This window comes from Capnocytophaga sp. ARDL2 (genome assembly GCF_041530365.1).
Taxonomy (GTDB): Bacteria; Bacteroidota; Bacteroidia; order Flavobacteriales; family Flavobacteriaceae; genus Flavobacterium.
Genome location: NZ_CP168034.1, coordinates 980,414 through 1,095,756 on the forward strand (window position 1 = coordinate 980,414; position 115,343 = coordinate 1,095,756).

Consider the following 115,343-nt stretch of genomic DNA (forward strand, 5'->3'; position numbering starts at 1 on the left):
CAAAATACCGAAATTCTCAATGTAGAAATTACAGGTTCGGGAAAATTAATTTCAAAATAAAATGAATGTACTCTATCAAATAAGTATTAGATTGTTTGCATTTTTAGTGCCAGTGACACAGTTTTTTAGCAAAAAAATGAAATTGTTTGTCAAAGGTCGTGAGCAAACATTTGAGTTATTGCAGCAAAAAATCCAAAAAGGACAGTCGTATATATGGATACACACGGCGTCTTTGGGCGAATTTGAACAAGGAGTACCACTGATAGAAGCATGGAAAAAGAAAAATCCAAATCATCAAGTGGTTTGGACTTTTTTTTCGCCTTCGGGTTATGAAATACGAAAAAATCATCACTTGGCAGATATTGCTGTCTATTTACCTTTGGATATACCAGGAAATGTACGACGATATTTAGATTGTGTGCAACCTGAAAAAGTTTTTTTTGTAAAATATGAGTTTTGGCGCAACTATTTGAAAGAATTGCAAAAGAGAAAAATTCCTACCTATTTGATTTCGGGTATTTTTCGTGAAGATCAATTGTTTTTTAAATGGTATGGTGGTTTTTATCGAAAAATTTTATCAGCATTTACACATTTTTTTGTGCAAAATAGTCAATCTAAAGAATTGTTGAATAGTATTGGTAAACAGAATGTTACTATTCATGGGGACACAAGATTTGACCGAGTATTGTCATTTGCGAAACAAGTAGAATCCAAAGCTGAAATTGAGCAATTTATTGATGGTAAAAAAGTTATTGTTGTAGGGAGTTCGTGGATTGATGATGAAGAACAGTATTTACCATACCTCAATGCATCGAAAAATGTTAAGTGGATTATTGCTCCGCACGACATCAAGGAAGATAAGATAGCCAAACTACAACAAGCAATACAATTGAAATCAATCCGATACACTGAGCGAGTAGGGGTGGACTTGAAAGATTTTCAGGTGTTGATTATAGACACCATTGGGCAGTTGTTTTCGATTTATCCCTACGCAACTGTTTCGTATGTCGGCGGAGGTTTCAAAACAGGTTTGCACAATATATTAGAAACCGCAGTATTTGGAACTCCAATAGTTATTGGATCGAACTATAGTAAATTTCAAGAAGCCAAAGATTTGGTGGCATTGGGTGGTTGTATTTCAGTGGAAAATGCCGAACAAATGCACAAAGTTTTTGATGAATTGCTAAACGACGAGAATAAAAGACACGCAATTGAGAAAATCAACTTAGAATATGTAGCCAAAAACAGACATGCTACTCAAAAGGTAATGGAATATTTTACGGTTTGATAGCAATAGTCATTTCACGTTTGCCAGGGGGACCTGGCATTTTTTTTACAGTAAAACCAATAGATTTCAAAGTGCGATTAACTACACCTTTACTTGCGTACGTAACTAAAATACCGTCAGATTTTAAACAATGAAACATATTTTGAAGGATGGTTTCGCTCCACAATTCCGGTTGATAATTATAACCAAATACATCAAAGTAAATCAAATCATAGTGATCGTGAGGTAAAGATAAATTTTCAAACAATGAATAATTTTTATGCAAAGAAATATTTTTTGTCAATTGATGAGTTTCATCCCAAGTCAAGCGATGGATTTCTTCAAAAGAAAAATCAGGGAAATAAGAAAAGTAGTTGAGCGATAGAAATTCATTTTCAGTCAAAGGAAACCCCTCAACAGCGGTGTATTGAATCTCAAGATTCCGGAGTAAAGCTTCTTTATAGGTCAAACAAAAATTGAGACCAGTTCCAAATCCCATTTCTAAAATGTTGAGGGAAGGTTTATTTATTAAAAGCAAACCATTTTTGATATACACGTGAACAGCTTCTTGAACTGCACCAAAAATAGAGTGGTAGGTTTCACCCCAATTTTCAATAGAGATAGAAGAAGAGCCATCTTGAGTGGTTATGATACTGCGCTTCATCAAGTGTTTAGATTTGTACAAAGGTAGTGAAAATTGAATATTTTGAAAGAAAATAGTGCAGACTAATTTTAATAATTATGCTATTCCATACTTGCTACCAGTTTCGCTTAATAGGAGGTGATGTCATTTAGGTTTGATATAGTATCAAAAAAAATTTATCTGAAGGAAATTAAAGTTGCGTCTATTCATTTGTATACAGTTATTTTTATGTTTCTATTGTGTCCCATGTGGTTTAAAGAAATCTCTGTTTCTCCGTTGTAAAAAACGATACGCCCCGTATCAACTTCTGAGAAATTTTTAATGAGCGAAAGTTTTTTTAATCCGATAGATACATAGACTACATAGGTTATTTTATACGCAAAGGTCTCTGTTTCCTCCAAAAGCATAGCATCTCTGTTTTTTTGTTGTAAAAAGAAAAGAAACAGCGACAATCCGTGTAATTTACGAGAGAATTCACAAAGCGTATCGAAAGTATCCGTTGAAAACCAATTGTTTAAAAAATATTTCAAAATTTTTCTTCAAAACATTTGGAAGATAACAAAAACTTGTTCTATCTTTGCAATCCGTTCAAAGAGATAGGGGGCGATTAGCTCAGCTGGTTCAGAGCACCTCGTTTACACCGAGGGGGTCGGGGGTTCGAATCCCTCATCGCCCACGAAAGAAAAAAAAACTAAAAAAGTTTTGTGTTTTAGAAAAAACTTTCTACTTTTGCATCCGCTTTAGAAACGAAGCGTTTTATAGGTAGAGGGAGAAAAACTTTAACAAATTTTTTAACAAAATAAATTTTGGTAGTTTTAAAAATTCTTTCTACTTTTGCACTCGCTTTCTGAGAGGGGAGTGAAAGTAAAACAAGAGACGATCATAGAAAATATTTTATTGAATTAACAGCATACCTGAGAGAACAAGTAAAGTTGGGATAAAACATCATTAATATAAAAAATATACGATGAAGAGTTTGATCCTGGCTCAGGATGAACGCTAGCGGCAGGCCTAACACATGCAAGTCGAGGGGTAGAGCTACTTTAGTAGTTTGAGACCGGCGCACGGGTGCGTAACGCGTATGCAATCTACCTTATACAGAGGGATAGCCCAGAGAAATTTGGATTAATACCTCATAGTATATTTGAGTGGCATCATTTAGATATTAAAGATTTATCGGTATAAGATGAGCATGCGTCCCATTAGTTAGTTGGTGTGGTAACGGCATACCAAGACGATGATGGGTAGGGGTCCTGAGAGGGAGATCCCCCACACTGGTACTGAGACACGGACCAGACTCCTACGGGAGGCAGCAGTGAGGAATATTGGTCAATGGAGGCAACTCTGAACCAGCCATGCCGCGTGCAGGAAGAATGTCCTATGGATTGTAAACTGCTTTTGTACGGGAAGAAAACGTGCTATGTATAGCAAACTGACGGTACCGTAAGAATAAGGATCGGCTAACTCCGTGCCAGCAGCCGCGGTAATACGGAGGATCCGAGCGTTATCCGGAATCATTGGGTTTAAAGGGTCCGTAGGCGGGATTATAAGTCAGTGGTGAAAGTTTGCAGCTTAACTGTAAAATTGCCATTGATACTGTAGTTCTTGAATTTTTGTGAAGTAACTAGAATATGTAGTGTAGCGGTGAAATGCATAGATATTACATGGAATACCAATTGCGAAGGCAGGTTACTAACAAAGGATTGACGCTGATGGACGAAAGCGTGGGTAGCGAACAGGATTAGATACCCTGGTAGTCCACGCTGTAAACGATGGATACTAGCTGTTTGGTTTTCGGACTGAGTGGCTAAGCGAAAGTGATAAGTATCCCACCTGGGGAGTACGCACGCAAGTGTGAAACTCAAAGGAATTGACGGGGCCCGCACAAGCGGTGGAGCATGTGGTTTAATTCGATGATACGCGAGGAACCTTACCAGGGCTTAAATGTAGATTGACTTATTTGGAAACAGATATTTCTTCGGACAATTTACAAGGTGCTGCATGGTTGTCGTCAGCTCGTGCCGTGAGGTGTCAGGTTAAGTCCTATAACGAGCGCAACCCCTGTTGTTAGTTGCCAACGAGTGATGTCGGGAACTCTAGCAAGACTGCCGGTGTAAACCGTGAGGAAGGTGGGGATGACGTCAAATCATCACGGCCCTTACGTCCTGGGCCACACACGTGCTACAATGGCCGGTACAGAGAGCAGCCACTTGGTGACAAGGAGCGAATCTATAAAGCCGGTCACAGTTCGGATTGGAGTCTGCAACTCGACTCTATGAAGCTGGAATCGCTAGTAATCGGATATCAGCCATGATCCGGTGAATACGTTCCCGGGCCTTGTACACACCGCCCGTCAAGCCATGGAAGCTGGGGGTACCTGAAGTCGGTGACCGCAAGGAGCTGCCTAGGGTAAAACTGGTAACTGGGGCTAAGTCGTAACAAGGTAGCCGTACCGGAAGGTGCGGCTGGAACACCTCCTTTCTAGAGATGTCCGACTTTACCTCTCGCTGTTGGTTCAAATAAATGGATAAAATAGAAGGATATACAGAGTCTCGTAGCTCAGCTGGTTAGAGTACTACACTGATAATGTAGGGGTCGGCAGTTCGAGTCTGCCCGGGACTACTAGTATTAAATAGGAAATTCTAGAAGTTGAGCAGTTATGCGGTAGATAAGGCAAAACAAATAACTCGTAGAATGTATGGGGAATTAGCTCAGCTGGCTAGAGCGCCTGCCTTGCACGCAGGAGGTCAAGGGTTCGACTCCCTTATTCTCCACAAATCCGAGAGGAAGACAAGTTCATAGACATATTGGGAAAACACAAATAGATAGAAAAATAAAAAGCACGATTTTTTGTGATAGAGATATTACAAGAGATAAAAAGAGCACAATAAGCAAAATAAGGGCGTATGGGGGATGCCTAGGCTCTCAGAGGCGAAGAAGGACGTGATAAGCTGCGAAAAGCTACGGGTATTGGCACATACGATTAGATCCGTAGATATCCGAATGGGGCAACCCACTAGTTTGAAGAACTAGTATCCGATAGGAGGCGAACCCGCTGAACTGAAACATCTAAGTAGGCGGAGGAAAAGAAAACAAAAGTGATTCCGAGAGTAGTGGCGAGCGAAATCGGAAAAGCCCAAACCAAAGTTGTTTTGGCAATTTTGGGGTTGTAGGACCACGATATTTTAATCAAAGGGAACTAGAAGTATCTGGAAAGATACACCGTAGAGAGTGATAGTCTCGTATAGGTAAACGATGTATTAAATAGTGGTATCCTGAGTAGGGCGGGGCACGTGGAACCCTGTCTGAATCCACCGGGACCATCCGGTAAGGCTAAATACTCCTGAGAGACCGATAGTGAACCAGTACCGTGAGGGAAAGGTGAAAAAAACCGTGAATAACGGAGTGAAAAAGAACCTGAAACCATACGCTTACAAGCGGTCGGAGCCCATTAGTTGGGTGACGGCGTGCCTTTTGCATAATGAGCCTACGAGTTACCGTTGCTGGCGAGGTTAAGTGATTAAGTCACGCAGCCGAAGCGAAAGCGAGTCTGAATAGGGCGTTATAGTCAGTAATGGTAGACGCGAAACCGTGTGATCTACCCATGGGCAGGTTGAAGTTTGGGTAACACCAAATGAAGGGCCGAACCGTTTGACGTTGAAAAGTCTTCGGATGACCTGTGGGTAGGGGTGAAAGGCCAATCAAACTCGGAAATAGCTCGTACTCCCCGAAATGCATTTAGGTGCAGCGTTTATTATAGTTTATTAGAGGTAGAGCTACTGATTGGATGCGGGGGCTTCACCGCCTACCAATTCCTGACAAACTCCGAATGCTAATAAATGATTATAAACAGTGAGGGCATGGGTGCTAAGGTCCATGTCCGAGAGGGAAAGAACCCAGACCATCAGCTAAGGTCCCGAAATGTATGCTAAGTTGAACAAACGCGGTTTGACTGCCTAGACAGCTAGGATGTTGGCTTGGAAGCAGCCATTCATTTAAAGAGTGCGTAACAGCTCACTAGTCGAGCGGTCGAGCATGGATAATAAACGGGCATAAGTATACTACCGAAGCTATGGACAGATATACTGTGGTAGGGGAGCATTCTAAACTGGGTAGAAGAAGTACTGCGAGGTATTTTGGACTGTTTAGAAAAGAAAATGTAGGCATAAGTAACGATAATGCGGGCGAGAAACCCGCACACCGTAAGACCAAGGTTTCCTCAGCTATGCTAATCAGCTGAGGGTTAGTCGGGACCTAAGGCACACCCGAAGGGGGACGTCGATGGCCAACGGATTAATATTTCCGTACTTCTTATAGTTGTGATGGAGTGACGCAGTGGTGAAAGTACCGCGAACTGACGGAATAGTTCGTTAAAGGTCGTAGCTATAGACTTTATAGTAAAATGCGTAGAGTTTGGCGAAAACTGATAGTACTCGGAATCTACGGATGATGAGATAGTGTACCTAAAGGCTGCCAAGAAAAGCTTCTAAACATAGATTATAAGAACCCGTACCACAAACCGACACAGGTGGTCGAGGAGAGTATCCTCAGGTGCTCGAGAGATTCATGGCTAAGGAATTAGGCAAAATAGACCTGTAACTTCGGGAGAAAGGTCGCCAGCGCAAGCTGGCCGCAGTGAAAAGGTCCAGGCGACTGTTTATCAAAAACACAGGGCTCTGCAAAATCGAGAGATGAAGTATAGGGCCTGACACCTGCCCGGTGCTGGAAGGTTAAGAGGAGATGTTAGATTAATCGAAGCATTGAATTGAAGCCCCAGTAAACGGCGGCCGTAACTATAACGGTCCTAAGGTAGCGAAATTCCTTGTCGGGTAAGTTCCGACCTGCACGAATGGTGTAACGATCTGGACACTGTCTCAGCCATGAGCTCGGTGAAATTGTAGTATCGGTGAAGATGCCGATTACCCGCAGTGGGACGAAAAGACCCTGTGCACCTTTACTATAGCTTAGTATTGTTCTTGGATAAGTGATGTGTAGGATAGGTGGGAGACTATGAACTGGGTTCGCCAGGATTCAGGGAGTCATTGTTGAAATACCACCCTTTGCTTATCTGAGGACTAACTCTTTTTTTAGAGAGGACATTGCTTGGTGGGTAGTTTGACTGGGGTGGTCGCCTCCAAAAGAGTAACGGAGGCTTCTAAAGGTTCCCTCAGCACGCTTGGTAACCGTGCGTAGAGTGCAATGGCAAAAGGGAGCTTGACTGCGAGACTTACAAGTCGAACAGGTACGAAAGTAGAGCATAGTGATCCGGTGGTTCCGTATGGAAGGGCCATCGCTCAAAGGATAAAAGGTACGCCGGGGATAACAGGCTGATCTCCCCCAAGAGCTCACATCGACGGGGGGGTTTGGCACCTCGATGTCGGCTCGTCACATCCTGGGGCTGGAGAAGGTCCCAAGGGTTGGGCTGTTCGCCCATTAAAGTGGCACGCGAGCTGGGTTCAGAACGTCGTGAGACAGTTCGGTCTCTATCTACTGCGGGCGTTAGAAATTTGCGTGGATCTGATTCTAGTACGAGAGGACCGAATTGGACTAACCTCTGGTGTATCAGTTGTGCCGCCAGGTGCATTGCTGAGTAGCTACGTTGGGAAGGGATAAGTGCTGAAAGCATATAAGTACGAAACCCACCACAAGATGAGATTTCTTTAGAAGGGTCGTTGGAGATGACAACGTTGATAGGCTATAGATGTAAAGGCAGTAATGTCAAAGTCGAGTAGTACTAATCACCCGTAAGCTTATGTGCTCTAAGAGTTGCTTTTATAAAGTATCAATAGAAGTGTTTTACAATATGTACGATATTCCTGCTAAATTAGATAATATAAATTAGCAGAACCGATTTAAGGTGGTTATAGCGTTGGGGCTCACCTCTTCCCATTCCGAACAGAGAAGTTAAGTCCAATAGCGCAGATGGTACTGCGTCATAGCGTGGGAGAGTATGTCGCCGCCTTTTTTTATAAAAATCCGTTTCTTATGAAACGGATTTTTTTTACGCTAAGATGCGGAGCAGTTCGCGAGCTCGGGTCGCCGCCTTTTTTATAAAAAAAAATTTGATTCAGACGAATCAGGATTTTTTGTTTAAAGTCTATGGCGTTTATGCACTTCGTGCGATTTGAGTTGTTTAAGTTTTCGGATGTTTATAGTCATACATCTGTTTTTAGTACTTCTTTCGTTCTTTAATAGTCTATAAAGTGCATTATTCAATAAATACATATTGAAATAATGTTTCTTTATACAAATGTTCTACATCTTCTATCGTAGTACAAACTATATATAGTAATCAATTTAAACTATTATTTTTAGCTCAAATTTGTTAAAAAAATATAATTATTCATTTATTATACATAATATATAAAATATTTTTACTATATTTAGTAAGTTTAATTTATAAATCATAATATTATGACAAAAAAGGTATTAAAACAATTAGCAGAAGAGAAGTCAAACATTTGTGTAACTATTTCTTTCAACACGCATAGAACGCATCCTGACAATTTACAAGATGAAATCGTTTTGAAAAATTTAATTTCTGAAGCAAAGCAAAGAGTTTCTGATGAATTTGCAGGTTCTAAAGATTCTAAAGTAGTTTTAGAAAAATTGGACGCTGTTTCTGAAAAAATTGACATCAATTATTTATTGGACAGTTTGCATATTTTTATTTCTGAAAATACAGAAGAAATTTTAAAATCGATTTGGTCAGTAACTGAAAACAATGTCTATGTTGACGATTCATTTGCTATCAAGCCATTGGTAAAAATTTTTAACAGAAGTCAAGAGTATCTATTGCTACAATTGTCTATGAATGAAACAAGACTTTTTAGCATTGTAGATGAAAATGTTCAAGAAGAAATTCACAATGAAAATTTCCCATTTGGAGAAACTCCGTACGTTGCTGAAATCAATGTAAGAAAAAGTGATTCTGCCCATGTAGATAATCTACAAAAAGAACATTTCAGAATCATTGATAAAGCTGTTGTAGATTATGTGTTAAACACAGATAAAACGCTAAAAGTAGTTGTAGCTACTACAGATGAAAATTATCATATTTTCTTAGAGGCAAGTACTCGTCCTGAAACGTATATTGGTAGTTTTAAAGTAAATCACAATAATCAAGAAAATACTCCGTGGTTTATGGCTAAACAAGCTTGGGAAGTAGCGAAACAAAACAATATTAAATTAGTTGCTGAAGATGTAGAAGATGCAAGAGCTTCTGTATCTCAAGGAAAACTTTCAACTGATTTAGTAGAGATTTATCAAGCTGCTTTGGATGGAAATGCAGAATTGCTTATCGTAGAAAGAGAATATTCTCAACCGGTACGATTGGTAGATGATAATAATTTGGAATTGATAGACGATGCAAATGAACATGGAGCTGTAGATGATATAGTAAGTCTCATTGCATGGGAAGTAATTTCTAAAGGTGGTAGAGTAGTTTTTGTTGCCAATGAATTAATCGAAGATTTAGGTTCGATTGTTTTGAAAAAAAGATACTAATATATTTTTTTGAATTTAAAAAGCCGAGATGGAATATTCTATCTCGGCTTTTAATTTTATTTACAAATTGCTCTAAATTTTCAACAGTAGAAAATTATTTCTATTTTTTTTAAATAGCATCATTTAACTTTTAAAAAAATTATTCTTTTAATTTTACATAATGATCAAATTCTTTGAACAATTCTAATAAATGTATTGTATCGTGTACCAAATCATTTGTTTCTAATAATAAGGCAAAGTACAATTTACTGTTTTTTGGACTGGTTTCCGTGGTACGAATGCGTTCGATTTGTCTTTCAATAGATTTTTCGATTTTTACTACCAATTCATGATTTTCTTCAATAATCGAATCTAATTTTGAAAATTGTTTAGTTTCAAAGATTTGATGTATTTCATTGAATATTCTAGTCAATTCTATTTCAATCGCTTTTATATCTTTAATTTGATTGAATTTTAGTTTTTTGTGATTGTTATCTACATGGGCTGTAGAATTTTGTGCTATAAAACTCAATGACTGACTGATGTCTTGCAAATATCCTAAAGAGTGAACATAGAACTTACTTGCTTCAACTGAGGTGTCGTCTAAATGTTTAATGAAATAATGAACATTTGCTTTGAGTCCATCGATTTCTTTTTCAACTTTTTTTACTCGTTTTTTACTTGCTTGTAGTGATATGAGTTCTTGCTTGCTCAACCCGTCAATGATTTGTTTGTACAATTCAAAAGTTTGTTTTATAACTTGTGAAATTTGCTCTGAACTTTCATTCATTACTTCTTGAATAGTTACAATATCATTTTTGCTCAATTTACGAGTTTCTTCTTGTTTTTCTTGTTGTTTTATACGGTGAGCTTTGTTGCTTCTGTAAAGACTGATTCCCAATACCACCAACACTCCTACAAAGGCATAGATTTCTCCATGATACATCAAGAAAGCTATTGTTGCGGCTGTGAAAAAGGCTACAATTGCTGTGGCAAACCATCCACCAATCACATGAAACACTCCAGAAACTCTATATACCGCACTGTCTCTGTCCCAAGCTCTATCGGCAAATGATGTACCCATTGCTACCATAAAGGTTACATAGGTCGTTGACAATGGAAGTTTTAATGATGTTCCTAAAGCAATCAAAATACTAGCGACCATCAAGTTTACTGAAGCACGAATCATGTCAAACGCAGGTTCTTCCATTCGTTCTTTTTTAGATTTTTTTACTTCTTGTTTTACAAATCGCTGGTCGAGTTTCAATTGCAACGATTGCGGAAGTAAATAGTTGATACCTGTTCCAACGATTACTGTGACACGAACAATGATTTTTGCCAATGCGTTAGGTGAAAATTTTTCTTCTCCTTCGCTTTGTCTTGCCAAACTCATTTCGGTTTCGATTACATTTCTCGCTTTACTCGATGTCCAAAGAGTAGTAACCATAATTACTCCTGCAATGGCTAAGTAATAAAATGGTGCTTTTAAGTCGCTATCAGCTAGTGCCTCCATCGTAGTCAGAGTTCCATCACTTGCTTGAAACAATTCGAATGACTGAATTGCTGCTATAGGCACTCCGATAAAGTTTACCAAATCGTTTCCTGCAAACGCCAATGCCAAAGCAAATGTTCCGATGATGATGATGACTTTTAAAATATTTGCCCTGAAAACAGACATTAATAATTGAGAAACAATTGTCCAAAAGACAAAACATCCCAATAAAATGTACCATTGATTTTCTTTGATTAATTTATTAGTATCACCATCGATAAATGATACACCTTTTAATCCTTTGATAAGAATGAAAAAAGTAATAAAAGAGATGGCAAAACCACCAAAGAGAGCACCGAATTTTTTAATTCTATTTTCTGATTGAAAGGTAAACAGCAAACGAGAAATATACTGAACGGCACTACCTACAATAAAAGACAATAATACAGATAGTAAGATACTGGTAACAATTTCGCTAGCTTTTTTAGTGTTGATGTATTCGCCTAAATTGGCAATCGTATCGTCTCCTAAAAATATTTTAATTAAAGCTAAACAAACTGCGGCTCCCAATAATTCGAATACAATAGAAACCGTAGTCGAAGTAGGCAATCCTAATGAATTGAAGACATCTAAAAGCAAAATGTCGGCAATCATTACGGAGAGAAAGATAATCATTACATCGTTGAAGGTAAACATGGAGGGGGTAAAGATTCCACTTCGGGCAATTTCCATCATTCCACCTGAAAACAATGCACCGCAAAGAATACCAACCGAGGCAACCAACATGGCTGTTTTAAACGAAATAGCCTTTGAACCTAATGCCGAATTGAGAAAGTTTACTGCGTCGTTGCTCACTCCAACAACAATGTCGATGATTGCCAAAATGGCTAAGGTAATCAACATAATAACATAAATCTGTTCCATAGTGTTTTAATTTATTCTTTAATGCAAAATTCGGTAGATTTTTTTTATTGAATGTTAAGCCAATGTTATTAATTTTTCTCATTGTTTTATTTTAGTTTTTTATTTAGGTTGCTATACCCTATCTTTGTAAGAAATTTTTTAATTACAATAATAATGAAAGGAGTATTAATCGTAAATTTAGGTTCGCCCGATGCACCTACACCAGAAAGTGTAAAACCTTATTTGGAAGAGTTTCTCATGGATAAATATGTGATAGATATGCCGTATTGGTTGAGAAGCCTAATCGTAAAAGGAATTATTTTGCGTACGCGTCCAAAAAAATCTGCCAAGGCATATAAAAAAATATGGTGGGAGGAAGGTTCTCCTTTGATTGTTATTTCCAAAAACAAGCACAAGTTGGTACAAGAAAAAGTTTCGATACCTGTGGCATTGGCTATGCGATATGGCAAACCATCGATTGCTAACGGTTTAGAAGAATTACATAAAAAAGGGGTTACTGAGGTGTTGCTAATGCCTATGTATCCGCAATATGCGATGGCAACGACTTTGACTATTGAAGAATTGGCTGAAAAGATTGTTGCTGAAAAATATCCAAACATGAAATTGACAAAATTTCCTGCATTTTACAACAAAAAGGAATACATCGATAGTTTGGTAACAGTAATTTCTGAATCTGCTAAAGACAAAGCCTTTGACCATTTGTTGTTTTCTTACCACGGAGTACCAGAAAGACATATCAAAAAAACGGATAAAACCAAAAAACACAACGGTATAAAAATCGTTGAAGACACCTATTGTTGTCAGCCAAATAGCCCAGAAGCAGAAACTTGCTATCGTACCCATTGTTTTGAAACCACTCGATTGGTTACAGAACAAATGAATTTGCCTAAAGAAAAATTTTCTCAAAGTTTCCAATCTCGTTTGGGGATAGACAAATGGTTGGAACCTTTTACGGTAGATGCGGTAGAGCGATTGGCAAAAGAAGGTGTGAAAAAATTGGCGGTGGTAACTCCTGCATTTGTGGCAGATTGTATCGAAACTTTGGAAGAAATCGAAATGGAAGCCGGAAAATTGTTTAAAGAACATGGGGGAGAATCTTTCCACTTGATACCTTGTCTCAACACACATCCACAATGGATTGACGCTTTGGTACAATGGATTACTGAATGGGAAAATAAATAATCTCATATTATGGAAAATCTGTATGCTTATGTAAAAGCCTTGCATATCATATTTGTAGTATGTTGGTTTGCAGGTCTTTTTTATATCGTGAGGTTGTTTGTGTATTATACAGAAGCTCAGTTGAAATCCGAAGTAGAAAAAAATATTCTGAGTGAGCAATTTCGATTGATGATTTATCGTTTGTGGTACATTATCAGTTATCCAGCAGCAATTTTGGCAACCATTTTCGGTTTGATTATGTTGTATCTCAATCCATTTTTATTGAAAATGCCATGGATGCATGCCAAATTGGGATTTATTGTTTTGCTTTGGGCATATCACTTTCAATGTGGCGTGTATGTAAAACAAAGTTTAGAAAATCGCTTACAAAAGACCAGTAAATATTTCAGATTGTGGAACGAAGGAGCTACCTTGATTTTGTTTTCCGTAGTGTTTTTAGTAGTTTTGAAACACGCAGTCAATTGGATTTATGGAGTTGTAGGGTTGTTTACCTTGGCAATTTTACTGATGATAGGAATCAAAGTGTACAATAAACTTAGGAAGCAGTAGGGTATTATTGTATATTGAATATTGTAGTAATGTATAATACTCGTTATTAAATAGTTTCGTGTTTATCAATTTATAGAATATTGTTCAATTGTGATAAAATAAGCTAAATACAATTTTACAATTTACATTATACAATCTTATTAATGCAAAGCTAAAGTGGAAAAAGACGAAATAGGAAATTTATCGTTACGGAATCGCATTTTTATTGCGATGCTATCTATTACCATTACATCGATGATTGTAGTGATAGCAGTTATGTTTTATCAGTATCGAAAAGAAGTAAGAACCTATCATCAGGAGTTGTTGCATAATAAAGAAGCAGCTGTGATAGAACATTTGTCTTTTATTTTAGGCAATTCGCCTGAACCACTTACAAACGATAATCTTTCAGAAATATTAAAAGAAAAAATCTTTGAACTCTCAGCAATACATGATATTCAAATAGATATTTATGATTTGAATGGTCGTATGTTGCTTTCATCAAAGGGACGATTTATTATTGATGAAATTGATAACGTACAGATTTCTCCTATTATTTTAAATATCATTGAACTTTCACCAGATAAACGTTTTATTCACTTACAGCAGAGTTCGAAAGAGTCGTATAGAATATCTTACAATTATATAACAGATAAGAATTTTAAAAATTTAGGAATATTAAGTTTGCCTTATAAACAAGATATTACCTTGTATCAAAATCAGATAGATACATTTTTGATTCGCTTTGGGCAAATTACCTTTTTCTTGTTGATTTTGTCTATTTTGATGTCGTATTTTTTGTCAAATACAATTACGAAATCAATTCAAGCAGTTGCACGTAAAATTACGGGAACACGTATCAATAAAAATGAAAAGTTGCGTTCGAATAATATTCCGAGAGAGATAAAACCCTTGATAAAGTCTTACAATCGTATGATTGACGAATTGGAGGAAAGTGCCAATTTGTTGGCAAAAAGCGAACGCGAACATGCGTGGAGAGAGATGGCAAAACAGGTGGCTCATGAAATAAAAAATCCATTGACACCTATGCGATTGACCGTACAAATGTTTGAACGAAAATTTGATTCCAATCACCCCGATGTTGATAAAAAGATGAAGGATTTTTGCGATACGCTTATTCAACAAATCGATACGATGTCGTCGGTTGCTTCGGCTTTTTCCAATTTTGCATCGATGCCTGCTCAAGAAAAGGAAACCATTGATTTGGTAAAAGTAATCGGATTGTCATTGGAAATCTTTAAAGAAGAATTTATAGAATTTACTCACGAAGTAGATGAATTATTCATTCATTTTGATAAAACACAATTAATACGTATTGTTACCAACTTGATAAAAAATGCTTTACAAGCAATGCCAGAAGAAAAAGTTGACCCAAAAATTGAGGTATCTTTGTCAAAAATAATGGGTTTTGCAATTTTGAAAGTTAAAGACAACGGTTTGGGAATAGCTAACGAACATTTAGAACGAATTTTTGAACCGAAATTTACTACCAAAACCAGTGGAATGGGATTGGGATTAGCTATGATAAAAAATATTGTTGAATCAAGCAATGGAACAATAACAGTTTCTTCAGTTCCAAATAAAGAAACGGTTTTTGAAATACGATTGCCGGTGTAGGGTTTTAAATTACAATTTTTTGATAATGATATTTTTCAAATAGTTATTTTAAGACAATAAAAATTTACCTACCTTTTCCTACTAAAAAATATTTTCATCAATTCTGAACATTCTTTTTCGAGTATTCCGTAGGTAACTTGAGTTTTTGGGTGTAGTTGACCACCCATATTTTGAAAACCTCTTTTGTTGTCAGTTGCTCCGATAACGATGCGGTCTATTTGTGACCAGTAGAGGGCACCTGCACACATTTGACAGGGTTCTACAGTGATGTACATTGTACAGGTTTTTAAGTATTTTCCCCCAAGTGAGTTGGCTGCAGCGGTAATAGCCTGCATTTCTGCATGTGCGGTAACATCGGTTAGAGTTTCGGTGAGGTTGTGAGATTTTGCGATGATTCGATCATTTGCAACCACTATAGCACCGATGGGAATTTCTCCTATTTTGAACGCTTCTTTGGCTTCATTCAAAGCTAGTTGCATATAATATTCGTCGTTTAGCATAATGTAGTTTGTTGGAAAAGTAAAAGTAATTAAAAAACCGACTCAATTGAGTCGGTTTTTTGTTGTGGTACCTCCAGGAATCGAACCAGGGACACACGGATTTTCAGTCCGTTGCTCTACCAACTGAGCTAAGGTACCTTTTTAAATTTTAATTTAAATATTTCAAAAATGAAAAACTTCGTGGTACCTCCAGGAATCGAACCAGGGACACACGGATTTTCAGTCCGTTGCTCTACCAACTGAGCTAAGGTACCTTTTTAAATTTTAATTTAAATATTTCAAAAATGAAAAACTTTGTGGTACCTCCAGGAATCGAACCAGGGACACACGGATTTTCAGTCCGTTGCTCTACCAACTGAGCTAAGGTACCAGTTTTTGAAAAGCACTATTGCTTTCCAAAAGCGAGTGCAAATATAAAACACTTTTTCTAATTTCAAAAACTTTTTTTGAAAAAATGTTTTAGTTAAACAATATTGGTTTAGAAGTTTGATTGATTTTTACAATATGATAAGGTTTAGACATAACGGTAGCATCATTGTAAGTTTCTGTTAAATTTATCATTATATGTTCTGATGTTTCAGTGATATTTGAAATTTCGTAGTTAGAACCTGTTTGGCTAAGTTTACCAAGCAATACGATTACTTTAGAAGAATAGTAGTTTACCGTTGGAAAATTTGATGTGTTGAAAGATGTTGTTGTTACGAAATTTTCAAACTCATTATCGTTTGATATTATAAGATTGAGGTTTTGATTTAAATTATCGTATAAATCTAAATCATTTCCCTTTGCCAATGTTTCAAATGCAACGGTTTGTTCTTCCATTGTTGTGGAGTCATCGTTACCACACGCTATCATTCCGATAGTTGCGATTGAAAGTGCTAAGATTTTTTTCATTTTATACATAAATTTTAAATGATACAATTTAGTAAATTCAAGTAGTTTAAATGTCGTGTTTTTATTTTATACCTTTCTCTTAGAGAGATAGTTTTAAAGTTGTTTTGGTAAATTTAAAAAAATAAATAGTTTTATAAGAAAATAACCCGTTGTGCATTTTAAATTATACTTGCTTTAATTTTATTTATTTCCTTTTTTAATACAAATTTGTTAATGTATTGAATTAAGGTTAAAGCAGTTATTTTACTGATAATTCGTGTTTTAAAACCGTTGAATGATTTAGCATAATTCCTTTTAATCATAAATTGATCACAAAGTTGAGAAAATAGAGTTTCGATTCTTTTTCTCTTCTTTTTGAATAAATAAAATTGAGGTTTGTAATCTTTTTGATTTATTCTTTTAGGTGTATCTAACTGAATAGTAGCAGTGTTAAACAAATCTAATTGATATTGTGACGATATATAACCTCTATCACCAATCAAAACGCAATTTTGAATTTGAGAACTAACATCTTTTAAATAATGAACATCGTGAACAGATGCTGGAGTCATATCTAAACTTTGTACAATACCTTCTATTGAACAGATTATGTGTAATTTATATCCAAAATAATGTAACTTCTGACTAGCACAAAAACCATAATCAGGATATGAAAAACTTTCGTCTCTACAAATTTTACTTCTCATTGCTCTAGCATTTTCACATATTTTCAAAGGCATACTATCAATTACAAAATAACTCTCCTCTCTATTAAAACACATTGCAAGTTTTTCCCTAATCTGATTTATATAATAAAAAAGATTTCGTTTTCTTTTGTTATAAACACTTCTTTCTATTTTGTTTTTCAAAGAATTAGGTATTTTTCTAAAGAGTTGTAATTCACTATCAATACTTAAATATTCTGCTGTTAAATTTAAACTCACCAATTCTAAATCACTCATTTTTGGCTTTCTCCTTTGATAAGGTAAAAGTTGATGAGGAAAAAAATCTTCTAAAACTTCTAAAATTCTTTCGTATATTTGCTCTAAGTTGTTCATTTTTTATTTGTTTTAGCGAACTAAATATACTGAATTTCAGTTAAATGAACAACTTTTTTTATTTTATTTCATAATGCACAACAGGTGAAAATAGCATAGAAGTTATCTCGACTTTTAAATTTTAGTTTTATTTCACGCCGATGAAGATTGATTTTTATATTTTTTCTGTTAATTTGATTTTCACTGATGTTTTTTGGATTTATAAAAAAACAAAATCTGCGGTAATCTGCTTTAAACCGTAGGTTTAATAGTTTTTAAGTGCTTTTTTCTTAAATCATTTAAAAAAAATCTGTTGTTATCTGTGAAATCTGCGTAAGAAAAAAAGTTAAGATGACTTCATAATCAATAAAAAAACGAACTACTTATAAATACTTTGGGGTTACGCATAGTTCGACACTTCGTGTCGGTTTCCGTAAAGCAACTTGAAGAGTTTAATAATGTGTAACCCAATGTGCTAGCTTTGGGAGAGAAACACAAACGCCTATACTCCGTACAGAGTACAGTACAGAGATTAATTTTATTTCCGAAAATTTACTATCAAAATAAGTTGTGTTTGAGATTGATAAAATTAATGTATTTTTGTAGACAATTCATTCAAAAAACAATGATTCTAATCATCGATATCGGAAATACTCAAACAAAAATAGCGGTTTTCAAGGAAGAGAACATTCAACAAGTGCATTTTTGTCCTACCCATATTTTTCACGAACGATTGATTGAACTGAAAAATGAAAATCCAAATGTTCAAACGGTGGTTTTGGCTTCGGTGGGATTTCTTCAGGAAAATCAATTGGAAATGTTGAAACAACATTTTTCTGTAGTTCAAATTACCTCATATTCTCCTATGCCTTTTCACAATGCATATTCTACGCCGCAGACTTTGGGTATCGATCGTCGGGTGTTGGCTGTGGGTGCGAGTTTGCAATTTCCCAATCAAAATGTGTTGGTCATCGATGCGGGAACTTGCATTACTTATGATTTTGTAGATGAAAATAATAATTATCAAGGAGGTGGAATTTCACCTGGAATAGGTATGCGTTTCAAAAGTTTGAAACATTTTACCGCCAAATTGCCCGAAATCAACTGGGAGCAACAAACGGCAAATCTCATCGGAACTTCCACTCAAGAAAGCATCGAAAGTGGTGTTTTGAATGGAGTAATTGCAGAAATTGACGGAATTATAGAAAAATATCAACAAAAAAATCCAAATTTAAAGGTAATTTTAACGGGGGGAGATGCAGAATATTTGTCAAAACAAATAAAAAATGTCATCTTTGCACATTCATTCTTTCTATTAGAAAGTCTTTATTCATTATATAAATACATTCAATCGTATGATTAAAAAGATACTTCCGGTTGTTTTCGGATTGTTTTGTGGGGTAACTTCGGCTCAAGAAGGGACAATTTCTCCGTATTCGCACTATGGATTGGGAGAACAAAAGTTTAGAGGAATCAACGAAATAAAAGATATGGGTGGTCTGGCTGTGTACAGCGATAGTTTGCGTATCAATACCCTCAATCCGGCTTCCTATGGTCAGTTGCAACGCGTGACGATTGCTATGGGAGCAAGTATGCGCGAAACCAAAGTTCAAAACAACACCTCTTCTTACAAAACCAATACGGGAAGCATAAATTATATTGCTTTGGCAGTGCCTGTTGGAAAAGTGGGTATTGCTGCTGGAGTGAGTCCTTATACTTTTACTGGATATAAAATCACGGATACTTTTACCGAAAACAATATTGAGTACAACAATCGCTTTAATGGCAAAGGTGGAATCAATCGTGCCTTTGTGGGAGCTGGTTACAATGTGATGGAAAATTTTTCTGTTGGAGCAGAGGTAGGTATTTTCTTTGGAACGAATGAAAAATCGCAAGTAAAGTTTATCCAAGACGATGGGAATGAATTTCCAGTACAATACGGAACAGTTCGTAGAGAAGATAGTAGATATACTGGCTTTTCGTACAATTTTTCAGCTCAGTACAAACACCCATTGAGCAAACGAAAATTTTTGTATGCTAATGCTACTTTTAGTCCAGAATCTCAATTGGATAGAGTGCAAAATCGCTCAATAAATTTATTGGATGCCAATTATGCCATTGTACAATCTTCTGATTTGGGTGAAGTACAATCAAAAGTGACTCATCCACAAAATTACAGTATAGGATTGGGGATTGGGGACCCTTTCAAATGGTTTGTTGGTGCCGAATACGCACAGCGTAAAACCAGCGTTTGGAATCAAATTTTTACCTATTCCAATGCCACCTATCAAGATGCTTATCGTGTTTCGGTAGGAGGATTTTATACGCCAAAATTCAATTCGTTTACCAGTTTGTTGAGTCGTATGACGTATAGAGCTGGATTTAGATACGAATCTACAGGATTGATGATAAATAATGTAGGTGTAGAAGAAAAAGCAGTTACGGCAGGAGTAGGAATTCCAGTGGGTAGATTTGCGTCAAATTTGAATATAGGGTTTGAATACGGAACTCGAGGAGCATTGAAAAATGATATGGTAAAAGAAAATTATATCGCTGTATCTGTAGGAATTTCATTAAACGATAGATGGTTTGAAAAGAGAAAATTTGAATAGTAAATTGTTAGATCTTTCTGAATCAAATGAAGAATCTCTAAAAACTCAAATAAAAAAGATTCCTCCTATGGTCGGAAGCATAAAATACGAAATTTCTAAAGTAGCAATTAAACTATTTGCTTTATTATCAATTTTGGCTTGCGATTCTGATACAAAAGAAATTCAGAATATACATGTAAAACGCTTGCATCCCGACGGTGAAGCAGAAAAATTTGTCGTAAAATACACCGAGGAAGGAAAGATAAAAGCCCAGCTCAACACCGAAAAAATGTTGGATTACAGTTCGGCAAAATCGCCTTTCAATTTGTTTCCCAAAAAAGTGTTTGTAACTATTTTTGACGAAAACAAAAACAAAACAGAAATTCAGGCCGATCGTGGGTTTTCGTACAACAAAACGCAAATCATCGAATTGACGCATAATGTAAAAATCAAAACTCACGATGGAAAGTTGCTCGAAACTCAACAATTGTTTTACGATCAAAAAAATCAGTGGTTTTTTACCGACCATTATTTCAAATTGACTACCAAAGACAAGAGTTATTTCGAGGGAATTGGAGTGGATTTTGACAGTGATTTCAAGGTGTTTAACGCACAACAAAATAGAGGAGAATTAAACAATATTAGCAATGAAAATTTATAAAATTACCGCATATATATACTTGTTGTTTGCAGGGGTATTTGTGTATGATATTTACGATAGAATTCAACATGGTGAAAATTACACCGTAAGTGTTTTATTTTTAGCAATAGCGATTTTTATGTTTTTCTTTCGTATGCGTACGGCTAAAAAAGCAGAACAAAATCGAAATAATTAAAATAATAAGGTTTCACGTAGATTTTTTATATTATACTCGTTATGCTAATTTTATTTTAGCGATTCCGATAGCTATCGAAAATCAAATCAACAAAGAGAAAATAACAAAATCTGTTCTATCAGCGTGAAAGAAAAAAAGCAAAGTTTTTGGTATAATAAAATTAAAGTATAATTGAAATAAACAAAAAAAACGAAAAAACATTTTATTTTATTAACAATAAATTGTATTTTCGCCCTTCGAAAAGAAAAATAGATTTAAAAAAATGGCTGTTTTACAAAAAATTAGAGAAAGATCAGGTTTGCTGATTGGAGCAACAGGGGTTGCGTTATTTGCATTTATCATCGGAGATTTATTTACAGGAGGAATGTCTTTTTCTTCAAGAAATGTAGGTGAAGTAGATGGAGTGTCAATCCGTACAAACGACTATATAAATAAGGTGCACAATGCACAGCAAAATGGACAAAACACTACGGAAGTTCATAATCAAATTTGGGGTAATGAGGTGCGTTCTATTTTGTTGAACAATCAATTTGAGAAATTGGGATTGCGTTTAGGTAAAGATCAAATCATTTATTTGATTCAAAGATTGCCTGATTTCCAAAATCCACAATTTTACAATGAAGCAGGTCAGTTTGACAAAGGAAAATTCAATGCGTTTTTGGCTGATATTCAAAAACAAGGTCAAAATGCATGGAATGGATGGCTTGCTTATGAAAAACAATTGGAAAACTTTGCTAAAGAAGAGGCGTATTTCAATATGATTCGCGGTGCAGTAAATACAACTGCATTGGAAGCAAAAAGAGTATATCACAACGAAAACGACGGAGTTTCTTTCGAATTTGTAAAATTGGGATATGAAACTGTAAAAGATGAGGAAGTGAAAGTAAAAGATGAAGAAATTTTAAACTACATCAAAAAATACGCATCTCAATTTAAAGCAGATAACTCTCGTTCGTTGGAATATGTGTTGATAGACAACAGTCCATCGGAAGCTGATTTGAAAGCAGCAAACAATCAAATTAATGATTTGTTGCAATCGTCTGTGTCTTATAACAATTTGAGAAAAAAGAACGATACGGTTGCTGGATTTAACAGAACAGCAAATCCTGTTGATTTTGTAAACCAACATTCAGATGTGCCGTTTGATTCTACATATTTGACCAAAGAACAATTGCCAGCAGAGTTTGCAGATGCAATTTATGGATTGGCGGTTGGTCAATCTTACGGACCGTACACCGAAGGAAATGCGATTAAAGTTACTCGTATGTTGAAAAAAGAAGCGGTAGCAGACAAAGTAACAGCATCTCATATTTTGATTGCTTACAAAGATGCTCAGTCTAGTACATCTACTTTGACTAAAGAAGAAGCAAAAGCAAAAGCAGACGAGTTGTTGAAACAAGTACAGGCAAATTCTGCTGATTTTGCAAGAATTGCAACAGAAAATACAGACGATCCAGGTTCGAAAGCAACAGGAGGTCAATATAAAGATATCACAAAGGGTTATATGGTGCCACAATTTGATGAGTTTATCTTTACAAAACCAACAGGAAGCATCGGATTGGTAGAAACAGTATTTGGATATCATATCATCAAAGTAGATGGAAAACAAAATGCAGAAAAAGTACAATTGGCTACTTTAGTAAAAAATGCAGAAGCATCTGCTGAAACAGAAGACAAAGTACACGCAATGGCTACAAAATTGGAAGAAGCTATTGCATCAAAAGAATTTTCAAAAGCAGCCGCAGAATTGGGATTGATTGCACATCCAGCGGCGTCTATCGGTGCCTTTACAGAACAATTGCCAGCAGTAGGAGCTCAAAGAGAAGCGATTCAGTGGGCGTTTGGAAAAGATGTAAAAGCAGGAGATTACAAGCGTTTTTCTACAGCTCAAGGAGAGTTGATTGTAAAAGTAAAAAGCATTAACGAATCGGGATTGGTAAGTGTAGATGATGCAAGAGCGTTGGTAGAACCTATTTTGATCCGTCAGAAAAAAGCTGAGATTTTGCGTAAGAAAATGACAGGAGATACAGTAGAAGCTGTGGCAAAAGCTACTAAGACCAATGTAGAGAAAGTAGAAAATGCAACAGGAGTAAATTCTTCAGTAGGAGGATTTCAAGAGCCAAAAGTATTTGGAACAGCCTTGGCATTGGATGTAAACAAAATATCAAAATTGATCGAAGGGAAAAACGGAGTATATATGGTAAAAACAACTGCTAAAAACAAAGCGACAGAATTGCCAAATTACGAAGGATTCAAATCGAGAGTACTTACAAACAATGCAAATTCTGTAAGCAGTAGTGTAATGAATTCATTGTATCAACAAGCTGAAATCAAAGACAACCGCGTAAAGGTGTTGAATCAATAATAAGTAAAAACCGTCTGAAAATGCGTTTTTTTATTTTAGAAAAATGTATATTAGTGGATGTAATTGTTAAACAAAAAGAGATATGAAAAAACTTTTAGCATTTTGTATCATGGCAATTTTCTTTGTTGCCTGTGGTTCGTCTAATTCGCCAAAAGCAGTTGCAGAAAAATTTTTAACAGCTACTCAAAAAGGAGATTTTGAAGAAGCAAAAAAATACGGCGACTCTCAAACAGCTGATTTGTTGAATTTGGTTACAACTTTCGGTGGTGAATCTTTGAAAGAAGAAATCAAAAAAGAAGGAGTAAAAGAGTTTACCATTGAAAAAGTTGAAGAAAAAGACGACTTGGCAACTGTAACTTACAAAGTAGAGGGAAAAGAAAATTTCCTGCGATTAAAAAAAATAGATGGCGAGTGGAAAGTTTCTATGAACAAAGAAAACATGAATAAAGAAAATGCTTTGCCAGAAGGAAAGCTAAATGAATCAACTATTCAACACGAAGGAACCAACGGAGTAGAGGAACAAGAACAAATGGTAGAAGAGATGCCTGTTGCTGAGTAAAATCATGAAAAACAAAACACTTTTTATAGCTAAGAACATTTCTATAGTTGTAGGAAGTGTTTTTTTATGCTTTTTTTTGACCTATAAAATCCTGCGTTTTTGGGACGAAAAATCCGAACAAAAACAAATCAATCAACGAATAGAATCTGCATCGTTATCAGAAATACAAATGTCAAAAATCCAAGATGGAGATATCATTTTACGGAGAGGTTATGGACTATTGAGCGATTGGGTGGCTGATTATTTCAATCAATCGGCGTATGATGTTTCTCACGCTGGAATTTTGTACAAAAAAGGGGAGGAGTGGTATGTGATTCATTCGCTTTCGGCAGATAATCGCAACATCAGCGGAGTAATAGAAGAGTCGCTGAATAGTTTTTTACATTATTCTCAAGCAAATAAATTGGTTGTCGTTCGTGTAAAAAATATTTCATCTATGCAACAAAATCAATTGGTATCCTATGCGAAAGAATATGTGAAAATGCAAACTCCCTTTGACAAAAAAGGAAACATACACGATGATTCCGAATTGTTTTGTACAGAATTGATTTGGTACATATTGTTTTATAAAATGAATTATTTTCCCTTGCCAAAAGAAGAATCATCACAAAAGAAATTGTGGTATTCGATGGATGGATTAACAGATGAAAGTTTTTTTGAGATATTACTTTCCACTTTTGAAAATGTAAATAAATTCTAAAATCTATCGATAAAATTTTTAGTCTGTAAGAAAAGTTGTAACTTCGTGCAGTTGTTACATTATTAATCACAAACAATGAAAAACATCACTATTGTAGGGGCGGGGCGTTCGGCTTCCAGTTTGATAAAATACTTATTGAACCACTCTACAGAAAGAAATTACAAAGTTACTGTAGCTGATATGTATTTAGAATCAGCTCAAAAGAAAATAGATAACCATCCAAATGGAGTAGCAATTCAGTTTACATTAGATCAAGAGGAATTGCGAAAAGAGTTGGTGCAATCTTCAGATTTGGTTATCTCTATGTTACCAGCCTTTTTGCATATTGAGTTAGCCAAAGATTGTGTTACTTATGGCAAGCATATGGTTACTGCTTCGTATATTTCTAAAGAAATGATAGGATTAGACGCAGAGGTAAAGGCAAAAAAGTTAGTGTTTATGAATGAGTGTGGTTTAGATCCAGGGATTGACCACATGAGTGCCATGAAAGTATTGGACGAAATACGCGAAAAAGGAGGGAAGATAGTACGTTTTGAATCATTTTGTGGAGGATTGGTAGCACCAGAATCTGACAATAACGCTTGGAATTACAAATTTTCTTGGAATCCACGAAATGTTGTATTAGCAGGGCAGGGCGGTGCCGCTATGTTTTTGCAACAAGGCAATTATAAATACATTCCCTACCACCGATTGTTTCGTAGAACAGAGTTTTTGACTATCGAAGGATATGGAAAATTTGAAGCCTACGCTAATCGTGATTCACTGAGCTATCGCGAAGTCTATGGATTGGAAGAGCTCACACGATTTATAGAGGTACTATACGTAGAGTTGGGTATTCACGTGCATGGAATATGTTGATTCAATTGGGAGTTACGGACGATAGTTACACCATTGAAAACTCAGAAAACATGACGTATCGTGAATTTATTAATTCATTCTTGTATTACCATCCAACAGATTCTGTTGAAGTAAAGTTCCGATTGACACTAAATATTGATCCAGATGATACGGCTTGGGAAAAATTTGTGGAATTGGATTTGTTTAGCGACAAGAAAATAATCGGATTGAAAAATGCTACACCGGCTCAAGTGATGGAGAAAATATTGTCTGAGTCTTGGCAATTGCAACCAGAAGATAAAGATATGATTGTAATGTATCATAAATTTAGTTATGAATACGAGGGCGAACTCAAACAAATCGATGCAACGATGGTATGTATAGGAGATGACAATATTCATACAGCCATGGCAAAAACGGTAGGGCTTCCAGTGGGAATCATTGCCTTACAAATTCTCGATGGAAAAATATCTACTCCAGGTGTGCAAATGCCTATTACAAAAGAAGTTTATAAACCTGTTTTGGAAGAATTGGAAAAATCTTTTCAAATTTCATTTACAGAATTAGAAGTTCCTTATGATGGGGAATTGTAATACAAAAAAGCTGTCCAATTAGGATAGCTTTTTTTATTTTATACTTTTTTAAATAAATTGAGAAAATCGTTCTTTTTTTGCTCGACTTAAAAGGATGACATTGTCGTCTTCCATTACGATTTCGGCACCACTTTCCCTAATGTATTTTAGGTTGATAATATGAGATTTATGTGTTCTAAAAAAGAACGGAAATTCGGTTAGTAATTTTTCAAAATGCGTTATTGATTTACTGACAAAATGTTTTTCTCCATTGGTCAGTTGAATGGTTGTATAAGATCTATCGGCAGAAAGGTTCATGATGTCTTCCATTTTTGTAAAAACCAGCCCTTTTTGAGTAGAAATTGCTAATGTATTTGAAATTTCTCCTATGCGAAATGTACTCACTGATGCCACCTGCTCATTGGTGATGAGGAGTTCTTTTTTCAAAAATTTATCGATGGCAAGACGCAATTCTTCCATATCAATGGGCTTTAATAGGTAGTCAATGCATTGAGGCGTAATGTTTATACGGTATACTGATCGTAAGCAGTTGTATAAACCACTTCAAAAGGCAGATTGTCAAATTGTTGTAAGACTTCAAATTCATTGAAGTACGGCCTTTCAATATCTAAAAATACCAAATCAGGTTCAAAACTTTCAATGGTCTCTTTTGATAAACTACTATCTTGTATCGTAGTGATTTTTACATCATCGACTATAGTTTTTAGATAATGTTTAGTGTAATTAATGCGTGTTTTTCATCGTCTATTATGAGTATTTTCATCATTTTATAAGTATTATGTCTATTGCTTCGCTAATATAAAAAAAGGAATTTATTTATAGCAAAAAAGAAGAAAAAAATACTTTTGTTTCAAAAGAAAAAAAAGTATAAAAAAATGATTTTTGTTAAATATTTTAACGTTTATCGAATTGAATCAATATTTTTTTATAATTTTGGTTATTTATCATAGTTTATGACATTTTGAACATGAATTTTATCCAAAAAATACTCAATATATTCAGTAAAAATAAAGCAGAACAACCAAAGGAAAGTAAATATTTTCCAGATAAACAAATTCCAGTAGATGAGTTGTTTATGGAAAATTTTAAAGCCAATGGGGGTAAGTTTCTTTATTGTGAAACTATAGATGAATTGAAAGACACTTTTGAGAGTATCTTACAAGAAAATGACTGGTTTGAACGCGAGGCACTCACTTTTGAAAAATTGTTGTGTCCGATGTTACGCGAAAACAATTTGGAATATTTAGAACCTAAAAATCCCGTTTTCATCCTCAGTACTTGTGAGGGCTTAGTTGCAGAAGATGGATCTGTGCTATTTTCTTCGAAACAATTGTTGCAATTCAAATCCAATCAATTGCCTAAAAACATGATTGTTATTGGGCGTACAAGTCAGATTTTACGCACAAAAAGCGAAGGGTTGAGCAATATTAAATACAAATACGAAGGTGAAATTCCAACGAATATTACCACATTGAAAAATTTCAATGAGAGTGTTCAACAAACGGATGATTTCCTTCAATACGGTTTGTGTGCAAAAAATCTATATTTACTATTGTTAGAAGATTTATAAAATGTCTGAAAGTCTTACACGAGCCTTGAGTGGCTCAGTATATATTCTCCTTTTGGTTGGGGCAATGTTTATCAGTGAAATTGTTTTCAAGGCTGTGTTTTTGGCTTTGATGACGATTGCTACTTATGAATTTGCCAATATCGTAAAACTCAATCCAAATTACATTTTATTGGCAGTGTTTTTTGCTGTGATTCCTACTTTTTTGTTGGAAGATGATATAATACAATTCATTCCTTTACTTTGCATTCCCTTTTTGTTATTGCTTACCTATTTTTTATTTGCAAGAAAATCGTTTAACTATCAATCGTTTTATCAAAAGAAATTTCATTTGTTTGGTTATGTGATTTTTCCTTTTTTAGCCATTATACAATTGAGTTATTTCAACGGTGAATTTCAACCCAAATTACTTTTAGCATATTTTATTTTGATATGGACAAATGATACTTTTGCGTATATTTGCGGTCGAAAATTTGGAAAGAGAAAACTATTTGAAACAATTTCTCCTAAAAAAACCATCGAAGGTTTTGTAGGTGGGGTGCTTGTGGCTATTTTGGTAAGTAGTATCTTACGAAGTACTATGGTTTCTGAGTTTTTTACTTATTTCATTTGGGTAATTATCGCCTTGAGTATTGGTGTTTTCGGTACAATTGGCGATTTGATAGAATCGAAATACAAACGACAAGAAGGTATCAAAGACAGTGGAAAAATTTTACCCGGACACGGTGGAATTTTAGATAGAATGGACAGTATTCTTTTCATTGCTCCATTTATTTTGTTAATTTATTATTTTTTATAAAAAATGTTTCACAAAGAAGGATTTAAAATCATCGTTGGAGCTTTGATTGCGACAGCAGCTATTATTTTAGCAGCAGATATGATTACTATCGAATGGTTGAGATTGTGTGTGCAATTGATTACACTTTTCTTTTTAATCATGATTTTGCAGTTTTTTAGAAATCCTAAAAGATATATTGCAAATGCTTCTGAACATACAATTTTAGCCCCAGTTGATGGTAAGGTTGTGGTGATTGAAGAGGTTTACGAACCAGAATATTTCAAAGACAAACGATTGATGGTGTCTATTTTTATGTCGCCTATCAATGTGCATGTAACGAGATACGCCCTGAGCGGTCTTGTAAAATACAGCAAATACCACCCTGGTAAATATTTGGTAGCTTGGCATCCAAAAGCCAGTGAAGAAAACGAACGTACTACTGTGGTGATAGACAATCCCGTTTTTGGTGAGGTGATGTATCGACAAATTGCAGGAGCTTTGGCAAAACGCATTGTGAATTATGCCAAAGTAGGGCAACAAGTGGTACAAGGTACAGATGCTGGATTTATCAAATTTGGTTCGCGTGTAGATATTTACTTGCCTATTGGTACCAAAGTAGATGTACAGCTCAACCAAAAAGCCAAAGGTAATGTTACTGTGATTTCCAAAAAATAAAACCATGGAGGAACAATTGGATGTAGAATTTCAACAATGCTATCAACATATATCGACATCTGACAAAAAAGTTGCCGCAGATGATATGCTGAGGTTGTACGCATACTACAAACAAGCCATCGGTTATGAAGAGCAATCAAATATAGATCACAATCTAACGATAGTGAGTTCTTTCAAAATCAATGCTTGGCAGCAAGTAAAGCATCTAACAAAACAAGAAGCAAAAGAAGAATATATAAAACTAGTAAAAAAACTATTATCATGAAAAAAACAATCGTATTAATGGCATCAGTAGCCATGATTGCTACAGCATGCAAAAACAAAGAGGAAGTATACGAAGTAGATGTGCCAAGTAGAGAGCAAGCAGATGCTCCTTTTGAATTGGGGTCGCCAAGCGATGTAAAAGCAGAAAAAGGCTCTTTTCAGATGTTGGGACTAAACTACGAATACAACGGTTTAGAACCTCACATGGATGCATTGACAGTGGCTACGCACTACGGAAAACATCATTTGGGTTATTGTAACAAATTGAACGAAACCGTTGCTGGTACCGATTTAGAAAATCTTTCGATTGAAGAGGTGTTGGCAAAATTGGATGTAAACAATGCAACCTTGAGAAACAACGCAGGCGGATATTACAACCACAATTTGTTTTGGGAAATTTTAGGAGCAAAAAAAGGAGGAAATCCTACGGGGAAAATTGCAGAAAAAATCAATGCACAATTTGGTTCGTTTGACAATTTTAAAGCCGAATTCAAAAAAGCAGGAACAGGCGTGTTTGGTTCAGGTTGGGTATGGTTGGTAGTAAAAGATGACCAATCTTTGGCAATCACAACCACTGCAAACCAAGACAATCCTTTGATGAGTAATGCCACAATAAAAGGTACGCCAATCATTGGTTTGGATGTATGGGAACACGCATACTACCTAAAACACAAAAATAAAAGAGCAGATTATATCGACGCCTTTTTTGATTTGTTGGATTGGGGAAAAATTAATGAGAAATTACAATAAAAACAAGGTCGCTATTGAGCGACCTGTTTTGTATGAACTATAAACAAAAAACTATGACAAATAATATATTGTTGACTTCGTTTGATGAAGTTCCATTTTTAAAAATAAAAAACGAAGATTACTTACCCGCTTTTGAAAAAGCAATACAAGAAAATACTGAAGAAATTGATGCTATTTGCAATCAAACGGCTCAGCCTACTTTTGAAAATACGATAGAAGCAATGGAATATTCTGGAAAACAACTCAATAGAATTTCATCTGTGTTTTTCAATTTGCTCAGTGCTGAGACCAATGACGAAATGCAACAAATTGCTCAAGAAGTAGCACCAAAATTGTCAAAACTACGCAATGATATCGCATTGAATCAAGAGTTGTTTTTACGAGTAAAAGAGGTATATGAAACCACTGATTTTTCAAAATTGACGATAGAGCAACAAACATTACTAACACAAACGTATAAATCTTTTGTGCGAAACGGAGCTTTGTTGGACGAGGAAAAAAAGCAACAATTAAGAGAAATCGATGCACGATTGGCTGTGTTGACGTTGCAATTTGGTGAAAATGTTTTAGCAGAAACACAAAAATATCGCTTGCATATTACAGATAAAATTCGATTGGAAGGATTGCCAAAAGACGCATTGGAGACGGCACAAAAATTGGCTGAAAAAGAAGGGAAAAAAGGTTTTATTTTTACCTTAGATTTTCCAAGTTATTTACCGTTTGTAACCTATGTAAAGGATAGAGAATTGCGTAAAGAATTGGTGATTGCAGCCGGAAAAAAAGCCTTTCAGGAAAATGAACACAACAATGAGGCAATTGTCAAAGAAATTGTCAATCTCAGACAAAAAAGAGCTGAGCTTTTAGGGTATAAAAATCATGCACATTTTGTGTTGGAAGAACGCATGGCTCAATCACCTGAAAAGGTATTGTCTTTTTTAAACGAATTGTTGGAAAAAGCCAAACCAGCTGCATTAGCAGAGTTTGATCAATTGACACAATTTGCAAAGAAAACAGATGGAATTTCAGCTTTAGAAAAATGGGATGCCAATTATTTTTCTGAAAAAATGAAACAAGAGTTGTATGATTTAGATGATGAAATACTTCGTCCGTATTTTTCATTACAAAATGTTTTGAACGGAGCATTTGCTGTAGCTGGAAAGTTGTTTCAATTACAATTTAGAGAAACCAACCAAGTTGATGTCTATCACAAAGATGTACGAGTTTTTGAAGTTTATGATACGAACAACAATGAGAAAATTGCGTTGCTTTACACCGATTTTCATCCAAGAAAAGGTAAGCGAAATGGTGCGTGGATGACATCTTATAAATTACAATGGAAAGAAAAAGGAGAGCATCATATTCCACATGTGTCTATTGTATGCAATTTTACGTCTCCAACAGAAACCAAACCTTCATTATTGACGTTTAATGAAGTTACAACACTGTTTCACGAGTTTGGTCATGCCCTGCATGGAATGTTGGCAAATACCGTATATCCGTCATTGTCAGGAACTTCGGTTTTTTGGGATTTTGTAGAATTGCCAAGTCAGATTTTCGAAAATTGGGTGTATGAACCAGAAGTGTTGCAATTGTTTGCCAAACATTATGAAACAGGAGAGGTAATTCCACAAAAATATATTGATAAAATCAAGGAGAGTTCCAACTTTTTAGAAGGATTGGCTACAGTACGTCAATTGAGTTTTGGATTGCTCGACATGGGGTGGCATACATCGTCGATTGAAGAAACTGAAAAACTAAAAACATTTGAAAACAAACAATTTGAATCGACAAAAATATATCCAGATGTTTTAGAAAATGCTATGAGTACCTCATTTTCTCATATATTTTCGGGAGGATATTCCGCAGGATACTATTCGTATAAATGGGCAGAAGTTTTGGATGCAGATGCTTTTGCCTATTTCAAAGATAAAGGAATTTTTGACTCTGAAATTGCTGCAAAATTTAAAACTTTATTGTCAAAAGGAGGTAGCGAACATCCGATGGATTTGTACAAGGCGTTTAGAGGACAAGAGCCAAATGTGTCGGCTTTAATGAAACGAGCAGGTTTGATAAATAAATAATTTTGTATATTTGCAGTCGCAAAGTCATCAAATAGACTTTACAAGAGAATATGAAAGAAAAAATAGAAGCAAGTGAATCTATTTTAGAATTTATTGGAAATACACCTTTGGTACGATTAAACAAAGTTGTAGAAGGTTTTAAAGGACTATTTTACGCAAAAATAGAAGCGTTTAATCCAGGACACTCTGCAAAAGATAGAATAGCATTACACATCATTGAAACAGCTGAGAAAAAAGGAATACTAAAGCCAGGAAGTGTTATTGTCGAAACTACCTCGGGAAACACAGGTTTTAGTTTGGCAATGATTGCAATGATAAAAGGCTACAAATGTATTTTGGCGGTTTCTGATAAATCGTCTATAGACAAAATCGATATGTTACGTGCTATGGGTGCAAAAGTTTATTTGTGTCCTGCTAAAGTATCAGCAGAAGATCCACGTTCGTACTATAATGTAGCTAAAAAAATCCACGAAGATACTCCCAATTCGGTATATATCAATCAATATTTTAATGAGTTGAATGTTGAGGCTCATTACCTGACCACAGGAAAAGAGATTTGGGAGCAAACCAAAGGTACTTTGACTCATTTTATAGCATGTTCGGGTACCGGTGGTACACTTTCGGGAGTTGCAAAATATTTGAAAGAAAAAAATCCAGAAATTCAAGTAATTGGAATTGATGCCTACGGTTCGGCTATTCAAAAATATCACGAAACTGGTGAGTTTGACGAAAATGAAATTTACTCTTACCGCATCGAAGGTTTAGGTAAAAATTTAATACCTACTACAACCAAATTTGAATACATAGACCGATATGTAAAAGTAAATGATGAAAATTCGGCTTTGTCTGCAAGAGAATTGGCATTGAAAGAAGGATTGTTTATGGGGTATACTTCAGGATCGGTGATTCAAGCATTGAAACAACTCAACGAAGAAAATATCTTTGATAAAAACAGTAGAGTAGTCGTAATATTGCCCGATCACGGTTCGAGATATTTAAGTAAAATCTACAGTGATCAATGGATGAACGACCAAGGATTTGTAGTAGAAAAATTAGACAACGAATTGATAGTAGTTGAATAAATAATAAAAATAATCAACAAAAAAACTCATGTTTGCAAAAACATGAGGTTTTTTGTTGAAACAAAATGAAATGTTATTCTTCATAAACAAAAGGTACGTAGAAAAACGTTCCATTTGAAAGAATGTATTGAGCATTTTCACTACTTTGCAAAGTATATAAAAATGTACCAGAAATTCTTTTGTTAGTCAAATCTACTTTGTCTATTACAACTCTACCCTCAATACTCGAAGGGAGTAGTAAATTGAAAGTAGAATACGTGATTCCTGTATGCGTAGAATGAAAAGTTGCTGTACTAACATTTACAGCTTCAAAAGATTCATTTCCACCTTCCCAAGGATATGAATAACCTTCTCCAAAGGTACCTTTCAAAACCATTTTTAGAGTAGAAATTCTATAATCTTCACTTTTTCTTTTAAATTTTGCTGTGATTTCCATTGTACCATTGGTTTTCAATACTGCACTAACATCATTGGTTACATTGCGTTCAGAATCAGTATATGCCATAATAGGAGTGGCAGCAACGTCGCTATTTTCAACACCTTCTCCCAATTTCTCAGTTTCACATGATACAAAAGCAAAAGTTGCTATTGCAAACAATCCTAAAGCAAATTTTTTAATCATATTCATAATGTGTTTTTGTTTTTCGATTTAAATATTTTTCAAATATATAATATTTCTGAAATATTAAGATTTATTTTTTACTTTTTTTTTCAATTCTCAAGGTTTGTACCAGTAAAATTACCCCAATAATAAAGAAAATTGCAAATAGTAATATAGCATTTTGTACTTTTCCTGTCAGTTGTGTAATGAGTCCGTACATGCTCATACCGAATACAATTCCAATCTTTTCTGTAGAATCAAAAAAACTGAAAAAAGAGGTGGTATCTTCTGTTTTAGGCAATAATTTAGAAAATGTAGAACGAGAAAGAGATTGAATTCCACCCATTACAAATCCTACGCAACCAGCTGTGATATAAAATTGTATAGGTTGTAAAATAGTGTAGGCATATAAGCAAATTCCTATCCATATACAATTGATGACTATCAATGTTTTGAAATTGCCAATTTTACTTGCCAATTTTGAAGTGAGAAATGCCCCAATAATAGCGATTAATTGTATGATCATGATACTAATAATCAATCCTATAGTGCGTTGGTTACTGTCTTTCCATTGAATTTCTTTTTCACCAAAATAAGCAGCAATAATCATGATAGTTTGCACCGCCATATTATACACAAAAAACGCTTGTAGATATTTGCTAATTACCGCATTTTCTTTGATTTGAAAATATACCTTTTTTAGTTCTTTGAGTCCGTTGGTTAAAATACCCATTTCAAATTTTTTATCATTCCTGAAATTGGGTAAATATCGATAACTAATCTGACTAAAACCGATCCACCACAATCCTACAGCTACAAAAGAAAAACGCATTGCTTGTTCAGTATTTTGAAAACCAAAAAGTTCGTGCTTCATTATGATGACGAGTAAAATAATCAATAAAAGTACACTGCCTATATAACCCATTCCAAAACCTTTGGCACTCACTCGGTCTTGATTTTCCTTTGAAACAATATCGGGTAGATACGAGTTGTAAAATACCAAACTTCCCCAAAAGCCAAGCAATGCCATCAAATAAAATGAAAGACTAAAATAAAAGTAATCCAATGAGAAAAAATACAATAGCATACAACCTGTTGCTCCCAAATAGCAAAACAATTTGAGGAAAAACTTTTTATTGCCCAAATAATCGGCTACACCGGATAAAACAGGAGAAATAATGGATATGATAATAAAGCCAAAAGCAGTAAGGTAACTAATGATAGATTCGCTAGGAACTTCGGTTGAGCCTATAGTCCAACTTCTCATTTCACGTTGAGCAAAGAGCAATCCGTAAAATAAAGGAAATACAGACGAACTCACCACTAACGAATACACAGAATTTGCCCAATCGTAAAATGTCCAAGCATTAATAATTTTTTTATCGTCTTTTTTAAAGGTGTTCATTTTTATAATATTTTGAAAGGTTCAAAAGTAGGTAAAAAATGAGTATACTACCAAATGAATTGTAAAAATGGGGTTGACAATAAAAAATTTTCCGTTCATACAGAAAAAAGCTGTTCATACATTTTATTTTGAAGAGTGAAGGAAAGTTCTTAATTTATGCAAATGTTTTTTAGAACACTTATTCAATGAAATTCAAACTCATTCTCAAGCAATAACAGGGAAATGCCATTCCTTTCAATTATCAATATCCTTTGTCGACTGCCATCTATCGTTTTATGAAATTGGCAGATGAGGAATTTGCTACAGAAATTCAGAACAAAGATTTTTGGAAAGGGTTTAAGTTTTTTACTTTTTCAGATTTGGTATTCAGAAATTTTCAATGAGACAAAACAGCATACGCATAGCCGATGGCGATGTGGTTTCGTTGTTTGTGGATATTTATATTCCTAAGGGTTACCGCTCGTTTTTGAAATCTCTGCTTCTTAGTGGTAAAAAGAAATAAATTAGCATCAATCCGCTTTTTTTATCTATATACTTCATGAAAATAAAGAAATACCGTACCTTTGTGGTTTAAACTATTAACAACAATGGATTATTTTTCTTCTGAATTCAAATTAGGAATTTTAGGTGGTGGTCAATTGGGAAAAATGCTTTTGACCGATACGCGTAAATTCGACATACAAACTTATGTGTTAGATCCAAGTGCCGAAGCTCCTTGCCAGTTTGGGGCAACGAAGTTTTTTCAAGGTAGTCTTACAGATTATGATACGGTAATGCAACTTGGAAATCAAGTAGATGTATTGACCATCGAAATCGAAAATGTAAACTTAGATGCTTTGGAAACTTTAGAAAAACAAGGTAAAAAAGTTTTCCCATCGGCTAGTACTTTGCAATTGATAAAAAATAAAGGAAATCAGAAAGATTTTTATACAAAACACAGTATTCCCACTGCTCCATATCATAGATTTTCATCTGTTGATGATTTAAAATCTGCGGTAAACGAAGGAAAAGTTAGCCTTCCTTTTGTGTGGAAAGCTACCGAAGGTGGTTACGACGGAAATGGTGTAAAAGTGGTGAGAAAAGTCGAAGATTTGGAGGTTTTACCCTATACAGAATGTATTGCCGAAACGATGATTCCTTTCAAAAACGAATTGGCAGTGATTGTTGCTCGTTCGGCTTCGGGAGAAATCAAAACTTATCCTGTAGTTGAAATGGAATTTCACCCAGAGGCCAATCAAGTAGAATATGTGATTTGTCCGGCTCGTATCGATGATACAGTGGCAACCAAAGCCAGAGAAGTTGCATTGAAAGTATCAGAAGCCTACAACCATGTGGGATTGTTGGCAGTGGAAATGTTCCAAACGCAAGACGATGAAATTTTGGTAAACGAAGTAGCTCCAAGACCTCACAATTCGGGGCATTACTCAATAGAGGCAAGTTATACTTCTCAATTTGAACAACATATACGTGCTATTTTAGATTTGCCATTGGGTAATACCGAAAGCAAAGTAGCTGGAATCATGGTAAATTTGGTAGGAGAAGAAGGATATTCTGGCCAGGTAGTATATGAAAATATCGAAAAAATTATGGCTATTGACGGAGTCACGCCACATATTTACGGAAAAAGAGAAACGCGTCCGTTTAGAAAAATGGGGCATGTAACCATCGTAAACGAAGACATGACCGAAGCCAGAAAAGTAGCACAACAAGTAAAAGAAACCATAAGAGTAATAAGCAAATAATATGAAAGTAGCCATAGTAATGGGTAGTATCTCAGATATGCCTGTAATGCAACAAGCCATAGATGTATTGAAAGAATTTGGAGTAGAGACACATGTGGATATTGTTTCTGCACATCGTACACCAGAAAAATTGGTTGATTTTTCTACCAATGCGCACAAAAACGGAATCAATGTAATTATTGCCGGAGCAGGAGGAGCTGCACATTTGCCAGGAATGGTGGCTTCTATGAGTCCACTACCTGTGATTGGTGTACCAGTAAAATCGTCAAACTCTATCGACGGTTGGGATTCTGTATTGTCTATTTTGCAAATGCCTGGTGGTGTACCTGTGGCAACTGTAGCGTTGAACGGAGCTAAAAATGCAGGTTTGTTGGCAGTGCAAATATTAGCAAGTCAAAATGCTAACTTGTTAGAAAAAATGATTGCTTATAAACAAGGTTTGAAAGAGGCAGTTTTGAAAGCAAGTGAAGGTTTGGGGAAATAAGCTCCCTATCCCCAGAAGGGGAATTATGAAAATGCGTTAATTATTACGCAAGGGAGAATTACGAATTAAAAAAATACGCAGATTTTTGAAATAATCAACTTTGTGTATTTTATTTTAGCAGATAACGCAGATTTTAGTATAACAAAAAATAAACACTCCTTTTTTTTTCTCCTTCGGAGGAAGTCTCCGAAGACTTGGAGGAGAGTATTATGAAAGGGGAGGCAGATTATGGAAAAAGTAATATTGGTAGATACCAACGACAATCCGATTGGTTTGATGGAAAAAATCGAAGCTCATGAGAAAGCTTTGCTACATCGTGCATTTTCGGTTTTTGTAATCAACGTTAAAAAAGAGGTGCTTTTGCAACAAAGAGCCGCTCACAAATACCATTCACCTTTGTTGTGGACAAATACTTGTTGCAGCCATCAACGAGAAAACGAAACCAATCTACAAGCGGGTAAACGCCGTTTGAAGGAAGAAATGGGGATGGAAGTGCCTTTGGAAGAAGTGTTTAGTTTTATTTACAAGGCTCCATTCGACAATGGACTCACCGAACACGAATTCGACCATGTGATGATTGGATATTCCAACCAAAGTCCTGTAATCAATCCTGAGGAAGTTGCCGATTGGAAATGGATGGACATTATCGAATTAAGAAACGATATCGAAGCCAATCCGCAGGTTTATACCGAGTGGTTTAAAATCATTTTTCAAAAATTTTATCATTACATAGAGTCAAAACTGTAAAGGATATGAAAGTTACCGTTAGTAGAAAAGCACATTTCAATGCAGCCCACCGTTTGCACAATAAAAACTGGGACGATGCAACCAATGAAAAAATCTTTGGCAAGTGCAACAATCCCAATTTTCACGGACACAACTACGAATTGATTGTGCATATCACAGGTGAGGTAAATCCGGATACAGGCTATGTAATCGATATGAAAATTTTGGCAGATATTATTTACGAAGAGGTTGAACAGGCTTTTGATCATAAAAATCTAAATGTAGATGTAGATGATTTTAAAAATCTAAATCCAACAGCTGAACACATTGCCTATGTAATTTATCATAAAATTGCTAAACGAATAGACAAATCGTTAGAATTGGAAGTAGAATTGTACGAAACTCCAAGAAATTTTGTCAGATATTCAGGAAAATAAACTAACTTTGCAACAAATATTTAAAATAGCACAAAATGGCAAATGTAAGAAACTTAAAGAAAGATGTACGATATGTATTAGGTGATTTGACTACTGCAGTATATATGTGGGAAATGGCAAACACTGGAAAACCAACGGAAAATTCTTCAGCTTTGTTGAATGAAATCTATGAAAAATACGATGATTTACTTTCAAAAATCAATGCGAATGTAGAAGGAAATAAAAAAGCGTATTTCAAAGGTATTTATTCAGAATTAGAAGAATCTGCAATGAATATTATTGAGAAAATTAATACATTAAAATAATAGTTTTTTTCATATACATAAAAAGTGCAATACTAGATTAGGGCATTGCACTTTTTTATTTTATCTATTTTGCTTTTTTAAGTAATGTTCTAAAAGAAAACTTGTAGAGGCATCATGCTGTCCTACCTTTTGATTTTTTATTTCATTGCTGATAGATTGAGCCAATTGCTTTCCGTATTCCACTCCAAATTGATCAAAACTATAGATATTCCAAATGTAGCCTTGAACAAATGTTTTGTGTTCGTACAATGCCAAAAGACTTCCGATGTTTTTTGGGGTCAATTTGTTGATCAAAAGTGTGTTAGTAGGTCTGTTGCCTCTAAAAATACGATATTTTGCCAAACCATCTGTATTGTCGGTGTTTTCATAAGCTCCTGTTTTTCCGTTCATCAATCCTTCAGTTTGGGCAAAGAAATTTGCCATCAATTGATGGTGCATTTCGGATGGAGTAAATGGGTTGATAAAACCAATAAAATCCGTAGGAATGATTTTCGACCCTTGATGAAACAACTGGAAAAAAGCGTGTTGAGAATTGGTTCCGATTTCTCCCCAAACGATATTACAGGTTTGATAGTCAACTAAATATCCTTCTCTCGACATGTTTTTACCGTTACTTTCCATAATGACTTGTTGCAAATAGGCAGGAAGTGAAGCCAAACGATTGCTATATGGTACAATTGCTTCGGTTTCGTAACCAAAGAAATTGGCATACCAAATTCCAATCAATCCCAAAATCACAGGAATATTTTCTTGAAAGGGTGTGCGTAAGAAATGTTCGTCCATTTCTTGAGCTCCTTTCAACAATTCGATAAAATGCTCATAGCCTACAGCCAAAGCTATTGAAAGACCTACTGCCGACCACAATGAAAATCTTCCGCCAACCCAATCCCACATACGGAAAATGTTATCAGCATCAATTCCGTAAGCTACCGCTTTGTCTATGGCACTCGAAACGGCAATCAAATGGTCTTCGGTTTTTAGATTTGCCTTTACAATCCAGTTTTTGATTGCATCTGCATTGGTCAATGTTTCTAAAGTTGTAAATGATTTAGATACTATGATAATCAAGGTGGTTTCTGGATTTAATTTTTCTAAAGTTTCCTTTATGGCATCATAATCAATATTGGAAATGTAATGAGTGTGAAGATGCGTTTTATAATCTTGCAAACTTTCCACTACCATTTTAGGGCCTAAATCCGAACCGCCAATTCCAATATTTACTACATCTGTAAAGGCTTTTCCTGTAGAACCTTTGGTTGTACCTGATAAAATATTTTCTGTAAATACTTTTATCTTTTGCAAAGCCTCTTGTACCTCTTGATAAAAAGGTAATTGCAATTGATTGTTCCAATCACGCAATGCCACATGAGCGACAGCTCTTTTTTCTGTTTCATTGATGATTTCGCCCGAAAACATAGCCTCAATTCCCTTTTTCAATTCTACTTCATTTGCCAATTCGAAAAGGAGCTTCAATGTATGGTCGGTAATTTTATTTTTTGAAAAATCCAAGAGAATATCTTTCCACTCAATGTGCATTTTTTTTACTCGTTGATCATCATACGAAAAAAAATCTTGAATGCGATCGTATTGCAATTTCAAGTAGTGATAATTGAGTTTTTCCCAAGCTTTTGTTTCTGTTGGATTTATTTTTAGTAGTGCCATTTTTTTATTTGATCGTTTTAACAAAAATAATCATTTTTTCTTTATTTCAGTAATTTTATCCTTTTATCCAATGAGTCTTTTATTGGAGTGATTTGTTTTTTGAAATCTGGTATTTCACTACTTTCCAATGACATAGAAGTTGGTAAATTGATTTTTAACGGATTTACTTGTACGCCGTTTTTCCAAAAGCGATAACAAACATGTGGCCCAGTAGCCAAACCTGTACTTCCGACCAATCCGATGGTTTGTCCTTGTGAAACGCGTTGTCCTTTTTTTACCAATATTTTCGACATGTGCAAGTATTGTGTGCTATAGGTGGCGTTGTGTTTTACCTTTACATAATTGCCATTTCCTTTGTTAAAACCTGTTTCAATCACGATTCCATCTGCGGTTGTCATAATAGGTGTACCTGTAGGAGCGGCGTAATCCGTACCGTGATGAGCTCTGTTTTCTTTCAGTACAGGGTGAAATCTCTTTGCTGAAAATTTTGAAGTAATGCGATAATATCTCAAAGGTGCTTTGAGAAACATGGTTTGCATTTGCTTGCCATTTTCGTCGTAAAATTCTACTGAAAAATCACCGTTGGATTGATAAGGAAAACCATAAGTTGCTTTTCCTTGTGTGTAAAAATAGGCTCCATTTATTTTTTCTATTCCTACAAAAATAGAGTCGTTGAGGTATTTTTCCGTAAGAAAAATAGCAAATTTGTCACCTTTTTCAAACTTGAAAAAATCGATTGTCCATGCAAATTTTTTCGCCAAAACCATAGCAACTCCCGTGTCTATGTCTTCGTTTTTGATAGTTTCGTAAAGATTTTCGTTGATATGTGTAGCGACAACTTTTGTTTTGAGTTTGATGTCGTATTCAGTAGTATATGCGTGTATGCTATCGCGAAAATCAACAATATTGTAAGTTTGCGGACTAGCTTGATACACAATGTATTGCAAGGGGTAAGGTGCTTCCTTTCCTTTTAAAATGGTCAATGTTTTGCCCACTTTCATTTTACGCATATCAAAAGCGTTTCCAATATTTTTGGAAATTTCGTGAATATTGGTGGCATCGAGTCCGTTTCTTGCCATAAGAAGTGAGAGGTTGTCGCCTCGCTTGATTGTATCTCGCTCGACTTTGAAGTTTTTGAGTTGAAAACCATACAACGGCTCTTCAACAATCGAATCTTCGGCAATTTCTTGATACATTTCGTTGATAGTTTCAACTTCTTTTTTACAAGAAATTACCGAAAATATCATTATTAGGAAAAATCCCAATCTGTTAAACATCTTTTCCCCAATTTTCCAATTCTTCTTTTGACCACAATTCTGGGAAGAAAATTCTTCTTTGGTATTGTGGCAACATGTATTTTTTCCAGTCGCTACCACCTGTTGCTTCTTGTGGACCGTCTTCGCTTTCAATGTATTTTTTTGCTGCGTAGAAATGCCCCATTACCCAAGTGATATTTACCGTTTTGTCATAATGACGCATGGCTTTAATCAATTCTTCGTTTAGTTGGTCTTGTATTGGCAATTGTTTGTATTTGCTCCACAAATTGTTGGTATCATATTTTTCAATAAAATCGATGAATTGTTTTTTGTATTTCTTTTCAAAAGCGTCTAACAGGTACGATTTTTTACCAGTTTTGTAGTCTTTTCCAGCCGCTTGCCAATACATGTTTTCGATGATTTCGTCGTATGAAATATCGTTTTTTCTCTTTCTAATATCTTCTCTAAAACGAGTGTCAATCAGATTGATCCAATCGGTAGAAGCAAATTCAATCAATCGGTATTGAGCACTTTGAAATCCGCTGGCAGGTGTCAATGTGTGTCTAAATTTCAAATATTGATCGATATCCATTCCGTCCATCATCACGGTAAACGAAGTGGTCAACATATCAAAATATCTCGAAATGCGGTACATTCTATCTGAGAAAAACGCGATTTCGATATTTTCTTTTTCACAAACTTGTTCTATTTCCCACAATATCATTTTAAACAACAATTCATTTACCTGATGATACATAATAAATACCATTTCATCGGGTAGGGTAGAGCGTTGGATTTGTAGGTTTAGCAAGGCATCTGTCTGAATATAATCCCAATATGTGATGGGTTTTTGCCACAACAATCCTTGCAAATGTGTTTCTAATTTTTGGTCAATCGATTGGAATTTTTCATCCAATTTTTCAATTGTGTTTGTGATTTCTGGTTTCATTTTTATTTATGAAAATTAATAGGGGTTGATAATCCTTTGTAATCTACTAAATTTGCTTTGAGAGAACCTACCATTAGGCTGGCTTGAATCCTCAAAGGTACTTTGTTGCTGTCGTCTGATACCCAAACGGTTAAACTTTCTTCTTCTTTAAACACGCGTCCAGATTGAACATACGGTCTAAATTTCAAAGCTTTGGTTTTTCCAAATTTTGTTTTGATGGTTTCGCTACCCAACAATTTTAGGCGAAATTTGTAGATTTCTCTGTCAAAAAACATATCGATATCAATGCTTTGACCATTTTTCAAATTGTCGATATTTGGATGATTTCTCAGGTAATAAAAAGCCGAAACAATGTCTTGAATTTTGTTATGAGGCAGTTTGTGGTTGTTTTCAGCCTTGTGTTTATAATCTTTTACCAAGATATTGTTTTTGTCGTATTGAAAAAATCCTTCTTCGTTTTTGGTATATCCACCTTCGTCTATATTTCTGATGTATCTGTAGGGTTGATTGGTATTTACATCAAAATAACTTTGATAATCATCTTTTACCTTAAACAAAGTTTTGGTAATTCCAGTGGTGTATCCATTACCTTTTGCGTGGAATACTTTTTTTCCGTTGTATGTAGTTTCATTGAGCGAAAGCGTCGCAACTCCTGCATCAATAATTCCGTACGATATTTGAAATTTAAAGTATTCTCCCGATTTAAACGCTTGTGCAAATGTGAAATTACTGATTAACATAAGTAAAATCACAGTAGCATATTTCATCATTTTCATTCTCCTCATTTTTATTGCAATTTTAATCATTTTTTTCCTTTTTTTGGGTTACTTTGTAAAAAGAATTGCAAATACCGAGCCTAAATTTATTTTGAATAAAAAAGACTGTCAATTTTGACAGTCTTTTTTATGATTAAAATGAAACTTTTTTACCTACATTTAATCCTTTGTTTTTTGCGAAAGCTCCGCACAAATGGAAAAGCAATCTCGCTCCTACATTTCCGTCCCAATCGTCTTCTCCTGGGGCAACTTCTACTAAATCTACTCCGATGATGTTTTTGCCAGAGTTTGCCAATTTGTCTATCAAATAAGTAGCTTGTTCAAAAGACAGTCCTCCTGGTACTGGTGTTCCTGTATTTGGGCAGTACCATCTTTGTAATGCGTCGATGTCAAAGCTAATGCAAACATCTTGTGGTAATTGTGCTATGATATCATCGCATAGGTTTTGCCACGATTTGCCTTCAAACAATTTTTCTTTCAAATCACTGTCTGTATAAACTTTTACTTTGTCAGTACCTTGAATAACCTCTACTTCTTGCTGACTAAAATCACGGATTCCTACTTGAACCAATTTTGTGATTTGTGGCAATTGGATCGCATTGTACATAATCGATGCGTGCGAATGAGTAAAGCCTTCGTAAGCAATACGCAAATCCATATGGGCATCGAAATGCAAAATTCCAAAATTGTTGTATTGAGTAGCCAATGCCTCGTAATATCCTAATGGAGTAGAATGATCACCACCCAACAAAATCACCAATTTCCCTTGTTTTTGCCATTCCATAATGTGGTTTTTTACTTCGTTGTGCAGTCGGGTTGTCGCTTGGTTGATTTCCTCCAATTTTTTATGCAACGCTGGGATTTCTTTGATGACTTTTCCTTCTTCCAAGGCTTGAATAATTGGTTGTGCATCGGCTTTGTATTGGTCGCTCAACAATTTCCAATGTTCGGGGGCTTCGTCCATATAAATTCCCAATTTCCACAAATCAGGGAATTGTTGGTGTAATAAATCCACTTGGAACGATGCGTCGAAAATCGCTTCTGGACCTTCTGATGCACCAGCTCCGTAACTCACAGTTACTTCCCACGGCACAGGAACCACGATGATTTCACTTTCTTCTGCTGTAAACGGTAATCCGTAGATGGTTGCATCAGACAAACCAGGTTGTGATGGGTCGAATGTTTCTATTTTTTGTTGTTTTGTCATGTTTTGTTTATTATTATTTTTAAACCACATAGCACATAGCTTTTTTATGCTACAACCCATGCTTACTATGAAAAGCGTAAGCGTCTATTATATTAACACTTAATACTATGTTTCTATTGTTCCTAATGTGGTTCAATTATTATTTCAACGCCGCTTCCAATATCTGCCCAAAGTCATACATTTCCTCAAACGAAGTATATAACGGCACTGGGGCAAAGCGAATTACTGCGGGTTCTCTCCAATCGGTAACAACACCGTTTTTCATCAGGTTTTCAAACAATTGTTTTCCTTGTCCGTGGAAAATTACCGACAATTGCGAACCTCTTTCTTCTTGATTTTTTGGTGTGATGATTTCCAAATTACTTCCTGTGCGTTGTGCAATATCGTTGATGATGAACTCAAGGTAAGAGGTAATCAAATTGCGTTTTTCTACCAAGGCTTTCATACCTACTTCTTCAAAAATTTCAACCGAAGCCAAATAAGGTGCCATTGCCAAAACGCCTGTACACGAACTCTGCCAGCCCAATGCTCCTGCGTTTGGTGTAAAATCAGGTTCCATTAAGAAACGGCGTTCTTTGTTGTGTCCGTACCATCCACCAAATCTCGGAATATCTGGATTGTTGTGGTGTTTTTGATGTATAAAATACCCAGAAACACTCCCTGGCCTGCGTTCATGTATTTGTAGCTACACCAACAAGCAAAGTCGATGTTCCAATCGTGCAACGACATTTCGATATTTCCTGCTGCGTGTGCCAAATCCCAACCTACAATCGCTCCCACTTCGTGCCCAGCTTTGGTAATTGTAGGCATATCCAACACTTGTCCTGTATAATAATTGATTCCTCCGATGAGTACCAACGCCAATTCATCACCTACTTCTTTGATTTTTGCAATGATGTCTTCGTTGCGTAGGTTGTGTTCTCCCTCACGGCGTTTTACCTCAACGATGGCAGTTTTTGGGTCAAAACCGTGAAATTTTACTTGCGTTTGCAACAAATATTGATCACTTGGAAAGGCTTTTTCCTCGCAAATGATTTTAAATCTTTTTTCGGTAGGACGATAAAACGACACCATCATCATGTGCAGGTTTACCGTCAAAGTATTCATTACCGAAACCTCTTCAGGCAAAGCACCTACGATTTTTGACAAAGGATTTGAAAATCTTTCGTGGTAATCCCACCAAGGTTTTTCGGCATAAAAATGACCTTCCACAGCCATTGTTGACCAATCTTCTACCACATCGTTGATGTATTTTCTGGCTCTTTTGGGCAACAATCCCAATGAGTTTCCTGTAAAATAAATGGCTTTTTTACCGTTGACAACCGGAAATTCAAATTCGTCTTTGTATTTTGCCAAGGCATCTTTGGCATCTAAAGATTGTGCAAAAGCACGAGTATTTTCAAAAGTCATATTGATAAATATTATTTCAGAGGCTAAAATTAAAGATTCTTATGTTTATAAACAAAAAAACAAGGCGATGAACCTTGTTTTTTACTTTTTTATTCTTTGATTTCTACAGTCGCGTTATTGGATGAGCTCGTTGCAGTAGTTGTAGTTGTCGATTGTGTTTCAGTATTTTGAATTTGCTTGATAGGGTAGTAGATGATGGTTTCCCATTTATCTCTTTGGAAATCATTGGAAAAACTACGAACCAATTTAAACAAACTCATTTGGTCGTAATTGATACTACCTCCTATTTTTTCAATTTCTTTTACACAATAATTTTTTGCAGAAGAAAAATGCGAATAGTCACCCGTTAGTTTTGCTTTAAAGGCATAAAAAACTGATTTCTTTCCAGTAGAAATTTTTTCAGTAGTTTCAGCTAAAATAGCTTCACCTTGGATTGGAAGAAGTACTTCTACTTGATACACAGATGATTCTTCCGTACCTATTTTGTAAAAGCTAACAAATACGTCTTCTTTGTATTTTAGTTTCAAATCTTGAGCAGATTTTTTCAACTCCTTGTCTGCTTGAATGATTTTTTCAGAAAAATCGTCCAATTTGCTTTCAAAAGATTTAGAAATATAGTTGAAATCTGAAAGATATTCATTGTTTTGTTTTTCTATGTCAAATGATTTTACAGATTGAACAACATAAAAGTTGATGTTGTTGAGTTTTTTTTCAAAATTTTCTCCTTTTAAATTGTAGATACCTCCGTAAAACACACTTTTTACACGATCAAGAAATGACAAATTTCCTTTTGATTCCATTTCAATCATAGTTTCATCGTTTGGCAATGAGGAAATTGAAAGTGTGTGTAGCGTTTTTTCACCATAGTTGTTTACTTCAAAAATAATACGGTCTTTGCCATTATCATCTTTTATGATAGAATGAAAATTTTGAGCAGTAAGTTCCGCATTTTTCCCTATAAATTGTTCTGAAACAGTAGGCGAAATCAGAGCATCAGCACCCCATTGTTGAAAGCTACGAATATCCGTAATATACGAGTATATCAAACGGCTATTTTGCTCTATTTTTTTAGAATGTTTGAGAGTATAATCTCCTTTTTGAGTGGCAATGAAAATTGACAAACACACAGTAGTAAGGAGAAATAAAGTAAAAATATATTTTAAAATTTTCATTTTTCTTTCAAATAAAATTTTATCAAAAACAACAGTCCAATAAATAAGAGAAAAGCAATGAAAACAAGAGTACTACCTTTGTAATATTTTTTATGTAAATTCATATCTTTTCTGTACATAACTATCATTAGTGTTGTAAAAACAACGACAAACAATAATGCAAAAACAATTTTTCCTGTTGTAAACATGGTCTTTTATTTATGGACGTATTATTTCTTAAAAGTCATTCACAAAAGTAAAAAAAATAATAGGTTTAAATGATTTTATTAGAAAAATGTTTTTAATGATTTCATAATTTGTTATATTTGTATGAATTATAAAACTATTAGATTATGAAAAATATGAAAAAATAGCATTTTTTGCATTGGTTTCAGCCTTTATATTTGTTGGTTGTTCTAAATCGAGTGGGGGAGAAACACCAACTAAATATCAAATGAAAATGAATATTGATGGTGTTCCGTATTCTACTTCCGCTGTTCATTCTACTTTTTCTGGTGGTTCATTGTCGATAAATGGTCGTACTGATAGCAATCAGTATGAAGGTCTAACAATTCATATTTTATATTACGAAGGACAAACAGGTACATTTACCTTTACCGATCACATGAATTCTCATGTAAAGGCTCAGTTTTCCGTAAAATGGGACTCACCAAATGTTGATCATCATTTTGCGATGGAGATGGGAAGTGTTACTATTACAGAGGTTACCAATAAGGATATAAAAGGAACTTTTTCTATGGTAGTAAAAAATTTAGAATCAGGAGAAACGAAAACACTTACAGAAGGTTCGTTTTACACTCCTTTAGCAAGATAAGTCTTTTAAATTTAAAAGGTGTTCGTTTAGTTAATTTTAAAGTTTTTTATTTGTCCGAAAAGCAATAGATGCTTTTCGGACTTTATTATTTCCATGTTTTATATGGATGATTAGACAAATACGCATTGAAAAATCGATTGTCGAGTGTGATTTCGTTATCCACCCAATCGGGCAGGTCAAATTGTTCGTTTTCTGATTCAAGTTCTATTTCAGCAATCATCAAACCTTCGTTTGCTCCGTGAAACACATCGATTTCCCAAAGATGATTTCCAAAGGGAACTTCATAACGCGTTTTTTCGATGACGAAATCTTCGCATAACGCCAATAATTGCAGTGCTTCTTCCACTGGAATTTCTTTTTCCCATTCAAAACGAGAGGTAAGATTTTCGTTGGATTTTCCCTTTATAGTGATAAATCCTTTATTGCCTTTTGTGCGAATTCTCACGGTGCGTTCGGGCAAAGAATTGAGATATCCTTGAGTTATTTTATAAGATTTTGTGGCACTTGCCAAAAAATTAGTATTTTTGAGGCTAAATTTTCTTTCGATTTCTATCATAAAGGAGAATTTTAATGGGATAAAGTTACAGCAATTGTATGAATTTGAAAAAGAATATACCTCAAAATAAAAGTTTAGACAGCATATTTCAAACGGCAATAGAAGAATCTACGAAAGTAGAACAATTGGAACAGTTGCAATTGTTCTATGAAATTGTTGATTATTTCCGTCCAGATAAACCTAAACAGATTCAGCGATTTAGCATACGCGAACTCATCGATCACTTGATTGAATTTGATGAACATCGCAAATTTTTGTACTATTATATGTCGCAGATATTGAGCAAACGAAAGTTTAGCCGTATGATGTCTGATGTAGAAATTTTGCAAGAATCTGACTTTTTGTACGAGGTTCAGAAGCGTTTGTGGAACAAGGTTTTGCCGTATCAGCCAGAGAAAGACTCGATGGAATATGTACTAAACCAAGTGTTTTACAAGCAAACCGACTATCTGTGGATTCAGAAAATACCGTACGAAGAAATCTATGAATTGACAGAAATTCTCAGTATTTCCAATATGTACGAACGTGAAAAATATTATCAAGGAGTCGTTTCAGAAATATTGTTTACCGCAGGATTGCTCTCACAGCGTATGAGTGGTCGCTCGATGGAAAGCAATATTGTGAAAATGGTACCCGAATATACACATTTGGAAAATCCGTTTTTGGGCTTGGAACGCGAATTTTTATTGATAGAAAAATTGATGCGTAATGGCGAATTGAAATATTTGGTTCACAACGACCAGCATTTGAAACAACTACAAATTTTATTGGGACAGTGTTTTGAATTTATTAATCAAGCGTTTAACAATAAACAGAAATATGGTATCACTTTGCGTGTAAATCAAGCTTTGTTGCGTTTGAAACAACAATTGTACCGCTTTGAATTGATGCTTTCATTCTTGATTGTCAATAGCGAAGGAGACAAAATGCGCAATACCATCAAATTGTGCTTGAAACTCATTGAGTTTAACTGTATGAAAAACGATGTGTCTTCATTGATCAAAGAAAGTATCGGGAATGTATCGTTTCAGATTACCAATTACACCGCAAAAACAGGCGAACATTACATCACCGAAAGTGCATCGGAATACATGAAAATGTTTAAAGCTGCCTTGGGAGGTGGTTTTATCGTAGGGTTTTTGTGTGTGTTGAAAATTTTGGTGTCAAAATTGGCAAGTTCAGATTTTGGAAACGCTTTTTGGTACAGTATGAACTATTCTATGGGGTTCATACTCATTTATTTATTGGGTTATACATTGGCAACCAAACAGCCAGCTATGACGGCATCTACCATTACAAAATCTATCGAAGAAGGTTATAAAAACAAAAACAACGCAGAAGATCGCTACACCGCTTTTGCCGAATTGTTTGCAAAACTCACGCGTTCGCAATTCATTGCCTTTATCGGAAATATCATCATGGCATTTCCCGTAGCTTTGTTGATTGTATGGGGGATAGATATGGCTACGAATATCAATATTGTTGATACCAAATGGGTAACTTTGCTCAAGGATGTTGACCCAATCGAATCGCCTGCGATATTCCACGCCTCGATAGCAGGAGTATTTTTGTTTTTGTCGGGGATTATTTCTGGAAATGTTTCCAACAAAAATTTGCACAATCAAATTGTGTATCGAATCAAAGAACATCCGAAGTTAAAATTGATGTTTGGAAAAGAAAAAACCAACAAAATCGCTTCTTTTATTGAGAAAAAATGGCCGGGAATTGTGTCTAACTTTTGGTTTGGTGTCTTCATGGGGAGTACCTATTCTGTTGGACATTTCTTGGGATTGGATTTAGACATTCGACACATCACATTTGCCAGTGGAAACATCGCTTTAGGAGCTTATGGAGCTAATTTTGATTTGACACTTTCTACCTGGATTTGGTCTTTTATAGGACTGACCGTGATAGGATTTATGAACTTTATCGTGAGTTTTTTATTGTCAATCTATTTGGCGTTTAAATCGAGAGAATTGTCGTTGTGGGAATTGATTCCAATGTTTAGATCGGTTTGGAATTATTTCAAAACCTATCCAATGAAGTTCTTTTTTCCACCAAAATCAAAGAAAATCAAAGTAGAATAATCCATTTTTCCATGCGAAAAATCATTCATATAGACATGGACGCCTTTTATGCTTCTGTAGAGCAACTCGATTTTCCAGAGTTGAGAGGAAAGCCTATTGCGGTAGGAGGAGGAGAGGAGAGAGGAGTGGTTTCGGCGGCAAGTTACGAAGCTCGAAAGTATGGTGTACACAGTGCATTGAGCGGTAAAATTGCCAAAAAACGTTGTCCTGAATTGATTTTTCAACCTTTGAGATTTGAACGTTATACGGCAATATCGCGACAGATTCGACAAATTTTTTACAAATATACCGATTGGGTTGAACCCCTTTCTTTGGACGAAGCTTATCTCGATGTTACGGAAAATAAAATAAATATTTCCAGTGCATCCAAAATCGCTCGATTGATACGTGAGGAAATTTTTGCTACTACCCAATTGACGGCATCAGCTGGGATTTCTGTCAATAAATTTTTGGCAAAAATAGCCAGTGATTACAACAAACCCAATGGACAAAAAACGATTTTGCCCGAAGAAATTGATGAATTTTTAGCTCAACTCGACGTGCGAAAAATGTATGGAATAGGGAAGAAAACCACGCAAAAAATGTATCAATTGGGAATTTTTACTGGAGCTGATTTACGCACAAAATCTCTTGACTTTCTTTCAAAACATTTTGGAAATATGGGATTGCATTTTTATCAAATAGCTCGAGGGATTCACAATAGTCCTGTAAGAAATGTACACATTCCCAAATCGATTGGAGCAGAACGAACCTTTGCAGTCAATCTTAGTTCGGTGTTGCATTTAGAAGAAAAATTAGAACACATTGCGAATGAACTCACGCTGCGATTACATAAAAAAAATGTAAAAGGAAAAACACTGACTTTAAAAATTAAATACAGTGATTTTACCTTACAAACTCGAAGTAAAACATTTGCTTATTATATAGACGATGCTAAAATCATTTTAAAAGAAGCCATTTCTTTGTTGGATCAGGAAAAATTAAAAGACTCTGTCCGATTGATTGGCATTCAGATTTCAAATCTCAATACATCGTCAAATAAAGAGAAACCTAAATATATTCAGCTCAAATTAGAGTTTGAAAATTCCAATTATTTTTACTAAATTATAATCGTATTTTTGCAACAAAACATTCAATATGCGTATAGATATCATCACCGTTTTACCCGAATTAATCAAAAGTCCGTTTGAGGCTTCGATTTTGAAAAGAGCCATTGCCAAAGGTTTGGTCGAAGTGCATTTTCACAATTTACGAGACTATAGTACCAACAAACACAAAAATGTAGATGACTATCAATTCGGTGGAGGAGCTGGTATGGTGATGAGTATCGAACCAATCGATAGATGTATTTCACAATTGAAAAGCGAACGCCATTATGATGAGGTCATTTATATGACCCCAGACGGTGAGACTCTTAATCAGTCTATGGCAAACGGATTGTCACTTTTGGGGAATATCATCATACTTTGCGGACATTACAAAGGAGTCGATCAGCGAGTACGCGACCATTTTATCACCAGAGAAATTTCGATAGGAGATTATGTGCTTTCGGGAGGAGAATTGGGAGCAGCAGTACTTTGTGATGCCATCATTCGATTGATTCCTGGAGTGCTTTCCAATGAGACTTCGGCATTGACCGATAGTTTTCAGGACAATTTGTTGGCACCGCCGATTTACACAAGACCAGCCGAATACAAAGGTTGGAAAGTACCTGATATTTTGTTGAGTGGCAATTTTCCTGAAATCGAAAAATGGCGTGAAGATATGGCATATCAGCATACCAAAAACAGAAGACCTGATTTATTGGAAGAATAATATAAATAAAACAAACACATGAAATTTTCACAACGATTAGCCTACTACCTATTAGGACTGTTGATTGGTAGTTTTGCAGTATATTACTTTTTAGACGCAAAAGATACCAAATTTTGTTATTTACCCAATTGTCGCGTTTTGAAGGATTTGCGTTCAAAACCCTATATTGTGAGCGATAAAGCACACTACGAATTTAGTCAACTTTCTAAAGAAGAAATCAATACATTCCTCACCTTGGGAGATATAGATTTTAAAAACAGCAACATTCCTTACGAAGGTGGAAAACTCTATATCATCGAAGGTAAAAATGCTAAATTAGAACCTATGACTTTCAAAGTAATCAATCATACAGACAAAGTGATTTTTGATGAAATTATTGTAGAAAGGGGAGAGTGATTGTTTTAATTGAGTTTCACTTTTTAGTCGTCACATTCTATGTTTTTTTCAAGTGGAGCGTCTCTGCTAACTATAAATTCTTTGATTCTCTTTTGTAAAAAATCTTTTTGACGATGTGGTTAATTTAGAAAAATTATGATATTACAAGATACTATAGTAGCACTGGCAACACCTTCGGGGGCTGGTGCTGTTGCCATTATACGCGTTTCGGGACCAGAGGCTGTTGAGCAAGTAGCCACTGTGTTTCATTCTGTTAAAAACAAAGACTTACGCAAACAGAAAACGCATACCCTACATTTGGGATACATCAAAGACGGCGAAAAAATCATCGATCAGGTGTTGGTCTCGCTTTTCAAAGGAACCAATTCCTATACTGGCGAACCTACCGTAGAGATTTCGTGCCACGGTTCGGTGTTTATCCAACAGCAAATTATTCAGTTGTTGCTTCGCAATGGCGTGCGAATGGCTACTGCCGGTGAATTTACCATGCGTTCGTTTCTCAACGGAAAAATGGACTTGTCGCAAGCCGAAGCTGTTGCCGATTTGATTGCTTCAGACAACGAAGCCTCACATCAATTGGCAATGCAACAAATGCGTGGCGGATTTAGCAACGAGATTGCCAACTTACGCGAACAATTGCTCAATTTTGCCTCACTCATCGAACTGGAATTGGACTTTTCGGAAGAAGATGTGGAATTTGCCGACCGTACGGAATTTAGAAAATTATTAGAACGTATACAGTTTGTAATCAAGCGATTGATTGATTCGTTTGCAGTTGGAAATGTGATTAAAAACGGAATTCCTGTAGCCATTGTGGGCGAACCCAATGTAGGGAAATCGACCTTGCTCAATGCATTACTTAACGAGGAAAGAGCCATCGTATCAGATATTGCTGGAACCACTCGAGATACCATCGAAGACGAATTAGTCATCAACGGTATAGGCTTCCGATTTATCGATACAGCTGGAATTAGAGAAACCAAAGATGTAGTCGAAAACATTGGAATTCAGAAGACTTTTGAAAAAATTGACCAAGCACAAGTGGTGTTATATTTGTTAGAAAGTTCCAAGTTTCAAGTTTCAAGTTCTCAGTATATTGAAGAAATTGAAAGGGTTAAAAATCAATACCCACAAAAATCATTATTGGTGATTATTAACAAAGCAGATTTATTGGATGCTTCACAAATTGAAGATCTCAAGAAACAGATAGATAATTTACTATTCATTTCGGCTAAAGAAAAAATTGGTGTAGAAACTCTAAAAGAGCAATTGCTCAATTTGGTAAATACCGGAGCTCTTCGCAACAACGAAACCATCGTAACCAATACCCGTCATTACGATTCGCTAATTAAAGCCTTGGAAGAAATCCAAAAAGTACAGTACGGACTCGACACCCACCTTTCAGCCGATTTGATGGCGATAGACATTCGTCAAGCCTTGTACCATTTCGGTGAGATTACAGGACAAGTGTCTAACGATGAGCTACTCGGAAATATATTCTCGAAGTTTTGTATAGGAAAATAGGTTTTAATTGAGAATTATGACACGAGGACTTCTCCGACTGAGAGAAGTTAATTGATAATTGACCTCGTATTTGGTGGAGCAAGGAATTAAGGAATAAAAATGTAAGAGGCTTTCCGAAACTTTCGGACTTATTCCGCTAATGATTTATCTGGAAATAGGCTTGTATTTGAGGAATATACGGAAAAAGAAAGAATTAAATTGTAAAACTAAAATCATAAAAAAGCACAATCAAAAAACAACATCGTAACCCACGGATGAATTTAAAAACATACAACGAAAAACGCCCCAATTAAGGAGCGTTTTTGAGGGATATATACTTGACGCAAAGATACAAAGTTTTTACCTTTGTTAAAATTTTTAGATATTCTCAGTCCATTATGTACGAAAAACAAAATTATATACAACAATTTTTTAAAAAAGTACAATCCTACTACCCAATCTGCAATGAAACCTTCGATTTGTTGCTGAAAATCATTCATTTTGAAGAAATTAAATCTGGAGAATTGCTTTTACCTTTTGGCAAAATAGCCAAATACAAATATTTCATTTGTCAAGGGGCGGTAATCGCTTATTTTATAGATGGAAAAGGAAGTTTATACAACAAAAATATATTCCTTGAAAATGATTTTGCTGGGTCTTTAGTCTCATCAATATTACAAAAACCTTCTCAGTTTGAACTTCAAGCCGTTGAAGATTCGGTAATTATTTGCATTGACTATCAAAAATATAGGAAGTTAATAGATGAAAACTCAGATTTTAAAAATTTCTACATTGCTTATCTGGAAAAAAATTGGGTAATTGATAAGGAAAAACGAGAAATCGCTATTGTAATGCAGGAAGCCTCTGAAAGATACCTAAAATTATTAGAACAACATCTAAATATAGAAAACCATATTTCACTGAAAAACATAGCATTACATTTAGGAATCACTCCGACACAATTGAGTCGCATTCGTAAAGAATTAAAAAATTCTCTGCCAATCAACATATGTAAAGAGTTGTAATTTCAAAATGCTCTAATTTTGCCGTATGAATACAAAATTACTATTTATACTGGCTTTTATGGGGGGTGTTTGCTTAGCAATTCAAGCGGCATTTAATTCTCAACTGACGGTTCTGCTCAAAAAACCGATTTTTACTACTTTCATTTCTGCAATAAGTTCGGTAATATTTTCGTTACTATTTGTTTTACTGCTGTTTACAAAAGACCTTCCCAACAAAGAAAGTTTTAGGGAAATTCCTTGGTATTTGTGGTTGGCAGGTGGATTTTTCAGCATTGCAGGACTGATGCTTTACTTTATTACGATTCCTAAAATAGGCATTACCAAAGTTATCGTATTGGGACTTTGTGGACAATTGGTTTTCTCGGTTATCGCAGGGCATTTTGGTTGGCTCAATCTACCTGCTGACCCCATTACCTTGAAAAAAAGTATAGGCGTGGTGGTAATGATTGTAGGAATTCTTTTAATTTACTCGAAATGAAAAAAATACTTCAAAACACTCAGAATCTCTTTTCTCTTTGGAAAACTATGAGTGATTGTGCAGGAGAATACCATCAATTTGATACAATTTCGGTGGCGAAAGTTGCGAATTCAGAATATCCTAACAGAATTTGGCTGAACCAATATCCAAATATATTGACAAATGAAATTCTTAAAGAAATTCAATCTACTTCCTTTCAAAGTATTGAACCTTTGACATTTAGCTACTTTGCAAACGATGGTTTCCAAAACGAAGATGAAAAACTACAATCATTCGGATTTGTGAAAAAATCAGAACAATACGGAATGTCATTGGCTTTAACCGAAAAAATACTGGCAAACAATAAATTACAATTAAAAAAGATAGAAATAAAAGAACAATCGGAAATTTGGTCAGATGTATTTAGCAAATGTTTTGGTTATCATATTTCCGCTGAAAGTGTCTATAAATCAAAATCAGAAATTGAATTTTATTTGCTTTATTATCAAGAAAATACAATTGGAACTTTAGTTCTTCATCAAACCGAAAATATAATGGGCGTTCATTCGTTGGGGGTACTTCCTGAGTTTAGAAAATTAGGTTTTGCTGAAGAAATTATGTGTCAAATCATTAATCAATCTATTGAAAATCAGTCTAAAATAATAACTTTACAATCTTCCCCAATGGGCAGAAATCTTTACCTAAAATTAGGTTTTGAAGAGGATTTTTTGATGATGAATTACGCTCTTACTAATATCTTAAAATCAAAAAATCACACAATCAAAGAACAACATCGTAACCCACGGATTAAGTGGTAAATTTTTAGTTTTGAAAATCAAATAATTATCATCAATTTCTTCTGCTTTTAATAGTTTTGACCATAAATTTAATTTTAAATCTAAGATAATGGCATCAGTTTTATTGACTTCTTAAAGAAAAATATCATTATAAGTATACTTATTATATACACATTTATTATTATCTTTGTCCCGAATTTTAACTAACATAAATTATGTGGACAAAATCGTATTCGGTAGTTACCCAAGAAATTACAAAAGAGCAAATCTGGCAATTGTTTACAGATATTGATAATTGGAATCGCTGGAAGACTTCCATAGAATACTCAAAATTATTGGGCGAATTGAAAGTGGGGAGTTTCTTCATCCTAAAACCTAAAAAAGCTCCCAAAGTGAAAATGGAAATTGTGGAATTAGAACCCTTTAGGAAATTCACGGACTTAACCCGATTTCCTCTGGCAAAAATGTACGGGGAACATTTGTACGAAGAAACTCCCGATGGACTAAAAATCACCATAACAATGAGCGTAAAAGGATTGTTATCAAGACTTTGGATAAAACTTGTAGCCAATGATATTGTAAAAAATCTTCCAAAAGATATTGAAAATCAAATCAAACACGCTAAACAATTATAACCTTGTAGTCAGAAAATGAATAATATATTTCAATTGACACCCGAAGTCAGTTCTGGTCTTTTGCTTTTACAAGTAACGAATTTGTGGCAAAGAGAAATTAAGAAAATATTACAACCTTTCGGTTTAACACATCCTCAATTTATGATTTTGGCAAGTATTTACTGGTTTTCTTTGAAAAAGGAAGAAGTTACACAGATTTCATTGTCAAATTTTACACAGATTGACCCAATGACGACATCTCAAATCGTTAGAAATTTAGAAAAGAAAACTTTCATAATACGAAAAGAACACAAAACCGACACACGAGCTAAGGTAGTAGAAATTACAAATAAAGGTATGGACTCCATTAAAAAAGCAATTTTTGAAGTGGAAGAGTTTGACAAGCGTTTTTTTGGAAAACTCAGTGAAAAGCAATTTTTATTCAATGAATTCTTAAACATATTATTAAAACTAAAATCATAAAAAAATAGCACAATCAAAGAACAACATCGTAATCTATAAACTTAAAACATACATAGTAAAAGACACAAAAAACGCTCCTTAACTGGGGCGTTTTTAATGATATGATTTATATTCAGGTAGTTGTACAAACAACATTGTTATTTTTTATTTCCTCAACTTCCCGAAAGTTTCGCTAATCATTTCCATTCGTTTTTTAACTTTTTCAGCCGAGGCATCAAGAGTGTAGCCTTCGTCTAAAAGTTCCTTGATGAGGAGCATTTTTTTGATGTTTTTGTAATCATAGCGGCGGTTTTTACCCTCCTCTTCGGTCAGACTTTTGATGATGCCTTTGTTAAAAAAATATAGCTAATTCCAAATTATCGATTTAATTCTTCCATTTCCAAACTGATAAAGCGTATTGAGCAAGTTTCTTTGAACGCTTATTTATTTCATCAATATTCCAAATATCAATTTTTTGTTCTTTCAATTCTCTGGATAAAGCCGAAACATCAGTATATAATTTTCTTTTTTCCTCAAATGGTTTCTGACCAAATGTACTATTTGCAGAACCACTATTGAGTAGCAAATTTCCTACTGTGTTAATAACTGTTTTTAAGGTAGGAATTTCAGCATCATTCCCTAAATAATCCTTCCAATGTTGATTTAATGTTTGGGGTAAAATATGCTCTATTGTATTGATTGTAGAGTAATCTGGATATTCGTTATAATTCTGACACGATTTATCAATTTCTTGCAAAATATGCCTTGTAAAGTTCAGTTCTCTTTGATTATATAATTCTTTTGTTAAAAACGAATCTTCGAACTCTTGATTAGAAACCCATAGCCCTTCTTGTTGAAATCTTGTTTCAATTGCCCGAGCTTTATTTGGCTCGTTAATTACCTCATTGAGCAACGAAGGAAAAAAAGTATCAAATTTAGTCACACGCCTATTGGCTATTTTACTTCTTACTAAAAGGACATAAGTAGCTTCTAATAATTCCAATGTATCTTTCTCAGTAAGGTTGTTCAGAGAAAAACTTTTCAGAACACTCATTAAAAACGGTGTTATAGAAGTCATATTAGTTTGTGAAATTTTGTATAACAAATCCTTTACAGTATTGTTTGAATGCGGGAATTTTAAAGGTTGTTTAATGTTATTATAATAAGTAACATTTTCTAAAATATCGTTTAAAGTTGAAATGGCTTTTTCCTTAGATATTTTTTTATTTCGATTTTTGAAATGCACATACATTCTCCTCCCTTGACCAATTCTCTTTTTCTCTCCAATGGAAAAAAGATTAATTAAATAATCTTCAAAATTGCCTTCACCAACTTTTTTTCTTGACTCTAACCAGTGGTTATTATGTAATCTTTCGTGTTCATTGTTCGAGTCGTTTAATATAGGTTTAAAGATATAATTGCACAAAAGTTCGGATGCTGTTAGTGGCATTCCTGCATCATTTAGACTCTCAAAAATAGCTTGTGCATCGTCTTTTTTTTCGTCCAATGGAATCCAAACAATAGTCAATGAATTGATAATAATCTGATAAAGCTGCCAAAGTTCTTGAACACTAAAATTTTTTGTTTTTTTTGTTGTAAAATTTCACAAATTGATCTATTCTATTGGTGTCAGGAAAATATAATTTTTGATCTTCAAGCAGGAATGGGCTATTGGGGTTTTCTTGGAAAATTGTCTTATAAGTAGGATAACGATCTCCCTTGCTACTGAAAACCTTTAATTTTAGGTAATCGTCAATATCTGTTATATTATTAGAAAGTAGTTGATCTATTTCAGCACAATAACTTTGAGCCTCTGATGATAGAGGAGACAAGTTATTAAGAGATTTTTTTATTAATCCTAAAAGTAAATAAACAGTTGTAATTCTTTGCTGACCATCAATAATTAAATATCGCTTCAAATTCGGATGGGGAGCATTGGCTTTTTCTAATACCACAACAGGTCCAAAAAAATGTTCTTCATTTTCAAAATTGTTGTCATCTAACGCAGGAATTATTTCTTCATAAATATCACTCCAAAGTTTATCCCATTGTTTTTTCTCCCAAGCATATCCTCTTTGAAAGAAAGGGATTTCATACCTTACATTTGTGTTAAAAATATCTTTAAATCTTCTGCTAATTATTTTGTGTTCTTGATTCATTTAGTTTATAAATTGAATTTTAATACAATATTTATATGTGTATAACAATCTATTGATATATAGATTTTTATTGTGTTTTCTATTTTATTTCCTCAACTTCCCGAAAGTTTCGCTAATCATTTCCATTCGTTTTTTAACTTTTTCAGCCGAGGCATCAAGAGTGTAGCCTTCGTCTAAAAGTTCCTTGATGAGGAGCATTTTTTTGATGTTTTTGTAATCATAGCGGCGGTTTTTACCCTCCTCTTCGGTCAGACTTTTGATGATGCCTTTATCTTCCCAATAGCGGATTTGTCGGGTAGGAATACCTGTAATTTGTGATACTTCACCGATGCCTACCACCAATTTTTCTAAAAAATCGTAATCAAAACCAAGGTCTTTATTCTCTTTCATTTGTAGAAATTCTTAACATAAGATGTTGCAAATGTACTTTGTTTGAAAGTATTTTACAAATTTATTATTTTACAAAAATACTTAAATTATTGATATATAAGATTTAATAAAACAAAATTGTAAATAATTTTTAATAATTGTTGTTTATTTAAAAATAAAGCACTTATTTTGTATTTATAAATAATTTACAATTGAGGTTATTTTTAAACAATTTAATACCATAAGAAAATGAAGTATCTAATTTTAATTTTGACGATTATGAGCACATTTTTTAATCAAGCAAACGCACAGAAAATCAGTTTGGAACAGGCTAAACCGTATTTGGAGGCCTTTCAAAAAAGCATTGAAATCCCCAAAGAATATCAATTTCATTCGGTGGAAAATCTTTGGATAGAACCGCATAATGAAGAAATCATTGTAAATGGGAAATCATTGTCAATCAATGGAATGAAATACAAATGTTTTCGTCCTTCACACAATGACTACGCTTGGGTAATCGTTGGTTCAGATGGCACTATTATTACTTTTGAACGCGATATATTTTGGGACAATCACAAGCAAAAATGCATTACCGAAAAATGGTTACACGATAATTGGAGAATTGAAAAATAATTAAAAACAATTGAAAATGAAAAGAATAACTTTAACACTAATGATTTTTCTAATGGTAAATTTGTTACAAGCCCAAGTACAGGGAAAATCAGCCATCGTACTTATCGAAACTCAAAACGAATGGATGCATAAAGACGGGAAACTCCGTAAATTATTGATTCAAGATGAAACAATGATGCTAAAATCCATTCAAAACATTGAAAAAATAGTTGATTTCGCCCGAAAAAATAATATTCCTCTTATTCATTGCGGATTGCGATTCGATAAAGGCTATCCCGAACTTGCCAACGGAAAAAGCGGACTTAGAAAAGCCATTCCCAAAGCAGGAACATTTCTAAAAGAAGGTTTTGGTTCGCAATTTTACGAAAGCGTAAAGCCTATTGAGGGCGAATTTATAGTAACAGGCAGAGTGGGAGCCAGTGGTTTTACAGGTTCTAATTTAGATATTTATCTACGAAATAATAATATAGAGAATGTCTATTTGGTGGGGTACGCCACTCAAGTTTGTGTAGAAAGCACCCTGCGTGATGCTCACGAAAAGAGTTACAATACTTTTATAATTTCCGATGCTACTTCGGCTTTTAACAAGATGCAACAAGAGTATGTCCTCAATGAAATTGTTCACCATTTCGGAGAACACCTTACAACAAAAGAATTCATCAATCAAAAAAAATAAAATGGCACAGTCAAAGAACAACATCGTAACCCACGGCTTAAGTGGAAAAGTGGGAGATATTTTAGTCTTCTCCCAACGAAACGGGAAAACCATTGTTTCCAAAGCTCCCAAACGCAAAGCAGAATTTTCAGACAAACAAAAAGAGCATCATCAAAAATTCCAAAAAGCGGTCATTTACGCCAAAGGAGCATTGCAAAACCCTACTACCAAACAAATGTATGATGAGGCAGCCGCCAAAAAAGAAGGCTTAAATAGCTATAACATCGCTGTTGCCGACCTGATGAACGCCCCAAAAATTGAACAAATTGACCTTTCAGCATATACAGGGCAAGTGGGCGACCTTATCAAAATCAAGGCCTATGATGATTTTGCAGTAAAAGCAGTAACCGTTGAAATTCAAAATTCCGAAGGAACATTAGTCGAAAAAGGAAATGCTATTGACAATGGCTTGGAATGGATTTACACCGCAACGGTCAACAATCCTAATCTTTCAGGCGATAAAATTATCGTCCGTGCTACTGATAACCCTGACAATCTAACTGAAAAAGAAGTCCAGCTATAAATTTTTCAAACTACAAAAGAGATAGAGAAACGATAGAGACAGGATATAGCCATAACCAAAAGATACACAAAACACCCTTACCAAGGAGCGTTTTTCTTTTTAAACAATTCACACAAAACCAAATATTTTTAAGATTTAGCATAACTATAATAGGTACAAACACTTCTTCCCTGCTCAACAAGAAAAATTTCCTGTCAGTCTGAGCGAACTCGAAGACTCTTATCTCAGTAATTTTAAATCCAAAAATCGTATCCCACTTCAAAAAACCTTGTATTTTTGCACCAAAAAAGAATAATATGAAATACATACTTTTTGCTATTGCTTTATGGGGAGGGACTTGCCTTTACGCCCAAACCGATACTTCGGGGAGAACTCTTCACCGAGCAACTCCCGAAATGAAAACCAAACTCCAACACACCAAACTGAAAGTAGGCTTTAACTTTGAGAATCAAACCCTAAATGGTGAGGAATGGCTCACGGCTTCGCCTTATTTTTATGCCACCGATAGCCTAATTTTAGATGCCAAATCAATGCTCATCCACGAGGTAAAACTCAATGACCAACCGCTAAAATATGCCTATGAAAAGGATTTTCTGAAAATAAAATTGGATAAAATCTATCAGAAAAACGAAAACTACACCGTGTACATTCGCTATACGGCACAGCCTGAAAAAGTCATTGAAAAAGAGGGGGCAAGAAGTGATGCCAAAGGCTTGTATTTCATCAATCCGAAAGGAGAAATTCCTGATGTGCCTACCCAAATTTGGACGCAGGGCGAAACCGAATCTTCATCGTGCTGGTTTCCCACTATCGATAAGCCCAACCAAAAAACCACGCAGGAAATTTATATGACTGTTCCCGATAAATTCGTAACCCTGTCCAACGGGATTTTAAAATCTTCCGTAAAAGAAGCCAATCACCTACGCACAGACCATTGGGTAATGGATAAACCTCACGCTCCGTATCTCTTCTTTATGGGTGTGGGCGATTTCGCCGTAGTGAAAGACACCCCGTGGCGAGGCACTATTCCCGTGGATTATTATGTGGAAAAAGAATACGAATCGGTGGCAAAAAAAATCTTTGGGCATACAGCGGAAATGATGGAGTTTTACTCTAAAAAATTCGGATATGATTTCCCTTGGCAGAAATACGCACAAATGGTAGTTCGCGATTTTGTGGCGGGGGCAATGGAAAATACCACAGCGGTAAGCCACGCCGAGTCTGCTCATCAGCCGAGCGAAGTTTTGGCAGACGAAAACTATTGGGAAGCCATTATCGCTCACGAAATGGGGCATCATTGGTTTGGCGATTTGGTAACCACCGAAAGTTGGGCAAACCTTACCATCAATGAATCTTTTGCCAATTATTCCGAGTATCTGTGGTACGAATACAAATACGGAAAAGATGCCGCCGACTATCACCTCAACAATAAAGTGGGACAATACCGCCACCGCTCAACGGATTTTCTGAAAAATTTGGTGCGTTTTGGCTACAACGACAAGGACGATATGTTCGATTTGGTATCGTACAACAAAGGCGGTGCAATTTTGCATATGCTTCGTGATTATTTGGGCGATGAGGCTTTTTTTCAAGGGATTACAGATTTTTTGAAAACTTATGAATTCGGCACAGGAGAAGCCCATCAGCTAAGACTTTCCTTTGAAAAAGTCAGTGGAAAAGACCTCAATTGGTTTTTCAATCAGTGGTTTTTCTCTCACGGGCATCCCTTCGTAGCTGTGGAAAAAAATTACGATGCAAAAACGCAAAAAATTCATTTGAAAATTATTCAAAATCAGGAAGAAGATGTGCTTTTTGAGTTTCCTTTGGAAGTGGATATTTATGAAAACGGAACTTACCACCGACACCAAGTTTGGGTAAAAGCTCAAAAGGAAAACGAATTTTATTTCTCGGCGAAGAAAAACCCTAATTTGGTGAATGTCAATCCGAGAGGTGTTCTTATTTGGGTGGAAGCATCGTACAAAACCCCTGCTGAATACGCCTATCAGTACCAACACGCCAAAGATTTCAAAAGCAGATGGCAAGCAGTAGAATTTGCGGAAGAAAATCAGGATAATCCATTGCTAATGAAAGCGATAAAAGACCCTTTCTATCAAGTTCGAATTAAAGCCTTGAATGCTTTGGCAGGTCAGAAATTAAGCAAAAAAGAATTTGCCGAGATAGAAAAAATTGCCAAAACCGACCCTAAAAATTTGGTAAAATCGGCAGCAATGTGGACTTTGGCAGCGACCCAAAACCGAAAATATTTACCTGTTTTCGAAAACGCTTTGGGCGTACATTCGGCAGCCATACAAAATGCAGCACTCAACGGCATCGGCAAAATAGACGCTACACGAGCTAAAAACTTCTTATTAAAATCCGCTCCCGAAAATTTCACTTCAGACCAATTGGTTTGGGTATTTTCCGTAATCGTGGACAACAAAATGGAGAAATATTTACCGAAAGTGCTTCCGTACATTATTTATTATCCGTTCATAGAAAAGGACAACCCGAAACAAGCTGAAATTTTCCGCAAGGGCTACTTATGGGCAATGAGCTTAGACGATAGGGCTTTGGTAGAAATCATTGCCAAATCTTTCAGAGCGGCGGCTCCGTATTCCGATAAAGGTTCAGAAGCCAACAAAGCCACCATCAAAGTTCTGGACGAGGGCATCGCCGCCAAACGAAAACTCCCCCCAACCGCCTCCGTACAACAACAGATACAGCTATTGGAAGAAGTAAAAGCCTTGTTTTGATTGGCAAAATTCCTTGTATTAAAGGGATTTTGAAACGGGTTTAAAGCAACTTTAAACCAAGTAAAATGATTCAATGGAGCAACATCAAGTTTTGAGGTGTTGTGTATATTAATTGGTTTAAGAAAGAATAACTTAATTACAATTGTTAAATTCCATTGGTTAGTAAATTTAATTTTTAGGGAATAAATTTTTCCATTTCTGAATGAATGTGGATTTGATAGAGGAAATTTGTACTTTTGCTAACAAAATATTTCAATGTGGTTCAACTAATAAAAATACTTTTATTAGTTATTTTTAACTTATTATTAATACACTAAAAATGGTACAAGATACAATAAAACAGAAAGTAGACGAATTTGATTCATCTGACGGCGTTGAAAGTGGAGAAATTGAAGAAATTCAGCCATTTGATCCTGAAAAAATATCCATTGACACTAAAACTTTTACAATGGAGGCTTGTTTGAGACGACTGGAACAAAAGACATTGATTTTAAATCCAGATTTTCAAAGAAATGAGGTGTGGAATGAAGATAAAAAATCAAGGCTTATAGAATCTCTTATTTTGAAAATTCCATTACCTATGTTTTATGTTTCTGCAGATGAAAATAATGTATTTTATGTAGTAGATGGACTACAACGGTTGAGTACTATCAGAGATTTTGTATTGGGGAAAGAATATTTGGATACTTTGAAGCTAGAAGAAAAGGGAAATGGATTTAGATTAAAAAATTTAGAATTTTGGGGAGAGAAATTCAATGGTTCTAATTTTAAGTCTTTACCTATTCATATTTACAATAGAATTTTAGAGACTGAGTTTACTTTTACAATCATTAATCCTGGTACACCAGAAGAGGTGAAAAGAAATATATTTAAAAGAATTAATACAGGTGGAGAACCCTTAACTTCTCAAGAAATAAGACACGCTTTATACATCGGAGCAAGTACAGAATTCTTATTAGATTTATCTAAAAGCAATGAATTTCTAAAAGCTACAGATAATTCTATCAAATCAGGAAGAATGATGGATAGAGAAATTATACTAAGAGCTTTGGCTTTTATGGTCAGAAGCTATGATTCCTATCCTAAAAATAATGATATGGATGAATTTTTATCTGATACAATGAGAATAATAAATGTATATAACAACAAGCGACCTTTAAGCAAAGCGGATATCAAATTTAAAGAATCTGTAGAATCAAATGAGATAAATCATAATTTGAATGATTTAAAAAACAAGTTTAATACGGCAATGATAAGGTCTTTCAAACTTTTTGGAAAACATTCATTTAGAAAAAGCTATAATAATAAACAAAGAACTCCTATAAATAAGGGACTTTTTGAGGTTTGGTGTAATACTCTTTCTAACTTAAATGAATATGAATATGAAAAATTATTATCTAATAGGAAAGGATTTATGAATGACTATATTGAATTATTAAATGATAATAATTTTATTATTGTTATATCAAGAGACAGTCAGAAGTCGAGTAGTGTTAAAACTAGATATGAAAGGATTAATGAACTTGTAAATAAACATATAAAATGGTAAAAAGTATAAACATTTCTGGTTTTAAATCATTATTAGAAAACTACATTGAATTTGGAAATTTAACCTTATTGACTGGATTAAATAGCTCAGGAAAAAGTTCGATAATTCAGGCTCTACTGATGTTAGAAAAAGCATATTATGAAAAAGATAATGTGCTTTTGGAAAATCACGGCTCAATGAGAGATTTGAAAAACCCATATCAAGAAGAAAATATAAAATTTGATATCCGAATTGATGATGCTGAAAATACCATTGAATTTTGTGATGATGATAAATGTTTAATTCCTAACGATAAACTTATTTTTCCTGAAATTATTTATATCTCAGCAAACAGATTTGGTCCATCTATAAATTTGCCTATATATAATAATTCTGTAAGAAAAAATAAAATTGGTAAAAATGGCGAAAATCTTATTCAGTTTATTGATTTTTACAAAGATGAAATAATTGACAATTCTTTAATTCGAGATGAATCTGAGGGGAATACCGTATTATTCAATATTAGAACTTGGTTAAATATTATTTCTCCGAATATAAAATTTGATTACAATATAGATAAGAAAAGTGATACTTCGTATGCACTGTTTAATGGATATAGATCTACTAATGTTGGATTTGGATTAAGTTATTCTCTAAGCGTTATCGCAACTCTGTTAATCGGTTCTGTAATAAAGAACTCTTTAATAATAATTGAAAATCCAGAGGCTCATTTACATCCTAGAGGACAAGTTGAATTAGCAAAACTAATGTCTTTATGTGCGAATAACGGAAATCAGATAATTGTAGAAACTCATAGCGACCATATCTTTGATAGTGTTAGAATAGCTTGTAAAGAAATGGAAGGATTTAATGAAAAAGTGAAATTACATTGGCTCGAACTTAATGAAAAAAATAATTCTACAATTATTTCTCCCATAATTAGCAAGAAAGGAAGAATTGACGAATGGTCACAAGGTTTTTTTGACCAATTTGAAATAAACTCTTCAAAATTAATCTAACATAAAATGATTTATTATTCATTCAATGAATGTTTTAGTAAGAATATTGGTTTTAATTTATTGAAACAGTGTTTTTCTGATACACTAAAACATTATAAAAACATAGCTGAAAAACATCCAGATGTAGTTTTTGGGATTCTTACCGACAAAGTTATCAGTGATGTTGAAATTAATAAAAAAAATAGTTTGTACGATTTGGTTGATTCATTAGATAGAGAAGAAAAAAGATATGCTTTTAGTTTATTGAATAAATATCCTACTGAAGATTTTTTCGAAATTGATAATATAGATTCGTTAATTGATAATAACTATATTTTATCTGTTGATAATTGTGAATATAATGCTTTTAGTCATAAAATAATTAGCTTGTATAGTGGTTTTTTATTCTCTTTGGGCGTTCACAATGATTTAAAGAAAAATCAATTAGGAATATTAGAAAAAAATAATAAAGAATCAATAGCCCTTATTGATAACCTTTTTGGAGAACAAGCTAATACAAAATATAATCTACAACAAATTAGCAATAAAATTGGTCAATCAAAACAAGGGTTCAATAAATTATTAACACTATTCGGGGCACCTATCTTCGATGAAAGACTTTTTAAAAAGGAATATGAACATTTATCAGTTGAAATACAGAATTGCATTTATGATAATTTTGAAATAGCTAAAACACGAGATTTACCTACTCCTTTTTCTGCTGATGGACAATTGATTAAGGATGTTACTCCTCAAAAAGAAAACAATATAAAGGTGTATGAATTGAGAATTTTTAAACCTGTATGTATAAGAATATATTTTTATGAAAATAATGAAAATATATATTTAGCATCTATTACTAGAAAACCAGCTAAAAACACTCAAAGCAAAGATATTAGAACAGCTTTATCTATAATAAAATCTCTAATTAAAACGCATTAGATTGAATTATTGTTTACTCTCTATGATAGTTTGTTCATTATTTTAATTTATTGTCAAATAAATATTTTTTGAAAAGAGAGAGCTTTTACTCTCTCTTTTTTCTCATATATTTTGTTGTTTTTACACACTTTCTTTAATCTAAAAAATTACATTTGCTAATATTAAATTTAAAATTCCAAAACCATTCAAAACTTGATACCTTTGCAAAAAAATAGCTAATCAAAAATGAATCTCCATACGATTTTTACGGAAAACTTTTCCTTGGGAAAGGAAATCGTTATCCAAAGAGGAGCGTTTTTAAAAACGCCTGATACGAAAGACACGCATATTTATCTTGTGAAAGAGGGGAGTTTAAAAATCGGATTTTTTACCGAAAATGAAGACAAAATACTAAGGTTCGGGTACGAGAATGATGTAATCACGGCATTGGATTCTTTTATCACAGAACAGAAATCCAAATTGTATATTCAGGCAATCAAAAAGTGTCGTTTGGCGGTGGTTTCTAAGTCGGATTTTATGGCATTTGCACAAAAATCTTCTGAAAACTTGTGGATTTATACCAAAATTTTAGAAAAACTACTTGTTGACCAATTGGAACGCGAACAAGATTTGCTCTTACCCTCGCCCAGAGAACGCTACCAGCGAATTTTGAAACGCAACCCCCAACTTTTTCAGCAAATTCCGCACAGGCACATCGCCGTGTATTTGGGAATGACCGAAGAGACGCTTTCCAGACTCAAAAAAACATTGACGCCAATCAAGATTTAGCACCTCCATTTTGCTGACCTTTGCCCCAAAAAAGATGGACAGAAAACAATTGTTAGACACGCTTACCCAAATAACGCTGGAAAATAAAACCTTTGCAGAAGCACTGCTACTAAAATCCGAAATAGAACTCAGCAATAGCCCCAGTGATGATAGTTGGAGTATTTTGGAATGTATCGAACACCTGAATTTGTACGGAAATTTTTATCTGCCCGAAATAGCTTCGTGTATAGCAAAAGCTGATGAAAGCAACCGTAATCTGTTCAAAAGCGGATTTTTAGGCAATTATTTTGTGAAACTTATTCAGCCCAAACCTCGGCTCAACAAAATGAAAACCGCCACTAAAATGAATCCCAAAGGGCGTAGGCTTACAAAGAATTGTTTGCAAGTTTTTATCCGTCAGCAAAACCAACTCCTTGATTTACTACAAAAAGCTCACACTGTGGATTTGGCTAAATGCAAGACCAATATCAGCATCGTTCCATTCATCAGACTTCGTTTGGGAGATACCTTGCAATTTGTAGTTTATCACAATCAGCGACATATGAAGCAGGTGTGGGATATTTTGGATGCAAATAAAAAAACTCTTGAAACCGAGGATAAATAATCAAAGAAGGTTGTTGTAATATAAGTATCATAAAAGGATTCTCTCAGGGTGCTATTTTTCATAAATGAATAATTTTTCATTAGCAATATTAATTCGTTCTTGACTTACATCAATGACGGGAAGTAAAAAACCGCCTACCTTTGCCCTGAATTTAAAAATAAAGAAGATATGTCAACAGTAAAATGGTCATTAGACACCGCTCACAGTGAATTGAATTTCAAGGTAAAACACCTTATGATTTCTAACGTAAAAGGAAGTTTCAAAGACTTTTCAGTGGAAATTCTTGGCGAAGATTTCGCAACTTCAAAAGTAAATACACAGGTAAAAACTACTTCTATTTTCACCAACAACGAGGATAGAGACAACCACTTGCGTAGTGCTGATTTCTTCGATGTGGAAAACTTCCCAGAAATGAAATTTGAGGGGATTTCTCTTACCAAAAAATCAGACGATGAGTTCACTTTGGTAGGAAACCTCACTATAAAAGATGTTACCAAAGAAGTAACTTTGGCAGTAGATTTTGGAGGAGTGAGCAAAGACCCTTGGGGAAATGAAAAGTTAGGTTTCTCTGTAAAAGGAAAAATCAACAGAAAAGATTTCGGACTCAACTGGAATGCTGCTTTAGAAACAGGAGGTGTTTTGGTAAGTGATGAAGTGAGAATCGAAGGTGAATTGCAATTTGCAAAACAAAACTAAAAATAAGTAAAACTCAATCACTAACTAATCTTCAGGGCTTTTACAATGATTGTAAAAGCTCTGATTTTGTTTCAATAGAAAATTTCTAACCAAATTTGTATTATCTTTACCTCCAAAATTGATAGATAATGATGGTTAGTGAATATTTTTCAAAGTTGGTGCAACTCTCCACAGAGGAAAAAAACTTGATAGATAAGAGCTTTGAACTGAAATCCTTCTCCAAAGGAGATTTTGCCTTGCGTTTGGGAGTGATTTGTGAATCTGAATTTTTTGTAAAACAGGGCTGTCTTAAAAATTATTATATCGACTTTCAAGGCAATGAAATTATTCTTTCTTTTGCTATAGAGCATTGGTGGATTGGTGATTTTGACAGTTTTAACAATCATACTCCCAGTAAAATGTTTGTAGAAGCTTTGGAAGATAGCGAGGTTTATACTATTTCCTACAACAAAAAACAGCAACTACTCAAAGATATTCCACAATTGGAGCGTGCTTATCGTATACTTTTAGAACGACATTTACAAAACTATCAGGAACGAATTTATTCTGTATTAGCACTTTCGGCCAAGAACGCTACGAACGATTTTTAAAAAAATATGCCAAATTGGTGCAGTGCGTTCCACAGTACTCTATCGCTTCTTTTTTGGGTGTAACCCCCGAAACGCTGAGCCGTATCAGAGCTAAACAGGCTAAGAAATAGAAATCATAATCCGAAAAATAAATTAAAAACATAAAAAAACTCCATACAAAATGGAGTTTTTTTATTATTCTAGTTGGTTGTATTAACGATAATGTTAATACTTTTTCCACTCTTGGTATCAGTAATATAAGTGGAGGCTCTTCCGCCTTCTTTAAGAGCTGTAATTTCTAAATATTCTTTGTCTTTGCTAAGGTTTATTATTGCGATTTGAAGGTTTTGAGTATAATCATAATCTCCATTTCCAGAAATAATTTTAATTCTATCGGTTTTTCCTCTTTTTATAGTAATTTCTGTTTTTTCAAGAGTGAATTTTTTTAATGGAGTGATAGATTCCTTTTTAGGTTCTGTTGATTTGGAATAATCATCATCTCTTCCACAACTTGCCAATGTGCCTATGACCATTGTAGCAATCATCAAATGTGATACAAATTTCTTCATTTTTTTAATTGTAATGTATATTGAGCCATTGCCTTACAATTATTATGCCAAATAATCTAACATAAGAAATAAAATGATATTTTGGATGCTTTGAAATAGTGAAAATGAAATAAAAGACGAAATAAATTTATAGTTTAAACGCTAAAAAAATGAATATTTTAAAAATTTCTATAATCAATTTTTATTTTTTTGTATGATAATACTTTTTCCTTAGTCTAATTTGTATCTTTGCTTCCTAAAACATTTTTTACAGACAAATATATGGATCATAAAATTCACAATCAGATTGTTAATTTCATTTGGAGTATTGCCGATGATGTACTAAGAGATATTTTTGTTCGTGGAAAATACCGCGATATTATTTTGCCATTTACGGTACTTAGGCGTTTAGATGCCTTGTTGGTGCCTACCAAACAAAAAGTTTTGGAAGCAGTAGAATTTATGCGAAAAGAAAAAATCGACGACTATTCGGCACTCAAATCGGTTACTAATTATCCGTTTTACAATACCTCTAAATTTACTTTCGAGAGCCTTCTCAATGATGCCAATAACATAGACAGCAATTTAGAAGCCTATTTAGACGGATTTAGCCCCAATGTACAAGAAATCATCAGTAAATTCAAATTGAGAAATCAGTTGGAAACGATGAAAGAAAACGGAATTACTTTTCTTTTGATTGAAAAATTTGCTTCCAAAGAAATCAACCTTAGCCCCAACGAAGCCCTAAATGGCAAAGGCGAAAAAATGCCTCCGCTTACCAATTTGGGTATGGGCTATGTATTTGAAGAACTGATACGAAAATTCAACGAGGAAAACAACGAAGAAGCAGGAGAACATTTTACCCCACGAGAAATCATCAAACTGATGACGCATATTTTGTTTCTTCCAGTAAAAGACAAAATTACAAAAGGGACTTATCTCATTTATGACCCAGCCTGTGGTAGCGGAGGTATGCTTACCGAAGCCGAAAGTTTTGCCGAAGAAATTACCGGACGAAAAGGCGGTTTTAGTCTCTATGGGCAAGAAGTAAATCCTGAAACCTATGCTATTTGCACCTCGGATATGCTCATCAAAGGCGACAAACCCGAAAATATAGCCTTTGGTTCTACGCTCTCAAAAGATGGTTTTCCAGAGTTGTTTTTTGATTTTATGCTCTCCAATCCTCCTTACGGAAAAACTTGGAAATTAGACGAAAGTGCCATTGTAGATAATCGCGGAAAGAAAGGCAAGGGCGAAAATAGCGAAAACATTAAAGACCCTCGTTTTCAAGTGGGATTGCCTACCATTTCAGACGGACAACTATTATTTTTGATGAATATGGTAAGCAAAATGAAACACGATACCTCATTGGGAAGTCGCATAGCTTCCGTGCATAATGGTTCGTCTTTGTTTACAGGAGATGCAGGAGGTGGTGAAAGTGAAATCCGAAAATATATCATCGAAAATGACTATTTGGACTGCATCATCGCACTGCCCAAAAATATTTTTTACAACACAGGTATTCCTACTTATGTATGGATACTCAACAACCGAAAACCCACACACCGCAAAGGCAAAGTACAACTGATCAACGCATTGGATTTGTTTGTAAAATTGCGTAAAAACTTGGGCGATAAAAACTGCGAAATGACCGCCGAACACATCGACCAAATTACAGACCTGTATATGAACTTTACCGAATCGGATATTTCAAAAATATTTTCCAATGAGCATTTTGGTTATCGCAAAATTACGGTAGAAAGACCCTTGCGTTTGTCTGTAAAATTTACAGAAGAAGCCCTTGAAAACCTGCGTTTTGACAAGAATTTGGAAGAGCCAATGCGTTGGGCTTATCAAAAATTTGGTAAAAAAGTATATACCGAGCTTGAAAACCTAAAAACCGAAATAGAAAAATACCTTGCCAAAAGTGAGGTAAAACTCAAAACCAACGATAAAAAAAATTTGTTTAGTCAAACATTTTGGAACACCCAGTTGGAAAACTTGGAAAAGGCAAAACAACTAATGGAACATATTGGCACTAAGCAATTTGACAATTACAATGAATTTCTCTTACTTTTTGATCAAACAATCAAAAAACATAAGATAAAATTGGACAACAAAGCACAAAAAAACTTGCTCAACGCCATCAGTTGGAAAAATGAAGAGGCTACCCCCGTAATCAAAAAGGTAGAAAAAAACGGAACAATCACTTACGAAGCCGATACCGACCTCAGAGACACCGAAAATGTGCCACTGAGCGAAGAGATACAAACCTACTTTGAGCGAGAAGTCTTGGCACATATCCCCGATGCGTGGATAGACCACAGCAAAACTGTAACGGGTTATGAAATTTCGTTTACACGCTATTTTTATCGCTATACCCCTCCGAGGAGTATAGAAGAAATCGCTGCCGAAATCCTACAATTGGAGCAAGAAACCGATGGTATTTTAAAGCAAATAGTGAGTTAAGTGCATAAAAATAGTACTAAATGTAGTTTAGAAAAAATAGATAGATTATGAATGATTCTGTTTCTAAAATAAACACTATTCTAACAAAAGAATATCTGCAAAATCAAAAAGAAAATCAGTATTTTGAACGAAAAGGTTTAGGAGAAAAAGACACCAAACCAAGCAAAATAGCAGAAGAACTTGTAGGTATGCTTAATGCTGATGGGGGTGTATTGGTTTTTGGAGTTTCGGACAAGGGCGAATTTCAATCGGTAAGAGAACTTCCCAATTTAGATGATTTCAGAAAAATTATTTTTGACTACATCAAACCGCCTTGTAATATCGAATTAGAAGAAGTAGAAATAGACGGAAACCTAATTTTTATTTACCACATTGAGCAAGATTTAGAAAGAATATTTAGTATAAAAGATAACGAAAAAATATTCCTAAGGATTGCTGACACCAACCGAGAACTTTCGCGTGAGCAAGTGAAAAAATTAGAATATGATAAAAACATCAGGCGATTTGAAGAAGAAATCATCTCCGATTTTGATACAGAAGACTTAGATTATGACCTGCTTGAAGAGTATAAGAAAAGACTAAAATATCAAGGGGAAATATTTGATTTACTTGTCAAAAGACATCTGGCTCAGAAAAAGGGAAATGATTATTTATTTAAAAAATCTGCTATTTTACTTTTTGCGAAAGACCCTGAAAAATATATTCCTTCGGCTTCCGTTCGTTACATTAGATTTGAAGGTACTCAGTCTAAAACAGGTGATAATCATAATGTTATAAAAGATCAAAGATTTGAAAATAATATTCCCAAACTTATCGATGAGCTTCGCTACTTTATAAAGATAACCCTGAAAGATTATTATTTCTTAGATATTGAGCAAGGAAAATTTATAAAAGTACCTGAGTATCCAGAAGATGCTTGGTTAGAAGGAATTGTTAACGCTCTTTGTCATCGTTCGTACAATGCACAAGGAAATTCGGTGTATATCAAGCATTTTGATAATAGAATCGAAATTAGCAATAGCGGTCCGCTACCTGCACAGGTTACCATCGATAATATAAAAACTGAACGCTTTGCCCGAAACCCAAGAATCGCTCGTGTTTTAGAAGACTTAGGTTGGGTACGCCAACTCAATGAAGGCGTAAATCGTATTTATGAATCAATGGAAAAATCAATGCTTTCTGAACCTGAATACCAAGTAAGAAACAATAATGTATATCTAACTTTGAAAAATAAAGTCAGTATGCACAGTAAAACCATCGCTACTGAAATTATCAATCAAATCGAACAACAATGGGAAAATTATAACGATACACAAAGAAAAATCATATTATTTTTATGTGCTGAAAATCAATTAACATCATTGGAAATCGCTCAGAAAATAGAAACTTCCGAAAGAACGATAAGGCGCTATCTAAATGATTTTATCAAAAAAAATCTTGTCGAACGACATAGCGAAAAACAACGTGATATTAATGCCGTTTACTCATTTAAAAAGGAGTAACGGACAAAATGATAAAATTAACGGACAAAGTTTTTGTATGTAAATTACTGAAAATCAGTATAAATTATTAATTAACGGACAAAATCGTAAAATTAACGGACAAAAACTGAAAAACAGTACAGAATAAATAGAAAACGACGAAAAATAGGGGAAAGTACCCTTTTGCAAATACAAATTGATAAGTAGCTCAACAAGAAAATTAATGAATTTTATTTTAAAGCAAATAGTAAATTAAGTGCATTAAAAAAACACCAAACAATGAGTAAATTAAAACCGAACGAACTTAAAAATACAGATATACTTTGGATACCGAAAACTGCCCAACATTGGGAAGTAATTAGAGGAAAGTTTATTTTTAAAAGTGAGAAAATCATCAATGATAAAATGCAATGCAAAGATAGACTTGCTTTAACATTAAAAGGAGTTATTGACAGATTTGAAGGAGACAATATAGGATTAAATCCTAACGATTTAAGAACATATCAAATTTTTAATTCAGGGGATTTGGTTTTTAAGTTGATTGATTTAGATAATAAAAAAACAAGTAGAGTTGGCTATGTTCATAAAAAAGGTATAATGAGTTCGGCTTATATACGCATTATTTCCAACTCGTCTATGAATATGAGATATTTTTATTATCAGTATTTTGACCTTTATCAAAGATATATTTTCAATGATATTGGGCAAGGAGTAAGAGCAACAATGTCTTCAAAAGATTTATTAAATATTCCCATATTAGTTCCGCCCCTTGCCGAGCAGAACGCCATTGTGGCTTACCTCGATGCCAAAACCCAACAAATACAAGACTTTATCACCAAAAAACAAAAGCTCATACAACTCTTGGAGGAGAAATTAGCAATTTTTATTTCCGATAGTGTTTCAAAACACCAATCAGATTGGACTATAAAAAAAATAAAATATACATCTAAAATTTTTAGAGGAAAATTTACACATAGACCAAGAAATGATGAAAGTCTTTATAATGGAAAATATCCATTTATACAAACAGGTGATGTTGCCAGAGCAAATAAATACATTAAGGAATATACTCAAACTTTAAATGAAAAGGGATATAAAGTTACTACAAAATTTCCAAAAGATACTGTTGTAATGACTATTGCCGCAAATATCGGAGATGTGGCTATACTTGGATTTGACGCTTGTTTTCCTGATAGTGTAATAGGATTTTATCCTCAAAAGGAAATGTTAAATGATTTTCTATTTTATTCTTTAAAATCAAAAAAAGATTTTTTCTTAAGCATCGCCGTAGTTAATACACAGATGAATCTTAATGTGGAAAGAGTTGGAAATATAGAAATAAAAGTTCCGCCTTATTCTGAGCAGAAAAACATAGTTGAAAAGATTTTAATATTTGAAGATAAAATCACCCAAGCCATCACCCAAGCTCAAAAAGAAATCGAAAAACTCAAAGAATACCAAGAAAGCCTTATTACCCAAGTAGTTACAGGGCAACTCCAAGTGCCTATGGCTTAGGAAACTTTGGTAAAATACAAGAAGTTTGTATCTTTGGTTGCAAGTAGAAAAGTTTTTATAAAAACAATAAAAAAACTTTGATAAAAAAATAATGCTATGAATTTTGAAGTATATTGTGATGAAAGTTGCTTAGAATCGCTAAAAAACAAAAAAGAACATCTCTATCTTGGGATTGGAGGCATTTGGATGTCAGCCGATATGAGAGACCATTTTAAAGATAAATTCAAAGAAATAAAACAAAAATATAATGTACAAGGCGAAGTAAAGTGGAACAAAGTGAGTCCAAAATTTTTACCAATGTATAAAGAAATCATTGACTTCTTTTTTGATTCCAAATATCTGAGATTTAGAATTATATTGGTTGAATCAAACAAAGTAGATTTAATAAAATTTCACAACAGCGATGCCGAATTAGGGTTTTATAAATTCTATTATCAAATGATAAAACCGTGGATATTTGATTTTAATCTATATGATATTTTCCTTGATTTAAAAAAGAATAGAAGCAAAAACAGATTAAAAGATTTAGAAATTTTTTTGGATAATTCCAATTATTTTTCAGATGTTCGTAGAGTACAAGGGTTGCCCTCTAACCAAAGTTTAGGTATTCAATTGGCAGACTTGCTCACAGGCATTGTTACAGCCAAATTTAATAACAAAACTAGTAGTGTAGCAAAAACGGAATTGATCCAATATGTAGAATCGCATATAGGAAAAACTATTCAAATGACTCCTAAAAGTGAAGAAAAGTTGAATATTTTTAAAATAAACTTGCAAGGAGGATGGTAATGGCTTATAAGAAAATAAAACCTCAAAACTTTACAGAAAAGCAATTGCGTGATATTTGGAGGGATGAATATTGTGCTGCACCTATCATTACTTTTGATGGAGTGTCTGTTGTGTTTTACGAAGATAAATTCGATCATTTATTTTTTGAAAGTGAAAACAGAAAAGCAAAAGATAAATCGATACTTTCTTACAATAGGTTAGAAAAAATTTATTGGATAAAAGACACTTTACAAGACCCAACAGCTATTTTAAAACAAGGATGGGACAATGATAAAAAAGAGTATTATAAAAACAGAAGATTGGCAATAGTAAAAGGTAACTATGTGGTAATTATCCGTTTTACGGCAAAGAAAAAAGCAACCATAGTAACAGCCTATGAAAAAGAAGATATTACGAACATCTTAAAAGCTCCTGATTTTGAAAAAACAAGTGAGTTTTTTGATATATAAAAACAAAAAACGTTGATTCGGGTTCAACGTTTAAAACCTTTGTAGGTTCCAGACCAAAGGTAAAGAACATCGCAAAGATACAAAACTTTACACAAACAAACATTATTTTTGTTCGGATATTTTTTAAAATAATTTATAACCAACTGAAAATAAGGGGGGAGCAAATAGGCGTAACTTGGACAAAAAACTCTAACAAATACAGGGAAAACAAAAGTTTTGTACTTTTGGGTACCAGTGAAAAATTTTGATAAAAAAATCACACGATGAATGTAAATATATATTGCGATGAAAGTTGCCATTTAGAAAATGACAAAGAAAATGTAATGGTTTTGGGGGCTGTTTATTGCCCTACCGAAAAAAAAGAAGAAATCTTTGAACGACTACTCAGTTTCAAAAAAAAGCATAATCTAATTAAAAGACCAAAAGAAAATCGAACTTATTACGAGCTAAAATGGAATAAAGTTTCTCAATCAAAGATAGAATATTACAAAGATGTTATTAATTATTTTTTTGATGATGATGATTTGTGCTTTCGAGTGTTAGTTGTGCCTAATAAAAACGAATTAAAATACGAACAATTCAATCATACGCACGACACATTCTACTACAAAATGTATTTCGGAATGCTCAAAGCTATTTTAAATCCAAAAGATTCGCATTACATTTATATCGATATAAAAGACACCAAGAGTAAAGACAAGGTGCATAAACTAGAACAAGTACTGAGAAATGATAAATATGATTACCAAAAAAACATCATTAAAAGAGTACAACAAGTGCGTTCGCACGAAGTAGAAATTTTACAATTAGCAGATTTGCTCATAGGGGCAGTAGGCTACATCAATAGAGGATTAGCCAGTAGTAAGGCAAAAAATGAACTGATAGATTTAATCAAGCAACGTTCAAAATATTCGCTTGTGAAATCTACACTATTGAAAGAGAGAAAGTTTAATATATTCATCTGGGAATCTCAAAAACCGTATTTTCTATGAACATCATAAAACCATTGGTATTCCCAGATTTAATCCCTTTTTCTGACTATGGAGGAGACTTTGTAAAATATATAAATGTTGTGTATAATATTTTTTGTAATGATTTTATAAAATCCAATCCTATTTATGAAAATAGAAAAGTCTCGGTAAAAAAATACCCAGAAGTAGATGGAATGCACCGAACATTTTATCACATAACACACCAAGGAGAAGACGAAAATAACCGAACACCTGACATAAGGAGAATGGAGCGAATGAAATTTCCTCGTTTTATGATAGATAATTATACCCATAACGAAATACTGATTTGGAAGAATAAACGAGGGTCTGATACAAGAACCTTACTTTTCAACGAGGAGGAAAATTATATACTGGTTTTATCGGAAAGAAAGGAATACTATCTTTTTGTAACAGCCTATTATATTGAAAAAGAACATAGAAAAAGAAAATTATTAAAGGAATATGAAGCCTATAAAAAGACCAAAACCGCCTAGATGAACTAAACGGTTTCTAATACTCCTTTAAACACTTACATACAAAAGTAATGGTTAATGAGCTGATGCAAAAATACAAAAGTTTAAACAATTAATCATTATTTTTGTCTAAATATTTTTAAAAACAATTTATAATACATTGAAAATAAGCGTGTAATAAAAATATGGCAACATTTACAGACACCTCCGAAAAAGGATTTCAAAAATATATTGTTTCTCAATTGATACACCGCAATCAGTTTGTAGAAAGCGTTTCTAATGATTTTGATAAAGAATTTTGCATCAATACGCAGCAACTTTGGGAATTTATAAAAAACACACAACCCGACACTTACGAAATGATACAGCGTAAGGGCGAACGCTCGTTTTTGGTGCGTTTAAACAAAAAAATACAAGAAGAAGGCATTATTGAAGTTTTGCGAAAAGGGGTTAAACATTTTGATAAAACGATACAACTTTTTTATCATCAGCCTGCATCATCGCTCAATGCCAAAGACCAACAACATTACCAAGCCAATATATTTTCGGTAACGCAAGAGTTGGTATATAGCCCAGACCACGCCAACCGCCTTGACTTGGTAATTTTTCTCAACGGACTGCCCATCATCACCTGCGAACTAAAAAATCCGCTCACAGGGCAAACTGTACATAACGCCATCAGACAATACCAAAACGACCGTAATCCCAAAGAAAAACTCTTTGCTTTTGCTCGTTGTATGGTGCATTTTGCCGCCGATACCGAATCGGTTTTTATGACTACACAATTGGGCGGTAAGAACACTTTCTTTTTGCCTTTCAACAAAGGACTCAATCAAGGCAAACCTTTTGCTCCTTTTGGGGCAGGAAATCCGCTCAACCCCAACGGACTAAAAACACATTATCTTTGGCAGGAAATTCTCACCAAAAACTCTTTGGCAAATATCATCGACAAATTTGCACAAGTGGTAAAAGAAACCAACGAGGAAACCAAAAAGGTAAAACGCACAATGATTTTTCCGCGTTATCATCAATTGACTGCTGTTCGGCAGATTTTAGCCCACGCCAAAGAAAACGGCATAGGACAAAAATACCTTATTCAACACTCGGCTGGGTCGGGCAAATCAAAATCTATTGCGTGGCTTGCACATCAGTTGCACGGCTTGTACGATAGCTCGGGCGAAAAACATTTGTTTGATTCGGTAATTGTAATCACAGACCGCGTGGTACTTGACAAACAGCTTAATGGAGATATCAAACAATTTGAACCCATTCGTGGCATTGTAGAGCATATTACCAACCAAACAGGCAGTAAAACCAATCAACTAAAAGAAGCTCTTGCCAATCGTAAAAAAGTAATCGTCTGTACCATACAGACTTTTCCGTTTTTGCTTGATGAAATGACCGATATGCCTACAATGAATTTCGGAATTATCATTGATGAGGCACACAGCGGACAAAGTGGGCAAACTGCCTCGAAAATGAATGCTGTTTTAGCCGACAAACACGCCGAAACAGAAGAAGAACAAACCCTTGAAGATAAAATAAATCAGCTGATAGAAAGCCGTAAAATGATTGCCAATGGATCGTATTTTGCTTTTACAGCAACACCCAAAAACAAAACCTTAGAAACCTTTGGTACTAAATCCGAAGAAATATACAAAGATGAAAATGGCGAAGAAAAACACAAATTTTACGCCTTTAATGTGTATAGTATGAAACAAGCCATTGAGGAGGAGTTTATTCTCGATGTATTGAAAAATTATACCACCTACAAAAGTTATTACAAGCTCATAAAATCAGTAGAAGACAATCCTGAATTTGATACCAAACAAGCCAACAAAAAACTCCGTGCCTATGTAGAAGGACACGAATTTGCCATTGCCGAAAAAGCCAAAATTATGATAGACCATTTTCACCGAGAAGTAAAGCATCTCATCAATGGCGAAGCAAAGGCAATGATTGTAACCCAAAGCATAGAACACGCTATAAAATACAAACACGCCTTTGACCAATATTTAAAAGAAATAAAATCGCCTTATAAAGCTATCGTAGCATTCTCTGGTACAAAAAATCTACAAGGTATAGATTACAACGAAGTGGAAATGAACAATTTTTCAGAATATAAAACCGACATTCCTAAAAATTTCAAGCGCTCGGAATACCGCTTTTTGATTGTTGCCGAAAAATACCAAACAGGGTTTGATGAGCCACTATTACATACAATGTATGTGGACAAAAAACTCGCTGGCGTACAAGCAGTACAAACGCTTTCACGACTCAACAGAGCCAAAAAACCATACAAAAGAGATACATTTGTATTGGACTTTTTCAATACAGCAGAGGATATTCAAGAGGCTTTCAGTCCGTATTATACCGCTACTATTTTGAGTGAAGAAACTAATCCAAACAAGCTCAACGATTTGGTAGATGAGTTAGAAAAATTTGAAGTATATACAGCTTATCAAGTAGATCACTTTTTTGAAAAATACATTGGTGGCGAAAATCGCACACAACTTGACCCAATCATTGATAGCTCGGTACATTTCTTTAATCAACTTGTCAAAGAGGATAAAATAGACTTTAAAGCCAAAGTAAAATCATTTTTACGCGTATATAGTTATCTTTCTAAAATATTAGATTTCAATAATATTCATTGGGAAAAACTATTTTGGTATCTAAAATTTTTGGTACAAAAACTCTATATCGAAAAAAACGATGATTTATCCGAAGGGATTTTAGAAAGTATCGATATGGAAAGCTATCGTCCGTCAAAAAATGGTACAGAAAATATCAAGTTGGAGGAAGTAGCAACCGAAATAGCTCCTATTCCGGTAGAAGTGGGAGGCAAAGTTGCTGACCCTGAATTGGACACATTGGAAAATATCCTTAGTATTTTCAACCAACGCTTTGGCGATATTGAATGGACAGACAAAGACAAGATTCCTAAGTTTCTCGCACAACAACTTCCACAAGAAATGAGGACTGATACCCATTTTATGAGAAATATTAGGGAATCTGACCGCCAAAACGCTAGAATTTCTTCGGATGAAAAAGTGAAAGAGTTGATGGAAAAATACTTTTTAAGCTACCCGGGAGTTTATAACAAATTCAAGAATGAAGAAGACTTTAGAAAACGATATAATGAATTTGTTTTCAATTTGTTGTCAAGTGATTTTTATCAGCCTCCTTTGTAGTAAATGAAAAATATTTAGCTTAATGTATTTCGTTGCTTTGGGTACTTTGGCAAAGTGTCTTGAAATAATATTAATACTCCGAAAAAAAATTAAACAAAATAAAAAATTGAGATGCGTTCATAGAATAAGTGCTATGTTTCTATGAGGTTTCAATACGAATAACTCTGAAAATACTATTATGCACTAGACCTATTTTATTGCCCTATGTCAATGGTTCGGAATGTAAAATACGCTACTTTTGCATCATAGAACGATTAAAATAAAAAAATATGTCAAACATCGGATTAATTATAGAGGAAAAGGCAGCAGATATCGGCAACTTTTTGGTAGGAAGATTACTTCCTTTTCGCGAAAAAAGAGCAGTAGGACCTTTTGTATTCATCGACCATATGGGACCTGCCGACCTGAAAGATTATCAAAATTTAGATGTGGCTCCACATCCGCATATTGGGCTTTCTACACTTACTTATTTGTTTGAAGGGTCTATTTTTCATAGAGATAGTATCGGTTCGCAAATGGAAATTCAGCCTGGGGCAGTCAATTGGATGACGGCAGGAAAAGGCGTAGTGCATTCCGAAAGAACGCCTGATTATCTTAGAAACACCGATAAAAAACTACACGGACTCCAAATTTGGGTGGCTCTACCAAAGCATCTGGAAGATTGCGCCCCAAGTTTTCATCACATCGAAGCGGGGGAGCTTCCGCATTGGGAGGAAAAAGGGGTGCAGGTAAAACTGATTGCTGGAGAGGCTTTTGGGAAGAAATCCCCTGTTCCTGTGCATAGCCCATTATTTTTCATTGAACTGAAAGCCAAGGAGAAAACCAAACTTCACATCGGTGAAGACCTCTACGGAGAAGCAGCAATGTATGTACTGGAAGGTACGGTGAACATTGAGGGGAACGATTACGGTTCTAAGCAATTGTTGGTGGCCAAAAACAGTAAGTTATGCGAGTTTGAGATGAACGAAAACAGCACCGTTTACCTTTTCGGAGGGGAGCCTTTCCCAGAGGAACGATTTATATTTTGGAATTTCGTAAGCTTCCGACAAAGAGAAAATAGAGAAAGCTAAACAAAACTGGAAAGAACAAAACCACGAAGCCTTCCCAAAAGTCATTGACGATGAAGACGATTTCGTGCCACTGCCTAAAATTAGACTGAAGTAATACTGAATGATCGATAACATTCTTTTGATTTATAAAATTAGTAGTCATAATTTATTAGTAATAACGGAAAATATAAATGATGAGAAAGATTATATCTATAACAGCTATATTGTCGTTTATGATAGCTTATTCTCAAACAGGGAAAAAACAAAGTGATGTACAAAGATATCAATTAAAAGGTAAAGTAAAATCTATCAAAACGGTGGATTCCTTTGGAGAAGCCGAAAAAGAACAAAGTGTTTCTATACAAAAATTTAACAAAGAAGGATATCTGTTAGAAATAGAAGCAAACACTTCAAAAAGGTCTAAGCTAATCTATAAATATAATGACAAAGGATACTTAACAATGATCGAAGACCAATATTCTCCCGAAAAATTCACTTATACCTATGATTCCAAAGACAATCTAATAGAATGGAAATGGTATCATTCGGACGGCAATCGTACTGCATCGACCACCTATACATACAATGACAAAGGCATTCTAATAGAAGAAGATGGCTATGATTTGTACTCAAATAGAAAAATTTACAGATATGACAACAAAGGTAATAGAATAGAAGAAAGTATCTACCAATCAGATGGGATTCTTTCTTTTAAGATAACTTATAAATACGATGATAAAAACAATCAAGTAGAAGCATACAAATACGATTCAAACGAAAATATTAAAGCAAAAGTAATTTTTACATACGATGACAAAGGCAATCAAATAGAAAAAAACAAATACGATTCAAACAGAAATCTTTCCGCAAGGGTGATTTCTAAATACGACGACAAAGGCAATAAAATAGAGGAAGAAAATGAGTATAACATATCTCAAGGTTTTAAAGAAAGGTATACATTTAGATATGATGACAAAGATAATAAAATAGAAAAAAACATATACAATTCAAGTGGAAGTAGAGTGTGGTATTGTATTTATAAATACGATGACAAAGGCAATCTAATAGAAAAAAATGAATGTAGTTCAGATGTAAATCTTTCAAGTTCAAGAGAAACTTTTAAATATGATAAGAAAGGCAATAAAATAGAAGAAAACAAGTATGATTCAAACGGAAATATTTCTAAAAAGGCAACCTATAAATATGATAAAAAAGGTAATGAAATAGAACACATAAACTACAAAAAAGTAAAAGACTCTGAAAAATTAATCACTATGGAAATACAAAGAAGAGAAATAACTTATTATTAGTCGCATCAACTTGACTAAAAATTTCAATATTCTGTTTGTTTCTTTTTAAAAAGAGATGAAACCCTTAAAGAAACCATTTATCGTTATTGATAAACAGAAATCTAGTTTCAAAACTTTCTTGACCCATATCAATGAAAAGTACAGCGAAAGTAAATATCTTTGTAGCCTAAAAATTAAATATCAAAACAATGAAAATAGTAGCATTTGCAGGAAGTACATCTTCTACTTCCATCAACAAAAAATTAGTAGAACATACTCTGACGCACTTTGGAGAAAGCGACATCAACCTGTTGGATTTGAACGACTATTCTATGCCGATTTTCTCTTCCGATGAGGAGAAAAAAGGAACGCCAGAACAGGCTCATAAGTTTTTGCAATGTATAGAAGAAGCCGATGCCATCGTTTGCTCGTTTGCAGAACACAACGGAAATTTTGCCGCAGCTTTTAAAAATGTTTTCGATTGGGCTTCGCGTATTAACAAGAGCGTTTTCCAAAACAAACCAATGCTGATTATGGCAACTTCACCAGGTGGATACGGCGGAAAAAATGTTTTAGATGTGGCTCAAAAAACGCTTCCTCACTATGGTGGAAATATCAAAGGAGTGTTTTCTTTGCCAAAGTTTGGTGAAAATTTTGATACCAACGAAGGAATTACCAATCCTGAATTAAAAGGAGAGCATATCAATACGATAGAAAACTTTAAACAACAAATCGCACAATAGTGAAACCTGAATTAGAGCAATTACCATTGGTAAAAAATGATGAAAAAAATCGTTTTGAACTGGAAAATAATGGTCGTCTTGCCTTTATTGAATTTGAGGAAAGAGACCATTTCATTGCCCTGACACACACCGAAGCCGCAGCGGAATTGGCAGGAACGGGAACAGCCGCAGCATTGGTAGAAAAAACGCTACACTACATCGAAGAAAGCGGAAAACAACTGATGCCGTATTGTCCGTATGTGTTTGCATTCATCCAAAAACATCCCGAATGGAAACGCATCGTAAGTCCAAAATTCCCCGCTTACGATAAATTGTAGGCAAAAAGCAATAAAAATAGTTAGTATAATTAGCTTATTGCTTATGGCATATAGCTCAAAGTTTAAAAAAAATGAAAGCAAGTGTAAAAGCAACATTAGGAAAAACCAATTTCTATACGGAAATTGTAGCAGGTGAAAATAAGATAATTACCGACGAGCCCGTAAGTTTGGGCGGACAAAACAAGGGTTTTAACCCGCTGGAAGTATTGGCGAGTTCGTTGGCAAGTTGCACGGCTGCCACTTTGAAAATATTTATGGATCGCAAGGAATGGGAAGTGGAAAGCATTGAAATAGATGTAGATATAGAAAACAACACCACCGAACGCCAAGCGGTATTTACCCGAAAAATACATTTCAACGGCAATCTGGACGAAAAACAAATCGAAAGACTGCACAAAGTAGCAGAATCTTGCCCAATACACAAGCTACTTACCAATCAGGTAGAAATACAAACCGAAATCGTATAAGTTTCGTAAGGTTTAAAAGTCGGTTAAAAACCGACTTTTTTACTAATTAACTAATACTTTTTGATAGTTTTAGAATTAAGTTTCTCCAATCCCTAAGTTGCATTTCTGGATATTTATTTTTGTAAAACTCTGCAACTAATTGCATTGCTGTCAGAGTTCGGTTTTCCTTGATGAGTGGCAATAATTGATTGATGATTTTTTGGTCAGTAATTTTTTCTAATTTGTTACTTTTAACGATTGTGTTTTTTGGTTTTGGCGATTCGTTTTCAAGAGGAAAGAACGAATCTATTTGTTCAAAAAACGAAACTAAATCCCAACGTTTAAATAATATAGGCTCGTCATTATTTTTTAGTTTTTTGCGTAAAAATTCTCCGAAAACCACTTCGTCTTGAAAAAATTGACGGGAATAGAACGATACACTTTTCTTTTCGTTCAATCTTGATTTAGCAATGTGAAAATTCCAACAAACCAATACATCATTTTTTTGGTCATAACCAAAAAACACAAAAGGATTTGGCGATTTTTTGATTTCATCAAATTCATCACGAATAGGCAATTGAGCTCGTGTGGTGTCTGGGCGGTCTTTAAAATATGCCGAAGATAGATTTTTTACATATACATAATACTCAACCTCTTTAAATTTCATTAAAAAAGGCTGTGTTCCACTAATAAACTGAAAATCAGATGATTTTTTTAATACTTCCAACATCAATTGTTTTAGTGTTTCAGGGTAAATTTTCTCTATCTTCATATTTTTAAACTCTTAAAAAGTGAACTATCTGAAAAGTATATTTGCTTCTCTTTTAATGTATTACAGTAAGACAAATCGACATCAAATCTTACATTATTTACTCCTTTCGGAATGGTTTTGGAGTCAATCGAAGGGACATCTTTAAAATCGTAAAATGCCAAAGTATCAATACCTTGCTGATAGTCAAAATAGGTATCAAATGCGTTTTCTAAATTATTGCTTAATGTATAGGCTACAACTTCCTTTAATCTTATTTGTAAGTCAGAACTTTTTAGTCTTTTACAAATATTGTTTATCAAATCAAAAATCGTTTTTCCCTGTCCTGTTTCTATTACAAAAACGGAAGCAATCCACAAATTGGAATGAACATTTGGGTTGAGTTGCTCTGATGAAAACCTATGTATTCTGTTTGACTTTGAGGTGCTTTTCACTTCTATTTTATCTTTTCCGTCGTTGAAATCAAATTTGCTTTGAGGTGAAATATGCCACGACTGAATGAGATATTCGGGATTTTCGGATTGTTCTATTACAAGCAGTTCTGCCCAAAGACCTTGAAGTGTTTTGCGTGGTGGTTGGCTGAATTTACTAAACAATTCCACCAACTTTTGTATTTCGGACTTTAATTGCTTGTGTGTTGGCTCGTCCGAAAGTTTTGCAATGACTAAGGCTACAATGTCAATAAAATATTTTTGAAAATCAATATTAATTGTTTTTAAAGAAATGATTGAATATACATTTTCTGACTGAAAATCATATTCATATAACTTACACGAACGATAAAATTGAACCGATATTTTTTCAAGATTGACATCAATCATCGGATTCACATCATTGCAAGAAATAAAAAATAGTGGATAACCCTCTATTGAAATGCCTATTTTGTGTTTTTTACTGAAAGGCAAGGAAGCAACCGAATAAAGACCTGTTTTACTCGGTTGTTGTTGTAATTTTCTGAATATTTCAAAAATAGAATCTTTCATTTACATTAATTTTCATTTGCTACATAATCCACAGCGAAATCTTTTGGGTAATAAATAGCCAAAGTATAAGCCTCTTTTCCGTTCCATTTCATAGATTCGGATTTGAGTTTTACTTTGTGAATTTGAATACAAATTGAATCTTCAAACTTTATATGAGAATCCCCAGGGTAAGGATTTGAGGTAGCAGTCCCTGAACGCCCTGAATGCAATTCTTTTAATCGTTCTGTATTTTCATCAAAAGCACGCTCACGAGCATCACCTGCGTATGCCATTTGAATAATGTATGCGTATTGCAAAGGCGATTTTTCTTTGTTGGCGAGATATTTCAAATAGCGAATAGTTGCTTGTTTTCTTGCGGCATCAGGCATATTTGAAAACTTGAAATTCGACAAAAACTCTATTACTGTTTGTATAGTTAACTTTACATAAAGATGATTTCTGTCAGGTGTCCCATAGTCTTTTTCGTTTGTAAACGATTGGTTTTTAATGAAATTTTCTACAAAAACTTTATTTTCTTCAATATTTTGGAAAGCGTTCATCTTACGCCAACCTTTGAGTTTGGTATTTACGGTATTTGCTGTTAGTATGTTTTTTCGTGTAGCATTGAGTTTTGGAGTAATCAAAAGTAATTGTTCTACTTCTTCAATACTCGATTTTTCTTTGAGCCATTGACGCATTTCCTCTTCGTGTTGTACATATTCGGTATATTCCAAAATGGTATCTTCTGGGAGATATACTCTACACGATTTGAGATAATTAAGTTTGTATCCAAAGAAACGACATCTTTGCTGAATAGTGTCGGCAGTGGATTTGCTTACGCTATATCTCGGCATATAGGTAACTGCCAAGTTTTCAACGGTAAATCCTCTATTGAGCATTTCAGCACCTACCAAAATATGTGATGAATATCCATTCCAATCAATTTCTTTATCTGAACCTTGTTTTTTGGTTCTACTGATTATCAATTCAATATTAGTGTCAAAAATCACATCTTGTAAATGTGGTAACATTTCTTCAAATGAAGGAATTTTATCTTCCGAAGGATTATAAAATTTGATTACTTCTGGATATATTTTTTTGAAAGAATTAACCAAATCTATCTTTGCAAAGTCATTCTCTTCGCTTGTGATTTGTTCTGTCCACATTTGAATTAAATCTGTAATCCAACCGTGAAAAGTTTCGCTTGCATCTTGGTCTTTATCAGCGTGAACCATCATTGACAAAAAGTGTTCTTTTTGCCAAATTTTTACAACCAAAGCAACATTCATTAAGTGAATTTGCAAGGCTTCAATCAATGTTTTTGGACAATTCTCTAATTTGTTCTTTTTGCTATTAAAAACCTCATTTTCAGGAATGGTCAAAACCAATTCTGTATGGTCAACAAAAAAGGTTTTTCCTCCTGTATATTTCTTTCCTGGTGTGAGTACCGTATGATATTTAGGAGAAAGTAAATCCAACATACTAATCAATAGAGGTCCTTGAGGAGTTGCCGTATATTGAATGTAAGAATGATTTGGAATAGAGGATTTTAACTTTAAAATACTGCTGTATGTAGTTGTATAATCATCATCTTCCCATTCTTCTGATTTACTATTTTTATATGCAAATCCGTTCAAACTTGCTTGGTCTGCTTCATCATCAATTATTAGAACTCCATTATTTTTGAGAATCGCTTTTATTTGATTTGAATTGAAAATTTCAGTGAGGTTATTAATGTATTTATGATGTTTCAAAACCGTTATTAAAATTGTTGGTTTTGTGCTTAATTGCAAAGCATTTGTTATTTGCTGTACATCTTTTAGTGTTGGATTTTCAAATGATTTGTAATATTTACTATTAGCTCCGTTGTTTATCAAATCTTTTTTTAATCGCTTTGTAGTTTGCGTTAGAAGATTTGTTTTTGTACCTGCAAAATAAACAATAATTTTAAAACCATTATCATTTGCCATTGCTGATAAAGTAGTGAAAGACATAGTTTTACCACTTTGCACATATCCAAATACAAGATTTGTTGTAGATTGAGATTCGTCCAAATTCGGATTGGTACAATGTGAAAGTATATCAGATGTTTCTGACAATAAACTATTTAATTCATCTTCGTCAAGTTTATTTTTCAAACGACTGACAAGTTCAGTTGTTCTATCTCCAATAACCGGTTTAAATTTTTCCTTATCGTTTGAATTTAATATTTGTATTTCCATATTAATGGTTTATATAATTGTTGAACAAAAGTCTAATATTTGAAGCGTTTGTTGTACCTCTATTTGGTGCCATAATTTCAGCCAAAGCAAGTGCTTTAAAAACTGAAACTATGGGATGATAATTATTCGATTTTTTAAATATATCAAAATGTGTAAAAAATGAGTGAGCAAGATTTATTTTACAAACAACTGTCTTGTTGTTTTCTGTGTCAAATAGATTTTCACTTTTTTCCATTACTACGGAATATAATTTATCTGACATTTCCTCTTGTACCAAATCAACTTTTATGGTATAATCTTCGCCATTCAGTTGAAAAGAATCTGAATGTGTGCTAATTGTAGAAGCCGACAAAATAGATTCCTCAGATTTTTTAGTATGTTGAGTATCATCTATTTTCATTTCAGCCTCTTGCATTCGTTTCGTTAATTCACGAGGTTTAATGGCTTTTTTTAAAGATTTGGTGATGCCTTTTGCTATTTTTGTAATTTCCTCTTTTGCTCGTTGTCTGTAATTTTCTGCTTGACCATACAAATCAAATTCTGCATTTGTCAATTCATCTTTCAATCCACTGATGAAAACTTCCAAGTTTTCTTCATCTCTAAATTTGTTTTTGTTAAATGATACCTCAAACCCTTCGAGTTCTATTTCTCCAAAAATTCTTTTGTATCTCGGAGAACCAACTTGACCGCATAATGTAGGTGGAAAATATTTCTCTTCAATAATTCTTCCTCTTCGCATTAGTGCAATACCATTTGCAGCTTGTTGCATTGTTTTTAAAATAGCTATAAAACCTTTGGCTTTATAATCTCCAAGTTCAAAATCTATTTCTTTTTTCCAATAAACATCTTCTTTGTCAGGCGTTTTATAATATGGAGCGGTTAATATTTCATACTCTGGATGACTTAATAATTCGTCATTTACATAAATATCAATTTCATTATTTCGGATGAACTTTCGATAAAAACTTGATAAATGTCGTCTGATTTTATCCATTTGATTAACAGATGGTGCTTGGTCTGAAAGATTAGATAAAACTATTTTTGTATAATGTTCGTTAATAGGTTTGTCTGATAGAGTAACAAATAATTCTTCTTTGTTTTCTTTTATCACTTTTTTCAAATCAAATTCAACATATCTTTCTACTTTTTCGCCTAATGCTTTTGTATAAACACACCAATTGTCGGCTAACCATACAGAAGCCGTTTTCATTCCCATTCCAAATTCATTCAAACCTGTTTTATCAATAGGAATATGAGCAGGTTCAAAGGCTTTCTGATAGCTTTTAGTGTTGATTCCAGCTGCGTTATCAATAATAGTAATTGTTCTCTTTTCCCAATCAATATTAATCCTAACTTCTAATTTGTAATTAGGCTCTATTTTGTGCAAAATATCTTTGTTATTTAAATAACTTTGCAAGGAGTTATCAACATATTCACCCAATGCAAATGAAACAGTATTGTTCAAAGCTCGGAATGTTGAATATACATTAGGCTGTAAAGCAATTGATACTTTTTCGATTTGATTCATTTTACCTTATTACATAAACATTAATTTGCATAAAAAACTTGCTCATAAACACCGTGTTTATACACTATTTTTGAATTTTCAGATGAAAACACAAATGTTTTTCTCTTGCCAAAAAGAGCATTTTCATTTCTTAATTTTTGTAATTCTTTTTGAGCATCAAGTTTTGAATGAAAGTCATTCACTAAATGAAATTCTCTGCCGTCTCTGATTTTTATTTTTGGTAGTTTCATAATTCACTTTATTTTATTAGATTTTCAGCTATTTTTTTTACAACTTCCACATTTACAGCATTTCCAAATGCTCTAAATGCTTTTGCAATTGTATCAGGGTATTTTTTCAAATCTTCCATACATTGCAATTTTGCAGCTTCCTGCCTTGTCATATATCTTCCTTTTTCTCCATTTGGAGTTTCAACCCAAGGGAAAATTGGAATTTGTGTCGTAGTCAATACCAATGCAGGGGAAAAAGTTGGCTTTTTAACACGAATTCCCGAAGGTCTGAATTGAATAATTTTATCAAATAGATTTGGATTTTCTTCATACCCACAATTCCATTCAAACTTTTGATGACTGTTTTCAAAATCTTTGATTTTGTGTAGCCAAGTGTCTATCCAAGACTTGTTTTCTTCGTAATATGCTCTATTTAAACGAATAAATTGTTTTTTCCATTCTGGAAAGTGTCTGTTTTTTTGTAATTTACTCGTTTGAGCATAAATTGGTAAACATTGTAAATAGTCATCTTTTGAATGACCGTCTATTATTTCTCCAAATTTACCTTTTCTATCTTTTAGTTCATAACCTCGTTGATAATATGGTGCTATACCTTCAAATTTATAATCAGCCCCAAATTCCATAGCCCAAATCGGGAAAGTAGGTAATTTAGCATTGTTTTCTTTTATCAAATCCAAAAACTCTTGCCATACTTCTAAATGATTGCGTGTAACAGATTTTAAAGTCATATAATCAGTATCGTCTTCTACTATTATATCTTTAATACTACACTCTGGACGCTCGGAATGGTCAGGAAATTTAAAGTCTTTTAATCCTCCTTTTTTCTTTAATCGACCTACAATATAAATCCTAGAACGATGTTGTGGAATACCAAAATGATGTGGTGAAATAATTGCATCAGCAATTTCGTAATGTTTTTCTAAGGACTCTTGAATTACTTTATAAGTATTTCCCCCATCGTGCGATTTTAGATTCGGTACATTTTCGAGAATCAGAAATTCAGGTTTGTGAGCCTCCAATATGTCCATAATTCTATAAAACAAATTTCCTCTTCCTTGTTCGTCATTAAACCCTTGCTGTGAACCTGCTTGTGAAAAAGGCTGACAAGGAAAACCTGCACATAAAATATCGTGTTTTGGAATGTTGTTTATATTTACTTCATTGATATCTCCTTGAATTTCATTGCCGTGATTTTCAGTATATAGCTTTCTTAAATCAGGGTCAAGCTCACTGGCAAAAACGCATTGATGCCCCAGTTTAGACAATGCCAAATGAAAACCTCCTAACCCTGCAAATAAATCAATAAATTTCATTTATGATGATTTTTCTCTAAAGAGTTTTATGAACATACAAAGTTACAATAATTGTTTTTAATAAAACAAACTCTTGCATATAATCAATAAAACTTCTACATTTGTCTTGTTTATACAGATTTTGTTCTTTTGGAGTGAGTAAGTAATTATTTATATTTCAATATATTATAACTAAGGAAATAAGTTATCTCAGAAGATATTCTTTCTTGATTTATATCAATGTTTGGAGGTGGATGTCCGTAGTATCTTTGCATCATCAATAACAAAGTATTAAAAAATTAAATCGATGCGAAAAATTTTATTCTTTTTAAGTGTAGCTCTTTTGAGCAGTTGCAGTTTCGGACAAAAAACAAATTCAAACAATAAAAATAACAATCAAATGAAAGCAGTTTATCATAAAGCAGACAGCAGAGGACACGCAAACCACGGATGGTTAAATAGTTACCACACTTTTAGCTTTGCAGAATATTACAACCCACAGAGAATGAACTTCGGTGTTCTTCGTGTATTGAATGATGATACCGTAAAAGGTGGAATGGGCTTCGGAACACACCCACACCGAGATATGGAAATCATCAGTATTCCTTTGGAGGGCGACCTGAAACACGGTGATAGTATGGGCAACGAAGGGATTATCCGCAAAGGAGAAATCCAAGTGATGAGTGCCGGAACAGGAATTATGCACAGCGAAATGAATGGTAACCAAGGTGAAACCGTGAAATTCTTGCAAATTTGGATTTTACCTCGTAAAATGGGAGTTACCCCTCGCTATGACCAAATTGACATCGAAAAAGATAAGAAAATCAACGATTTCCAACAAATCCTATCCCCTAACCCTGATGATGCAGGCGTATGGATTCACCAAGATGCGTGGTTCAATATGGCAAACTTTACCGCAGGAAACTCAAAAACATACAAACTAAACAAACAAGGAAATGGAGTGTATGTATTTGTTATCAAAGGAAAAGCAAAAATAGGCGACCAAGTATTAGACCAAAGAGATGGTTACGGAATTTACGATACTTCAGAATTTGATTTAGAGGCTCTTGAAGATTCACAAATTCTATTGATGGAAGTACCAATGCAGTTACCATAAAAATTAAATTACGATGAGTATATTTCAAAACAAAGATTTAGGACTTTTAATTCTTCGTCTTTCCGTAGGGTTACTAATGATTCCACACGGAATCCATAAATTACTGAATTCAGGAGCGTTGGGGTACATTCAGTCGCTCTTGGAAGCCAAAGGATTACCAGCGTTTATCAGCTATGGTGTTTTTGTAGGAGAAATTATTGCACCGCTCCTCATCGTAATTGGTTTCCGTACGCGTATCTCGGCATTGGTATTGGCAGCTACAGGTTTGATGATTCTGTTCTTAGGGTACGACAACCTTTTTGCCCTCACGCAGCACGGCGGTTGGGTGGCAGAACTTGTAGGGCTGTTCCTCTTCGGAGCTTTGGCATTAGCCTTTACAGGCGGTGGGAAATACGCTGTATCTACGAATAATCAGTGGGATTAAAACAAATAAAATAATAACAAAACGCTCCTTAATTGGGGCGTTTTTTAAGTTGAAGCCTAGTTTGAAAAAATCTTGGAAAATACTCCTTTCGTTAAAAAAAAACATTTTTATTTCACATCTGATATTATGAAAAACAATTTTTTAGAGTACTTAAAAACAGGCTATTGTGATAGAAAATATGACTTAAACAAACAGAAAATAGAACAATTTATAGATTCTTTTTTTCGGTTTATATTTTTCTTAGAGCCTCAAAGATGTGATTCTCAAACGGAGATTGAAAGCCGATTTGTCAGTTTTAAAAATCAGTTTAAAGACATAATAAACGATATAAAACAAGAAAATACCGTACAGGTATGCGAAACTTTTTTTAATGAGATTCCTAGTATTTATGAAACATTGGGAAAAGACGCTCAGTTTTTCTTAGAAAGTGATCCTGCTGCTACGCATATAGAAGAGATTAAAGTTTCATACCCAGGATTTTATGCCATTGCAATTTATAGATTTGCACATCAGCTGTACCTTCAGAAAGTCCCACTCATCCCAAGAATTTGGACAGAGCTTGCCCATAGCAAAACGGGAATAGATATTCATCCAGGGGCAAATATTGGAGAATATTTCTTTATTGATCACGGCACAGGAATTGTAATAGGAGAGACCACTCAAATAGGAAATCGTGTAAAAATCTATCAGAATGTAACATTAGGGGCGTTGGCTGTATCTAAAAGCATTGCCAATACCAAAAGACATCCTACTATAGAAGATGAAGTAACCATCTATGCAGGAGCTACTATTTTAGGCGGAAAAACCATCATTGGTAAGGGGGCTACCATCGGAGGAAATGTTTGGATTACAGAAAGTATATTCCCTTATAGTTTAGTATATTATAAAGACAAAACCATCATCAGAAGCCAAGAAAATTCACCCGAACCGATTAATTTTTCCATATAAACCTATTAAATGATATGGATACACCGATAAATTTTCCTGTAAAAAGGAAAAAATATAACAAAAAACATTCTTAATATTTAAAATCATACAGAATATGAAATTCAATAATGTATTAGAAACTATTGGGAAAACGCCGGTAGTCAGATTGAGTAAAATTTTTCCTAAACATAATGTTTGGATAAAATTAGAACGAAGCAATCCAGGGGGAAGCATTAAAGATAGAATTGCTTTAGCAATGATAGAAACCGCTGAAAAGGAAGGAAAAATCAATAAAAATACTCAAATCATAGAACCCACTTCGGGAAATACAGGAGTAGGATTAGCCATGGTTTCAGCCGTAAAAGGTTATCATTTAACATTGGTAATGCCTGAAAGTATGAGTATTGAAAGAAGAAAACTTATGACTGCCTATGGTGCCAATATCGTATTAACACCAAGAGAATTAGGTATGAAAGGAGCCATTGAAAAAGCTCAGGAATTGGCACAGCAAAACGAAAACACTTGGATACCACAGCAGTTTGAAAACATCTCAAACCCTGAAACTCATCGTAATACAACTGCTCAAGAAATTCTTAATGATTTTCCAGAGGGAATTGATTACCTCATCACGGGCGTAGGAACAGGTGGACATATTACAGGAATTTCGGAGATTATAAAACAGAAATTTTCTGAGTTAAAATCTTTTGCTGTAGAGCCAAAGCTTTCCCCAGTTCTCAGTGGAGGAAATCCAGGAGCACACCCTATACAAGGCATCGGTGCAGGGTTTGTACCCAAAGTTCTCAATACTGAAATTTTAGACGGAACCATTCAGGTGAGTAAAGAAAATGCCTTTGTTTATACCCAAAAACTAGCCCAAGAAGAAGGTATTTTAGCCGGAATTTCCACAGGAGCATCTCTCGCAGCCATTGCACAAAAAATAGATGAGTTGCCTGAAAACACCACCATTCTTACCATAAATTATGATACCGGCGAAAGATATTGGTCGGTGGAAGGACTTTTTTAAATTTATGAAGTGATTGGAATTTTTTTCCAATCATTTCTTTTATATGCGTTTATTAAGAACGCTATTCATTTCGTACCTTTGCTTCAAATAAAATAGAACATGATGAAAAAAAATATATTGATTACTGCATTATCTTTAGCGGCACTATGCAGTTGTAATAAAACTACCACGCCCAAGACCGAAACCTCACAAACGGCATCAGAAAATATCTCACAGCCTTTTATTTCCAGTATAGAATATTCTAATTTGGTAGATAAAGCCAGCCAAGAAGAAGTAAAAAAGGCACTCTCTGCTGCAGGAATCAAGGAGGAAAATATCCAAACTTTTTTGGACAATGTAAATACTTTTAACCAGACCGTTGGCGAAGTAGGAATGGTAAAAGAAGGATTTGCTACCTCCCAAAATTTAACCCCTGAATATGATAAGGTAAAAATACAAGAAAAATGGGAAGAAAAAAATCCTGTTTTTGCGGGTTATAACTGTCGTATTACTTCGTTTGATATGTTAAGAGATTTTGTTCGCATTGAAAATCCGATTTTAGAAAATGCCAAGAATCTATTTGTAGATGAAGATGCACTAGAAAATAACCCTAAAAAAGTGTTTTCTAATAAAGAGAGAGACCTTTTTATGGCTTTCTTTTCGCAAATTCCTACCGTAGAGGGCAAGGATATTTCAAAACATATAGACATGGTGCAAAAAGATTGGCAAAAGAAAGGGATTTCATTTATTCATAACAACGATAAGACCAAGGCTTCTTTAATTTCGGTATTTTTTCATTCGTTTTTTAGTAAGGAAGACAATCATTTGTTTATCGGGCATATCGGGGTATTGGTACCTTCTGAAAATGGAAAACTTATTTTCATTGAAAAATTATCTTTCCAAGAACCTTATCAAGCATTGAAATTTAACAACCGAACGGAACTCAATGATTACCTTATGAATCGCTACGATGTGGAATGGAACCAACCCACAGCCACACCTTTTATCTTTGAAAATAATCAACTGATAGAAGGCTATAGACCCAATGCGAATAAAAAACAAACAGATAACATGCAGTAGTTTTATGCCGAGAATTATTATTGATGAAAGATAAATATGCTATCATAGAAGAGTGGATTGATGCTTACTCAGCACCTCTGCTTCGTAGGGCTTTGTACATGGTTTCAGATAAGGAAGAGGCAGAAGATATGGTGCAGGAAGTGTTTACGGCATCGTTTATTGCTTTTGATTCCTTCCAAAACAAAAGCAATCCTCTCACTTGGCTTTATGCCATTTTGCACAACAAAGTGGCAGATTTTTATCGAAAAAAATACAAAAACCCTATTGAAAATAACCTCTCTCATTTTTTTGACTCTAATGGCAATTGGAAAGATGAAAGTATCATTCAGCCCTGGGAAGACACACCCGAAGAATGGGAACAAAGCCTGCACGAATGTATAGAAAAATTGCCCCCACGATGGAAAATTCCTCTAAAACTCTATTATCTCAAAGAGAAAAAAAACGAAGCGGTGTGTCAGGAAGTGGGGATTACCCCGACAAATCTTTGGAAAATACTTCAAAGAAGCCGTTTACAACTGAGAGAATGTTTAGAAAATAACCGTTTTGTAGAATGATTAACCGATGGATTCATTTTTGGATACTTCCATGTTCGGAGATTTCCATGCTCATAGAGAAAAAAAATGCCAATCAAATTACTTTTTTGGAAAAAATACGATTAAAAGCACATGTAAACATTTGTAAAATGTGCAGAGCGTACCAAAAAAAAGTCACTTTGATAGACCAACTCCTCAGTAAACATACCAATGACGAAAAAAAAGAGGGGTTTGAGGAAATTGAAATTCAGGACTTTAAGCAAAGAATGAAAGAAAAAATGAAAAAATAACATTTTTTTTGTCAGGTTTTACTCTCCGTGCAGACTAACATATCAAACAAAAAAATAATAGATATGTTAAGACAAAAAGCAACTGAAAACCTGCTCATCTTCAAAATGGGATATTGCGTATCCCTATTTGGAGCGGTACTTATTCTCCTCTGGATAGGTATTTTTAAATTTACTCCTTCCGAGGCAAAAGCCATAGAAGATTTGGTAGCACATCATCCGCTTACTTTTTGGGTGTATGATTTTTTTAGCTTACAAGCTGTTTCTAATGTCATTGGGCTGATAGAAATCGGTACGGCATTGGGATTAGTAGCCTCTATTTGGATAGTTCCTTTGCGTAGATACATGGCTTGGGCGATGATACTTACCTTCCTAATCACGCTGAGCTATCTATTTACCACCCCTAAAATGTGGCGAGTGGTAGATGGTATTCCTATTACCGATTTTTTTATCCTAAAAGACCTCCTTTTATTAGGATTTGGAATCATGCTTTTAGGAAACACTACTCACAATAAAACCCATTAAAAACAGTAAATAATATGAAAGTTACACACATTTTTAGCACCGTATTACCTCTTTTTATATTTTTGTCGGCAAAGGGATGCCAAAGCACTCCTACACCGCATACCGCAAGTGAAACCATAGAAAATAGTAATGATAAGATGAAAAATACAAAAGAAATTTACTTCGCAGGGGGATGTTTCTGGGGTACAGAACATTTCTTTAAACAAGTGAGAGGTGTAGTAGCCACCCAAGTGGGCTATGCCAACGGAAGTACCCAAAATCCTACTTACGAAGAAGTCTATACGGATAAAACGGGCTTTACCGAAACCGTAAAAGTAGTGTATGACCCTACCGAAGTTTCTCTACAGCTGCTCTTAGAATTGTTTTTTGAAACCATAGACCCTACCAGTCTCAATAAGCAAGGTAACGACAGAGGTACACGCTACCGCACCGGAATTTATCATACAGATAAAGCAGATGTAGCCACCATAGGAAAAGCACTGAACCAATTGGCAAAAAAATACTCAACACCCATTGTGGTAGAACACCTTCCGCTCGAAAATTTTTATGATGCAGAAGAATACCATCAAAATTATTTGGACAAAAACCCTGGGGGCTATTGCCACATCAATCCACAACTTTTTGAACGAGCAAAAAACGCCAATCCCAAGAAAGAAAATAATTATCAAAAACAAGATGATGCCACACTGAAAAAAAACTTGACCAAAATTCAGTACGAGGTAACCCAAAATAGTGCTACTGAAAGGCCGTTTGACAATGAATATTGGAACGAATTTCGTGAGGGAATCTATGTAGATATTACCACTGGTGAACCCCTCTTTATATCTACTGATAAATTTGAATCAGGATGTGGATGGCCAGTTTTTCAAAACCGATTGACAAAAAACTCATCGCCGAAGTACTGGACAAGTCGCACGGAATGATACGCACAGAGGTGAGAAGCAAAACAGGCGATGCTCACCTCGGACATGTATTTACCGATGGCCCTGCCGACAAAGGTGGACTCCGCTACTGCATCAATAGTGCTTCGCTAAAATTCATCCCAAAAGAGGAAATGAAAGCAAAAGGTTACGCAGCTTATTTACCTTTATTAGAGAAAAAATGATTATCAATTTAATCTAATCATTAAAAAAACATCAGCTGACTCCATGGGGTCAAATGTTTATAGAAAAAAGATGAAGATTTGGTATTCGACCCCCGATGGGGTCGAATTTTTTTATGCTTTTCTCAAGCTATAAATATTCGAATCCTACGGATTCAAGGAAAAAGGTTGTTTTTGTTTGAGGGGAAGCTATTTACTGGAGTGAAAAGCCTGTTTTTGTTTGTGGGGAAGCTATTTACTAGAGTGAAAAGCCTGTTTTTGTTTGTGGGGAAGTTATTTACTGGAGTGAAAAGCCTATTTTTATTTGTGGGGAAGCAATTATGCATTCATAAAAGACTGTTTTTGTTTGTAGGGAAGCAATTATGTATTCATAAAAGCCTGTTTTTATTTGTGGGGAAGCAATTATGCATTCATAAAAGCCTGTTTTTGTTTGTGGGGAAGCAATTATGCATTCACAAAAGCCTGTTTTTGTTTGTGGGGAAGCAATTATGCATTCATAAAAGCCTGTTTTTGTTTGTGGGGAAGCAATTATGCATTCATAAAAGCCTGTTTTTATTTGTGGGGAAGCCATTCACTGGAGTGAAAACCATTTAGAAACTAGTAAGCATTAATCATTTACAATTAACAATAAAAAAACTGCCCTTTCCGAGCAGTTTTTTATATCAATTTTCTCAAATTCTATTCCTTTTCAAAATCAAACGGGAGTTCGTAAAGAATGTTGAGTATGCCAATGGTAATTTCATTGTTTGAAAACATCCCCCGTGCATTGATACACAAGCTGATAGACAAATCATCTTCGGGATTGTAGGTCATAATAGCGTCCGTGCCAAGAGTAGTGCCGCCGTGTCCGTAAGAAGTCTTGTTGTAAAAAGGAGCTTTCATCACGCACAGCCCCCAAGTTTTTTCTACGGGCATCATCTGTTGTAGGGTTTCTTTTTTCAGCAACTTGCCTTTGAAAAGAGCTTCTACAAATCGGTTCAAATCGGTTGTAGTGGCGGTAATATCCCCTGCCCCTAAGGCATTTATAAAATTAAAATCCTTTACCTCTTGTAGCTGAGTTTGGTGTAGGTTGTACGAAGCAAAAATATTCGTAGGTCTGTCTAAGGCAGAAAAAGTATTGTCTAAATTCAGAGGTTTTGCAATTCGTTCGCGGAGCAATACATTAAACGGTTGTTGGGTGGTTTGTTCCAAAATTTTGCACAATAGATAATATGCCGAGTTGGAATATTTTTGTTTTTCCCCAGGTTGAAAGTCCACGCCCTGTTTTACAATGGTATCGTAAATTACTTGAGGTGCAAAAGCCTTTTCCGTGAGCCATTCTCCAGTAACATAATCCTTCAGACCACTGGTATGGTTGAGCATTTGTTGTAGCGTAATGTTTTGGGCGTTAGGCATTTTTGGGAAAAATTTTTCCAGTTTGTCATTGAGGTTCAGCGTGCCTTTTTCCACTTCCTGCATTAGCATTGTTGCCATAAACAGCTTGGTAATCGACCCGATTTGATACGCCGTTTGTTGGTTGTAGTTTTTTGTAGGCAAAAACTCCTGCCCAAAGTGTTTTTTATACACTTCTTTCCCTTTTCGGAAGATAGAAATACTCCCTGCTATCTTCTGTTTTTCTACCAAATAATCAAGATAAGCGGATAATTTTTGGGTGTTGATGGCACGGTTGCCCAAATCTGCAATAACAGGGTCTTCCACTGCTTTTATTTCCTCGTTGGTTTTTTCCAATACCAAAGGAAATTCTTTCCCTTGCGTGAAAGTTCCTGTGATTTTACCGTCTTTTAAAACGCCTTTAAACGAGGCTTGTAGTGCTGAAATTTCTACCGTTAGTGCATTGTTTTGAAAAACGGTTTTGCTGGTAGGAATACCCATAGAAGTTTGTTTCGGACTGTAAGCCGTGGTGTTATAGCCGTTTTCGGTGGCTTTTATTTCAAATACCAAAGGGAGTTTTACACCTTGAATATCCAAATCTCCTTTCCATCTTCCTACAATTTGGGCAAATACGCTTTGTGTAAACCATAAGGCAACAACGAGTAATAAAAATCTTTTCAACATAACATTTTAGAATTAACAATTAAAAATACGCTTGTGTAATAGAATTTAATATAAATAGGAGTACAAAAAATATAGCCGTATAGATTCCATTTTTCAGATGGGTAGCGGTTTTGAAGCCGTTGTACATCAGCACCACCGCATACACTACAAAAAACAACGCAACGAGGGTGGAAATCGCAAACCCTATAACTTCCAATAGATTAGAAAACAATTGTTCGAGGTGCTGTGCCCGAGCAACGATCTTTTTATTCAGCTGATGAATGGCAGGAATATGCGTAAAAAACACAAGAATAACCAGTGGCAACAAGCTCACCAGAAAGCTATTAAGCACATCGATAAACCGTGTTTTGAAGTTAATGATTTTTGCCAGTACAAAAAAGCAGAGTACATTAAATAAGAATATGCCGTTGGTGACTTGCAGGTTTTTCATAGTATTGGTTTCGCCGTCGGCAATGTGTAGTAGGCCGTTCATTCGGCTATCGAAGAGGAACATTGCCAAGTTCATCAATCCCCAAGAGAGCAATCCAACAAAGAGCAACTTTTGTTCAGAATATTTGACGAAAGGATTAAAGAAATTTTTCATTTTTTACTTGTTTGTTAAAGATTCTTGATTGAGTTTTTTTATTTTTTCGATTAAATCATCCATTTTGTTTCGCATGGTGGGGTAGGAAAGCTCGGCTTGTTTTGCCATTTCTTTGATGCTCCCACTGGATAGGAAAAAATTGAGGATAAACTCTTGCTCCTCGCGGTTGAGTTTTAAGTATAGCGGAAGTTGGTACTCACCTGAAACTTCGGTTGCACAGTTTGCACACCTCATCCGACTCACATTTAGTGGACTTTCACAACTGGGACAAAGGGTAGGTATTTTAGCAGTCATTTTTAATACAAAATTTAATTTTTCTGTTGCAAAGATAAACAAAAGTGTTTTATATTTTAATAAAATGAAAAATATTTTTAATAAAGTTAAAATAAAGTTTTGTGTAAAAGAATTTTTATTGGAGGAAGATAGAGGAGTGTTGTAGCGTTTTAAAGAGAAATAAGTGAATTACCGTTATGTTTCTATTGAAGTTATTTGATAGGTTAAAACTAAAAAAAGCTGCCCCTATTGGGACAGCTTGGAAAAATTTTATGAATACTATTTTAGTATCTTTTTTTCAGTGCGATGTTTCCTAAATCAGAAATCCATTCTTCATCTACAAAAAGTGTTTTTCCTCCTTTGGAAATTACTTCGTAAGCAATGTGGCTGATGATGTCATCTAATGCACCATGTTCATTAGCATCTTCTATAAGTTCAAAATCTCTGTCGCCCACTAATCTTACAGGTTGCTGATAGAGTTTATTCACGATGAGCAAATCTGCATTTCCATCAAGTGCAGCTTGGTAAATTTCTAATAAATCTGTAGATAATTTAGACTGTGAAGATGCGGCTTTTACCTCTTCTATCGCCTCTTTTACCCACTCTATTTGTTTCTCTTTTACCACTTCCCAAGATTGTTTTGCCAAATGCCAAGGAGCGTTATCATTGCCACTATGGTTCACTTCTATAAATCCAATGTACATTTCTGGTTTCGTACTCGCCTCTAAAAGGGCATGGTAGTTTGCTTCAGTAGTCGCTACTACCACTTTCAGGGTTTTATCTTCTGATAAAACAAAATCTACCAGTGCTGAAAAGCCTATAATGATATTTTTTTATTTTATTCATAAGTGATTTTATTTCTGTTGTCTTCCGACAGAATATATTCAAACTACTATACGAATAGGACTTGTCCTGTTTCTACGAAATTTTCCGCCAACACTTTTGAAAGCACTTTGCCAAAATCTTAAAAACTTTGGTAAAGTGCTAAATTTATGACCTCTCTCAAAGATAAAACATTCTGTAGGAATCTTTCCTACAAGTGTAGGAGGTTTTTCCTTATGTTCCAAAACATTTTGGCAGAGTATTTCAAACACATTAGTAACTAATTTACAGAAATAGCTTCCTTCTAATCTATCAATAAACCCATTTGGTGGGCAAGGCTGTAAATACGCTCTTTGTCCTGCTTTTTGGCGATGATAAAATTACAATCGTCGTTGCCACTGGTCAGGTCGAGTAAGGTGTAATCGCTTTCCTGCTCGAGTTTATCACTCACAATACGGCTGTCGTTTCCGCATTCTTCAAAGGTGATTTCGAATTTCTGACCAATATTCTCGCTGATAAAATCACTCAATGCTTCGGGATCGAATTTCCAATCATCGCGATACACATTGAGTTTTTCTACAAAAGCCCAATAAAGCAAATAATCGGTTTCATAAGTGTAAACATATTTCAAATCTTCCTCAAACCAAATGCCCTCATCGATGAGTCTTTGAGCAAAGGCTTCACGATTTTGGTGGATGTTTTGCCAATCGGTTTTCAGCTCGGCGATATCCTCTTTGGAAAGATAGTTATCGTGGTTTAACAGCTCCACCAATTCATCAAAGGCTTCTTGGTCAGAAGCTGTTTTCTTATGGAAGATGCCTTGGTTCTCTTCGGTAGCGATTTCCAATTCATTGCACACCGCTTCGGAAAGTTGCAACATCGTTTCGTAATAATACCGTTCGTTTTCGGTTGCATTTTCCAAAACAAAAGACTTCATATTTTTAAAAGCACTGAGATAAGAGCCTCCTGCAACAGGCTTATCGCAATAGGTAAAGTATAGATTATCAACTGAATCAGGGTAAATTCCGAAAGTGATAGGAAGCTCGTATTGTCTTTTGTTTTTGGATTTTATGGCAAAATCAAAAATCATCATCGCATAGCCCAAACCTTTGGAAATATTTTGCAATTCTTCGCCTGAAAACTCAGGAAACCCCACCATTTGGAACAATTTGTTGGTCAGTTTAATTTCCTTTTTATAATCGTATTCAGGACGGTGAAAACCCGTATCGAAACTAAAAGGAAGTACCCAATAAGCCACTTCCATAGTGCCTTCGTACAGCGGATTTTTCATAATAAGATTTTTCGTGTCCGCCGTTTTGAAATGGTTGAAAATTTTTAATAAATTGGTTTCTTTCATCTTTATTGAATAAAATGTTGGTTAATCGTTGGGGTCAAAAAATGTTTCGCCCTTACATTATTTATTATAGGCAAATGTTGATTTGCCTTTACAATATTACGAAACCTATATTAGAAAATCCTTAATAATTGATAATTAACCATTAACAATTATAATAAAACCCTGTAATTCCAATGGTCATACCGAATATTTTTTTCAATGTAACGATATGATTATCAAAAAAGTTGTTGTTAGCTTCAAGGATTTTGGTGGGATATTTTTCGTTTTTATATTGTATGAAAATGTAATCTGCTCCGTGTCCTTTGGCAGGAAGCATTCGGTCGATGTCCACTTTTTTAATATTCGATAGCGGAAAAATATTGCAAAATTCACCCACACTTACCCCGAGTTGTTTATTCACCTCATCTTTCCACAATACGGCTTGGTCGCCAAACCTTTCCGTCAGTAAAGGTGGACGGCGTTTTACGATTTCGTTTTCTTGATAGTCGGTCTCTATCCCGATATATTCTTTCGGAAATAACACCCAATCGGTAAGTTGTATATTCTCCTCATTTTCAATTGGAGTGATTAATTCGGGATATTTACGGGCATTGATAATATTAAAAAACACATATTGATGCTGAGGTTCTCCGTAATAAACGCTAAGAAATGTCATTTCGTCTTTCTGAAAAAATGAATAGAGGTCTTCACGAGTTTTATAGTGTTCATTGAGAGGCAAATGTTTTTCTAATTGCTGATGCACTTGCCAAAAATCAAATTCCTCTATCTGTGTGTCTCCATTGGCATAGTATTCTCGTACGGCTATATCTCTACGCTGGGTGTTATGAATGCGAAATTCAAATTTGGAAAATAGCAAATTGCCCATCCGCACCGGATATTTAAAATAGTAATACTCATACACCTCATAATCTAAATCAAAAGGACTGTCCCATTCCACCAAAGGCGATGCGATAACTTCCTCGTAGGTAGCGTCCCACGAAAAGAATTTCGGCTCAGGCGATTGCACTTCAAATCCGAGATGATAATCGGTGTGATTGGTTGAAAGCAATAGGATTTTTTTCATATTATTCTTCTCTTGAGATGATTTTAGTTGCCAATTTTAAGAAATCCACCGCTAAGAAATATTGGTCGCCCAAAGCATTGTATGCCGAATCTTCGGAGAGTACGCCGTGAGGCATTCCTTGAGGGATTTTACCTGCGTTGGCATCGTCATAATCCTTTCGCCATTGGTCGCTTCCGTAATAGACGTTGAGTTTTTGTACTTCGGGAAGCAATTCCTGCCATTGTTTCAGAAATTGTTCCGCCTTCGGAGTGAAATCTTCTATTTTATTGAGGATTTCCTCCATTTTTGTGATGTTTTGTAGTTGTTCTGGGGTCATTTTCTTCATTATTTTTGTATTCACTTATTGAGTCCTTTGCAAGAACCGCCCACTCTCTATTTTTCTCATATTCGGATGATTTTTTTAGAAAAAGTGTTTCTGAAAATTCAAAATTACATTCTTTTTCATCATTTTTTGTCTCTTTTCAGGAACGATTTAATCAAAATCTCCCTTTTTTTGAGCCATCTCGCTTCTTTATCTACCCCATCTTCAGCCACTTCCTTGAAGAAGTGCTCTTGTTTTTCAACTTCTTCCTCGGGCAATTCGTCTTCCTTTCGGTCTTGGGCAATTTCAAAAGTTTTCGGTTTTTTCGAATGAAATGAACTCTGCGTAATACAGGCATCTACTTTTACGCCTTGTTGAATGATAATCCTATGTTTTTCCAACTGATGATTGATTTCACAAAGCAATAAGTCAAAAGCTTTCTTTTCGGTAAGTTCGGTGCGGAATCGGCTTAAAACATTGTAAAAACGGAACATTATCCTCCAATTGCATACCACAAAATTTCATTGCTGATAGGCTATCATTTATAGGCTATTCTACCTTGACATCCGAAAGGTTGTTTCACATTCCGATGAGCAACATTTTGAACAGCAATAAACCATCGTAAGGTTTTTCGCCCGAAGCAGAAAGCCATTTTGGATAGTGTTTGTCGATGATAGCAGAAATAGGTTTCCAATCGATAATGATATAGACTTGTGCGTAAAAAGAACCTTTTTAAATGCATCTTTCTACATCGTAAGAAGCAAAGGACATAGCAGATAGGGTTTTGGTACCTTTCATAAAGCAATCATTAGATATTTAAATAATTAACAATTTTATTTTAGGAAAATTTGCCTTGCAAAGGTCTCATAAATTTATACTACCACATTGGTTTATTTGCTATGTGTCTAAAAACTTGTAAATTTGCTCCAAAATACACATTTAAATTGATATGAAAAAAAGAGTAATTTATCTTGCACTTATTTCGGCAATGGTGATAAGTTGTAAGCAAAATAAGTTAAAAACCAACGAAATTTCTTCTGAAAACACATTGGAAAATGTTATTTCTTCTGAAATTCCAGAACTTCCTGAAACAAATACGATTAAAAATATTGACGATGAGATTCAGGTATATACCATAAATATAGGCAATGACCCTAATAAAAGTCATTTAATAGCCTCGTTTCCTATCACTCCTTATGATTTTGTAAATCAAACTGAAAGAAAATTTACAGAAGGATTAATAAACGAATTTAAATCAGAATTGAAAAAATATCAAACACAAGACAACAATTCAAATCTTGATTTTAATCAGCATTTTGATGTAAAATTTCATAATGAAGACTTTTTAGTTTTTCTATATACTCAAAATGTTTCTTATGGAAATAATTACGACAACAGAAATATTGCTTCCATTTTTGATTTAAAAAACCAAAAAAAGCTCACAGCTAAAGATTTATTAAAAGAGCCTGAAAATTTTGAAAGTTTTATTTCCGAAATCAGAGATCTTGCTCGTGAGGCAATAAGAAATTTTGTTAAAAATGATACAAGCTATGCCAATGACCAAGAGCGTAAACAAGTCTTGGAATCAGTAGAAGAAACCTTGGTAGAAGGGACATTGCCTACCGATAAAAATTATGATGCCTTATTCTTTGATGAAGAAGGAAATTGGCACATTATTTTTGATAAATATCAAATTGCCAGTGGTTATATGGGTGAATTTCTTGTAAAAATTCCAAAAGATATTATTCAAAAATACATTAACGAACGTTTTTTACATCTATTTGAAAATAAAGACACTGTAGAACAGGCAATTATAAACAATATGAGCACCTCAAATTCTGAGGTTGATTGTTCAAAAGTTCCGTGTGTAGCTCTTACTTTTGATGATGGGCCATCGGTATATACATCTCAACTTTTAGATATATTAAAAGAAGAAAATGTAAAAGCTACCTTTTTTGTATTGGGAAAATCGGCTTCTGTTCAGAAAAATACTATCAAAAGAATGATAGAGGAAGGACACAATATCGGAAATCATTCGTATGATCATAAAGATTTTCGTAAAATTTCTGATCAAGAAGCAATAAGACAAATCCAACTCACCGACCAAATTATTGAAAAAATAACAGGTGAAAAACCTAAATATTTCCGTTTTCCTTATGGAGCTCGTAACAAAGCCAATTTAGCAATGGTTGAAAGACCTGTAATTATGTGGAATATTGACCCCTTAGATTGGAAATACCGCGATGCTGACAAAGTGGCTTCTGAAATGTCAAAGGCTTCACCACAAGGAATCATTTTAGCACACGATATACATAAGTCTACCGTGGAAGCAATCCCTAAGGCTATCAAGCAATTAAAAGCAAAAGGCTATCACATCGTTACATTAGACGATTTGTTTCGTCATAAAAAAATGAAAAATGGTGTGGAATACTCTAATGGAAAATAATTTCAAAAAGAAATAACCAAAAACGCTCCTTAATTGGAGCGTTTTTTTTAGAATTTTATTCTTTTAGGAATATTATTGTAATTTTGCTTCTAACCAAACGGGAATGTTCACGCATTATTACTGGATTTTACCCATTGGGAGATTTGTGGAACTTTATGGTATTGAGTGTTTTAGCCTTTCGATGAACGCCATAGAGGAGATAACTAAAAGAAATACAGGTGAATATGTTGTGCGTCCTTTTATTAGAAAATACCCTGAAAAGTCGCTCGAAATCATTGAAAAATGGGCAAAATCTCCTAATTTTCATTTGCGAAGATTGGCAAGTGAAGGCTTGCGTCCGAAACTCCCTTGGGCGAGTAAATTAGACACTTTTATAGAAAATCCTGCCCCCGTTTTCCAAATTTTGGAACTCCTTAAAGAAGACGAAATACTATTCGTGAAAAAATCCGTTGCCAATCACCTCACCGACTGGCTCAAAGTGAATAAAGAAGCCGTTTTACCTCTTATCCACCGCTGGAAAACTTCCGAAAACCCACACACCCAATGGATTATAAAACGAGCTACGAGGAAGTGTTTATAATTAAAAACCGAATCAAAGACACCCAGAATAGGGTAAACTTTTGATGTAATCTTCCATAAACTGCCAATCGGGACAGGTGGCACCTGTGGGCGTTTTGGTAATTGGAAGTTTGATTTGATGTTTCGCTAATGTTTTTTGGCGATATTGACGACCATAAGCACATTTATAACTATCATTATTTATCAGAGTAGAAATAAATATTTTCGCAAATTGTGAAATTTTCTCATTTTTTAATACCAAAATATTGTCATCACAACAAAATTCATAGTTTCTAAAACAAGAAAAACCAAACATATCTATTGTGATAGCATTATTATACCTTGTCATTTCTTTATTGGAAATATAACAAGCTACCCCCTCATTTTCTTTTCCTGCCGTAATAAAAGGAATATTGCCTTTTTCTCTATCAGGTTTTGTTAACCTTGTACCCCTTGAAACTTTAAACAAATCACTCAATAAGAACCATTCCCATTTTCTTTCGTCTAATGAAATTTTATTGTTGGAAAGGGGCTGTTGGGATAATTCATATTCAGTTTCCTGATTTTTGATTTCATTGGGTAATTTATCAAAAGTTGGGACTAAAATGTTTCTTAAAGTCCTGTTTGCTGCTCTTCCATAATTATAACGATATTTATTTTGCTCAATTACATAGCAATAATAAAGCATTGCTGTTTTTGAAAGTTCTTTTTTGGGTTTAGCTATATAAACATCTCTTCCACTATAATATTCATATTCGTGAAAAAAGGTTGTTAGTACGCTACCACTTGCGGCAATACTTAAAGTATTTGCTGGATTTGGAGTTATATTTTCTATTGGCTTTACATTACAATTAATTCCATTATTTGTTGATTGTCTTGAAACAAAAGGGATTCCTTTTTCGGTAACTTCACAATTTACAACTTCCAAATTAACACCATACCAAATATCAAAAATCTCGTCTAACCTTACCATTATTCAATATTGTTTAAAAATTTGAATGCTACATATTCTTTGATTTTCTTTATAAAATCCTCGTCGGTCAATGTAGAATAATCGGTTTCCATATAGGCTTCGGCACACCATTCGTCTTCGCCTTTTACTTCTTGCCTTACGGAAAGCCCCGCGATTTCGTCCAAATTGCGATAAGCCGAAAGCCAACGCTCTTTGATGTTGTTGTACTGATTTCGTGCGTCTATCCTACCAAGATTTTTTCGCTTTTCAAATCCGTCGTCTTTAAAATAGCCAAACCAAGTTTTTCTACCCTCATTAGGTTTGTTTGCTTCAAAAACCATTACACAAGTTACCACTCCCACTGGGTAAAACAAATCATCAGGCATAGACAAAACCGCTTTCAGATGATGTTTGGCTAAAATTCTGTTTTTTACTGCAATTAATTCTTTTTCATTCTTAATGGCACAACTCATTTGCACAATGGCCACCACGCGTCCGTTTTGTGGTGCGACCATTTCCAAGGCGTGTTCTATGAATTTCATTTGTCCGTCAGAGCCTACATTATATGGCGGATTGAGGAAAGCAACCGTAGGTTTGTGAGGTATAATAAAAGGCGTACAATTGAAGCAATCTCCATTATAAATATTGGTTTTTCCATCGCCACGAAGCATCATATTGGAACAAGTGTAAGTGTACATTTGTGGCAACATTTCCACACCACAAAGTTGCTGACTTTTGATTTTGTACTTTTTATCCTCATCACTTCCAGCAAGAGCAAACATTCTTTTCATTCCTGCAATAAGAAAACCTCCTGTTCCACAACAGCAATCATACAATACATCATCTTTGCTTATATTAGAAAGGTCGCAAAACAAATCGGTAATATGTTGAGGTGTAAGTACCAAACCTAAACTCTGTTGAGTTCCTGCATAACGAATAAACTCGGAATAAAATTTTCCCAATACATCAAATCCTTTTTCTTCTTTGGAAAGCAAAGGATAAATATTTTGATATAGATAAGAAATGACTTCTGTTTTTAATACTCCCAGAGTAGTTTTGGTTTGTCGGGTTTTGGTATTTCTTATTGTATCACTACTGAATAAAACGGTTGCGTTGAGTTTGCTATATTCAGCCAACATTTGAGGAATATTCCGTACTCCACTAAGGTTAATCACTTGATTATCTGCTTCTAAAATTGCCTTTGTAAGAGCATCAGTAGTTGGGTAAGAGGTAAATGAATTTCTGAAAGGCTCATAAGTTAATGCCAGAAGAATGGCACTTACCAAAGTACAGCGTTCGTTTTCTTGGATAGAATAAGCGTGAAATAACTCATTGAGATATATCGCTTTATCAACGATGTTAATATGTAAAAGTGTATCAGCAAAATGTTCGTTTCGGAAATATTTCAGATAACTATTGATGGAACGGAGTTCTCTGTCGTTTTCTAATTTTTCGTAATCAGAATTGCCTTTTTTCCAAAGAAAATGCGACACGCTAAGGTTATCTTTCGTTTCGCCACTTACAGCAATAGCAAGAACATTGAACTCTCGGCTCAATATTTTGGAATAGTGCAACACGCCATCTACGGCATAATCACGGATATTTTCCTGTTTAGTAGAGTTCTTACTTTCGTGTTTGCTAATCTCCGCCTTGGTTTCTATTACGATGATGTAATCGCTATTAGTAGGGAAAGTAATAATGAAATCAGGACGACCTTTGCCTGATTTTCCTGTTTTGGTAGCTCCTTTCAGCAATTCGTCAATCAATATATTTGCTGACTGTTGTCTTTCCAAAATTACTTTTATGGTTTTATCGGAAAAAAGAGGATCATTTTTGAAATGGTCATAAACAATGTTTTCCGTAAGTGTTTCATTTGCCATACTTTTTACTCATTTTCAGCACGGCAAATATTCTGATTTAAGCATAAAAAAAGCGTAGCTGTTTCGTATTTGCTTATTTACCAAAAGGTTCCGCCAAGAACCTAACACACAAATAAGCACGAAACAGCCCACGCTAATAGCGTGAGCCTTCGTGAACCTATTCTCGTGTGTTTAAAAAATTTGGCGGATTTTTTGGTGAGAATAAAAGCCGAAGCTCGTTATATCGTTATGTTAATTAAAAACTATTTCTTTGTCTTAATTCTTTTTTTGCAAAGGTATAATTTTTTTGGTAAAAAAATTTGTATGTGATATTTTTTATTGCCAACTGGCTCAAAGTGAATAAAGAAGCTGTTTTACCTCTTATCCACCGCTGGAAAACTTCCAAAAATCCACACACCCAATGGATTATAAAACGAACTACGAGAAAAATTGAACTATAAGTAATTTTGTCCCTTTTTTCCTATTTCATCCTTCTGCTTCAAGATAATTTTGCTAAAAATTAAAATTCAGAAAAAATGAAATTAAATGCAGGAATTATCACCGAAAAATTAGCGGAAACAAAAGCCTTTTACACCGAAATTTTAAACTTTGGGGTAACTTTTGAAAACGATTTTCATCTTTTGCTCCACACACCCAACCAAGAGGCGGAAATCAGTTTTTTGCTTCCCAACCACCCAAGCCAACAGCCTATTTTTCAGCTTCCCTTTCAAAATCAAGGTGTATATATCACCATCGAAGTAGAAAATGTAGATGAGATTTATAGAGAATTGAAAGCTAAAAACATACCCATAGAAATTGAGCTACGAAACGAACCTTGGGGCGATAGACATTTCGCTATCAAAGACCCTAATAACATCGGTATCGACATAGTAACCTACACAAAACCTGAATAATAATGAATATTATTTCCTAGAAATAACATTGACTTACAAGCAAATAAGTAGCTGTCCGAAAAATATTGGACAGTTTTTATATCTTCAACTTCCCAAAGGTTTCGCTAATCATTTCTATTCGTTTTTTAACTTTTTCGGCGGAAGCGTCAAGGGTGTAGCCTTCGTCTAAAAGTTCCTTGATGAGAAGCATTTTTTTGATGTTTTTGTAATCGTAGCGGCGGTTTTTACCCTCCTCTTCGGTCAGACTTTTGATGATGCCTTTGTCCTCCCAATAGCGGATTTGTCGGGTAGGAATGCCTGTAATTTGCGATACTTCACCGATGCCTACTACTAATTTTTCCAAAAACTCAAAATCAAAACAAAGGTCTTTATTTTCTTCCATTTTGTAGAAATTATTAACATAAGATGATGCAAATGTACTTTGTTTGAAGGTATTTTACAAATTTATTCTTTTACAAAAATACTTAAATGATTGATATATAACATTTAACAAAACAAAATTGTAAATAAATTCTAATAATTGTTGTTTATTTAAAAATAAAGCGTTTATTTTGCATTTGTAAATAATTTACAATAAAGGGAGTTTTAAAGTAATTTAAAAACAATAAGAAAATGAAGTATCTAATTTTAATTTTGACAGCTATGAGCACATTTTTTCATCAAGCAGACGCACAGAAACTAAGTTTTGAACAAGCTAAACCATATTTGGAGGCTTTTCAAAAAAGTATTGAAATCCCCAAAGAATATCAATTTCATTCGGTGGAAAAGGTGAAAATTGACAAGGTAACGGCTTATCTGTTTCGTTACGAAAAGACAGAAAATAAAGGAATGCGTGGCGAACATTTTTCGTTTGTAATTTCTGAAAAAGAGAAAAAAATATTGGGCTTTACCCTTATGGACAAACGCTATTCAGAGGAAAAATGGCTTTCAAAACAGGAAACTGAACAAGTTGCCAAGAAATTCCTGCAAGAAATAGATAATACACTTGCAGAGGGTTTGAAAAACCTTTGGATAGAACCACATAATGAAGAGATTATCATAAATGGGAAATCATTGTCAATCAACGGAATGAAATACAAATGTTTTCGTCCTTCACATAATGACTACGCTTGGGTAATCGTGGGTTCAGACAGGACAATTATTACTTTTGAACGCGATATACTTTGGGACAATCACCAACAAAAACGCATTACCGAAAAATGGCTGCACGACAATTGGAAAATTAAAAACAATAAATAACTAA

The 115,343-nt window shown here is 34.5% G+C and carries 110 protein-coding genes, 6 tRNA genes, 3 rRNA genes and 5 pseudogenes (1 of these 124 cut by a window edge); 82 read left to right on the forward strand and 42 right to left on the reverse strand.

The features are described 5' to 3' along the window. Together AB4865_RS04820 and AB4865_RS04825 are read left to right on the forward strand one after the other, a co-directional pair. Positions 1-60, forward strand: the end of a protein-coding gene (locus AB4865_RS04820; protein WP_372474600.1) for a GIN domain-containing protein. Its footprint begins 654 nt before the window's first position; the window shows 60 of its 714 coding nt (coding positions 655-714); its start codon lies beyond the left edge, outside the window; it ends in the stop codon at positions 58-60. Between the two features lie 76 nt (positions 61-136). Next, positions 137-1,288 carry a 3-deoxy-D-manno-octulosonic acid transferase gene (locus tag AB4865_RS04825; RefSeq protein ID WP_372474601.1) on the forward strand — a complete coding sequence of 384 codons (1,152 nt, stop codon included), beginning with the start codon at positions 137-139 and terminating at the stop codon, positions 1,286-1,288. On the opposite strand, the gene mnmD is transcribed toward AB4865_RS04825, so the two are convergent. Together mnmD and AB4865_RS04835 are read right to left on the reverse strand one after the other, a co-directional pair. After that, positions 1,278-1,952, reverse strand: a complete 675-nt coding sequence (gene mnmD / locus AB4865_RS04830; protein WP_372474602.1) for a tRNA (5-methylaminomethyl-2-thiouridine)(34)-methyltransferase MnmD — start codon at positions 1,950-1,952, stop codon at positions 1,278-1,280. The two genes, AB4865_RS04825 and mnmD, sit on opposite strands and share 11 nt — an antisense overlap. Positions 1,953-2,116: 164 nt before the next feature. Then, the gene (locus tag AB4865_RS04835) at positions 2,117-2,440 is read right to left on the reverse strand and encodes a hypothetical protein (protein WP_372474603.1); all 324 of its coding nucleotides are present in this window, start codon (positions 2,438-2,440) and stop codon (positions 2,117-2,119) included. A 71-nt stretch (positions 2,441-2,511) separates the two neighbouring features. Here AB4865_RS04835 and AB4865_RS04840 point away from each other — a divergent pair. The 7 genes from AB4865_RS04840 to AB4865_RS04870 all read left to right on the forward strand — a co-directional run bounded on the left by AB4865_RS04840 (position 2,512) and on the right by AB4865_RS04870 (position 9,416). Then, a tRNA-Val gene (locus AB4865_RS04840) sits at positions 2,512-2,586 on the forward strand. Positions 2,587-2,874: 288 nt separating this feature from the next. Then, positions 2,875-4,391, forward strand: a 16S ribosomal RNA gene (locus tag AB4865_RS04845). A 67-nt stretch (positions 4,392-4,458) separates the two neighbouring features. Next, a tRNA-Ile gene (locus AB4865_RS04850) sits at positions 4,459-4,532 on the forward strand. A 78-nt stretch (positions 4,533-4,610) separates the two neighbouring features. Beyond that, a tRNA-Ala gene (locus tag AB4865_RS04855) sits at positions 4,611-4,684 on the forward strand. A 111-nt stretch (positions 4,685-4,795) separates the two neighbouring features. Continuing rightward, positions 4,796-7,669 (forward strand): 23S ribosomal RNA (locus AB4865_RS04860). Positions 7,670-7,763: 94 nt separating this feature from the next. Continuing rightward, positions 7,764-7,875, forward strand: a 5S ribosomal RNA gene (gene rrf, locus AB4865_RS04865). Together the 16S, 23S and 5S rRNA genes with 3 tRNA genes alongside form the textbook arrangement of a ribosomal RNA operon. A 449-nt stretch (positions 7,876-8,324) precedes the next feature. After that, entirely contained in the window at positions 8,325-9,416 is a 1,092-nt protein-coding gene (locus AB4865_RS04870) for a hypothetical protein (protein ID WP_372474605.1), read from the forward strand. A 139-nt stretch (positions 9,417-9,555) separates the two neighbouring features. Here AB4865_RS04870 and AB4865_RS04875 read toward each other — a convergent pair whose 3' ends face one another. After that, the gene (locus tag AB4865_RS04875) at positions 9,556-11,811 is read right to left on the reverse strand and encodes an inorganic phosphate transporter (protein WP_372474606.1); all 2,256 of its coding nucleotides are present in this window, start codon (positions 11,809-11,811) and stop codon (positions 9,556-9,558) included. A 153-nt stretch (positions 11,812-11,964) separates the two neighbouring features. Between AB4865_RS04875 and hemH the strand changes: the two genes are divergently transcribed. The 3 genes from hemH to AB4865_RS04890 all read left to right on the forward strand — a co-directional run bounded on the left by hemH (position 11,965) and on the right by AB4865_RS04890 (position 15,159). After that, entirely contained in the window at positions 11,965-12,993 is a 1,029-nt protein-coding gene (gene hemH, locus AB4865_RS04880) for a ferrochelatase (RefSeq protein WP_372474607.1), read from the forward strand. A 9-nt stretch (positions 12,994-13,002) separates the two neighbouring features. Further along, positions 13,003-13,542, forward strand: a complete 540-nt coding sequence (locus AB4865_RS04885) for a CopD family protein (protein ID WP_372474608.1) — start codon at positions 13,003-13,005, stop codon at positions 13,540-13,542. Between the two features lie 156 nt (positions 13,543-13,698). Next, the gene (locus AB4865_RS04890) at positions 13,699-15,159 is read left to right on the forward strand and encodes a PAS domain-containing sensor histidine kinase (protein WP_372474609.1); all 1,461 of its coding nucleotides are present in this window, start codon (positions 13,699-13,701) and stop codon (positions 15,157-15,159) included. 68 nt (positions 15,160-15,227) lie between these two features. On the opposite strand, the gene AB4865_RS04895 is transcribed toward AB4865_RS04890, so the two are convergent. The 6 genes from AB4865_RS04895 to AB4865_RS04920 form a co-directional block, all read right to left on the reverse strand. Beyond that, positions 15,228-15,659 (reverse strand): nucleoside deaminase, encoded by a 432-nt coding sequence (locus AB4865_RS04895; RefSeq protein WP_372474611.1) that lies wholly within the window; start codon positions 15,657-15,659, stop codon positions 15,228-15,230. 65 nt (positions 15,660-15,724) lie between these two features. Continuing rightward, positions 15,725-15,797: transfer RNA gene (locus AB4865_RS04900), tRNA-Phe, on the reverse strand. A 43-nt stretch (positions 15,798-15,840) separates the two neighbouring features. Continuing rightward, positions 15,841-15,913 (reverse strand) — tRNA-Phe (locus AB4865_RS04905). A 43-nt stretch (positions 15,914-15,956) separates the two neighbouring features. Beyond that, positions 15,957-16,029, reverse strand: a tRNA-Phe gene (locus AB4865_RS04910). An 89-nt stretch (positions 16,030-16,118) separates the two neighbouring features. Beyond that, positions 16,119-16,580 carry a hypothetical protein gene (locus tag AB4865_RS04915; protein ID WP_372474612.1) on the reverse strand — a complete coding sequence of 154 codons (462 nt, stop codon included), beginning with the start codon at positions 16,578-16,580 and terminating at the stop codon, positions 16,119-16,121. Positions 16,581-16,711: 131 nt separating this feature from the next. Beyond that, positions 16,712-17,590 (reverse strand): IS982 family transposase, encoded by an 879-nt coding sequence (locus tag AB4865_RS04920; RefSeq protein WP_372472445.1) that lies wholly within the window; start codon positions 17,588-17,590, stop codon positions 16,712-16,714. Positions 17,591-18,194: 604 nt separating this feature from the next. On the opposite strand from AB4865_RS04920, the gene AB4865_RS04925 reads away from it, so the two are divergent. From AB4865_RS04925 to AB4865_RS04960, 8 genes and pseudogenes are all read left to right on the forward strand, one after another. Further along, on the forward strand, positions 18,195-18,932 hold the full coding sequence (locus AB4865_RS04925) for a type III pantothenate kinase (protein ID WP_372474613.1): 738 nt from the start codon (positions 18,195-18,197) through the stop codon (positions 18,930-18,932). Next, positions 18,925-20,181 carry a hypothetical protein gene (locus tag AB4865_RS04930; RefSeq protein WP_372474614.1) on the forward strand — a complete coding sequence of 419 codons (1,257 nt, stop codon included), beginning with the start codon at positions 18,925-18,927 and terminating at the stop codon, positions 20,179-20,181. The genes AB4865_RS04925 and AB4865_RS04930 overlap by 8 nt, the downstream gene beginning before the upstream one ends. Positions 20,182-20,248: 67 nt before the next feature. Next, entirely contained in the window at positions 20,249-20,821 is a 573-nt protein-coding gene (lptC, locus tag AB4865_RS04935) for an LPS export ABC transporter periplasmic protein LptC (RefSeq protein WP_372474615.1), read from the forward strand. Next, entirely contained in the window at positions 20,808-20,996 is a 189-nt protein-coding gene (locus AB4865_RS04940) for a hypothetical protein (protein WP_372474616.1), read from the forward strand. The genes lptC and AB4865_RS04940 overlap by 14 nt, the downstream gene beginning before the upstream one ends. Positions 20,997-21,258: 262 nt before the next feature. Further along, complete coding sequence (locus AB4865_RS04945) at positions 21,259-23,361, forward strand: peptidylprolyl isomerase (RefSeq protein ID WP_372474617.1); 2,103 nt, start codon at positions 21,259-21,261, stop codon at positions 23,359-23,361. Between the two features lie 82 nt (positions 23,362-23,443). Continuing rightward, the gene (locus tag AB4865_RS04950; protein ID WP_372474618.1) at positions 23,444-23,920 is read left to right on the forward strand and encodes a DUF4878 domain-containing protein; all 477 of its coding nucleotides are present in this window, start codon (positions 23,444-23,446) and stop codon (positions 23,918-23,920) included. 4 nt (positions 23,921-23,924) lie between these two features. Beyond that, positions 23,925-24,620 (forward strand): hypothetical protein, encoded by a 696-nt coding sequence (locus AB4865_RS04955; protein ID WP_372474619.1) that lies wholly within the window; start codon positions 23,925-23,927, stop codon positions 24,618-24,620. Between the two features lie 75 nt (positions 24,621-24,695). Next, positions 24,696-26,050, forward strand: a pseudogene (locus AB4865_RS04960) (saccharopine dehydrogenase C-terminal domain-containing protein). Between the two features lie 48 nt (positions 26,051-26,098). Here AB4865_RS04960 and AB4865_RS04965 read toward each other — a convergent pair. After that, entirely contained in the window at positions 26,099-26,509 is a 411-nt protein-coding gene (locus AB4865_RS04965; protein ID WP_372474620.1) for a LytR/AlgR family response regulator transcription factor, read from the reverse strand. 508 nt (positions 26,510-27,017) lie between these two features. Here AB4865_RS04965 and AB4865_RS04970 point away from each other — a divergent pair. The 7 genes from AB4865_RS04970 to AB4865_RS05000 are packed head-to-tail and all read left to right on the forward strand — an operon-like array spanning position 27,018 to position 33,247. Then, the gene (locus AB4865_RS04970; RefSeq protein WP_372474621.1) at positions 27,018-27,620 is read left to right on the forward strand and encodes a lactate utilization protein B/C; all 603 of its coding nucleotides are present in this window, start codon (positions 27,018-27,020) and stop codon (positions 27,618-27,620) included. Position 27,621: 1 nt separating this feature from the next. Then, complete coding sequence (locus AB4865_RS04975) at positions 27,622-28,416, forward strand: phosphatidate cytidylyltransferase (RefSeq protein ID WP_372474622.1); 795 nt, start codon at positions 27,622-27,624, stop codon at positions 28,414-28,416. A 3-nt stretch (positions 28,417-28,419) separates the two neighbouring features. After that, the gene (locus AB4865_RS04980; RefSeq protein ID WP_372474623.1) at positions 28,420-29,070 is read left to right on the forward strand and encodes a phosphatidylserine decarboxylase family protein; all 651 of its coding nucleotides are present in this window, start codon (positions 28,420-28,422) and stop codon (positions 29,068-29,070) included. A gap of 4 nt (positions 29,071-29,074) precedes the next feature. Beyond that, positions 29,075-29,335: an acyl-CoA-binding protein gene (locus AB4865_RS04985; protein WP_372474624.1), complete on the forward strand. Its 261-nt coding sequence runs from the start codon at positions 29,075-29,077 to the stop codon at positions 29,333-29,335. Then, positions 29,332-30,084: a superoxide dismutase gene (locus AB4865_RS04990; protein ID WP_372474625.1), complete on the forward strand. Its 753-nt coding sequence runs from the start codon at positions 29,332-29,334 to the stop codon at positions 30,082-30,084. Before AB4865_RS04985 ends, AB4865_RS04990 begins: the two co-directional genes overlap by 4 nt. A gap of 53 nt (positions 30,085-30,137) precedes the next feature. Then, positions 30,138-32,165 (forward strand): M3 family metallopeptidase, encoded by a 2,028-nt coding sequence (locus AB4865_RS04995; protein WP_372474626.1) that lies wholly within the window; start codon positions 30,138-30,140, stop codon positions 32,163-32,165. Positions 32,166-32,215: 50 nt separating this feature from the next. After that, positions 32,216-33,247, forward strand: a complete 1,032-nt coding sequence (locus tag AB4865_RS05000) for a PLP-dependent cysteine synthase family protein (RefSeq protein WP_372474627.1) — start codon at positions 32,216-32,218, stop codon at positions 33,245-33,247. Between the two features lie 73 nt (positions 33,248-33,320). Here AB4865_RS05000 and AB4865_RS05005 read toward each other — a convergent pair whose 3' ends face one another. Then, a complete protein-coding gene (locus tag AB4865_RS05005) occupies positions 33,321-33,869 on the reverse strand; it encodes a DUF6252 family protein (protein ID WP_372474628.1) in 549 nt (182 codons plus the stop codon). 70 nt (positions 33,870-33,939) lie between these two features. Further along, positions 33,940-35,253 (reverse strand): MFS transporter, encoded by a 1,314-nt coding sequence (locus AB4865_RS05010; RefSeq protein ID WP_372474629.1) that lies wholly within the window; start codon positions 35,251-35,253, stop codon positions 33,940-33,942. A 227-nt stretch (positions 35,254-35,480) separates the two neighbouring features. On the opposite strand from AB4865_RS05010, the gene AB4865_RS05015 reads away from it, so the two are divergent. The 7 genes from AB4865_RS05015 to AB4865_RS05045 all read left to right on the forward strand — a co-directional run bounded on the left by AB4865_RS05015 (position 35,481) and on the right by AB4865_RS05045 (position 38,947). Further along, positions 35,481-35,636, forward strand: a complete 156-nt coding sequence (locus AB4865_RS05015) for a hypothetical protein (protein ID WP_372474884.1) — start codon at positions 35,481-35,483, stop codon at positions 35,634-35,636. After that, the gene (locus AB4865_RS05020) at positions 35,633-35,755 is read left to right on the forward strand and encodes a hypothetical protein (RefSeq protein ID WP_372474630.1); all 123 of its coding nucleotides are present in this window, start codon (positions 35,633-35,635) and stop codon (positions 35,753-35,755) included. The genes AB4865_RS05015 and AB4865_RS05020 overlap by 4 nt, the downstream gene beginning before the upstream one ends. An 85-nt stretch (positions 35,756-35,840) precedes the next feature. Beyond that, a complete protein-coding gene (locus AB4865_RS05025) occupies positions 35,841-36,995 on the forward strand; it encodes a 5-(carboxyamino)imidazole ribonucleotide synthase (RefSeq protein ID WP_372474631.1) in 1,155 nt (384 codons plus the stop codon). A 1-nt stretch (position 36,996) separates the two neighbouring features. Next, positions 36,997-37,479 carry a 5-(carboxyamino)imidazole ribonucleotide mutase gene (gene purE / locus AB4865_RS05030; RefSeq protein WP_372474632.1) on the forward strand — a complete coding sequence of 161 codons (483 nt, stop codon included), beginning with the start codon at positions 36,997-36,999 and terminating at the stop codon, positions 37,477-37,479. Positions 37,480-37,707: 228 nt separating this feature from the next. Next, positions 37,708-38,226, forward strand: coding sequence for an isopentenyl-diphosphate Delta-isomerase (gene idi, locus AB4865_RS05035; protein WP_372474633.1), 519 nt, complete (start codon positions 37,708-37,710; stop codon positions 38,224-38,226). A gap of 5 nt (positions 38,227-38,231) precedes the next feature. Then, complete coding sequence (locus tag AB4865_RS05040; protein ID WP_372474634.1) at positions 38,232-38,642, forward strand: 6-pyruvoyl tetrahydropterin synthase family protein; 411 nt, start codon at positions 38,232-38,234, stop codon at positions 38,640-38,642. A 35-nt stretch (positions 38,643-38,677) separates the two neighbouring features. Continuing rightward, a complete protein-coding gene (locus tag AB4865_RS05045; protein ID WP_372474635.1) occupies positions 38,678-38,947 on the forward strand; it encodes a hypothetical protein in 270 nt (89 codons plus the stop codon). Positions 38,948-39,007: 60 nt separating this feature from the next. Here AB4865_RS05045 and pgi read toward each other — a convergent pair whose 3' ends face one another. From pgi to AB4865_RS05080, 7 genes and pseudogenes are all read right to left on the reverse strand, one after another. Next, entirely contained in the window at positions 39,008-40,609 is a 1,602-nt protein-coding gene (pgi, locus tag AB4865_RS05050; RefSeq protein ID WP_372474636.1) for a glucose-6-phosphate isomerase, read from the reverse strand. Positions 40,610-40,650: 41 nt separating this feature from the next. Continuing rightward, on the reverse strand, positions 40,651-41,886 hold the full coding sequence (locus AB4865_RS05055) for a peptidoglycan DD-metalloendopeptidase family protein (RefSeq protein WP_372474638.1): 1,236 nt from the start codon (positions 41,884-41,886) through the stop codon (positions 40,651-40,653). Further along, positions 41,879-42,814 carry a tryptophan 2,3-dioxygenase family protein gene (locus AB4865_RS05060; protein WP_372474639.1) on the reverse strand — a complete coding sequence of 312 codons (936 nt, stop codon included), beginning with the start codon at positions 42,812-42,814 and terminating at the stop codon, positions 41,879-41,881. The genes AB4865_RS05055 and AB4865_RS05060 overlap by 8 nt, the downstream gene beginning before the upstream one ends. 2 nt (positions 42,815-42,816) lie before the next feature. Then, positions 42,817-43,584, reverse strand: a complete 768-nt coding sequence (locus tag AB4865_RS05065) for a DUF3108 domain-containing protein (RefSeq protein ID WP_372474885.1) — start codon at positions 43,582-43,584, stop codon at positions 42,817-42,819. Positions 43,585-43,723: 139 nt separating this feature from the next. After that, a complete protein-coding gene (locus tag AB4865_RS05070; RefSeq protein WP_372474640.1) occupies positions 43,724-44,797 on the reverse strand; it encodes an agmatinase family protein in 1,074 nt (357 codons plus the stop codon). A gap of 139 nt (positions 44,798-44,936) precedes the next feature. Continuing rightward, positions 44,937-46,207: pseudogene (kynU, locus tag AB4865_RS05075) on the reverse strand (kynureninase). Between the two features lie 89 nt (positions 46,208-46,296). Further along, positions 46,297-47,379 carry a hypothetical protein gene (locus AB4865_RS05080; RefSeq protein ID WP_372474641.1) on the reverse strand — a complete coding sequence of 361 codons (1,083 nt, stop codon included), beginning with the start codon at positions 47,377-47,379 and terminating at the stop codon, positions 46,297-46,299. 433 nt (positions 47,380-47,812) lie between these two features. Between AB4865_RS05080 and AB4865_RS05085 the strand changes: the two genes are divergently transcribed. Further along, a complete protein-coding gene (locus tag AB4865_RS05085; RefSeq protein WP_372474642.1) occupies positions 47,813-48,193 on the forward strand; it encodes a DUF6252 family protein in 381 nt (126 codons plus the stop codon). 85 nt (positions 48,194-48,278) lie between these two features. Here the strand turns inward: AB4865_RS05085 and AB4865_RS05090 are convergent, their stop codons facing one another. After that, a complete protein-coding gene (locus AB4865_RS05090) occupies positions 48,279-48,749 on the reverse strand; it encodes a CYTH domain-containing protein (RefSeq protein ID WP_372474643.1) in 471 nt (156 codons plus the stop codon). 38 nt (positions 48,750-48,787) lie between these two features. Here AB4865_RS05090 and AB4865_RS05095 point away from each other — a divergent pair, with 38 nt between their 5' ends. The 10 genes from AB4865_RS05095 to AB4865_RS05140 all read left to right on the forward strand — a co-directional run bounded on the left by AB4865_RS05095 (position 48,788) and on the right by AB4865_RS05140 (position 57,926). Then, entirely contained in the window at positions 48,788-50,836 is a 2,049-nt protein-coding gene (locus tag AB4865_RS05095) for a recombinase (protein ID WP_372474644.1), read from the forward strand. A gap of 11 nt (positions 50,837-50,847) precedes the next feature. Beyond that, positions 50,848-51,939: a DNA polymerase IV gene (dinB, locus tag AB4865_RS05100; RefSeq protein WP_372474645.1), complete on the forward strand. Its 1,092-nt coding sequence runs from the start codon at positions 50,848-50,850 to the stop codon at positions 51,937-51,939. 34 nt (positions 51,940-51,973) lie between these two features. Beyond that, entirely contained in the window at positions 51,974-52,651 is a 678-nt protein-coding gene (trmD, locus tag AB4865_RS05105) for a tRNA (guanosine(37)-N1)-methyltransferase TrmD (RefSeq protein ID WP_372474647.1), read from the forward strand. 18 nt (positions 52,652-52,669) lie between these two features. After that, positions 52,670-53,047 carry a DUF4258 domain-containing protein gene (locus AB4865_RS05110; RefSeq protein WP_372474648.1) on the forward strand — a complete coding sequence of 126 codons (378 nt, stop codon included), beginning with the start codon at positions 52,670-52,672 and terminating at the stop codon, positions 53,045-53,047. A 135-nt stretch (positions 53,048-53,182) separates the two neighbouring features. Then, positions 53,183-54,571, forward strand: coding sequence for a tRNA uridine-5-carboxymethylaminomethyl(34) synthesis GTPase MnmE (gene mnmE, locus AB4865_RS05115; protein WP_372474649.1), 1,389 nt, complete (start codon positions 53,183-53,185; stop codon positions 54,569-54,571). A gap of 461 nt (positions 54,572-55,032) precedes the next feature. Then, entirely contained in the window at positions 55,033-55,575 is a 543-nt protein-coding gene (locus tag AB4865_RS05120) for a Crp/Fnr family transcriptional regulator (RefSeq protein WP_372474650.1), read from the forward strand. A gap of 25 nt (positions 55,576-55,600) precedes the next feature. Then, positions 55,601-56,053: a DMT family transporter gene (locus tag AB4865_RS05125; RefSeq protein ID WP_212895807.1), complete on the forward strand. Its 453-nt coding sequence runs from the start codon at positions 55,601-55,603 to the stop codon at positions 56,051-56,053. Between the two features lie 47 nt (positions 56,054-56,100). Beyond that, positions 56,101-56,850 carry a GNAT family N-acetyltransferase gene (locus AB4865_RS05130; protein WP_372474651.1) on the forward strand — a complete coding sequence of 250 codons (750 nt, stop codon included), beginning with the start codon at positions 56,101-56,103 and terminating at the stop codon, positions 56,848-56,850. Positions 56,851-57,044: 194 nt separating this feature from the next. Further along, positions 57,045-57,464 carry an SRPBCC family protein gene (locus tag AB4865_RS05135; protein WP_041990688.1) on the forward strand — a complete coding sequence of 140 codons (420 nt, stop codon included), beginning with the start codon at positions 57,045-57,047 and terminating at the stop codon, positions 57,462-57,464. A gap of 15 nt (positions 57,465-57,479) precedes the next feature. Further along, positions 57,480-57,926 carry a MarR family winged helix-turn-helix transcriptional regulator gene (locus tag AB4865_RS05140; RefSeq protein WP_372474652.1) on the forward strand — a complete coding sequence of 149 codons (447 nt, stop codon included), beginning with the start codon at positions 57,480-57,482 and terminating at the stop codon, positions 57,924-57,926. A 144-nt stretch (positions 57,927-58,070) separates the two neighbouring features. On the opposite strand, the pseudogene AB4865_RS05145 reads toward AB4865_RS05140, so the two are convergent. From AB4865_RS05145 to AB4865_RS05160, 4 genes and pseudogenes are all read right to left on the reverse strand, one after another. Further along, positions 58,071-58,268, reverse strand: a pseudogene (locus AB4865_RS05145) (MerR family transcriptional regulator); the annotation flags it as partial. 22 nt (positions 58,269-58,290) lie between these two features. After that, a complete protein-coding gene (locus tag AB4865_RS05150; protein ID WP_372474654.1) occupies positions 58,291-59,412 on the reverse strand; it encodes an HNH endonuclease family protein in 1,122 nt (373 codons plus the stop codon). 64 nt (positions 59,413-59,476) lie between these two features. Further along, positions 59,477-60,064, reverse strand: a complete 588-nt coding sequence (locus AB4865_RS05155; RefSeq protein WP_372474655.1) for a DUF262 domain-containing protein — start codon at positions 60,062-60,064, stop codon at positions 59,477-59,479. A gap of 84 nt (positions 60,065-60,148) precedes the next feature. Next, complete coding sequence (locus AB4865_RS05160) at positions 60,149-60,454, reverse strand: MerR family transcriptional regulator (protein ID WP_372474656.1); 306 nt, start codon at positions 60,452-60,454, stop codon at positions 60,149-60,151. Between the two features lie 258 nt (positions 60,455-60,712). On the opposite strand from AB4865_RS05160, the gene AB4865_RS05165 reads away from it, so the two are divergent. The 11 genes from AB4865_RS05165 (at position 60,713) to AB4865_RS05215 (ending at position 71,183) form a co-directional block, all read left to right on the forward strand. After that, positions 60,713-61,066, forward strand: coding sequence for a hypothetical protein (locus AB4865_RS05165; RefSeq protein ID WP_372474657.1), 354 nt, complete (start codon positions 60,713-60,715; stop codon positions 61,064-61,066). Between the two features lie 16 nt (positions 61,067-61,082). Beyond that, positions 61,083-61,742: a cysteine hydrolase gene (locus AB4865_RS05170; protein WP_372474658.1), complete on the forward strand. Its 660-nt coding sequence runs from the start codon at positions 61,083-61,085 to the stop codon at positions 61,740-61,742. Position 61,743: 1 nt separating this feature from the next. Then, entirely contained in the window at positions 61,744-62,304 is a 561-nt protein-coding gene (locus tag AB4865_RS05175) for a hypothetical protein (protein ID WP_041999124.1), read from the forward strand. Between the two features lie 296 nt (positions 62,305-62,600). Further along, complete coding sequence (locus AB4865_RS05180) at positions 62,601-65,057, forward strand: M1 family aminopeptidase (protein WP_372474659.1); 2,457 nt, start codon at positions 62,601-62,603, stop codon at positions 65,055-65,057. A 319-nt stretch (positions 65,058-65,376) separates the two neighbouring features. After that, positions 65,377-66,606 carry a DUF262 domain-containing protein gene (locus AB4865_RS05185; protein ID WP_372474660.1) on the forward strand — a complete coding sequence of 410 codons (1,230 nt, stop codon included), beginning with the start codon at positions 65,377-65,379 and terminating at the stop codon, positions 66,604-66,606. Beyond that, the gene (locus AB4865_RS05190; protein ID WP_372474661.1) at positions 66,600-67,604 is read left to right on the forward strand and encodes a DUF3696 domain-containing protein; all 1,005 of its coding nucleotides are present in this window, start codon (positions 66,600-66,602) and stop codon (positions 67,602-67,604) included. The genes AB4865_RS05185 and AB4865_RS05190 overlap by 7 nt, the downstream gene beginning before the upstream one ends. Before the next feature lie 6 nt (positions 67,605-67,610). Next, the gene (locus AB4865_RS05195) at positions 67,611-68,525 is read left to right on the forward strand and encodes a hypothetical protein (protein ID WP_372474662.1); all 915 of its coding nucleotides are present in this window, start codon (positions 67,611-67,613) and stop codon (positions 68,523-68,525) included. A 225-nt stretch (positions 68,526-68,750) separates the two neighbouring features. Next, a complete protein-coding gene (locus tag AB4865_RS05200; protein ID WP_372474663.1) occupies positions 68,751-69,293 on the forward strand; it encodes a Crp/Fnr family transcriptional regulator in 543 nt (180 codons plus the stop codon). Positions 69,294-69,327: 34 nt separating this feature from the next. Continuing rightward, the gene (locus AB4865_RS05205) at positions 69,328-69,897 is read left to right on the forward strand and encodes a DinB family protein (protein ID WP_372474664.1); all 570 of its coding nucleotides are present in this window, start codon (positions 69,328-69,330) and stop codon (positions 69,895-69,897) included. 168 nt (positions 69,898-70,065) lie between these two features. Beyond that, positions 70,066-70,593: a YceI family protein gene (locus AB4865_RS05210; protein WP_372474665.1), complete on the forward strand. Its 528-nt coding sequence runs from the start codon at positions 70,066-70,068 to the stop codon at positions 70,591-70,593. A gap of 128 nt (positions 70,594-70,721) precedes the next feature. Continuing rightward, positions 70,722-71,183 (forward strand): Crp/Fnr family transcriptional regulator, encoded by a 462-nt coding sequence (locus tag AB4865_RS05215; protein ID WP_372474666.1) that lies wholly within the window; start codon positions 70,722-70,724, stop codon positions 71,181-71,183. 179 nt (positions 71,184-71,362) lie between these two features. Here AB4865_RS05215 and AB4865_RS05220 read toward each other — a convergent pair whose 3' ends face one another. After that, on the reverse strand, positions 71,363-71,731 hold the full coding sequence (locus tag AB4865_RS05220) for a hypothetical protein (RefSeq protein ID WP_372474667.1): 369 nt from the start codon (positions 71,729-71,731) through the stop codon (positions 71,363-71,365). Between the two features lie 261 nt (positions 71,732-71,992). Between AB4865_RS05220 and AB4865_RS05225 the strand changes: the two genes are divergently transcribed. The 13 genes and pseudogenes from AB4865_RS05225 to AB4865_RS05285 all read left to right on the forward strand — a co-directional run bounded on the left by AB4865_RS05225 (position 71,993) and on the right by AB4865_RS05285 (position 86,937). Next, entirely contained in the window at positions 71,993-74,179 is a 2,187-nt protein-coding gene (locus AB4865_RS05225) for an N-6 DNA methylase (protein ID WP_372474668.1), read from the forward strand. Positions 74,180-74,226: 47 nt separating this feature from the next. Continuing rightward, positions 74,227-75,681 (forward strand): ATP-binding protein, encoded by a 1,455-nt coding sequence (locus AB4865_RS05230; protein ID WP_372474669.1) that lies wholly within the window; start codon positions 74,227-74,229, stop codon positions 75,679-75,681. Positions 75,682-75,939: 258 nt separating this feature from the next. Beyond that, complete coding sequence (locus AB4865_RS05235; RefSeq protein ID WP_372474670.1) at positions 75,940-77,175, forward strand: restriction endonuclease subunit S; 1,236 nt, start codon at positions 75,940-75,942, stop codon at positions 77,173-77,175. Positions 77,176-77,271: 96 nt separating this feature from the next. Beyond that, complete coding sequence (locus AB4865_RS05240) at positions 77,272-77,964, forward strand: DUF3800 domain-containing protein (protein ID WP_372474671.1); 693 nt, start codon at positions 77,272-77,274, stop codon at positions 77,962-77,964. Then, complete coding sequence (locus AB4865_RS05245) at positions 77,964-78,413, forward strand: hypothetical protein (protein WP_372474672.1); 450 nt, start codon at positions 77,964-77,966, stop codon at positions 78,411-78,413. Before AB4865_RS05240 ends, AB4865_RS05245 begins: the two co-directional genes overlap by 1 nt. A 263-nt stretch (positions 78,414-78,676) precedes the next feature. Further along, the gene (locus AB4865_RS05250; RefSeq protein WP_372474673.1) at positions 78,677-79,405 is read left to right on the forward strand and encodes a DUF3800 domain-containing protein; all 729 of its coding nucleotides are present in this window, start codon (positions 78,677-78,679) and stop codon (positions 79,403-79,405) included. Beyond that, positions 79,402-79,899, forward strand: coding sequence for a hypothetical protein (locus AB4865_RS05255; protein ID WP_372474674.1), 498 nt, complete (start codon positions 79,402-79,404; stop codon positions 79,897-79,899). The genes AB4865_RS05250 and AB4865_RS05255 overlap by 4 nt, the downstream gene beginning before the upstream one ends. 164 nt (positions 79,900-80,063) lie before the next feature. Further along, the gene (locus AB4865_RS05260) at positions 80,064-83,072 is read left to right on the forward strand and encodes a type I restriction endonuclease subunit R (RefSeq protein ID WP_372474675.1); all 3,009 of its coding nucleotides are present in this window, start codon (positions 80,064-80,066) and stop codon (positions 83,070-83,072) included. A 269-nt stretch (positions 83,073-83,341) separates the two neighbouring features. Further along, positions 83,342-84,236: pseudogene (locus AB4865_RS05265) on the forward strand (pirin family protein). Between the two features lie 79 nt (positions 84,237-84,315). Continuing rightward, positions 84,316-85,431, forward strand: a complete 1,116-nt coding sequence (locus AB4865_RS05270) for an RHS repeat domain-containing protein (protein WP_232779776.1) — start codon at positions 84,316-84,318, stop codon at positions 85,429-85,431. 188 nt (positions 85,432-85,619) lie between these two features. Beyond that, positions 85,620-86,153 carry an NADPH-dependent FMN reductase gene (locus tag AB4865_RS05275; RefSeq protein ID WP_123873756.1) on the forward strand — a complete coding sequence of 178 codons (534 nt, stop codon included), beginning with the start codon at positions 85,620-85,622 and terminating at the stop codon, positions 86,151-86,153. Beyond that, on the forward strand, positions 86,153-86,470 hold the full coding sequence (locus AB4865_RS05280; protein ID WP_042343955.1) for a GNAT family N-acetyltransferase: 318 nt from the start codon (positions 86,153-86,155) through the stop codon (positions 86,468-86,470). The genes AB4865_RS05275 and AB4865_RS05280 overlap by 1 nt, the downstream gene beginning before the upstream one ends. Before the next feature lie 71 nt (positions 86,471-86,541). Then, positions 86,542-86,937 (forward strand): OsmC family protein, encoded by a 396-nt coding sequence (locus AB4865_RS05285; protein WP_372474676.1) that lies wholly within the window; start codon positions 86,542-86,544, stop codon positions 86,935-86,937. 46 nt (positions 86,938-86,983) lie between these two features. On the opposite strand, the gene AB4865_RS05290 is transcribed toward AB4865_RS05285, so the two are convergent. The 6 genes from AB4865_RS05290 to AB4865_RS05315 are packed head-to-tail and all read right to left on the reverse strand — an operon-like array spanning position 86,984 to position 93,940. Next, the gene (locus tag AB4865_RS05290; protein WP_042343953.1) at positions 86,984-87,688 is read right to left on the reverse strand and encodes a hypothetical protein; all 705 of its coding nucleotides are present in this window, start codon (positions 87,686-87,688) and stop codon (positions 86,984-86,986) included. Beyond that, on the reverse strand, positions 87,685-88,668 hold the full coding sequence (locus AB4865_RS05295; RefSeq protein WP_372474677.1) for a PD-(D/E)XK motif protein: 984 nt from the start codon (positions 88,666-88,668) through the stop codon (positions 87,685-87,687). Before AB4865_RS05295 ends, AB4865_RS05290 begins: the two co-directional genes overlap by 4 nt. 5 nt (positions 88,669-88,673) lie before the next feature. Beyond that, on the reverse strand, positions 88,674-90,869 hold the full coding sequence (locus AB4865_RS05300) for a Z1 domain-containing protein (protein WP_372474678.1): 2,196 nt from the start codon (positions 90,867-90,869) through the stop codon (positions 88,674-88,676). Between the two features lies 1 nt (position 90,870). Continuing rightward, positions 90,871-92,397: an ATP-binding protein gene (locus tag AB4865_RS05305; RefSeq protein WP_042347269.1), complete on the reverse strand. Its 1,527-nt coding sequence runs from the start codon at positions 92,395-92,397 to the stop codon at positions 90,871-90,873. Positions 92,398-92,417: 20 nt separating this feature from the next. Then, positions 92,418-92,627: a hypothetical protein gene (locus AB4865_RS05310; protein ID WP_042347267.1), complete on the reverse strand. Its 210-nt coding sequence runs from the start codon at positions 92,625-92,627 to the stop codon at positions 92,418-92,420. 8 nt (positions 92,628-92,635) lie between these two features. Continuing rightward, positions 92,636-93,940, reverse strand: coding sequence for a DNA cytosine methyltransferase (locus tag AB4865_RS05315; protein ID WP_042347264.1), 1,305 nt, complete (start codon positions 93,938-93,940; stop codon positions 92,636-92,638). A 379-nt stretch (positions 93,941-94,319) separates the two neighbouring features. Here AB4865_RS05315 and AB4865_RS05320 point away from each other — a divergent pair, with 379 nt between their 5' ends. The 8 genes and pseudogenes from AB4865_RS05320 to msrB all read left to right on the forward strand — a co-directional run bounded on the left by AB4865_RS05320 (position 94,320) and on the right by msrB (position 100,920). Further along, on the forward strand, positions 94,320-95,036 hold the full coding sequence (locus AB4865_RS05320; RefSeq protein ID WP_042343982.1) for a pirin family protein: 717 nt from the start codon (positions 94,320-94,322) through the stop codon (positions 95,034-95,036). 13 nt (positions 95,037-95,049) lie between these two features. After that, on the forward strand, positions 95,050-95,460 hold the full coding sequence (locus AB4865_RS05325; protein WP_042343947.1) for a DoxX family protein: 411 nt from the start codon (positions 95,050-95,052) through the stop codon (positions 95,458-95,460). 126 nt (positions 95,461-95,586) lie between these two features. Further along, positions 95,587-96,408: a serine O-acetyltransferase EpsC gene (gene epsC / locus AB4865_RS05330; protein ID WP_372474679.1), complete on the forward strand. Its 822-nt coding sequence runs from the start codon at positions 95,587-95,589 to the stop codon at positions 96,406-96,408. 94 nt (positions 96,409-96,502) lie between these two features. After that, positions 96,503-97,411, forward strand: coding sequence for a cysteine synthase A (gene cysK, locus AB4865_RS05335; RefSeq protein WP_372474680.1), 909 nt, complete (start codon positions 96,503-96,505; stop codon positions 97,409-97,411). Between the two features lie 102 nt (positions 97,412-97,513). Continuing rightward, positions 97,514-98,470: a DUF4300 family protein gene (locus tag AB4865_RS05340; RefSeq protein ID WP_372474681.1), complete on the forward strand. Its 957-nt coding sequence runs from the start codon at positions 97,514-97,516 to the stop codon at positions 98,468-98,470. A gap of 23 nt (positions 98,471-98,493) precedes the next feature. Continuing rightward, positions 98,494-99,024 carry an RNA polymerase sigma factor gene (locus tag AB4865_RS05345; RefSeq protein ID WP_372474682.1) on the forward strand — a complete coding sequence of 177 codons (531 nt, stop codon included), beginning with the start codon at positions 98,494-98,496 and terminating at the stop codon, positions 99,022-99,024. A gap of 332 nt (positions 99,025-99,356) precedes the next feature. After that, positions 99,357-99,815, forward strand: a complete 459-nt coding sequence (locus AB4865_RS05350) for a DUF417 family protein (protein WP_372474683.1) — start codon at positions 99,357-99,359, stop codon at positions 99,813-99,815. Positions 99,816-99,829: 14 nt separating this feature from the next. Continuing rightward, a pseudogene (gene msrB, locus AB4865_RS05355) lies at positions 99,830-100,920 on the forward strand (peptide-methionine (R)-S-oxide reductase MsrB). 675 nt (positions 100,921-101,595) lie between these two features. Here the strand turns inward: msrB and AB4865_RS05360 are convergent. The 8 genes from AB4865_RS05360 to AB4865_RS05395 all read right to left on the reverse strand — a co-directional run bounded on the left by AB4865_RS05360 (position 101,596) and on the right by AB4865_RS05395 (position 107,865). Beyond that, positions 101,596-102,972, reverse strand: a complete 1,377-nt coding sequence (locus tag AB4865_RS05360) for a serine hydrolase domain-containing protein (RefSeq protein ID WP_372474684.1) — start codon at positions 102,970-102,972, stop codon at positions 101,596-101,598. 19 nt (positions 102,973-102,991) lie between these two features. After that, entirely contained in the window at positions 102,992-103,555 is a 564-nt protein-coding gene (locus AB4865_RS05365; protein ID WP_372474685.1) for a hypothetical protein, read from the reverse strand. Positions 103,556-103,558: 3 nt separating this feature from the next. Further along, entirely contained in the window at positions 103,559-103,849 is a 291-nt protein-coding gene (locus tag AB4865_RS05370; RefSeq protein ID WP_372474688.1) for a DUF2089 family protein, read from the reverse strand. A 263-nt stretch (positions 103,850-104,112) separates the two neighbouring features. Then, on the reverse strand, positions 104,113-104,655 hold the full coding sequence (locus AB4865_RS05375) for a hypothetical protein (RefSeq protein ID WP_372474886.1): 543 nt from the start codon (positions 104,653-104,655) through the stop codon (positions 104,113-104,115). Positions 104,656-104,954: 299 nt separating this feature from the next. Continuing rightward, entirely contained in the window at positions 104,955-106,007 is a 1,053-nt protein-coding gene (locus AB4865_RS05380) for a hypothetical protein (RefSeq protein WP_372474690.1), read from the reverse strand. 142 nt (positions 106,008-106,149) lie between these two features. Next, entirely contained in the window at positions 106,150-107,070 is a 921-nt protein-coding gene (locus AB4865_RS05385; protein WP_372474692.1) for a hypothetical protein, read from the reverse strand. A 1-nt stretch (position 107,071) separates the two neighbouring features. Further along, positions 107,072-107,386, reverse strand: a complete 315-nt coding sequence (locus AB4865_RS05390; RefSeq protein WP_372474694.1) for a DUF4298 domain-containing protein — start codon at positions 107,384-107,386, stop codon at positions 107,072-107,074. Between the two features lie 128 nt (positions 107,387-107,514). Then, positions 107,515-107,865 (reverse strand): hypothetical protein, encoded by a 351-nt coding sequence (locus tag AB4865_RS05395; protein WP_372474695.1) that lies wholly within the window; start codon positions 107,863-107,865, stop codon positions 107,515-107,517. Between the two features lie 455 nt (positions 107,866-108,320). Here AB4865_RS05395 and AB4865_RS05400 point away from each other — a divergent pair, with 455 nt between their 5' ends. Together AB4865_RS05400 and AB4865_RS05405 are read left to right on the forward strand one after the other, a co-directional pair. Beyond that, complete coding sequence (locus AB4865_RS05400) at positions 108,321-109,817, forward strand: polysaccharide deacetylase family protein (RefSeq protein WP_372474696.1); 1,497 nt, start codon at positions 108,321-108,323, stop codon at positions 109,815-109,817. Between the two features lie 103 nt (positions 109,818-109,920). Next, complete coding sequence (locus AB4865_RS05405) at positions 109,921-110,397, forward strand: DNA alkylation repair protein (RefSeq protein WP_372474697.1); 477 nt, start codon at positions 109,921-109,923, stop codon at positions 110,395-110,397. A gap of 12 nt (positions 110,398-110,409) precedes the next feature. On the opposite strand, the gene AB4865_RS05410 is transcribed toward AB4865_RS05405, so the two are convergent. Beyond that, on the reverse strand, positions 110,410-111,348 hold the full coding sequence (locus AB4865_RS05410; RefSeq protein WP_372474698.1) for a restriction endonuclease subunit S: 939 nt from the start codon (positions 111,346-111,348) through the stop codon (positions 110,410-110,412). Then, entirely contained in the window at positions 111,348-113,207 is a 1,860-nt protein-coding gene (locus AB4865_RS05415) for a class I SAM-dependent DNA methyltransferase (protein ID WP_372474699.1), read from the reverse strand. Before AB4865_RS05415 ends, AB4865_RS05410 begins: the two co-directional genes overlap by 1 nt. 305 nt (positions 113,208-113,512) lie before the next feature. Between AB4865_RS05415 and AB4865_RS05420 the strand changes: the two genes are divergently transcribed. Further along, positions 113,513-113,647, forward strand: a complete 135-nt coding sequence (locus tag AB4865_RS05420; RefSeq protein WP_372474700.1) for a hypothetical protein — start codon at positions 113,513-113,515, stop codon at positions 113,645-113,647. Between the two features lie 75 nt (positions 113,648-113,722). After that, on the forward strand, positions 113,723-114,100 hold the full coding sequence (locus AB4865_RS05425; protein WP_372474701.1) for a VOC family protein: 378 nt from the start codon (positions 113,723-113,725) through the stop codon (positions 114,098-114,100). Positions 114,101-114,176: 76 nt separating this feature from the next. Here AB4865_RS05425 and AB4865_RS05430 read toward each other — a convergent pair whose 3' ends face one another. Continuing rightward, on the reverse strand, positions 114,177-114,482 hold the full coding sequence (locus tag AB4865_RS05430) for a MerR family transcriptional regulator (RefSeq protein WP_372474702.1): 306 nt from the start codon (positions 114,480-114,482) through the stop codon (positions 114,177-114,179). 260 nt (positions 114,483-114,742) lie between these two features. Between AB4865_RS05430 and AB4865_RS05435 the strand changes: the two genes are divergently transcribed. Beyond that, on the forward strand, positions 114,743-115,339 hold the full coding sequence (locus tag AB4865_RS05435) for a hypothetical protein (protein WP_372474703.1): 597 nt from the start codon (positions 114,743-114,745) through the stop codon (positions 115,337-115,339). The last annotated feature ends 4 nt before the right edge of the window (positions 115,340-115,343 follow it).

What these genes read in the sequence shown, in the direction of transcription:
- AB4865_RS05295 (WP_372474677.1), bottom strand. Translation starts at nt 88,668, where the DNA reads ATGAAAGATTCTATTTTTGAAATATTCAGAAAATTACAACAACAACCG.
- AB4865_RS05070 (WP_372474640.1), bottom strand. Translation starts at nt 44,797, where the DNA reads ATGACAAAACAACAAAAAATAGAAACATTCGACCCATCACAACCTGGT.
- mnmE (WP_372474649.1), top strand. Translation starts at nt 53,183, where the DNA reads ATGATATTACAAGATACTATAGTAGCACTGGCAACACCTTCGGGGGCT.
- AB4865_RS05260 (WP_372474675.1), top strand. Translation starts at nt 80,064, where the DNA reads ATGGCAACATTTACAGACACCTCCGAAAAAGGATTTCAAAAATATATT.
- trmD (WP_372474647.1), top strand. Translation starts at nt 51,974, where the DNA reads ATGCGTATAGATATCATCACCGTTTTACCCGAATTAATCAAAAGTCCG.
- AB4865_RS04995 (WP_372474626.1), top strand. Translation starts at nt 30,138, where the DNA reads ATGACAAATAATATATTGTTGACTTCGTTTGATGAAGTTCCATTTTTA.
- AB4865_RS05220 (WP_372474667.1), bottom strand. Translation starts at nt 71,731, where the DNA reads ATGAAGAAATTTGTATCACATTTGATGATTGCTACAATGGTCATAGGC.
- AB4865_RS05140 (WP_372474652.1), top strand. Translation starts at nt 57,480, where the DNA reads ATGAATAATATATTTCAATTGACACCCGAAGTCAGTTCTGGTCTTTTG.
- AB4865_RS05095 (WP_372474644.1), top strand. Translation starts at nt 48,788, where the DNA reads ATGAATTTGAAAAAGAATATACCTCAAAATAAAAGTTTAGACAGCATA.
- AB4865_RS04875 (WP_372474606.1), bottom strand. Translation starts at nt 11,811, where the DNA reads ATGGAACAGATTTATGTTATTATGTTGATTACCTTAGCCATTTTGGCA.
- AB4865_RS05315 (WP_042347264.1), bottom strand. Translation starts at nt 93,940, where the DNA reads ATGAAATTTATTGATTTATTTGCAGGGTTAGGAGGTTTTCATTTGGCA.
- AB4865_RS04965 (WP_372474620.1), bottom strand. Translation starts at nt 26,509, where the DNA reads ATGGAAGAATTGCGTCTTGCCATCGATAAATTTTTGAAAAAAGAACTC.
- AB4865_RS05380 (WP_372474690.1), bottom strand. Translation starts at nt 106,007, where the DNA reads ATGAAAGAAACCAATTTATTAAAAATTTTCAACCATTTCAAAACGGCG.
- pgi (WP_372474636.1), bottom strand. Translation starts at nt 40,609, where the DNA reads ATGGCACTACTAAAAATAAATCCAACAGAAACAAAAGCTTGGGAAAAA.
- AB4865_RS04950 (WP_372474618.1), top strand. Translation starts at nt 23,444, where the DNA reads ATGAAAAAACTTTTAGCATTTTGTATCATGGCAATTTTCTTTGTTGCC.
- AB4865_RS05395 (WP_372474695.1), bottom strand. Translation starts at nt 107,865, where the DNA reads ATGTTCCGTTTTTACAATGTTTTAAGCCGATTCCGCACCGAACTTACC.
- AB4865_RS05040 (WP_372474634.1), top strand. Translation starts at nt 38,232, where the DNA reads ATGAAAGTTACCGTTAGTAGAAAAGCACATTTCAATGCAGCCCACCGT.
- hemH (WP_372474607.1), top strand. Translation starts at nt 11,965, where the DNA reads ATGAAAGGAGTATTAATCGTAAATTTAGGTTCGCCCGATGCACCTACA.
- AB4865_RS05215 (WP_372474666.1), top strand. Translation starts at nt 70,722, where the DNA reads ATGATGGTTAGTGAATATTTTTCAAAGTTGGTGCAACTCTCCACAGAG.
- AB4865_RS04920 (WP_372472445.1), bottom strand. Translation starts at nt 17,590, where the DNA reads ATGAACAACTTAGAGCAAATATACGAAAGAATTTTAGAAGTTTTAGAA.
- AB4865_RS05195 (WP_372474662.1), top strand. Translation starts at nt 67,611, where the DNA reads ATGATTTATTATTCATTCAATGAATGTTTTAGTAAGAATATTGGTTTT.
- AB4865_RS05130 (WP_372474651.1), top strand. Translation starts at nt 56,101, where the DNA reads ATGAGTGATTGTGCAGGAGAATACCATCAATTTGATACAATTTCGGTG.
- AB4865_RS05305 (WP_042347269.1), bottom strand. Translation starts at nt 92,397, where the DNA reads ATGAATCAAATCGAAAAAGTATCAATTGCTTTACAGCCTAATGTATAT.
- AB4865_RS05175 (WP_041999124.1), top strand. Translation starts at nt 61,744, where the DNA reads ATGGCACAGTCAAAGAACAACATCGTAACCCACGGCTTAAGTGGAAAA.
- AB4865_RS05085 (WP_372474642.1), top strand. Translation starts at nt 47,813, where the DNA reads ATGAAAATGAATATTGATGGTGTTCCGTATTCTACTTCCGCTGTTCAT.
- epsC (WP_372474679.1), top strand. Translation starts at nt 95,587, where the DNA reads ATGAAAAACAATTTTTTAGAGTACTTAAAAACAGGCTATTGTGATAGA.
- AB4865_RS05370 (WP_372474688.1), bottom strand. Translation starts at nt 103,849, where the DNA reads ATGACTGCTAAAATACCTACCCTTTGTCCCAGTTGTGAAAGTCCACTA.
- AB4865_RS05230 (WP_372474669.1), top strand. Translation starts at nt 74,227, where the DNA reads ATGAATGATTCTGTTTCTAAAATAAACACTATTCTAACAAAAGAATAT.
- AB4865_RS05310 (WP_042347267.1), bottom strand. Translation starts at nt 92,627, where the DNA reads ATGAAACTACCAAAAATAAAAATCAGAGACGGCAGAGAATTTCATTTA.
- idi (WP_372474633.1), top strand. Translation starts at nt 37,708, where the DNA reads ATGGAAAAAGTAATATTGGTAGATACCAACGACAATCCGATTGGTTTG.
- AB4865_RS05110 (WP_372474648.1), top strand. Translation starts at nt 52,670, where the DNA reads ATGAAATTTTCACAACGATTAGCCTACTACCTATTAGGACTGTTGATT.
- AB4865_RS04985 (WP_372474624.1), top strand. Translation starts at nt 29,075, where the DNA reads ATGGAGGAACAATTGGATGTAGAATTTCAACAATGCTATCAACATATA.
- AB4865_RS05060 (WP_372474639.1), bottom strand. Translation starts at nt 42,814, where the DNA reads ATGAAACCAGAAATCACAAACACAATTGAAAAATTGGATGAAAAATTC.
- AB4865_RS05300 (WP_372474678.1), bottom strand. Translation starts at nt 90,869, where the DNA reads ATGGAAATACAAATATTAAATTCAAACGATAAGGAAAAATTTAAACCG.
- AB4865_RS05005 (WP_372474628.1), bottom strand. Translation starts at nt 33,869, where the DNA reads ATGATTAAAAAATTTGCTTTAGGATTGTTTGCAATAGCAACTTTTGCT.
- purE (WP_372474632.1), top strand. Translation starts at nt 36,997, where the DNA reads ATGAAAGTAGCCATAGTAATGGGTAGTATCTCAGATATGCCTGTAATG.
- AB4865_RS05290 (WP_042343953.1), bottom strand. Translation starts at nt 87,688, where the DNA reads ATGAAGATAGAGAAAATTTACCCTGAAACACTAAAACAATTGATGTTG.
- AB4865_RS05340 (WP_372474681.1), top strand. Translation starts at nt 97,514, where the DNA reads ATGAAAAAAAATATATTGATTACTGCATTATCTTTAGCGGCACTATGC.
- AB4865_RS05205 (WP_372474664.1), top strand. Translation starts at nt 69,328, where the DNA reads ATGGACAGAAAACAATTGTTAGACACGCTTACCCAAATAACGCTGGAA.
- AB4865_RS04945 (WP_372474617.1), top strand. Translation starts at nt 21,259, where the DNA reads ATGGCTGTTTTACAAAAAATTAGAGAAAGATCAGGTTTGCTGATTGGA.
- AB4865_RS04955 (WP_372474619.1), top strand. Translation starts at nt 23,925, where the DNA reads ATGAAAAACAAAACACTTTTTATAGCTAAGAACATTTCTATAGTTGTA.
- AB4865_RS05020 (WP_372474630.1), top strand. Translation starts at nt 35,633, where the DNA reads ATGAGACAAAACAGCATACGCATAGCCGATGGCGATGTGGTTTCGTTG.
- AB4865_RS04940 (WP_372474616.1), top strand. Translation starts at nt 20,808, where the DNA reads ATGAAAATTTATAAAATTACCGCATATATATACTTGTTGTTTGCAGGG.
- AB4865_RS04870 (WP_372474605.1), top strand. Translation starts at nt 8,325, where the DNA reads ATGACAAAAAAGGTATTAAAACAATTAGCAGAAGAGAAGTCAAACATT.
- AB4865_RS05045 (WP_372474635.1), top strand. Translation starts at nt 38,678, where the DNA reads ATGGCAAATGTAAGAAACTTAAAGAAAGATGTACGATATGTATTAGGT.
- AB4865_RS05410 (WP_372474698.1), bottom strand. Translation starts at nt 111,348, where the DNA reads ATGGTAAGGTTAGACGAGATTTTTGATATTTGGTATGGTGTTAATTTG.
- AB4865_RS05210 (WP_372474665.1), top strand. Translation starts at nt 70,066, where the DNA reads ATGTCAACAGTAAAATGGTCATTAGACACCGCTCACAGTGAATTGAAT.
- AB4865_RS04990 (WP_372474625.1), top strand. Translation starts at nt 29,332, where the DNA reads ATGAAAAAAACAATCGTATTAATGGCATCAGTAGCCATGATTGCTACA.
- AB4865_RS05320 (WP_042343982.1), top strand. Translation starts at nt 94,320, where the DNA reads ATGAAAGCAGTTTATCATAAAGCAGACAGCAGAGGACACGCAAACCAC.
- AB4865_RS05350 (WP_372474683.1), top strand. Translation starts at nt 99,357, where the DNA reads ATGTTAAGACAAAAAGCAACTGAAAACCTGCTCATCTTCAAAATGGGA.
- AB4865_RS05240 (WP_372474671.1), top strand. Translation starts at nt 77,272, where the DNA reads ATGAATTTTGAAGTATATTGTGATGAAAGTTGCTTAGAATCGCTAAAA.
- AB4865_RS05270 (WP_232779776.1), top strand. Translation starts at nt 84,316, where the DNA reads ATGAGAAAGATTATATCTATAACAGCTATATTGTCGTTTATGATAGCT.
- AB4865_RS04975 (WP_372474622.1), top strand. Translation starts at nt 27,622, where the DNA reads ATGTCTGAAAGTCTTACACGAGCCTTGAGTGGCTCAGTATATATTCTC.
- AB4865_RS05250 (WP_372474673.1), top strand. Translation starts at nt 78,677, where the DNA reads ATGAATGTAAATATATATTGCGATGAAAGTTGCCATTTAGAAAATGAC.
- AB4865_RS05090 (WP_372474643.1), bottom strand. Translation starts at nt 48,749, where the DNA reads ATGATAGAAATCGAAAGAAAATTTAGCCTCAAAAATACTAATTTTTTG.
- AB4865_RS05000 (WP_372474627.1), top strand. Translation starts at nt 32,216, where the DNA reads ATGAAAGAAAAAATAGAAGCAAGTGAATCTATTTTAGAATTTATTGGA.
- AB4865_RS05390 (WP_372474694.1), bottom strand. Translation starts at nt 107,386, where the DNA reads ATGACCCCAGAACAACTACAAAACATCACAAAAATGGAGGAAATCCTC.
- AB4865_RS05125 (WP_212895807.1), top strand. Translation starts at nt 55,601, where the DNA reads ATGAATACAAAATTACTATTTATACTGGCTTTTATGGGGGGTGTTTGC.
- AB4865_RS05165 (WP_372474657.1), top strand. Translation starts at nt 60,713, where the DNA reads ATGAGCACATTTTTTAATCAAGCAAACGCACAGAAAATCAGTTTGGAA.
- AB4865_RS05185 (WP_372474660.1), top strand. Translation starts at nt 65,377, where the DNA reads ATGGTACAAGATACAATAAAACAGAAAGTAGACGAATTTGATTCATCT.
- AB4865_RS05345 (WP_372474682.1), top strand. Translation starts at nt 98,494, where the DNA reads ATGAAAGATAAATATGCTATCATAGAAGAGTGGATTGATGCTTACTCA.
- AB4865_RS05225 (WP_372474668.1), top strand. Translation starts at nt 71,993, where the DNA reads ATGGATCATAAAATTCACAATCAGATTGTTAATTTCATTTGGAGTATT.
- AB4865_RS05135 (WP_041990688.1), top strand. Translation starts at nt 57,045, where the DNA reads ATGTGGACAAAATCGTATTCGGTAGTTACCCAAGAAATTACAAAAGAG.
- AB4865_RS05415 (WP_372474699.1), bottom strand. Translation starts at nt 113,207, where the DNA reads ATGGCAAATGAAACACTTACGGAAAACATTGTTTATGACCATTTCAAA.
- AB4865_RS04930 (WP_372474614.1), top strand. Translation starts at nt 18,925, where the DNA reads ATGATTAAAAAGATACTTCCGGTTGTTTTCGGATTGTTTTGTGGGGTA.
- AB4865_RS05430 (WP_372474702.1), bottom strand. Translation starts at nt 114,482, where the DNA reads ATGGAAGAAAATAAAGACCTTTGTTTTGATTTTGAGTTTTTGGAAAAA.
- AB4865_RS05425 (WP_372474701.1), top strand. Translation starts at nt 113,723, where the DNA reads ATGAAATTAAATGCAGGAATTATCACCGAAAAATTAGCGGAAACAAAA.
- AB4865_RS05275 (WP_123873756.1), top strand. Translation starts at nt 85,620, where the DNA reads ATGAAAATAGTAGCATTTGCAGGAAGTACATCTTCTACTTCCATCAAC.
- AB4865_RS04970 (WP_372474621.1), top strand. Translation starts at nt 27,018, where the DNA reads ATGAATTTTATCCAAAAAATACTCAATATATTCAGTAAAAATAAAGCA.
- AB4865_RS05055 (WP_372474638.1), bottom strand. Translation starts at nt 41,886, where the DNA reads ATGTTTAACAGATTGGGATTTTTCCTAATAATGATATTTTCGGTAATT.
- AB4865_RS05325 (WP_042343947.1), top strand. Translation starts at nt 95,050, where the DNA reads ATGAGTATATTTCAAAACAAAGATTTAGGACTTTTAATTCTTCGTCTT.
- AB4865_RS05010 (WP_372474629.1), bottom strand. Translation starts at nt 35,253, where the DNA reads ATGAACACCTTTAAAAAAGACGATAAAAAAATTATTAATGCTTGGACA.
- AB4865_RS04925 (WP_372474613.1), top strand. Translation starts at nt 18,195, where the DNA reads ATGATTCTAATCATCGATATCGGAAATACTCAAACAAAAATAGCGGTT.
- AB4865_RS05360 (WP_372474684.1), bottom strand. Translation starts at nt 102,972, where the DNA reads ATGTTGAAAAGATTTTTATTACTCGTTGTTGCCTTATGGTTTACACAA.
- AB4865_RS05170 (WP_372474658.1), top strand. Translation starts at nt 61,083, where the DNA reads ATGAAAAGAATAACTTTAACACTAATGATTTTTCTAATGGTAAATTTG.
- AB4865_RS05180 (WP_372474659.1), top strand. Translation starts at nt 62,601, where the DNA reads ATGAAATACATACTTTTTGCTATTGCTTTATGGGGAGGGACTTGCCTT.
- AB4865_RS05080 (WP_372474641.1), bottom strand. Translation starts at nt 47,379, where the DNA reads ATGAAAATTTTAAAATATATTTTTACTTTATTTCTCCTTACTACTGTG.
- AB4865_RS05065 (WP_372474885.1), bottom strand. Translation starts at nt 43,584, where the DNA reads ATGATGAAATATGCTACTGTGATTTTACTTATGTTAATCAGTAATTTC.
- AB4865_RS05155 (WP_372474655.1), bottom strand. Translation starts at nt 60,064, where the DNA reads ATGAATCAAGAACACAAAATAATTAGCAGAAGATTTAAAGATATTTTT.
- AB4865_RS05245 (WP_372474672.1), top strand. Translation starts at nt 77,964, where the DNA reads ATGGCTTATAAGAAAATAAAACCTCAAAACTTTACAGAAAAGCAATTG.
- lptC (WP_372474615.1), top strand. Translation starts at nt 20,249, where the DNA reads ATGGTCGGAAGCATAAAATACGAAATTTCTAAAGTAGCAATTAAACTA.
- AB4865_RS05200 (WP_372474663.1), top strand. Translation starts at nt 68,751, where the DNA reads ATGAATCTCCATACGATTTTTACGGAAAACTTTTCCTTGGGAAAGGAA.
- AB4865_RS04895 (WP_372474611.1), bottom strand. Translation starts at nt 15,659, where the DNA reads ATGCTAAACGACGAATATTATATGCAACTAGCTTTGAATGAAGCCAAA.
- AB4865_RS04885 (WP_372474608.1), top strand. Translation starts at nt 13,003, where the DNA reads ATGGAAAATCTGTATGCTTATGTAAAAGCCTTGCATATCATATTTGTA.
- AB4865_RS05025 (WP_372474631.1), top strand. Translation starts at nt 35,841, where the DNA reads ATGGATTATTTTTCTTCTGAATTCAAATTAGGAATTTTAGGTGGTGGT.
- AB4865_RS05255 (WP_372474674.1), top strand. Translation starts at nt 79,402, where the DNA reads ATGAACATCATAAAACCATTGGTATTCCCAGATTTAATCCCTTTTTCT.
- AB4865_RS04825 (WP_372474601.1), top strand. Translation starts at nt 137, where the DNA reads ATGAAATTGTTTGTCAAAGGTCGTGAGCAAACATTTGAGTTATTGCAG.
- AB4865_RS04980 (WP_372474623.1), top strand. Translation starts at nt 28,420, where the DNA reads ATGTTTCACAAAGAAGGATTTAAAATCATCGTTGGAGCTTTGATTGCG.
- AB4865_RS05435 (WP_372474703.1), top strand. Translation starts at nt 114,743, where the DNA reads ATGAGCACATTTTTTCATCAAGCAGACGCACAGAAACTAAGTTTTGAA.
- cysK (WP_372474680.1), top strand. Translation starts at nt 96,503, where the DNA reads ATGAAATTCAATAATGTATTAGAAACTATTGGGAAAACGCCGGTAGTC.
- AB4865_RS05190 (WP_372474661.1), top strand. Translation starts at nt 66,600, where the DNA reads ATGGTAAAAAGTATAAACATTTCTGGTTTTAAATCATTATTAGAAAAC.
- AB4865_RS05385 (WP_372474692.1), bottom strand. Translation starts at nt 107,070, where the DNA reads ATGAAAAAAATCCTATTGCTTTCAACCAATCACACCGATTATCATCTC.
- AB4865_RS05365 (WP_372474685.1), bottom strand. Translation starts at nt 103,555, where the DNA reads ATGAAAAATTTCTTTAATCCTTTCGTCAAATATTCTGAACAAAAGTTG.
- AB4865_RS05235 (WP_372474670.1), top strand. Translation starts at nt 75,940, where the DNA reads ATGAGTAAATTAAAACCGAACGAACTTAAAAATACAGATATACTTTGG.
- AB4865_RS05285 (WP_372474676.1), top strand. Translation starts at nt 86,542, where the DNA reads ATGAAAGCAAGTGTAAAAGCAACATTAGGAAAAACCAATTTCTATACG.
- AB4865_RS05400 (WP_372474696.1), top strand. Translation starts at nt 108,321, where the DNA reads ATGAAAAAAAGAGTAATTTATCTTGCACTTATTTCGGCAATGGTGATA.
- AB4865_RS05405 (WP_372474697.1), top strand. Translation starts at nt 109,921, where the DNA reads ATGTTCACGCATTATTACTGGATTTTACCCATTGGGAGATTTGTGGAA.
- dinB (WP_372474645.1), top strand. Translation starts at nt 50,848, where the DNA reads ATGCGAAAAATCATTCATATAGACATGGACGCCTTTTATGCTTCTGTA.
- AB4865_RS05160 (WP_372474656.1), bottom strand. Translation starts at nt 60,454, where the DNA reads ATGAAAGAGAATAAAGACCTTGGTTTTGATTACGATTTTTTAGAAAAA.